General features: G+C 72.3%; 96 protein-coding genes, 2 pseudogenes and 1 riboswitch (1 of these 99 only partly in view). Of the genes and pseudogenes, 37 read left to right on the forward strand and 61 right to left on the reverse strand.

Translation table 11 applies throughout. From position 1 onward, the window contains the following. Window positions 1-217: 217 nt before the first annotated feature. The 3 genes from ACIBSV_RS02775 to ACIBSV_RS02785 all read left to right on the forward strand — a co-directional run bounded on the left by ACIBSV_RS02775 (window position 218) and on the right by ACIBSV_RS02785 (window position 3714). The gene (locus ACIBSV_RS02775; protein ID WP_395859094.1) at window positions 218-793 is read left to right on the forward strand and encodes a GNAT family N-acetyltransferase; all 576 of its coding nucleotides are present in this window, start codon (window positions 218-220) and stop codon (window positions 791-793) included. A 134-nt stretch (window positions 794-927) separates the two neighbouring features. Continuing rightward, window positions 928-2268, forward strand: coding sequence for a nucleotidyl transferase AbiEii/AbiGii toxin family protein (locus ACIBSV_RS02780; RefSeq protein ID WP_395859095.1), 1341 nt, complete (start codon window positions 928-930; stop codon window positions 2266-2268). Between the two features lie 93 nt (window positions 2269-2361). Continuing rightward, the gene (locus ACIBSV_RS02785) at window positions 2362-3714 is read left to right on the forward strand and encodes a hypothetical protein (protein WP_395859096.1); all 1353 of its coding nucleotides are present in this window, start codon (window positions 2362-2364) and stop codon (window positions 3712-3714) included. Here ACIBSV_RS02785 and ACIBSV_RS02790 read toward each other — a convergent pair. Next, complete coding sequence (locus tag ACIBSV_RS02790) at window positions 3700-4014, reverse strand: hypothetical protein (RefSeq protein WP_395859097.1); 315 nt, start codon at window positions 4012-4014, stop codon at window positions 3700-3702. The two genes, ACIBSV_RS02785 and ACIBSV_RS02790, sit on opposite strands and share 15 nt — an antisense overlap. Before the next feature lie 332 nt (window positions 4015-4346). Between ACIBSV_RS02790 and ACIBSV_RS02795 the strand changes: the two genes are divergently transcribed. Then, window positions 4347-5006 carry a hemerythrin domain-containing protein gene (locus tag ACIBSV_RS02795; protein ID WP_395859098.1) on the forward strand — a complete coding sequence of 220 codons (660 nt, stop codon included), beginning with the start codon at window positions 4347-4349 and terminating at the stop codon, window positions 5004-5006. 213 nt (window positions 5007-5219) lie between these two features. Here the strand turns inward: ACIBSV_RS02795 and ACIBSV_RS02800 are convergent, their stop codons facing one another. The 3 genes from ACIBSV_RS02800 to ACIBSV_RS02810 all read right to left on the reverse strand — a co-directional run bounded on the left by ACIBSV_RS02800 (window position 5220) and on the right by ACIBSV_RS02810 (window position 7816). Beyond that, window positions 5220-5825: a short chain dehydrogenase gene (locus ACIBSV_RS02800; RefSeq protein WP_395859099.1), complete on the reverse strand. Its 606-nt coding sequence runs from the start codon at window positions 5823-5825 to the stop codon at window positions 5220-5222. A 126-nt stretch (window positions 5826-5951) separates the two neighbouring features. Beyond that, complete coding sequence (locus ACIBSV_RS02805; RefSeq protein ID WP_395859100.1) at window positions 5952-6494, reverse strand: DUF1772 domain-containing protein; 543 nt, start codon at window positions 6492-6494, stop codon at window positions 5952-5954. A gap of 254 nt (window positions 6495-6748) precedes the next feature. Beyond that, window positions 6749-7816, reverse strand: coding sequence for a threonine/serine dehydratase (locus tag ACIBSV_RS02810; RefSeq protein ID WP_395859101.1), 1068 nt, complete (start codon window positions 7814-7816; stop codon window positions 6749-6751). Between the two features lie 64 nt (window positions 7817-7880). Between ACIBSV_RS02810 and ACIBSV_RS02815 the strand changes: the two genes are divergently transcribed. After that, a complete protein-coding gene (locus ACIBSV_RS02815; RefSeq protein WP_395859102.1) occupies window positions 7881-8792 on the forward strand; it encodes a LysR family transcriptional regulator in 912 nt (303 codons plus the stop codon). An 82-nt stretch (window positions 8793-8874) separates the two neighbouring features. On the opposite strand, the gene ACIBSV_RS02820 is transcribed toward ACIBSV_RS02815, so the two are convergent. The 10 genes from ACIBSV_RS02820 to ACIBSV_RS02865 form a co-directional block, all read right to left on the reverse strand. Beyond that, on the reverse strand, window positions 8875-9783 hold the full coding sequence (locus ACIBSV_RS02820) for an SDR family NAD(P)-dependent oxidoreductase (RefSeq protein WP_395859103.1): 909 nt from the start codon (window positions 9781-9783) through the stop codon (window positions 8875-8877). After that, the gene (locus tag ACIBSV_RS02825; RefSeq protein ID WP_395859104.1) at window positions 9780-10841 is read right to left on the reverse strand and encodes an LLM class flavin-dependent oxidoreductase; all 1062 of its coding nucleotides are present in this window, start codon (window positions 10839-10841) and stop codon (window positions 9780-9782) included. The genes ACIBSV_RS02820 and ACIBSV_RS02825 overlap by 4 nt, the downstream gene beginning before the upstream one ends. A 202-nt stretch (window positions 10842-11043) precedes the next feature. Next, window positions 11044-11835, reverse strand: a complete 792-nt coding sequence (locus ACIBSV_RS02830; RefSeq protein WP_395859105.1) for an ABC transporter permease — start codon at window positions 11833-11835, stop codon at window positions 11044-11046. Further along, window positions 11832-12815 carry an ATP-binding cassette domain-containing protein gene (locus ACIBSV_RS02835; protein ID WP_395859106.1) on the reverse strand — a complete coding sequence of 328 codons (984 nt, stop codon included), beginning with the start codon at window positions 12813-12815 and terminating at the stop codon, window positions 11832-11834. Before ACIBSV_RS02835 ends, ACIBSV_RS02830 begins: the two co-directional genes overlap by 4 nt. Before the next feature lie 428 nt (window positions 12816-13243). After that, the gene (locus ACIBSV_RS02840) at window positions 13244-13675 is read right to left on the reverse strand and encodes an SHOCT-like domain-containing protein (protein WP_395859107.1); all 432 of its coding nucleotides are present in this window, start codon (window positions 13673-13675) and stop codon (window positions 13244-13246) included. A gap of 20 nt (window positions 13676-13695) precedes the next feature. After that, the gene (locus ACIBSV_RS02845; RefSeq protein WP_395859108.1) at window positions 13696-13956 is read right to left on the reverse strand and encodes a hypothetical protein; all 261 of its coding nucleotides are present in this window, start codon (window positions 13954-13956) and stop codon (window positions 13696-13698) included. Then, window positions 13953-14342, reverse strand: coding sequence for a DUF2089 domain-containing protein (locus ACIBSV_RS02850; protein ID WP_395859109.1), 390 nt, complete (start codon window positions 14340-14342; stop codon window positions 13953-13955). The genes ACIBSV_RS02845 and ACIBSV_RS02850 overlap by 4 nt, the downstream gene beginning before the upstream one ends. 202 nt (window positions 14343-14544) lie before the next feature. After that, entirely contained in the window at window positions 14545-15627 is a 1083-nt protein-coding gene (locus tag ACIBSV_RS02855) for a protein kinase family protein (protein ID WP_395859110.1), read from the reverse strand. A 288-nt stretch (window positions 15628-15915) separates the two neighbouring features. Continuing rightward, window positions 15916-17055, reverse strand: a complete 1140-nt coding sequence (locus ACIBSV_RS02860; RefSeq protein ID WP_395859111.1) for a porin PorA family protein — start codon at window positions 17053-17055, stop codon at window positions 15916-15918. A gap of 407 nt (window positions 17056-17462) precedes the next feature. Continuing rightward, window positions 17463-18281 (reverse strand): MBL fold metallo-hydrolase, encoded by an 819-nt coding sequence (locus ACIBSV_RS02865; protein WP_395859112.1) that lies wholly within the window; start codon window positions 18279-18281, stop codon window positions 17463-17465. A 114-nt stretch (window positions 18282-18395) separates the two neighbouring features. Here ACIBSV_RS02865 and ACIBSV_RS02870 point away from each other — a divergent pair, with 114 nt between their 5' ends. The 3 genes from ACIBSV_RS02870 (at window position 18396) to ACIBSV_RS02880 (ending at window position 20281) form a co-directional block, all read left to right on the forward strand. Next, window positions 18396-19004, forward strand: a complete 609-nt coding sequence (locus ACIBSV_RS02870; protein ID WP_395859113.1) for a helix-turn-helix domain-containing protein — start codon at window positions 18396-18398, stop codon at window positions 19002-19004. A gap of 144 nt (window positions 19005-19148) precedes the next feature. Next, entirely contained in the window at window positions 19149-19541 is a 393-nt protein-coding gene (locus ACIBSV_RS02875; protein WP_395859114.1) for a hypothetical protein, read from the forward strand. A gap of 23 nt (window positions 19542-19564) precedes the next feature. After that, on the forward strand, window positions 19565-20281 hold the full coding sequence (locus ACIBSV_RS02880; protein ID WP_395859115.1) for a hypothetical protein: 717 nt from the start codon (window positions 19565-19567) through the stop codon (window positions 20279-20281). Window positions 20282-20721: 440 nt separating this feature from the next. Here ACIBSV_RS02880 and ACIBSV_RS02885 read toward each other — a convergent pair whose 3' ends face one another. Then, window positions 20722-22698: an ABC transporter ATP-binding protein gene (locus ACIBSV_RS02885; protein ID WP_395859116.1), complete on the reverse strand. Its 1977-nt coding sequence runs from the start codon at window positions 22696-22698 to the stop codon at window positions 20722-20724. A gap of 640 nt (window positions 22699-23338) precedes the next feature. Between ACIBSV_RS02885 and ACIBSV_RS02890 the strand changes: the two genes are divergently transcribed. Beyond that, window positions 23339-23716: a transposase gene (locus tag ACIBSV_RS02890; RefSeq protein ID WP_395859117.1), complete on the forward strand. Its 378-nt coding sequence runs from the start codon at window positions 23339-23341 to the stop codon at window positions 23714-23716. 240 nt (window positions 23717-23956) lie between these two features. After that, entirely contained in the window at window positions 23957-24844 is an 888-nt protein-coding gene (locus tag ACIBSV_RS02895) for an alpha/beta fold hydrolase (protein WP_395859118.1), read from the forward strand. Window positions 24845-25017: 173 nt separating this feature from the next. Here the strand turns inward: ACIBSV_RS02895 and ACIBSV_RS02900 are convergent, their stop codons facing one another. Next, window positions 25018-25281 (reverse strand): acyl carrier protein, encoded by a 264-nt coding sequence (locus ACIBSV_RS02900; protein ID WP_395859119.1) that lies wholly within the window; start codon window positions 25279-25281, stop codon window positions 25018-25020. Between the two features lie 318 nt (window positions 25282-25599). Further along, the gene (locus ACIBSV_RS02905) at window positions 25600-27027 is read right to left on the reverse strand and encodes a pyridoxal phosphate-dependent decarboxylase family protein (protein ID WP_395859325.1); all 1428 of its coding nucleotides are present in this window, start codon (window positions 27025-27027) and stop codon (window positions 25600-25602) included. Between the two features lie 277 nt (window positions 27028-27304). On the opposite strand from ACIBSV_RS02905, the gene ACIBSV_RS02910 reads away from it, so the two are divergent. The 3 genes from ACIBSV_RS02910 (at window position 27305) to lpdA (ending at window position 30145) form a co-directional block, all read left to right on the forward strand. Beyond that, window positions 27305-27769 carry a PPOX class F420-dependent oxidoreductase gene (locus ACIBSV_RS02910; protein WP_395859120.1) on the forward strand — a complete coding sequence of 155 codons (465 nt, stop codon included), beginning with the start codon at window positions 27305-27307 and terminating at the stop codon, window positions 27767-27769. A gap of 128 nt (window positions 27770-27897) precedes the next feature. Further along, a complete protein-coding gene (locus tag ACIBSV_RS02915) occupies window positions 27898-28587 on the forward strand; it encodes a helix-turn-helix domain-containing protein (protein ID WP_395859121.1) in 690 nt (229 codons plus the stop codon). A gap of 151 nt (window positions 28588-28738) precedes the next feature. Next, complete coding sequence (lpdA, locus tag ACIBSV_RS02920) at window positions 28739-30145, forward strand: dihydrolipoyl dehydrogenase (protein WP_395859122.1); 1407 nt, start codon at window positions 28739-28741, stop codon at window positions 30143-30145. A gap of 117 nt (window positions 30146-30262) precedes the next feature. Here lpdA and ACIBSV_RS02925 read toward each other — a convergent pair whose 3' ends face one another. The 3 genes from ACIBSV_RS02925 to ACIBSV_RS02935 form a co-directional block, all read right to left on the reverse strand. Next, the gene (locus tag ACIBSV_RS02925) at window positions 30263-30763 is read right to left on the reverse strand and encodes a GNAT family N-acetyltransferase (RefSeq protein ID WP_395859123.1); all 501 of its coding nucleotides are present in this window, start codon (window positions 30761-30763) and stop codon (window positions 30263-30265) included. Window positions 30764-30830: 67 nt separating this feature from the next. Next, window positions 30831-31445 (reverse strand): hypothetical protein, encoded by a 615-nt coding sequence (locus ACIBSV_RS02930; protein ID WP_395859124.1) that lies wholly within the window; start codon window positions 31443-31445, stop codon window positions 30831-30833. A gap of 700 nt (window positions 31446-32145) precedes the next feature. Continuing rightward, window positions 32146-33642 carry an ice-binding family protein gene (locus ACIBSV_RS02935; RefSeq protein WP_395859125.1) on the reverse strand — a complete coding sequence of 499 codons (1497 nt, stop codon included), beginning with the start codon at window positions 33640-33642 and terminating at the stop codon, window positions 32146-32148. A gap of 739 nt (window positions 33643-34381) precedes the next feature. On the opposite strand from ACIBSV_RS02935, the gene ACIBSV_RS02940 reads away from it, so the two are divergent. Further along, window positions 34382-35287: an NAD(P)-dependent oxidoreductase gene (locus ACIBSV_RS02940; RefSeq protein WP_395859126.1), complete on the forward strand. Its 906-nt coding sequence runs from the start codon at window positions 34382-34384 to the stop codon at window positions 35285-35287. Then, window positions 35284-36342, forward strand: coding sequence for a hypothetical protein (locus ACIBSV_RS02945; RefSeq protein WP_395859127.1), 1059 nt, complete (start codon window positions 35284-35286; stop codon window positions 36340-36342). Before ACIBSV_RS02940 ends, ACIBSV_RS02945 begins: the two co-directional genes overlap by 4 nt. Window positions 36343-36361: 19 nt before the next feature. Here the strand turns inward: ACIBSV_RS02945 and ACIBSV_RS02950 are convergent, their stop codons facing one another. The 4 genes from ACIBSV_RS02950 to ACIBSV_RS02965 form a co-directional block, all read right to left on the reverse strand. Beyond that, entirely contained in the window at window positions 36362-36565 is a 204-nt protein-coding gene (locus tag ACIBSV_RS02950) for a hypothetical protein (RefSeq protein ID WP_395859128.1), read from the reverse strand. A 274-nt stretch (window positions 36566-36839) separates the two neighbouring features. Beyond that, window positions 36840-37814, reverse strand: a complete 975-nt coding sequence (locus tag ACIBSV_RS02955) for an NAD(P)-dependent alcohol dehydrogenase (RefSeq protein ID WP_395859129.1) — start codon at window positions 37812-37814, stop codon at window positions 36840-36842. Further along, the gene (locus ACIBSV_RS02960; protein ID WP_395859130.1) at window positions 37811-38050 is read right to left on the reverse strand and encodes a helix-turn-helix transcriptional regulator; all 240 of its coding nucleotides are present in this window, start codon (window positions 38048-38050) and stop codon (window positions 37811-37813) included. Before ACIBSV_RS02960 ends, ACIBSV_RS02955 begins: the two co-directional genes overlap by 4 nt. Further along, window positions 38044-38472: a hypothetical protein gene (locus tag ACIBSV_RS02965; protein WP_395859131.1), complete on the reverse strand. Its 429-nt coding sequence runs from the start codon at window positions 38470-38472 to the stop codon at window positions 38044-38046. Before ACIBSV_RS02965 ends, ACIBSV_RS02960 begins: the two co-directional genes overlap by 7 nt. A gap of 247 nt (window positions 38473-38719) precedes the next feature. Between ACIBSV_RS02965 and ACIBSV_RS02970 the strand changes: the two genes are divergently transcribed. Then, the gene (locus ACIBSV_RS02970) at window positions 38720-39418 is read left to right on the forward strand and encodes a tetratricopeptide repeat protein (protein ID WP_395859132.1); all 699 of its coding nucleotides are present in this window, start codon (window positions 38720-38722) and stop codon (window positions 39416-39418) included. Between the two features lie 54 nt (window positions 39419-39472). After that, window positions 39473-40630 carry an amidohydrolase family protein gene (locus ACIBSV_RS02975; protein WP_395859133.1) on the forward strand — a complete coding sequence of 386 codons (1158 nt, stop codon included), beginning with the start codon at window positions 39473-39475 and terminating at the stop codon, window positions 40628-40630. A 138-nt stretch (window positions 40631-40768) separates the two neighbouring features. Here ACIBSV_RS02975 and ACIBSV_RS02980 read toward each other — a convergent pair whose 3' ends face one another. Further along, window positions 40769-42028: an MFS transporter gene (locus tag ACIBSV_RS02980; protein ID WP_395859134.1), complete on the reverse strand. Its 1260-nt coding sequence runs from the start codon at window positions 42026-42028 to the stop codon at window positions 40769-40771. Window positions 42029-42098: 70 nt separating this feature from the next. Between ACIBSV_RS02980 and ACIBSV_RS02985 the strand changes: the two genes are divergently transcribed. Next, on the forward strand, window positions 42099-42782 hold the full coding sequence (locus ACIBSV_RS02985; RefSeq protein ID WP_395859135.1) for a MarR family winged helix-turn-helix transcriptional regulator: 684 nt from the start codon (window positions 42099-42101) through the stop codon (window positions 42780-42782). 186 nt (window positions 42783-42968) lie between these two features. On the opposite strand, the gene ACIBSV_RS02990 is transcribed toward ACIBSV_RS02985, so the two are convergent. The 5 genes from ACIBSV_RS02990 to ACIBSV_RS03010 form a co-directional block, all read right to left on the reverse strand. Continuing rightward, window positions 42969-44126 carry a methyltransferase gene (locus tag ACIBSV_RS02990; RefSeq protein ID WP_395859136.1) on the reverse strand — a complete coding sequence of 386 codons (1158 nt, stop codon included), beginning with the start codon at window positions 44124-44126 and terminating at the stop codon, window positions 42969-42971. Window positions 44127-44312: 186 nt separating this feature from the next. Then, a complete protein-coding gene (locus ACIBSV_RS02995; protein ID WP_395859137.1) occupies window positions 44313-45452 on the reverse strand; it encodes a glycerate kinase in 1140 nt (379 codons plus the stop codon). Between the two features lie 258 nt (window positions 45453-45710). Next, on the reverse strand, window positions 45711-46589 hold the full coding sequence (locus ACIBSV_RS03000) for a sugar phosphate isomerase/epimerase family protein (protein WP_395859326.1): 879 nt from the start codon (window positions 46587-46589) through the stop codon (window positions 45711-45713). A gap of 50 nt (window positions 46590-46639) precedes the next feature. Further along, window positions 46640-47812 carry a dihydrodipicolinate synthase family protein gene (locus ACIBSV_RS03005; RefSeq protein ID WP_395859138.1) on the reverse strand — a complete coding sequence of 391 codons (1173 nt, stop codon included), beginning with the start codon at window positions 47810-47812 and terminating at the stop codon, window positions 46640-46642. Then, the gene (locus ACIBSV_RS03010; RefSeq protein ID WP_395859139.1) at window positions 47809-48981 is read right to left on the reverse strand and encodes a Gfo/Idh/MocA family protein; all 1173 of its coding nucleotides are present in this window, start codon (window positions 48979-48981) and stop codon (window positions 47809-47811) included. The genes ACIBSV_RS03005 and ACIBSV_RS03010 overlap by 4 nt, the downstream gene beginning before the upstream one ends. 327 nt (window positions 48982-49308) lie before the next feature. On the opposite strand from ACIBSV_RS03010, the gene ACIBSV_RS03015 reads away from it, so the two are divergent. After that, window positions 49309-50379, forward strand: a complete 1071-nt coding sequence (locus ACIBSV_RS03015; protein ID WP_395859140.1) for a LacI family DNA-binding transcriptional regulator — start codon at window positions 49309-49311, stop codon at window positions 50377-50379. A gap of 186 nt (window positions 50380-50565) precedes the next feature. Here the strand turns inward: ACIBSV_RS03015 and ACIBSV_RS03020 are convergent, their stop codons facing one another. Then, on the reverse strand, window positions 50566-51072 hold the full coding sequence (locus tag ACIBSV_RS03020; RefSeq protein WP_395859141.1) for a DinB family protein: 507 nt from the start codon (window positions 51070-51072) through the stop codon (window positions 50566-50568). A 320-nt stretch (window positions 51073-51392) separates the two neighbouring features. Continuing rightward, window positions 51393-52670, reverse strand: a complete 1278-nt coding sequence (locus ACIBSV_RS03025; protein WP_395859142.1) for an MFS transporter — start codon at window positions 52668-52670, stop codon at window positions 51393-51395. 38 nt (window positions 52671-52708) lie between these two features. Here ACIBSV_RS03025 and ACIBSV_RS03030 point away from each other — a divergent pair, with 38 nt between their 5' ends. Together ACIBSV_RS03030 and ACIBSV_RS03035 are read left to right on the forward strand one after the other, a co-directional pair. After that, window positions 52709-53302, forward strand: coding sequence for a CGNR zinc finger domain-containing protein (locus tag ACIBSV_RS03030; protein WP_395859143.1), 594 nt, complete (start codon window positions 52709-52711; stop codon window positions 53300-53302). 84 nt (window positions 53303-53386) lie between these two features. Continuing rightward, on the forward strand, window positions 53387-54250 hold the full coding sequence (locus ACIBSV_RS03035; RefSeq protein WP_395859144.1) for a helix-turn-helix domain-containing protein: 864 nt from the start codon (window positions 53387-53389) through the stop codon (window positions 54248-54250). Window positions 54251-54303: 53 nt separating this feature from the next. On the opposite strand, the gene ACIBSV_RS03040 is transcribed toward ACIBSV_RS03035, so the two are convergent. Then, a complete protein-coding gene (locus ACIBSV_RS03040) occupies window positions 54304-55266 on the reverse strand; it encodes a GlxA family transcriptional regulator (RefSeq protein ID WP_395859145.1) in 963 nt (320 codons plus the stop codon). 70 nt (window positions 55267-55336) lie between these two features. Between ACIBSV_RS03040 and ACIBSV_RS03045 the strand changes: the two genes are divergently transcribed. After that, entirely contained in the window at window positions 55337-55786 is a 450-nt protein-coding gene (locus ACIBSV_RS03045) for a cupin domain-containing protein (RefSeq protein ID WP_395859146.1), read from the forward strand. Between the two features lie 19 nt (window positions 55787-55805). On the opposite strand, the gene ACIBSV_RS03050 is transcribed toward ACIBSV_RS03045, so the two are convergent. After that, window positions 55806-56609, reverse strand: a complete 804-nt coding sequence (locus tag ACIBSV_RS03050) for a sugar phosphate isomerase/epimerase family protein (RefSeq protein WP_395859147.1) — start codon at window positions 56607-56609, stop codon at window positions 55806-55808. A gap of 288 nt (window positions 56610-56897) precedes the next feature. Continuing rightward, entirely contained in the window at window positions 56898-57293 is a 396-nt protein-coding gene (locus tag ACIBSV_RS03055; protein ID WP_395859148.1) for a DUF3224 domain-containing protein, read from the reverse strand. Window positions 57294-57892: 599 nt separating this feature from the next. On the opposite strand from ACIBSV_RS03055, the gene helR reads away from it, so the two are divergent. Further along, a complete protein-coding gene (gene helR, locus ACIBSV_RS03060) occupies window positions 57893-60052 on the forward strand; it encodes an RNA polymerase recycling motor ATPase HelR (protein WP_395859328.1) in 2160 nt (719 codons plus the stop codon). A 101-nt stretch (window positions 60053-60153) separates the two neighbouring features. On the opposite strand, the gene ACIBSV_RS03065 is transcribed toward helR, so the two are convergent. Continuing rightward, window positions 60154-61524 carry an MFS transporter gene (locus tag ACIBSV_RS03065; RefSeq protein WP_395859149.1) on the reverse strand — a complete coding sequence of 457 codons (1371 nt, stop codon included), beginning with the start codon at window positions 61522-61524 and terminating at the stop codon, window positions 60154-60156. 274 nt (window positions 61525-61798) lie between these two features. On the opposite strand from ACIBSV_RS03065, the gene ACIBSV_RS03070 reads away from it, so the two are divergent. The 3 genes from ACIBSV_RS03070 (at window position 61799) to ACIBSV_RS03080 (ending at window position 65315) form a co-directional block, all read left to right on the forward strand. Continuing rightward, window positions 61799-62815 (forward strand): LysR family transcriptional regulator, encoded by a 1017-nt coding sequence (locus tag ACIBSV_RS03070; RefSeq protein WP_395859150.1) that lies wholly within the window; start codon window positions 61799-61801, stop codon window positions 62813-62815. 220 nt (window positions 62816-63035) lie between these two features. Continuing rightward, window positions 63036-64409 (forward strand): glutaminase A, encoded by a 1374-nt coding sequence (glsA, locus tag ACIBSV_RS03075; RefSeq protein ID WP_395859151.1) that lies wholly within the window; start codon window positions 63036-63038, stop codon window positions 64407-64409. Between the two features lie 408 nt (window positions 64410-64817). Further along, on the forward strand, window positions 64818-65315 hold the full coding sequence (locus ACIBSV_RS03080) for a cupin domain-containing protein (protein WP_331771250.1): 498 nt from the start codon (window positions 64818-64820) through the stop codon (window positions 65313-65315). A 30-nt stretch (window positions 65316-65345) separates the two neighbouring features. Here ACIBSV_RS03080 and ACIBSV_RS03085 read toward each other — a convergent pair whose 3' ends face one another. The 8 genes from ACIBSV_RS03085 to ACIBSV_RS03120 are packed head-to-tail and all read right to left on the reverse strand — an operon-like array spanning window position 65346 to window position 82851. Further along, window positions 65346-67268 (reverse strand): N,N-dimethylformamidase beta subunit family domain-containing protein, encoded by a 1923-nt coding sequence (locus ACIBSV_RS03085; RefSeq protein ID WP_395859152.1) that lies wholly within the window; start codon window positions 67266-67268, stop codon window positions 65346-65348. Continuing rightward, entirely contained in the window at window positions 67265-68728 is a 1464-nt protein-coding gene (locus ACIBSV_RS03090) for a condensation domain-containing protein (protein ID WP_395859153.1), read from the reverse strand. The genes ACIBSV_RS03085 and ACIBSV_RS03090 overlap by 4 nt, the downstream gene beginning before the upstream one ends. Next, window positions 68721-68987, reverse strand: a complete 267-nt coding sequence (locus tag ACIBSV_RS03095) for a phosphopantetheine-binding protein (protein ID WP_395859154.1) — start codon at window positions 68985-68987, stop codon at window positions 68721-68723. Before ACIBSV_RS03095 ends, ACIBSV_RS03090 begins: the two co-directional genes overlap by 8 nt. Further along, window positions 68984-69202, reverse strand: coding sequence for an MbtH family protein (locus ACIBSV_RS03100; RefSeq protein WP_395859155.1), 219 nt, complete (start codon window positions 69200-69202; stop codon window positions 68984-68986). The genes ACIBSV_RS03095 and ACIBSV_RS03100 overlap by 4 nt, the downstream gene beginning before the upstream one ends. After that, window positions 69199-72402, reverse strand: coding sequence for an amino acid adenylation domain-containing protein (locus tag ACIBSV_RS03105; RefSeq protein WP_395859156.1), 3204 nt, complete (start codon window positions 72400-72402; stop codon window positions 69199-69201). The genes ACIBSV_RS03100 and ACIBSV_RS03105 overlap by 4 nt, the downstream gene beginning before the upstream one ends. Continuing rightward, on the reverse strand, window positions 72399-73913 hold the full coding sequence (locus ACIBSV_RS03110; protein ID WP_395859157.1) for an AMP-binding protein: 1515 nt from the start codon (window positions 73911-73913) through the stop codon (window positions 72399-72401). Before ACIBSV_RS03110 ends, ACIBSV_RS03105 begins: the two co-directional genes overlap by 4 nt. Further along, window positions 73910-79483, reverse strand: a complete 5574-nt coding sequence (locus ACIBSV_RS03115) for an amino acid adenylation domain-containing protein (RefSeq protein ID WP_395859158.1) — start codon at window positions 79481-79483, stop codon at window positions 73910-73912. Before ACIBSV_RS03115 ends, ACIBSV_RS03110 begins: the two co-directional genes overlap by 4 nt. Further along, window positions 79480-82851, reverse strand: a complete 3372-nt coding sequence (locus tag ACIBSV_RS03120; protein ID WP_395859159.1) for an amino acid adenylation domain-containing protein — start codon at window positions 82849-82851, stop codon at window positions 79480-79482. Before ACIBSV_RS03120 ends, ACIBSV_RS03115 begins: the two co-directional genes overlap by 4 nt. Window positions 82852-83297: 446 nt before the next feature. Here ACIBSV_RS03120 and ACIBSV_RS03125 point away from each other — a divergent pair, with 446 nt between their 5' ends. After that, window positions 83298-84458: an FAD-dependent oxidoreductase gene (locus ACIBSV_RS03125; RefSeq protein ID WP_395859160.1), complete on the forward strand. Its 1161-nt coding sequence runs from the start codon at window positions 83298-83300 to the stop codon at window positions 84456-84458. A 148-nt stretch (window positions 84459-84606) separates the two neighbouring features. On the opposite strand, the gene ACIBSV_RS03130 is transcribed toward ACIBSV_RS03125, so the two are convergent. Next, window positions 84607-85518, reverse strand: a complete 912-nt coding sequence (locus tag ACIBSV_RS03130) for an NAD(P)-binding domain-containing protein (protein ID WP_395859161.1) — start codon at window positions 85516-85518, stop codon at window positions 84607-84609. Between the two features lie 94 nt (window positions 85519-85612). On the opposite strand from ACIBSV_RS03130, the pseudogene ACIBSV_RS03135 reads away from it, so the two are divergent. Then, window positions 85613-85963, forward strand: a pseudogene (locus tag ACIBSV_RS03135) (winged helix-turn-helix transcriptional regulator); the annotation flags it as partial. Between the two features lie 54 nt (window positions 85964-86017). Then, window positions 86018-86356 (forward strand): annotated as a pseudogene (locus tag ACIBSV_RS03140) (transposase); the annotation flags it as partial. Window positions 86357-86411: 55 nt separating this feature from the next. On the opposite strand, the gene ACIBSV_RS03145 reads toward ACIBSV_RS03140, so the two are convergent. Then, a complete protein-coding gene (locus tag ACIBSV_RS03145; RefSeq protein ID WP_395859162.1) occupies window positions 86412-87650 on the reverse strand; it encodes an ROK family protein in 1239 nt (412 codons plus the stop codon). A 227-nt stretch (window positions 87651-87877) separates the two neighbouring features. Between ACIBSV_RS03145 and ACIBSV_RS03150 the strand changes: the two genes are divergently transcribed. Then, window positions 87878-89353, forward strand: coding sequence for an APC family permease (locus tag ACIBSV_RS03150; protein ID WP_395859163.1), 1476 nt, complete (start codon window positions 87878-87880; stop codon window positions 89351-89353). After that, window positions 89350-90408, forward strand: a complete 1059-nt coding sequence (locus ACIBSV_RS03155; RefSeq protein ID WP_395859164.1) for an ROK family protein — start codon at window positions 89350-89352, stop codon at window positions 90406-90408. The genes ACIBSV_RS03150 and ACIBSV_RS03155 overlap by 4 nt, the downstream gene beginning before the upstream one ends. Before the next feature lie 75 nt (window positions 90409-90483). On the opposite strand, the gene ACIBSV_RS03160 is transcribed toward ACIBSV_RS03155, so the two are convergent. The 7 genes from ACIBSV_RS03160 to ACIBSV_RS03190 all read right to left on the reverse strand — a co-directional run bounded on the left by ACIBSV_RS03160 (window position 90484) and on the right by ACIBSV_RS03190 (window position 97261). Beyond that, on the reverse strand, window positions 90484-91389 hold the full coding sequence (locus ACIBSV_RS03160) for an MBL fold metallo-hydrolase (RefSeq protein WP_395859165.1): 906 nt from the start codon (window positions 91387-91389) through the stop codon (window positions 90484-90486). 63 nt (window positions 91390-91452) lie between these two features. Continuing rightward, window positions 91453-92037 carry a TetR/AcrR family transcriptional regulator gene (locus ACIBSV_RS03165; protein ID WP_395859166.1) on the reverse strand — a complete coding sequence of 195 codons (585 nt, stop codon included), beginning with the start codon at window positions 92035-92037 and terminating at the stop codon, window positions 91453-91455. A gap of 150 nt (window positions 92038-92187) precedes the next feature. Beyond that, window positions 92188-92742, reverse strand: coding sequence for a hypothetical protein (locus ACIBSV_RS03170; protein WP_395859167.1), 555 nt, complete (start codon window positions 92740-92742; stop codon window positions 92188-92190). Between the two features lie 365 nt (window positions 92743-93107). Beyond that, entirely contained in the window at window positions 93108-93998 is an 891-nt protein-coding gene (locus ACIBSV_RS03175; protein WP_395859168.1) for a hypothetical protein, read from the reverse strand. A 184-nt stretch (window positions 93999-94182) separates the two neighbouring features. After that, the gene (locus ACIBSV_RS03180) at window positions 94183-94827 is read right to left on the reverse strand and encodes a response regulator (protein WP_395859329.1); all 645 of its coding nucleotides are present in this window, start codon (window positions 94825-94827) and stop codon (window positions 94183-94185) included. 53 nt (window positions 94828-94880) lie between these two features. Next, window positions 94881-96233, reverse strand: a complete 1353-nt coding sequence (locus tag ACIBSV_RS03185) for a sensor domain-containing protein (protein WP_395859169.1) — start codon at window positions 96231-96233, stop codon at window positions 94881-94883. Then, window positions 96230-97261, reverse strand: coding sequence for a helix-turn-helix domain-containing protein (locus ACIBSV_RS03190; protein WP_395859170.1), 1032 nt, complete (start codon window positions 97259-97261; stop codon window positions 96230-96232). The genes ACIBSV_RS03185 and ACIBSV_RS03190 overlap by 4 nt, the downstream gene beginning before the upstream one ends. Window positions 97262-97361: 100 nt before the next feature. Here ACIBSV_RS03190 and ACIBSV_RS03195 point away from each other — a divergent pair, with 100 nt between their 5' ends. After that, window positions 97362-98282, forward strand: coding sequence for an NADP-dependent oxidoreductase (locus ACIBSV_RS03195; protein ID WP_395859171.1), 921 nt, complete (start codon window positions 97362-97364; stop codon window positions 98280-98282). 217 nt (window positions 98283-98499) lie between these two features. On the opposite strand, the gene ACIBSV_RS03200 is transcribed toward ACIBSV_RS03195, so the two are convergent. From ACIBSV_RS03200 to ACIBSV_RS03215, 4 genes are all read right to left on the reverse strand, one after another. After that, window positions 98500-99474 (reverse strand): NlpC/P60 family protein, encoded by a 975-nt coding sequence (locus tag ACIBSV_RS03200; protein ID WP_395859172.1) that lies wholly within the window; start codon window positions 99472-99474, stop codon window positions 98500-98502. A gap of 6 nt (window positions 99475-99480) precedes the next feature. Beyond that, a riboswitch (cyclic di-AMP (ydaO/yuaA leader) is annotated at window positions 99481-99673 on the reverse strand. Window positions 99674-100079: 406 nt separating this feature from the next. Further along, complete coding sequence (locus ACIBSV_RS03205) at window positions 100080-100664, reverse strand: TMEM165/GDT1 family protein (RefSeq protein ID WP_395859173.1); 585 nt, start codon at window positions 100662-100664, stop codon at window positions 100080-100082. Window positions 100665-100961: 297 nt separating this feature from the next. Continuing rightward, window positions 100962-101531, reverse strand: coding sequence for a TetR/AcrR family transcriptional regulator (locus ACIBSV_RS03210; protein ID WP_395859174.1), 570 nt, complete (start codon window positions 101529-101531; stop codon window positions 100962-100964). Further along, window positions 101528-101848 carry a DMT family transporter gene (locus ACIBSV_RS03215; protein ID WP_395859175.1) on the reverse strand — a complete coding sequence of 107 codons (321 nt, stop codon included), beginning with the start codon at window positions 101846-101848 and terminating at the stop codon, window positions 101528-101530. The genes ACIBSV_RS03210 and ACIBSV_RS03215 overlap by 4 nt, the downstream gene beginning before the upstream one ends. Before the next feature lie 196 nt (window positions 101849-102044). On the opposite strand from ACIBSV_RS03215, the gene ACIBSV_RS03220 reads away from it, so the two are divergent. Next, window positions 102045-102713, forward strand: coding sequence for a uridine kinase (locus ACIBSV_RS03220; RefSeq protein ID WP_395859176.1), 669 nt, complete (start codon window positions 102045-102047; stop codon window positions 102711-102713). A gap of 33 nt (window positions 102714-102746) precedes the next feature. Here the strand turns inward: ACIBSV_RS03220 and ACIBSV_RS03225 are convergent, their stop codons facing one another. Then, a complete protein-coding gene (locus tag ACIBSV_RS03225) occupies window positions 102747-103295 on the reverse strand; it encodes a DinB family protein (protein ID WP_395859177.1) in 549 nt (182 codons plus the stop codon). Window positions 103296-103441: 146 nt separating this feature from the next. Here ACIBSV_RS03225 and ACIBSV_RS03230 point away from each other — a divergent pair, with 146 nt between their 5' ends. Continuing rightward, complete coding sequence (locus ACIBSV_RS03230) at window positions 103442-104167, forward strand: flavodoxin family protein (RefSeq protein ID WP_395859178.1); 726 nt, start codon at window positions 103442-103444, stop codon at window positions 104165-104167. 89 nt (window positions 104168-104256) lie between these two features. On the opposite strand, the gene ACIBSV_RS03235 is transcribed toward ACIBSV_RS03230, so the two are convergent. Further along, window positions 104257-104883 (reverse strand): histone deacetylase, encoded by a 627-nt coding sequence (locus ACIBSV_RS03235; protein WP_395859179.1) that lies wholly within the window; start codon window positions 104881-104883, stop codon window positions 104257-104259. 472 nt (window positions 104884-105355) lie between these two features. Here ACIBSV_RS03235 and ACIBSV_RS03240 point away from each other — a divergent pair, with 472 nt between their 5' ends. Then, window positions 105356-105721: a hypothetical protein gene (locus tag ACIBSV_RS03240; RefSeq protein WP_395859180.1), complete on the forward strand. Its 366-nt coding sequence runs from the start codon at window positions 105356-105358 to the stop codon at window positions 105719-105721. Between the two features lie 51 nt (window positions 105722-105772). Here the strand turns inward: ACIBSV_RS03240 and ACIBSV_RS03245 are convergent, their stop codons facing one another. Further along, window positions 105773-107611, reverse strand: coding sequence for a glycosyl transferase (locus ACIBSV_RS03245; RefSeq protein WP_395859181.1), 1839 nt, complete (start codon window positions 107609-107611; stop codon window positions 105773-105775). Between the two features lie 814 nt (window positions 107612-108425). On the opposite strand from ACIBSV_RS03245, the gene ACIBSV_RS03250 reads away from it, so the two are divergent. Further along, window positions 108426-111398: a helix-turn-helix transcriptional regulator gene (locus ACIBSV_RS03250; RefSeq protein WP_395859182.1), complete on the forward strand. Its 2973-nt coding sequence runs from the start codon at window positions 108426-108428 to the stop codon at window positions 111396-111398. 127 nt (window positions 111399-111525) lie between these two features. Further along, the gene (locus ACIBSV_RS03255) at window positions 111526-113175 is read left to right on the forward strand and encodes an ATP-binding cassette domain-containing protein (protein ID WP_395859183.1); all 1650 of its coding nucleotides are present in this window, start codon (window positions 111526-111528) and stop codon (window positions 113173-113175) included. A gap of 51 nt (window positions 113176-113226) precedes the next feature. Here the strand turns inward: ACIBSV_RS03255 and ACIBSV_RS03260 are convergent, their stop codons facing one another. Beyond that, a protein-coding gene (locus tag ACIBSV_RS03260; protein ID WP_395859184.1) for an aminotransferase class V-fold PLP-dependent enzyme crosses the window boundary here: on the reverse strand, window positions 113227-113616 show its end. The gene runs 1008 nt beyond the window's last position; the window shows 390 of its 1398 coding nt (coding positions 1009-1398); the start codon falls outside the window, past its right edge — the gene reads right to left on this strand; it ends in the stop codon at window positions 113227-113229.

Genomic DNA, 113616 nt, shown 5'->3' on the forward strand with positions numbered 1-113616 from the left:
CCGGCCCGTGTCCCACCCCCCGGCCGGGCTGGCAAACCACCGCGCGCCGGGGGGCGGGGGGGCCCCGCCGCGCCCCGCCGGGGGGGGGGGGGCGGGCGCCCCCCCCCCCCGGGGCCCCCCCCGCCGGATGGTGTGCGCTGTGCGACGGCGGAATCACCCGGCGGTGTGCGCGTCACCCGGTCGGCAAACGGTTTGACGGGTGCGGAACACTTTTCCCATGTCCACCGCCGTACGCAGCCCCCACCCGCAGACCTGGACGATCGCCCCCGCCGCGGTCGGCTCTCCCGAAGCGCTCGCGCTGCTGCGGGCGTACTTCGTCGAGGTCAGCGATCGGTACTACCGGCTGCACGAGGGCCGGGACTCGACGCCCATCGAGATCGAGGAGGGCTTGGCCGACGCGCCGAGCGACCACCTCGCCCCGCCGCGGGGCCTGTTCCTGATCGGCCGATACGGCGGCGAGCCGGCCGCGTGCGCGGGGCTGCTGCTGCGGGACGCGCGTACCGCCGAGTTGACCCGTGTGTTCATCCGACCCGACCTGCGCGGCACCGGCGGCGGCCGGCGCCTGATGGCGGCCGTGGACGACGCCGCCCGCCCCTTGGGCGTGGCCCGGATCGTCCTGGACACCCGCCTCGACCTGGTCGAGGCCCGCACGCTGTACACCAGGAGCGGCTACGCGGAGGTACCCGCGCACAACAGCGGCAAGTACGCCGAGATCTGGTACGCCAAGGACCTCGACGGCACCGACCGGCCCGAGCCGGCCGGAGCCGGCGTGCACCGGCCCGATCGGGCCTGAGCGGTTCCTACCCGGTCCGATCCGCTCGAACGGGTCCGACCCGGCTCGAACCGAAGGGACTTCGCGCCGTCCCGCGACGGGAGGTCGCCGGACGGGGACCGCGACGGTGACTGCCACGACGAACGGAAGCGGCCATGACCGACAACAGCGGGCACGACACCTGGGACAGCCTGGGCTGGGGGCCGTGGGACGAGCAGAGCCTGCCGACCGAGCCGTTGGACGAACGCGTCCGCCTGGCACGGCAGTTGCCTCGGACCCTGGTCTCCGTGACCGGCCCGGGGGTACGTCAACGGCCGGTCTTCGACCCCGCGTTGAAGCATTACGGCAGCGCCATGCGGGCCGGTGAACCGCAGTTCACCGCCCCCGGGACCGCCGAACGCTGGCACACCGCCCGCCGACAGGCGGTCGACCACGTCCTGGCGGCGGTGGCGGACTCCCCGTGGGCCGAGCACCTGGTGCTGCGCGGCAGCATGTTGCTCCGGGCCTGGTACGGCGCCGCCGCGCGCGAGCCCGGCGACCTCGACTTCGTCGTGGTACCGGCCACCTGGGACGTGGTCGAGCCGCGCACCGACCGGATGTTCGCCGCGATCGCGCGCGGTGCGGACGCCCTCTCGCGTACGCACACCCCTTCCCACAGCGATCCGGGCGTAAGGATCGACGCGGACGGCGCGATCGACGACGAGATCTGGACCTACGACCGGGTACCCGGCCGGCGCCTGGTGCTGCCGTGGCACGCGGACGGACTGCCGTCGGGCACCGTGCAACTCGACTTCGTCTTCAACGAGTCGCTCCCGTCGGCGGCCGAGTACACGGACGTACCGCGTCGGGACGGGTCGGGCGCGCACCGGATCCTGGCCGCGACCCCCGAGCAGTCGCTGGCCTGGAAACTGCTCTGGCTGCTCTCCGACTCCTACCCCCAGGGCAAGGACCTCTACGACGCGGTACTGCTGGCCGAGTCGACGACGTTGGGCGCCGATCTGCTGCACCGGACCCTGGTGGCGGGCGAGCCGCATTGGGCCGGACGGCGGATCACGGCCGGTGCGTTCGTCGACCAGGAGGCGGACTGGGACGAGTTCGCCAAGGAGTACCCGGACATCGGAGGCGCCGGCGCCGAGTTCATGTCGCGGCTGCTGACGGCGCTGGAGCCGGTGTTGGCCGAGGAGGACGAGCAACCCGCCACCGACGGCTACGCGTGGCGGCTGCGGTGGCTCGACCCGCTGTTGCCGGACGCGCGCCGGGAGGCGGCGCGCGGCGGCATGACCGCGCTGGCGGCCTGGCTCAAGAGCCGGGCGCTGGGCCTGGCCGAGAGCATCGTGATCATCCGCGAGGTGGTCGGCCCTGAGCAGTGCACGCCGGAACAGGCGGCCGAGGCGTACGTGGCCCAACTCCCGTACACGTCGGGTGAACTCGGCTACTACACGCGCAACCCCGACGTGATTCGGAACGCGCTCGCGGCGCTGCGCGCCCGGGTCTGACCACGCCGGTCGGCGCGTCGGCCCCACCCACCGGACAGGTCCGTCCTGCCCGCCCGACAGGTCGGCTCCACCCACCCGACAGGAAGCACGCCCGTGAACAGCATCGAACGGTCCGTGGCCAAGGCCGTCTTCACCCTGGCGGATCCCGCCCTCGTGCCCGTCCTGGTGGCCCGGCTCGGCGCCGAACTGGCGCCGGCGCTGCGGGCGATGGCGTCGGTGCCGACGGTGTTGGCCGACGCGGCGCGGGCGTCGGGCGACGCCGCGTTGCAGGCCGCGATCGAGGCGCGTGAGTCGGGCGAGACGGGCGGGAGACGCGACGATCGGCCTCGGCCGACCACCGCGCCGCCGCTCCCGATGCCCGCGTTCGTCGGGTCCGAGCGGTCCGGCGCCGCCGAGAGGCCGGTCGATCGGGCCGCTCGCGGCGACCTCGCCACCGACGAGGTGGACGCGTTGTCGAACCTGGACGATCCGCACGTGGACGCCGCGCTGTTCGCCGGTTCGCTGCTGCCCGACGCGGAACGCGCCCGGCTGCTGGCGGGCGTTCGCCGCGACGGGACGCGGGGGCGGGTGGCCGAACCGCTCATCGCCCTGCTGTGGGGCGCGGAGCTGGGTCGCTGCGCGGCGTGGTTGGCCGCCGGGATCACCTCGGGCGATCCCGAGGTGGCCCGCGTCGTCGTCAACCGGCTGCCGCTGCGCACCGAGGCGGGCCGACTGCGGGTGATCGTGGGCGTCTGGACCCGACACGGCGTCGACGAGGCCCGTCGGGTCCTGGCCGAGGCCGATTTCCCCGCCGACGTGCGCGAACCGATCGAGGACGCCTTCGCCCGGGGCGACGGCCTGAGCCTGTTGCGCGCACGCCTGGCCGCCGAGGAGGACCCCGAACGGGTCGCCGCGTTCCTGTGCGAGGCGGCGCGCGAGGGCGAGGACGGGGGGCAGCGCGGCCGGGTCGACGCGATCCTCGCCGACGGCGGCGGCATGCCCTGGGCGGAGCTGATCCGTTCGCATCGGGCCGCCGCGCTGCCGCTCGTACTGCACGATCGGCTCGCCGAAGCCCCGGACTGTCCACACGAGTTGCTGATCGCGATGTTGGCCGGAGGACTGGCGGCGCGCAGCCGGGAGGAACGACCCTGGCTGCACGAGGCGTTGGCGGCCGGCCGGTTGTCCGGCGCCGACCTGCTCCGGCACGCCCACCCGGCTCCGGTCGTGTTGTCGGTGCTGGCCGACACGGATGCGCGTACGTCGCCCCGGTGGTGGGCCTCGGGCGCGCCTCGGGCCGAGGCGAAGGCGCTGGTCGAGGAGTTTCTGGGAGCCGATGTCGAGGCGTGGATAGTGGCCATGCGCCTGTTCCCGGAATTCACCGGCACGATCCCGGAACTGCTGGCCACCGCACGGGCGGTGGCCGGCGATCCGGCCGGTTCGGCGCGGAGCGCGTCACCGACCGGGTGACCCACCGGCCGGGGTGGGCGCCGAGCCGGCGAGCAGCTCACCCGTCTTGTCGGCCGCCTCCCGATCGGGGTGCTCGCCCTCCTCCGCAGCCGCGGCGACGCTGAGCAGGTCGAGCTGGGTGGGTCCGGTGGTGTGATCGGTGGCCTCGGCGGCCGGTGTCCACGACCCCCGGCAGGAGATCGGCGCGTCGTCGGCCCGCGCGTGGCCGGGGTCGTCGTGCCGCCAGACCGCGTGTGTCTCGGTCACCGCGACGCGACGACCGCACACGCCGCAGGTGCCTCGTGGCCGGTGCGTATTCATACCCCCATGATGTCCGACAGGACGGACAAGAGCCGTCGGCCCACCCGACCCGTCGCCCGGGACGGCGGCGCGACGACCGTGTGTCGGCGCGACCGGTCGTGCCGGTGCCGTCGGCGGATCCGTGGGTTCGGGAAAGTCTCGGGCCGGGATCGGTCACATTCGCGATCCGGGATTCGTCATTGATGTGTCGGGCGGCAGCGAGCCGCCGAGTACGAGTCGAAGACGAGCCGAACAGCCGAACGGACCGGAACCGGCGCGCGGTTGCACACCGCGCCGCCGGGCGATGCCGCGCGCCGACGCCGGGTCGGCGGATCACGCGATCGGAGCACACCATGACGCGCAAGACCTTCAAGAACGACATGTCCATGATGTACACGTTCCACGACGCGCTTCGGCGGGAATTGGGACGGATCGCCAGGATCACGGCCGACACGAGCGACGACCCGCGTCGGGTCCTCCAGGCGGCGATCGGTTGGGAGATGTTCAAGCGCTACCTGCACGTACATCACGGTGCCGAGGACGACGTGCTGTGGCCCGCGATTCGGTCGGCTGTGCGGAACCGGCCGGACGAACTGGCCGTGCTCGACGCGATGGAGGCCGAACACGCCATCGTCGACCCGGGCCTGAACGCCGTCGACGCGGCACTGGCCGACCGCGAAGGCGGCCCGGAACGACTGGCCATGATCGTCGAACGGCTGGTCGGCGGCCTGGGCGGACACCTCGCGCACGAGGAGGACGAGGCACTCGAGATCATCGACGCGCACGTGACGCCGGACGTGCTCCAGCGCTTCGGCGCCGAGCACCGCATCCGGATCGGCGACGACAACCCCCGGTACCTGCCGTGGCTGCTGGACGACGCGAATACGGACAATGTCGCGGCCGTACTCGGCCTCCTGCCCGAACCCCTGCGCGCGGCCTACCGAAACGAGTGGCAGCCCGCGTACGCCGGACTGGACATCTGGGGACCGAAGAGGGGCTCGACGGAGGTCTGAACGCGCCGCGTCCGCACGCGGGAGCCGCCCGACCCGAAGGCGCGCACGCATCGGGGGTGGCCGAGCCCACACGGGCCTTCGGCCATCGAGCGCCGACGGACCGGGCGGTCACCCGCGGGCGGTCGAGCGCCGGAACCACGATCCTTGCGCGAGCTCCATGGCGCCGCGGGCGAGGAGAGGTGGTGGGTCCGAGGGGGTTGGACGGCGGATCGGCTACCAGCCCACGCGCAAGGCCCGGCCGGTCTCCACGCCCTCGATCGAGCGGCGGTACGCCATCGCGGCGACGGCGGCGTCGACCGGCGGGAAGCCCGGGAAGGACGAGTCGTAGGCGTCCATCGACTCGGTGAGCACCGTCGGGCTGACCGAGTTGATCCGCAGCCCGCGCGGCAGTTCGACCGCGGCGGCGCGTACGAACGCGTCGATGCCGCCGTTGGCCATCGAGGCCATCGATCCGGTGCGGATGCTCTCGCCCGAGAGGATGCCGGTGATCAGCGTGAACGAGCCGTTGTCCGCGACGAAATCGAGCCCGGCCCGGACCAGTTCCACCTGTCCGAGCAGCTTGTCCAGCGCCGCGCTCCTGATGTCGTCATGGCTCAGTTCCGCGACCACCTTGAACGGCACGCCACCGGCCGCACACGCGACCGCGTCCACCCGGCCGACCTGTTCGTACATCGCCGCCACCGACGCCGGATCGGTGATGTCCACCGCGACATCGGTCTTTCCGCTCCGGGAGGCGGTGACCACGTCGTGCCGTGCGGACAACAGCGTGGTGACCGCCTTACCCAGAGTGCCGGTGGCACCGACCACGAGGACCTTCACAACAACCTCCGATGCGGACGAATATCGCTCCCGATCCTTGCCTGTGCGACCAGGATGAGCAATAAATCCGTCGAAACCCGCCGGCGGCGAGAGCACGCCGGCGGCCCACCCGGCCCACGTCGGTGCTCAGACCCCGTTGCGGCGGTGCAGGCGGATGGCCTTGGCCATCGCGACGGCGGCGGCGGTGGAGAGGACGGCGCGGATGCCGTTCCAGATGTTCCAGGTGCTCTCGAAGTCCGCGCGGGTCTTGGCCGGGTCGGTGCTGCCTGCGGCGGCGAGTGCCTCGTTGAGGGGGACGTTGATGCCGGAGGTGGTCAGGACGGTGGTGGTGTAGAGCGCGAGCGCGGCCAGGGTCCAGCGCATGAGGGTGGTGCCGCCGCCGCGCTTGCGGAGTTTCCAGGCGGCGATGGCGGGGGCGGCGAGGGCCGCGGTGAAGACGGTGAAGAAGAGCGGGTTCTCGATACCGGTGTTGATCTGCTGCATCGAGTGCACGAAGTCGGCGTCGTCCTTGGTGCCGAGCAGCGGCATGACGACAGCGGAGAAGGCGACGTAGGTGCCGGCCATCAGGGTGTTGGCGACGGCACCGGCGGTGAGCCAGCGGCCGACGGTGTCCCGGGTGCCGGCGATCGCGTCGGTGCCGGCGGTGAGCGTGTGGTTGATCGCAGCCATGACGAACTCCCGTGAGAATGAGGGTGGTTGGTGGTGAGGCGACGGCCCGCGTCCTCCGCGTCCGGCTGCCTCGCTCCCCGACACCTCAAGACTCTCGCGTCTGCCCACCCCGAACAACGGCCGATCTCCGAACCACCCTTAACCCCTGGGTTACCGTTCCCCGGCGGACCACTTCGGCACCGCACACCGTGGTTCTCGGTGCGCCCGGGCCGACCGACGACCTCACCTCACCTCACGTCACCGCACCGCCCCGCTCACGTGTGGTCCCGGCCCAGGGAGGTGATTTCGGCGAGGGAGGCGTTGCCACCGGTGCACACGACGGCGATGTTCAAGCCCTTGAACTCGGTGGGGTGGGCGAGTACGGCCGCCAGTGCGGCGGCGCCGGCGCCCTCGGCGAGGGTGTGTGCGTGGGTCGCGAGCAGCCGTTGTGCGCGGGCGATCTGCGCGTCGGTGACGAGCAGGAAGTCGGCCAGGCCGGTGGTCCGCAGCAGGCGCTGGGGGAGTTCGAAGCCGCGACCGGTGGCCAGGCCCTCCACGACGGTGGCGTTCGCCCGGGTGACGCACGAGCCGGTCCGCCACGAGTCGTGCGCGGCTGGAGAGGCGGCCGACTGTACGGCGAACACCCGGCAGTTCGGTGCGAGTTCGGCGGCCACGAGCAGCGCGCCGGCCGCTCCGGTGCCGCTGCCCACCGGGACCAGGATCGCGTCCAGGTCGGGTCGGGCCGTGAGGATCTCCAGATATGTGGTGCCGACCCCGGCCACCAGGCCCGCGGTGTCGCCGGGGCTGATCAGGAGCCCGCCCCCGGCGACCGCGTACTCCTCGGCCCGCGACTGCGCGCCGGCCATGTCCGCGCCGTGCAGCAGCACCTCGGCGCCGAGCGCGCGGACCGCCCGCACCTTCGCCGGGTTCGCCTCGGCGGGCATCACCACCGTGCAGGACGCGTCGAACGCGGCGCACGCGTAGGCGATCGACTGCGCGTGGTTGCCGGTCGAGTAGGTGACCAGGCCCCGGGCGCGCTCGGCGGGGCTCAGGCCGGCCAGCAGGGTCAATCCGCCCCGCACCTTGAAGGCCCCGACCGGCTGGACGTTCTCGTGTTTGACATACACGTGTGCGCCCGTGGCCGCGTCGAGTGCGGGATACGACCACATCGGCGTCGGCGGGAGGTGTTCGGCGAGAAGATCGCGGGCCGCCAGGACGTCGGCGAACGTGGGGTCGGCAGTGGTGCCGGTGGTGTCGACTGTGCTGACCGTTGCGGCTGTTTCGGTTGTTTCGGCGGCCGGGGAAGCGAGGTCGGCGGCTGCGAAGGCGGGGTCGGCGTCCATGCCGCCATCGTGGGGTGCCGACATCCCATCGGTCCAATGCCAGTCTTCTCGGATATCCATAGACATGATTGATAGGTTGCCGAGCGTGCTCGACGTCACCCGCCTGCGCGTGCTCGCCGCCGTCGCCCGGCACGGCTCGGTCACCGAGGCGGCCCGGGTGCTGGGGTACGCGCAGCCCTCGGTCAGCCACCACCTCTCCCGCCTGGAGGCGGAGACCGGCAGTCGGCTGATCCAGCGAGTGGGACGGGGCATCCGACTGACCGACGCGGGACGCACGCTGGCCGAGCGGGCCGAGGAGATCCTGGGCCGGTTGGACGCGGCCGAGGCCGAACTGGCCGCCTACACCGGACTGCGCGCGGGCCGGGTCCGGCTGGCCGCGTTCCCCTCCGCACTGGGCACCTTCGTACCGCGCGCCGCGGCCGCGTTCAGCGCCGCTCATCCGGCCGTCGAGCTGCGCCTGGTCGAGGCCGAACCACCGCACGCGGTAAGGCTGTTGCGCGCCGGCGAGGTAGATGTCGCACTGCTGTTCACGCACCCGGGGCAGCCGGTGGAGAGGGGCGACGGGCTGCGTCGCACCCGGCTGTTGGTCGAGCCGATCCACCTGGTGACGCCGATGGGGACGGTCGGTGATCGGCTCGTCGACCACGCGCGACGACGCTGGATCACCGGGTGCGAACGTTGCCGCACACACCTGATCCGCTCATGCGCGATGGAAGGGTTCGTACCCGAAGTCGCCTTCACCACCGACGACTACGTCGCCGTCCAGGCACTGGTCGCGGCCGGCCTCGGCGTCACCACGCTGCCCGGTCTGGCACTGGCGGCGCAGCACAACGCGGCGGTGCGCACGGTGCGACTGCCCGATCAGGAGCGGCTCGTCGACGCGGCGGTGCACGGCGCGGCGCCGGATCCACCGGCCACCGCCGCGTTGTTGGGCGAGTTGGTCCGCGCGGCGGCGACGGCACTGCCACAGCCGTGACCGGGAATCGGCCCGCTGTTCTCCGGGACCTGCGGGCCGAGCGAGCGAGCGGGCGGCCCGGGCCGGCGGATCGTGCCGGCGGTCAGTCCGGCGCGTCCCCGTGGATCCGGACCAGGATCTGCGGATTGGTGACATGTACCGGGACGTTGTCCTCGTCGAACAGGCCGAGTCGGTGGAGCGCGCCGCCCTCGACCGGGATGACCGCGCCGGTGGTGTAAGCGGACAGGTCCGAGATCAGGAACAGGACCGCGGCCGCGACGTCGGCGGGCGTGCCCCGGCGGCGCAGCGGGACCCCTCGGCCCGCGAGCTCCGGGTCCTGCGCGGCGGCGGTCGCGCGCGGCGTGGTGATCGAGCCGGCCGCGATCCCGTTGACCCGGATCCCGTACCGGCCCCACTCCAGGGCCAGTGTCCGGGTCAGCCCGAGAACGGCGGCCTTGGCCGTGCCGTAGCCCACGTGATAGGGCGCGGCGACCACGCCGCCGGTGGAGTTGATGGTCACGATCGAGCCGGGCGACTCGTGCGCGACCAGGTGCCGGGCGACGGCCTGGGACAGCCACATCACGTGATGCAGGTTCAGCTCGAAGGACTCGTCCCACTGCGCGCGGTCGAAGTCCAGCGCGGGCGCCCAGTGCGGCAGCAGGCTCCCACCCACCACGTTGACCAGTCCGTACAGTTCACCGGGCGCGGCGGCGGCCCGCTCCAGCACGGTCGCCACTCCTTCGGCGGTGGAGACGTCCGCACACACCGTGCGCAACGTGCCACGCGGGCCGACTGGCCCCGCCGAATCCGCCGGCCCCGTCGAATCCTGCGTCCCCGTCGAATCCGCCAACTCGGCTTCGATCGCGGCCAATCGCTCGGCGTCCCGATCCACGCCCAGCACGGTGGCACCGGCTTCGAGCAGCCCGCGCGCGCAGGTGGTCCCGATCCCGCCGCCACCGGCCCCGGACACGATCACCGTCCGCCCGGTCAACCTGATCCGCTCCGCTATCACCGCTGCCGCACTCCCTCGGTCGTCGTGTTCGTATCGGTCACCGGCCCGTCGCCTCGTGCCGGATCCGCGCCGGTGCCGCGAGCCCGGGCCGAATTCGCGCCGGCGGACCGCAGTCGAGGCAGCACCTCGTGGCCCAGCGTGGCGATCTGCTCACGCGCCGCTTCGGGGGACACGCCGGGCACGTGGATCCGCAGGTTGAGGCACGTGGCGCCGATCTCGGCCCGTACCGCAGCGAGTTCGTCGGCAAGCGCGACCGCGTCGTCGTGGCAGGCGAACCCGGTGCCGCGCCAGTGCCGTTGAGCCGCCGCCGGGGTGTAGCCCCGATACACCCGGGACTGCCGCTCGAACGCCTCGCGCGGCGGATCTCCGATCCACACGCGGCGGATCAGCACGCGAGGCCCGGCACCGCCGGCGTCGAGGTATCGATCCGTCAACTCGCGCAGCCGGGCCGGCTCCGAACCACCGTCGAAGAGGATGCCCGCACCGGCCTCGGCCGCTCGGCGCACCGCGCCCGGACTCATCGCCGCGCTCACCACGGGCACCGGTCGCGCGGCGCACCCGGACAGGGCCCGGTCACCGGCCAGTTCGCCCAGTTCCGTGCCACGCAGCAACTCGGTCAGCCGGGGCAATCCCGCCCGAAATCCGGCCGCCCGGGCCGCGAAGTCGAGGCCCATCAGCCGAAAGTCGAGTTCCAGTCCGCCGGGCGCGACCCCGACGCCGACCCGCCCGGGATGCAGCGCGGCCAGCCACGCCACCTCCTCGGCGAGCATCGCGACCGGCCGCAGCGGGAGTAGTACGGGGGCGGCGGCGGCCCACCCGGAGGGCATCCGGTCCAGCATCCAACCGGCCACCTGGAGTGGATTGGGCAGGTACCCGGCGAACCCGCCGTGATGCTCACTGGTCATCACGCCGTCGAAGCCGCTCTCCGCGCCGAGTACGGCCTGCCGGATCGCCTCTCCGGCCACGCCCGACGCGTCGAGCCCGTCGTGCGGATAGATCCGCAACGAGATCGACCCGGCCCCGAACGGCACCGTCGCGGCGACCCGTTCCGCCGACATACCACCACATCCCCTCGATCGGGTGCCGGCGATCATGGCAGAGCGGGCGTGCCGAAAAAACCACCACGAGGTGTGATACCGGCTGGGGGATCAAGAGGAACCGTGGTCGGCGCCGAGAAGGGACTTGCGCGGTGAAACCCCCGGCGGCATCGGTACGCGGCACTCGGGCGAGACGAGCCCCGGGGCCGCGGGCCCGCGCCGGCTACTTCGGGTCGCGGTTGAAGCGCACCGTCGACCAGCGGTAGCCGAGCCCGATCAGGCCGCCGCACCAGGCGATCGCGAGCCATCCGTTGTGGCCGATCTCGGTGCCGAGCAGCAGGCCGCGGAGGGTTTCGATGGCGGGGGTGAACGGCTGGTACTCGGCGATCGGTCGGAACCAGCCGGGCATCGTCTCGGCCGGGATGAAGGCGCTCGAGACGAGTGGCAACAGGATCAGCGGCATCGCACTGTTCGCGGCCGCTTCGGGGTTCGGGCTCGCCATTCCCATTCCGACCGCGATCCAGGTCAGCGCCAAGGCGAACAGCACAAGCAGGCCGAACGCCGCGAGCCATTCCAGGGCCGAGGCGTCGGTGGACCGGAAGCCGATGGCCACGGCGACGGCGCCCACGAGAACCACGCTCATCACGCACTGGAGCACGCTGCCGAGGACATGCCCGACGATCACGGAGCCGCGGTAGACCGCCATCGTGCGGAAGCGGGCGATGAGTCCTTCGGTCATGTCCATGGAGATGTACACCGCGGCCCCGATCGCGGTGCTGCCGATGGTCATCAGCAGGATGCCGGGGACGATATAGGCGGTGTACTCGGAGCGGTCCGCGCCGCCGCCGTCGATGCCCGCGCTCATTACGTCGCCGAAGATGTAGACGAAGAGCAGCAGCAGGACGATCGGCGTGAGCAGCAGGTTCAGGGTTCCGGAGGGGTAGCGCCGGGCGTGCAGGAGGTTGCGGCGCAGCATCGTGTTCGAGTCGCGTACGGCGAGGGAGAGGGAGCTCATCGGACAGCCTCCTTCGGCTGGTCGGTGCCGCCGGTGAGGGCGAAGAAGACGTCGTCGAGGTCGGGGGTGTGGACGGTGAGTTCGTCGGCTTCGATGCCGGCGGCGTCGAGTAGGTCGAGGATGGAGCGCAGTTCGCGTTGGCCGCCGTCGCTGGGGATCTGTAGGGACAGCGTCTCGTCGCGGCAGGTGACGCCGTGCAGGGCGGCGGCGGCGCGTTCGTAGGCGCGTGGGTCGGTGAATCGGAGCCGGACGTGCCCGCCGGGGACGAGTCGTTTCAGCTCGTCGGCGGTGCCCTCGGCGGCGATCTTTCCGTCGTGGAGCACGGCGATGCGGTCGGCGAGTTCGTCGGCCTCGTCGAGGTATTGGGTGGTGAGGAGGACGGTGACGCCGTCGGAGACGAGTTCGCGGATGATGCCCCACATGTTGTGGCGGCTGCGCGGGTCCAGGCCGGTGGTGGGCTCGTCGAGGAAGATGATCCGCGGGTTGCCGACCAGGGTCATGGCGATGTCCAGGCGGCGTTTCATGCCGCCGGAGTAGGTCGAGGCGGGCTTCTTCGCGGCCTCGGTGAGGTCGAGGCGCGCCAGCAACTCGGCGGTGCTGCGGCGGCCCTCGCGCTTGGGGAGGTGGTGCAGGTCGGCCATGAGGTGCATGTTCTCCTCGCCGGTGATCAGCCCGTCGACGGCGGAGAACTGCCCGGTGACGCCGATCGCGGCGCGGACTCCGTCGGGTGAGGCGGCGACGTCGTGGCCCGCGACCTGGGCCTGTCCGCCGTCGGCGCGGATGAGCGTGGAGAGGATCTTGACCGCGGTGGTTTTGCCGGCGCCGTTCGGTCCCAGCAGTGCGAACACCGACCCCGACGGGATGCGCAGGTCGATGCCGTCGAGCACGACCTTGTCGCCGTACGACTTGCGCAGATCGGTGGCGTGGACAGCGGCGACGGCGGATGACCGCCGACCGTCGCCTTGCCTGGATACGGGCATGACGGAAGAAGGCATGAGCCCTACCATTCGAAGGCTGAAGTGGTGGGAAAATCGAGTGGGTTGAGATCGCGAGGAAGGCGGCGGCGCTCAGTGCGGAGCGGCGCACGCGGTACGCAGCGGCATGCGGTGCGCGGTGGCATACGTGGATGCCCGGGGCGACCGTATTCGCGCGGGGAAGGAGGGTCCATCAGGCGTGGCGGGGCGACGCCCACTCATCAGCCGGCTCGGGGGCTGCACCCACTCGACGAGCCGAGTTACCACGCTGTTCGGGCCGGTGAGCCACAACTCCCGTTCACCGGGGTCTCGGCGGCGCGGAGGCCGGGTCGGATGCTGCGGCCCCGCCGAGTGACGGATTGCCGCACACCCGTGGCCACAAGTTCACCGGCCGATCCCGTGATCCGGGTGGGCGACCGGTGCCGTGGCGGGGGTTACTCGCAGAACACCTGTACCTTTCCGTCGGCCTGGTCGACATCGATGGTGATGTCGTCGAGCTGCTCGACGAACTCCTCGAGGTGCTGCGGCTTGAGCTCGGTGAGGTCGATCGGTACTCCCGACTGGTTGAGCTGTGCATTGACCCGGGTGAGTGCCTGCGGAGGCAGCAGGCTCGTGAGCCGGACCCCGGCGCGCAGGAGCTGCAACGGGATCTGGATGTTGACGTGGCCCGGCCCGTCGCTACCGGGGTCGTCCGTCCAGGTCACCAGTACGCGCAGGTACTTGGGCCGGGGCTTCGGGCGGGGCGCGGCTCCCGTCGGCGACTCGGAGTGCTCTCGTTGCACGGCGTCGATCAGCCGCTCGGCCTCGTCCGCGGTGATCTTGCCCCCGGCCAGCATCTGCAGGATCTGGCGGCGCTGCTCGTTCATTGTCGCGTTTCCCCTCTGACTCATCTGACGCTTACCAGCACGGCCGTTCGGCCGAGGTCCAACTCGAATCGGGTGCCGGGCAGCGCCCACAGCAGTTGCCCGGTGCCGCGCAACGCGCCCATCGGGCGTATCCCGGCGACGCGGCACGCGATCAGTCCGGCCGGCACGGCGAGCAGCAGCAACGGCGACAACACCAGCAGGACCGGCAGGACCGGGACGTACAGCCCCCGCCGGCGGCCGTCGGGACGGCGACGGCGTACGGTCACCAGGTACGGCATCATCGGGACTTCCCCAGTTCGGTGAGCGCCTGCTGGACGTCGATCTCCCCCCGCTGCAGGCGGTCGACGACATCGGAGCTGGTGGGCGCCGGGTCGGTGTCGACGAAGTCGAGGGCTTCGGCGATCCGGTTCAGCCGGGACTTGATGGTCGGGTAGCTCACCCCGAACATCCGCTCCATCTCCTTGATCGAACCGTGCGACCGTACGAACGCGGCGACGAACACCTGGTCGTCGGCGCTGAGTTGAGCCAACTGCGGCGTCTCGAACTGTCCCTCGATCGCGATTCCGCTGCCGGTGAGGCGGACCCGCTCGACGACGAACGGTTGTCCGTGCGTCAGGTCCGTCAGTTCCTGCCAGTCCACCCTCGGCTCCCATACGTCCGGCGACATGCTCGCCATTCATTTGTACATTGAGTTTCTTAAGATGCCAACCCGTGAGCATTGATTTTTCTAAGTTGATCTTCAATAACGAGGTCTGCTGACCCGATGTGCTCCCATTTGGCCTCCGGGTGGGCGGCTCCCCTGGTGGCGACCTCGGCCGTGGCGGCCCGGCGCCGTATGGCCGCCGGACGGTCGAGGCGAGGGAAGTGGTTCAGTTCGGGGTGGTTGGGCCGGAGCCGAGCTGCCGTTCGATCTCGGCGGCCGGAAACGGTGTCTGCTTGCTCTCGGTGAGCAGACGGCGGTGGAAGGAGCCCAGGACGACGGCAGGGCGGGCGTGTCGGTCGATGATGGCCGCGATGTCGGACGGGATGCCGTCGGGTCGCCGGCCTGCGATCCAGTCGTGCAGGAAGGCTTCGCGGTCCGTGTCACCGCGCACGCCGTCGAGCAGGTGGTATCGGAGCAGGTGGCTCGTGGTGTAGCAGTGGTCGTACGCGAGGTGCCGCGAGAGGAAGCGGGACTCGTCCGCCGAAAGGTCGAAGCCGGAGCTCAGGGCGAGTCCGAAATCGGCGAAGTAGAGCCGGTGGCCATCGGTCAGGATGTTGGCGAAGTGAGCGTCGAAGTGCACGAGTCCGCGAGACCTCATGAAGGCGGCTCCGCTCGTCAGCGCTTCCTCCACCCAGAGGTGGGGCGAGCCGTCCCCGCCTTGCGCCGCGGCGGTTTCGCGGTGGTCGGCCAGCCATCCGGTGAGGGTGTGCGGCAGATGTTCCAGGAAGAGCACCAGGCTGTACGAGGACCGGGCGATGGCCTCCAGTCGGGTGCGAACGGCCGGTGATCCCTCCCAGTGCGCGACGGCCCCCTCCAAGCCCCCGAGCTCGTCGATGAATCCTTCGGGAGGGGAGTCGGGCAGGATCCGCCAGTGGTACATCAGGGGGAATCCCGCATACTCGTCGCCGAGAACCCAGTTGGTCGTCATGGTGTGCACGGCGAGTTCCCGCCAGGCTCCGAACCCGGCGGAGCCCACCCCGTACTGGTAGAACAACGGCAGCCCGAAGACGTTCGCCGTGGACCGCACGTTCTCCGGGCGCAGTTCGGTGTCCGTCAAGGGGATGCGCTTGACGAAGACGCGCGTTCCGTCGATGTCCAGTTCCGCCGACCTGCCGCCGATGCCGGACCCGAGCGGCGCCGCGGCTGCCACGACCTCCCCGAGGCGGTGGTCGCTCAGCAAGGAGAGCCGAGTGCTCACGGTCCCGTAGCCGGCCGGACGTGCGGCACGCGGCGCAACCTGCTCCGGCATCGACGGCTCCTCGGTGCCCGAACCAGGGCTTCGGCATACCCACCTACGACACCGACCCTACGCCGGGCAGGTCGGCGACTCTCATGAACGACCCTCCACCACCGAGCGATGCGGACGGGTGGCGGCGCCCGTACGAGAACACGGCCGACTTCCGCGATCGGGGCGCGGGCGGATACCACGCAGCCCGGCACCGGGATCCGAATGCGGATCCCGGTGCCGGGCCATGACGCTTCGCGGCAGGCTCACCCCTCTGCCGACGGTCTTCTCGCTCGCTCGCGGGCCGCCGGGCTAGCTGCTCGGTGCGTTCGTCTCCGAGTCGGCATCGGAGGTCGAGGCGGACGCGGAGGCGGTGGAGCCGACCGGCGTGTTCGAGGCCACTCCCGGATCCGCGGTGGGCGCCGGGGTGGCCTCGGTGCGTGGCCCCGGCAGTGTGGCGCCGGAGTGGCGGCGCCGGGCCGGGAGTTCGAGGTACACGGCCAGGCCGAGCAGGGCCAAGCCGAGCAGGAGGGCCACCAGCGGGGCCAGCACGCCGAGCAGCCACAGCCCTCGGGCGCCGTCGGCGGCGGTGTCGGCCAGCTCCGCGCGGGAGGCCGGCGTCGTGGTCATCTTCAACGACATCACCGGGAAGACCTCGGCCTGAGCGCCGGTCGCCGACGTCGCGGTCGCGGTGAGGGCCTGGGTGGATTCGAGGTCCACCGTGACGCCGGTCTCGGTGTCGACCCAGCCGGTGAGGTCGGTGGTCGAGGTGTAGGCCAGCGGGGTCGGGTCGGCCTGGCCGCCCAGGTCCGGGACCCGGCCCGGGAACGCGACGCCGGCCAGGCCCTGGACCGCCGCCTTCGGCATGGCCGGCGGCAGCGTGCGCAGGGACTCCGGGTCGGTCAGCGGGCCGCTGGTGCGGATCGTGAAGACGTAGGTCTCGCGGCCGGCGCGCCGCTCGGTCCGTACGTACGTGGCCGGGATCGTGGTCTGCGTCGGCGAGTCCCAGAACGGATAGTTCTTCTTCTTGGGTTCCAGCGGGAAGCCCGCGGTCAGGCCCCGATGCGGGTTGGCGGCGACACCCTTGGGCGTCGGTCGCTCCAGCAGGCTCTTGCGGTCCACCGCCCATCGTTTCTCGACGCTGGTGAGGGCTTGTTTCTGTGGGCCGGACACCACGGTGCGGTCGCTGAGCACGACGGTGGACCCGGACGTGTGCACGGCGTGTACGCGCCGATCGACGGTGACCGGCAGGTCCCGCACGATGGCCCCGGACAGGTTGCCCGCCTGCAACGCCTGCGGGTCGAGCATGGTCATGCCGCCGGCGAAGTGCATCGTGAAGTCGGTGTCGTCGGGCACCTGGTGCACGGCGGGCAGCACGGCGAACCGGGTCACCGCGCTCGTCGCGACCAACAGCGTGGCGGCGGCGCCGAGGTACCAGGACGTCTTTCTCATCAGACCAGCCTCCGCAGGTCGCCAGATGGCCCCGGGAGGGCCGGATGTCCCCCCGTCGCGTCGGCGCACGCGACCTGATGGCCCGTACCCCACCAGGATCCGCACCGGATTGCGCCGGATACCCCGATTCCCGCCTCGGTCCGACCTGTTGGTGGTATATCGGGCGCGCACCCACCCGACATCCTCCGAACCCCGCTTCACCATGCACCGGTTCCCCCGAGCACCCTCGAACTCCGCGCGTCACTAACGCCGTTGCGGATCGCGCTGCACATAGAGGCACATCTCCCCATGCACCTCGCCATGCAAGTACCAGGTCAGAGGCAGGTTTTGGACTCGGCAGCAAAGGGTGAGCCCATCGGGAGTCCGCGCCGGAGTACGCGAGCGCGGGCCGGAGCCGACGGGCTCGATCAGCCGATCGGTGGTGCGAGGTATTCCAGTGCGTAGCCGTCGTCGGAGGGGGTTACGCGGGCGATGCCGGGTGAGTCGAGGTGGGCGCCGGCTACGAAGTGGTGCGGTTGGGTCAGTTGTTCGAGGAGTGCCACTCGTGCGGCGCGGGCCTGGGACTGGTTGCCGTCGAGTTCCCAGGACACGTTCGGCCGATCGAATTGGAGCGTGGGGACGTGAACGGTGTCGCCCCAGGCGAGAAGGTGGCCGGTGCCGCTCCTGAGGTGGTAGATGGTGTGACCGGGTGTGTGGCCCGGTGTCGGGATCGCGGTGGTCCAGTCGTTGATCGCGACCTTCTCCGACACGGGTACGACCCGGTCGCGGATCGGCTCGAGCCGGCCCGTGAACACCGAGGTGTCGCCCGCGCCGATCCACACGCGCTCGAGATTGGGGAACGCCTCCGAACCGTCCGGCGCGATCAGGCCGCTCACGTGGTCTTCGTGCTTGTGGGTGATGGCCACATCGGTGACATGCGCGCGGTCGATGCCCGCTTCGTCGAGCGCGTCGTGGATCAACCCCATGGTGGGGTCGTGCCAGACGTTGGACGCGCCGGTGTCGATGAGAACCGACCGCGTGCCGTCGGCGACGAAGAAGGCATTGACCGACAGTCGCAGGTTGTCGCCGGCCAGCGGGACGGTGGCCGGCAACTCGTCGAGCGCGCACCCATCCTCGTCGCGGAGCCGTGTCGGCGGCATGTCGATGTACCCGTCTCGCAACGAGATCACCCGCAGATCGCCGAATTCGAACATGGCGTGGTGCCGGCCACTCGAGATCAAACGCATGGAACCCCTCCGTCGTGTCGGGCGCGCATCGTGCGTCTCCCATAGAAGATCATATCTTCTTTAGAAGAAACTCTACACTGTGGGCAGCGGAGTATTCATCGATCGAGGAGCACGGTGGTCGAGCAAGACGCAAACGCGGCCCAACCACAGCACGGTGACGACCTGGCCGGCGCGTTCGGCGGCAACGTGCGGCGACGCCGCGAAGAGGCGGGCCTGACGCTGGAGCAGCTGTCCACACAGTCGTCGGTCAGCCGGGCGATGCTGTCCAAGGTCGAACGCGGCGAGAAGAGCCCGACGATCGGCGTCGCGTCCAGGATCGCCCACGCGCTCGATGTGTCGCTCTCGGATCTGATCGGTGCGCCGGCTGCCGCCGCGTCCGGTGTGGCCGTGGTCATGCGCAAGAACGATCGCCCCGTCTTCCGTGACCCGGAAACCGGCTTCGAGCGACACATCGTCTCGGCGGCCCCGGGCGCGGGACGAGCCGAGATGGTCGTCCACCACCTCCCCGCGCAGGTCTCCACCGGGCTGCTGCCCGCGTATCCGCCGGGTACGGAGAAGCAACTCGTGGTGCTCGAAGGCGCCCTCACCGTCGCGGTCGGCGGGATCAGCGAGACCCTGAACGCAGGCGATTCCCTGTTCTTCCAAGCCGACGCGGACCACGGCTTCGCCAACCGAACGAATGCTCCCTGCGAATACATCATGGTCATCTCGCGCAGAACCTGATCGGCCGCCTGTTAGCGACCCGGGGGCGGTGGGACGCGTTGATCGTCCGAGTCGGGCCCCCGATCCGGCGGACCGCCGCTCGCCGCGGACTACGACAGTCCCACCCGGGGTCTGCGCCACGACCAACTCGCCCACCACCTCGCGGTGATCGGCGCCGCCGACGAACCGGCCGACATCGCGTACGCCACCACCCCCGACCACTGGTCGCCCACCCGTCTGAGCCGGCACGCCGACGCCGAACCCGCCCTGCGTACCGCGCTCGACGCCCCGACCACCACGCCCGCCCAACGGATCGTGCTCGAACGCCGGCTCAACGTCCGCGCGACCCTCGCGCCGATGTCCCGGGAGGCCGCCGCCCGCCGCCTCCTGCCCGCCTACACCAAGGTGCTCGACCGGACCCGAGCCTTGGCCGACCCGGCCGGCGCGAACCCGCTGCGCGTCCGCGCCCTCACCGACCACGCCCTCCTCCTGGCGAGCGTGGGCCGCGCCCGGGACGGCATCGCCGATCTGGAGGAGGCCGCCGGCCTGTACGGCTGACCGCCCCGTCCCGCCCGCTGGAGATGAGCGGTCCGCTGACGGCGAAGTCGGGCGATTCGATCTCGTACGACATCAGCGTGCAGAACCAGGGTCCCAACGACGCCCCGGACGCCGTCGTGGAGGTCACCGTGCCGGCCGGATTGACCGATCCGAAGCTCTCCTGTCGCGGCGAGAACGGCGCGGCGTGCGGCTCCGTCCAGGCGGGTCTGCGGCTGCCGATCTCGCTGCCCAGGGGCAGCAAGGCGTTGGTCGGTCTGACCGGCACCATCGCCTCGGACTTCCAGGGCCGGCTCACCACCAGGAGTTCGATCACGTCGCAGACGCGCGCCAACACGGCGCAGCAGTACGCCGACGCGGTCGACACCGACGTGGAACTGCCGCGTGTCGGCATCGGGTACGTGCAGTTCCCAGGGTGGTCACAGACCAGTCCGCCCGAGGCACAGGGATACGTCATCCCCTACGACCTCACCCTGGCCGCGAACGGGGAGCGTGTGGTGAAGTGGGAGGTCTACTTCGACGTTCCGGTGGGCACCCGGGTCAACCCGACCCAGAGCTACTGGTTCACGGTGACCAAGGACGGCGGCGACGGCAACGTGGTCCTGACCTCGCCGGGCAGCGGGCCCAGCATCGAGCCCGGTGACCCGCTCACCTTCCGCGTACCGATGCTCTACAAGTCGCAATTCGACGCCGGAGACGGCGAGTTGCGCAATCTTCGCGCCATCGAGGTGACCCGGCCTTAGCACAGGCCCCGGTGCCGTGGCCGGGCGCGTTCGGGGGGAGGGTCATCGTGCACCGTCCCCTGAACGCACCCGGACCCGACGCGTCGACGAACCGCCACTTTCCCTGAAAGCCCCTGATCGGAACAAGTCTCGCCGGCGACCCTGGCCGGAGCGCGCGTCGGGCGTACACCGAACACGCCGGTACGACCCCACAAGGCCCCCGCCCGACGACCCCACAAGGCCCCCGCCCGACGGCCCGACGGCCCGACGGCCCGACGGCCCGACGGCCCGACGGCCCGACGGCCCGACGGCCCGACGGCCCGACGGTCCGGCCGCCCGACCGCCCGGCCACCCTGTAGGCCCGGCCGCGCATCCGGCCGACCACCCCCGTGGGCCCGGCCGACCCGCATGTTTGGCCGACCCGCCCGCGTCACCCCCGCCGACGGAACCCGTCCCGCCCCTCAACTCTCCGCGGTCGCCGCCCTCGCGTGCGGGATGGCGGGGCTCGCGTGGATGCCGTACTGCGCGGCCTGCGCCGTGTACATCGCCCGATACCGCCCCGCGTCGAGCGCCATCAGGCCATCGTGGTCGCCCTGTTCGATCAACCGGCCGTCCTCCAGGACGTAGATCAGGTCGGCGGTCGCGGTCGCGGCCAGCCGGTGGGTGATGAGCAGTACCGTCGTCCCGTCGTCGGTCATCGACCGCAACGCGGCGAACGCGGCGATCTCCGCCTCGGGGTCCAGTGCGGAGGTCGGCTCGTCGACGATCACGAGCGGCGCGCCGCGATAGCGGGTCCGGGCGTTGCCGATCTTCTGCCACTGCCCGCCGGAGATCTGCGAACCGCGCTGGTAGCCCTTGACGATCAGGGTGTCCCAGCCGTGCGGCAGCGAGTCGACCAGGTCGGCCGCGTCCGCCCGGGCGACCGCGTGCTCCACCCGGGCCTGATCGAGCGGCCGGTCGGGACGGCCGATGAAGACGTTCGCGCGCGCGGTCATCGCCCATCGTGGGAAGTCCTGGCCCAGCACCGCCACCCGGTCGAAGATCTGATCCCGGTCGGCGTCGCGGACGTCGACGCCGCCCCAGGTCAACGTGCCCTCGCTGGGCAGCAGCAGACCGGCCACCAGCTTGGACAGGGTGGTCTTGCCCGAGCCGTTCTCGCCGACCAGCGCGACCACCTTTCCCGCCGGGATGCGCAGGCTCACCCGATCGAGTGCGGGCGCGTCGTTGCCGGGATAGCGATACGAGACCTGCTCCAGCCGTACCTCGTCCACGTCGCGCGGGAGCGGCAGTCCGCCGACGGGGATCGCGCGCCGCTCCGACTCGGTGCAGGCGTCCTCCAGGTCCCGCAGGTACAGCGATTCCTCGTACAGGCGATTGACCTGCATGACCAGCGCGGTGAGGCCGCTGGTGCAGGTGCGGATCGCGATCACCGCCGTGCCGCCGGCGGCCAGCGGCATGCCGCCTTCGGTGAGGAGCAACCACAGAGCCGCGTACACCAGCAGCGCGCCGAGCCCGGACAGCGCGGACGCGGTCGCCTGGGTCGCGCCCTTGGCGTGCGCGAGTCGGCGGTGCTCGGTCTCGATCGTGGTGGACATGTCCTCGAACGCGTCCAGCACCAGTCGCCCGGCGCGGTGCGCGCGTACCTCGGCGGCGGGCGCCGGTTCGATCAGGCTGCGGCCGAGGATCTCGATCGCGCGCCGGTGTTCGAGCCACGCGTGTACGGATTCGTGCTGCCGCCGGGCGGACCGTACCGCGCCCCAGCCCTTCGGCGCGGCGACCAGGAACAACAGCGGCAACAGGATCGGGTTGAGCAGGGTCAGTACGCTGCCGGTGGCGATCAGGCCGACCAGTGCGTTGATCACCGCGACCGAGGCGCCGATCATGCGTCGTACCGAGTCGGTGCCGAACCGGCCCGCGTCCAGCGTGCGATGGAAGCGCGCCTCCTCGAACGCCTGGAGTTCCACCCGGGCGGCGAGCCGGTAGTAGCGCGCCGTGCAGACCCGTTCCACCTGTGGTTCGAGCCGACTGGTCGCGCCCACCGAGACCGCGGCGAGTAGTGCGGACAGGGCGGTGACGACCATGATGAACAACAGCGCCGGCGCTGCGTCGCGCAGTCGATCGGTGGTCGGTACGTCGGCGAACAGCGCCACCAGCGCGCGGTTGGTCGCCAGCAGCCCGAGCCCGGCCGCGAGACCCTGGCCGATCTCGGCCCCGAGCAGCGCGAGTACGGCGCGTCGATCCACGCTCCACGCGGCGCGCGTGACCAGCGCGACCATGCTCGGCAGTTGCCGCGCCATCGCCCAGAACGACACGCGCAGCAGCGGCTGTTCATGCTGGGTGAAGGACATGTCGTAGCGCAACGCGCCGCCGAACAGCAGCTTTTCGGACCCGGACACCGGAATCGCCCGCCCCGCGGGCGCCCGGCGACGAAACCTCATCGGATCTCCCAGCGTAGGCGGCGCGGATGCGGGCACCGGGGCGCCCGGCAGAGGGCGCCGGGGTCGGGCGGGACGGATCGGGTGGGTGGGGCGACTGGAGCGGATCGGTGGGGTCGAGAGGATCGGTCGGGTCGGTCGGGTTGCCCAGGACCGGTGGGTCGGGTGGGTTCGGGTGATGCGGTCGTGTGCGGCAGTGGAGTGCCTCCGGTTCGGTGGTCGAGCGCTACGACTTGCCGAGGTGGTACGCCCTCGTGGAGCGATACGACTCGGTGGAGCGGCGCGTGCGTGTTCACGGGCGAGTGGGGTTCGACTCGCGGTGGCGCGGAGTCCGACATGACCACGTCCTTTCCCGGTCCGGGGCACTGCCTGCGGACGCACATGCTGCCCCCGGTTCGGGGCCGCCCGGCAGGGGCGTACGGGCGTACGAGCCGGGCGTGTCCGACCCGTGGCACGCTTGCCCGCGCGCCCGACCGACTGTGGTGAACCGTCCCCACACGTGGGCGAGTTCGGGTAGCGAGGCGGGTGGCGCAGGTCGGGTCGCGCGCCCCGCCGCACTCCGGCGGATCCGGCCGCGCGCAGCGCGTCGTGCGGTCGGTGACCGGGAGCCGTGTCGGATCGCCGGGTCGGTCGTTGGTGGGGTGTGGGTCGTTGGGGTGGATTGACGAACAGTCAGTGGACGATGGTCGAGCCACTGTTGCCGGATCGCGCCCGGCCACGGCGCGGCGGTCGGGGGATCGATCACCGCGCGATGATCGACGCGGTGGCCTGGAAGTACGAAAACGGTTGTCCGTGGCGCGAGTTGCCGGACCGGTTCGGGCCGTGGCAGACCGTCTACCACCGGTATACGGTGTGGGCGAAGGACGGCACCTGGCGTCGCATCCGGACCCGCCTGCAGGTCTGTCCGGACCCGGACGGCAGCCTGGACTGGTTGATCGAGGTCGATACGACGCCGACCCCGCCGAGCGGTGCGGCGACCGGAACGGCGCAGTGCGCCGCGAACGGAACCGCCGACCGCTGACGCCGCACGAAACCCGGCCGGCGGTGCGATCGTGCCGGCCGGCGTACGACGCGGCGTGTCCATGAAAGTCGTTCCGGGCCGCCCCGGGCAAGCGGATTGTGCGCACGGACCGTGTTCGCGTCCGCACCCGATGCCACGACCCTTCGGCCCGCCGCGCCTGCGCCTGCCGTCCCACCGCCCCGTTCGTCCGCGCGGTGCCGTCCCACCGCCGTGCGCCGGATGGTCTGTCACGATGTTCACATGCGTGTGTCGATAGGTGACATCCGACTGTATTTCGACGTGGATGGACCGAGGGTCGTGCCGTACGGTCCGATCATGGTCGAGCGGCCGACCCTGGTGCTGTTGCACGGCGGACCCGGCGCCGACCATTCGTCGTTCAAGCCCGCGATGTACGCGGCCGCGCGCTTCGCCCAGGTCGTCTACCTCGACCAGCGCGGCAGCGGCCGGTCCGACCGCGGCGACCCGGAGCAGTGGACCTGGGATCGGTGGGCCGACGACGTGATCGCGTTCTGCGACGCGCTCGACATCGCCGCACCGATCCTGGTGGGCACCTCCAGTGGCGGCTGGGTCGCGCTGACCGCCGCGATTCGCCACCCCGGGCGGGTCGGCCGACTCGTACTGGACAGCGTGATGCCCGGGCGCATCGCCGAACGGCTCGACGTCTTCGAACGGCTCGGCGGAGTACCGGCGCGCGAGATCGCGCGCCGGTACTGGAGTGGCGAGAGCCCCGAGACCATCCGGCGGGACTGGGAGGAGGTCTGCGTGCCGCTGTACTCGCAACGCACGGACGGCGATCCGGATGCCGCGAACCGGCAGCGCCGGATTCGCTGGAACCACGACGTCCTGGAGCGCTTTCGGCGGGATTCGGCGGACGACTTCGGCGGCTGGGCCCGGCTCGCCGAGATCACCTGTCCGACGCTGATCCTGGCCGGCGAGCACGACCCGGTGGCCACCGCGAGCGCGGCCCGACGACTGGCCGCCGGGTTGGTCAACGCCGAGACCCGGCTGCACGTCCTGCCGGACGCGGGCCACGGCGCCTTCCGGGAGGACCCGGAGCGTTCCCTGGCGGTGCTCCGGAGGTTCCTGGCGGGTCGGCGGGGCATGTCCGCGAAGGCCGAAGGCGGCTGACCGGCCCGGCACGAACACCGCCGGTTCCGCGCCCGCCGGGCCTACGCCCCCTCGGGGTTCGGTGGCGCGGCGGAGGCGGGCGGCGAGCGGTGGCATGGAGGTGGACGCCGCGGCAGTGCCCCGGGCGTGATCGCCACCGCATCGTGGTCGCGCCACGCGTCCAAGGCTCCGGGTCATTCGGTTCGGCCCGTGCGCCCCGCCCGCGCCTGGTCGACGAACTCGGCCAGTCCGCTCGGGGTGACGTGTTCCAGGATCACCTTCGGCTCCACGGCGATGCCGTACCGCTTGCCGAGGACGTCCGCGAACTCGACCGCCAGAGTCGCGTCCACGCCCAGTTCCGCGAACGTGTCGTCCGGGTCGATCCGGGAGATGTCGAGGGAGATGAGTCGGGCGGTCTGATCGACGATCTCGTCGAGCAGGGCGGCGTTCACGGGCATGGCGAAGCTCCTTGACGGGTCATGGATGCGTCCCAGGCGCGGGATGTCCGAAGCGGGCGGCACGTCGACAGGAGCGATCCGGGGCGGCGCGGGAAGTTCTCCCGCGTCGATCCACCGGCCTGGCCCGAGGTCGCCCACCGACCCGACACCGGCTCCTGTCGCCCCGGAAACGCTAGTCGGCGCGCACGTTCCGGCGGTAGGACGGGACCGGCCCGTCGCAGGTGGCGAAGCATGGCGAATCGACCCGGCGCGTGGTTCCGGTGGTGGGCGGAGCGTTCCGCCGGCCGGGCCCGGACCGGGCCGCGTCGTCGGCCGGCGTCACAGCGGCGGGTTGAGGCCCTCGAAGAAGGCCAGGAGTACGGCTTCGCGTAGCCGCGAGGGGAGGCGGTCGAGGAGCGCGTGTACCGGGGCCATCCGCCCGTCGGTCAACAGGCTGGTCTTGACCATGAGTTCGGTCAGCGCGTCGGCGGACACACCCGCCTCGGACTCGGCGAGGGCGGTGAGTTCGTCGACGGAGCGCAGTTGTTCGGGCGTGGGCAGCGGGTCGCGCTCGCCGGCCGCGCGGACCGCCGCCCGCAGCGCGGTGAGCAGGTCCGGGACGTACGGGCCGTGGGTCGCGGTCATGGTGAGGTGGATGGTCGGCGGGACACCGGGTTGGGACAACTGCGGTTGCACGGCCCAACCCAGGCGTTCCAACTCGTCCAGGAACGCGAAGAAGTCGACGCCGTCCGTGGTCACCGCGACCAGACTGGTGGCGGGCGAGCCCAGCACGCGCAGACCCTCGATGGCGCCGATCCCCTCGACCAGGCTCTCCGTGGCGGCCAGGGTGCGGGTGACCAGGTCGCGGTACCCGTCGGCGCCCAGATGGCGCATCACCGCCCACGCGGCGGCGATCAGACCGCCGGATTTGGAGCTCTGCATGGTCGGATTCACCACCGGATAGCCGGTCCAGTCGGCGGCGACGAAGTACTGGGTCCGGCGCAGCGCCGCCGTGCGGTACAGCAGGATCGAGCAACCCTTGGGCGCGTAGCCGTACTTGTGCAGGTCCACCGAGATCGAATCCACGCCCGGCACCCGGAAGTCCCAGGCGGGCACGTCGTGTCCGAGCTGCTCGGCGAACGGCAGCACCCAGCCGCCGATGCACGCGTCCACGTGACAGCGCACGCCGCGCCGCGCGCACAGGGCGGCGATCTCGGGGATGGCGTCCACGACGCCGTGGCCGTAGGAGGGTGCCGAGGCGACCACCAGGACGGTGTCGTCGGTGATCGCGCGGTCGATCGCGGCGACGTCGGCGGTCATGTGGACCGGGTCGATGTCCACGATCACCGGGTCGAGGCCGAAGTACTTCGCGGCCTTTGCCCATGCGGCGTGTGCCGAGCGGGCGAACACGATCTGCGGGCGGGCCGGGTCTGGCCGCGCGTCCCGAGCCGCCTTGGCGGCCAGGAGGCAGCTTTCCGTACCGCCGCTGGTCCAACTGCCGGCCGCGCCCGCCGGCGCGTGCAGCATCTCGCCGACAGCCGCGACCACTTGGTGCTCCAGCGTCGCGACGCTCGGGAAGGAGGTCGGGTACAGGCCGTTCACGTGCAGGTACAGCTCGAACGCGCGGACGGCGACCTCCTCGACGGAGGCGGCGCCGGAGTCGAACGTGTTGGCCACGCCGGGCCGTCCGCGCCCGGGTTCGTCGGCGGCGTGCATCGCCGTCAGCTCCGCGAGTACCTCGGCCACCGGCCGGCCGTCCGCGAACATGCCCACGCGTGCCTCCCCGAGTGCGATTGCTTGTGAGTTCGGGCCCGGGAGCGGGTGGTTGTGCGACCCCGGTCTCGGGTTGGGGCACGGTAGCGCGGCGGGGTCCGCGATGTCTGTAGGCGTCCGCGGGGTCTGTCGACGTCCGTGCGGGGAGCGGCGCCGCCGGAGGTGGGCGGGTGTGTCGCGGCCAGGCCGACGCGGGGCGTGCTCTTTAGGGTGGGGAACGCTCCCCGGGGTTGGGAGTGCTCCCGAAGAACTCGCCTCGAAGGGCAGAACCATGGCCATCGCGACCGCCCGTCACCCCGAGTTGCCCGAACTGCTCGAATTCCTGCGCCCGCGCCACCGCGGTCTGCTCGCCACGACCCGCGCGGACGGGCGTCCACAGATGTCCCCGGTGTCCTGCGGCGTCGACGAGGCGGGCCGGATCGTGGTCTCCACGTACCCCGATCGGGCCAAGGCGCGCAACGCCCGCCGGGACGAACGGGTGTCCATGTGTGTCGTCTCGGACGACTGGAACGGTCCGTACGTGCAGGTGGACGGCCGGGCCGAGGTGTTGGACATGCCGGACGCGCTGGAGCCGTTGGTCGAGTACTTCCGCTGTATCGCGGGCGAGCACCCGGATTGGGACGAGTACCGCGAGGCGATGCGCAAGCAGGACAAGTCGCTGATGCGCATCCACATCGAGCGCTGGGGGCCGATCGCCACCGGCGGCTTCCCGGCCCGCCTGGCCGAGGCCGAGTAGCCGCGACGTCGACGGTGTCGGGCTCGACGTGGTCGGGGCTCGACTGGTTGGGGCGCGACGTGGTCGGGGCTCGCCGCCGATCGGCGCAATGCCCGCCGAAACCGGTGCGCGGGGAGTGGGCTGGTGTGATGACCGAGGAGACTGCGGGTACCGTCCGTCCATCCACCGATGCGCTGCCCGGGCGAGTGAGCGCCCGGCGCCGTGAACTCGGGCTCTCCGTGGCGGACATCGCCCGCCGTACCGGGTTGCCCGGGGCGTGGGTGAACTCCGTCGAGAGCGGATCCACGCCCCCGTCCGCGCCCGGATTGTCCCGACTCGCCGATGCTCTGGAGACCACCGTCGACGACCTGCTCTCCGCGCAGCCGGCCGCCTTCACGCACCGGACGCCGCCTCGGCCGCCGGGCCAGGATCCGGGTCCGGGCCGGGAGTTGGTGGAGATGAGCGACGAGGAGTGCCAGGCCCACCTGCTTCTCCAGTTGGTCGGCCGGATCGCGGTGCTCGACGGGCCCGACCCGTTCGTACTGCCGGTCAACTACGTGATGCTCGGCCGCGACGTGATGTTCTGTACGGCCGCCGACTCGTCCCTGGCCCGGGTCGCCGGCCCGGTCCTGTTCGAGGTGGACGACATCGTCGACGCCGCCCGAATCGGCTGGAGCGTCCTGATCCGGGGCACGGCGGAGCGGGACGAGGACCCGTCGGACGCGCCGTCGGACGCGGAGGGCCCGTGGCCGGCGGGCCGCCGGGACGTGTGCATCCGCATCCGCGCGGAACGGGTGACCGGCCGACGGGTGCGGCCGGTGGTGGGCGCCGACGCGTAGGGGCGCGAGACGGGAGGCGCCCGGTCGGGGCGCGCGTCGGTGCGTGCCCCGGCTGCGTGCCTTCCCGTCCCGGCGGCCGTGGCGGCGCCGCTGTCGGTGCCCGTCACGGCCGCCGCGCCGCCATCCGGGCCGGCCGCATATCGTGTGAATCATGAGTACACACTTTGACGTCGTTGTCCTGGGTGCCGGTCCCGGCGGGTACACCGCGGCGGTTCGCAGCGCGCAGCTCGGACTGCGGGTCGCGGTCATCGAGCAGAAGTACTGGGGCGGCGTCTGCCTGAACGTCGGCTGCATCCCGTCGAAGGCGCTGCTGCGCAACGCGGAACTCGCGCACATCTTCACGCAGGAGGCCAAGACCTTCGGGATCCGCGTCGAGGGTTCGGTGACGTTCGACTACGACGCCGCGTTCAAGCGCAGTCGCAAGGTCGCGGACGGCCGGGTCAACGGCGTGCACTACCTGATGAAGAAGAACGGCATCACCGAGTACGACGGGCGCGGCTCGTTCGTCGACGCGCACACGCTGGACGTCTCGCTGACCGCGGGCGGTGTCCAGACCGTCACCTTCGACCACTGCATCATCGCGGCGGGCGCGAGCACCCGGCTGCTGCCGGGCACCTCGCTCAGTGAGCGTGTGGTCACCTACGAGGAGCAGATCCTCACCGACCGACTGCCGGAGAGCATCATCATCGCCGGCGCCGGCGCGATCGGCGTCGAGTTCGCGTACGTCCTGCACAACTACGGCGTGAAGGTGACCATCGTCGAGTTCCTCGACCGGGTCGTCCCGCTGGAGGACGTCGAGGTCTCCACCGAACTCGCCAAGCGCTACCGCCGGTTGGGCATCGAGATCCTGACCTCGACCCGGGTCGAGTCGATCGACGACGGCGACCCGAACGCCAAGGTCCGGGTCACCGTCACCCGCGACGGGCAGCAGCAGGTCCTGGAAGCCGACAAGGTCCTCCAGGCGATCGGCTTCGCCCCGCGCGTGACCGGCTACGGCCTGGAGACCATCGGCGTGCGCCTCACCGAGCGCGGCGCGATCGACGTGGACGGCCGGGGCCGCACCAACATCCCGCACATCTACGCGATCGGCGACGTCACCGCGAAGCTGATGCTCGCGCACGCGGCCGAGTCGATGGCGGTGATCGCCGCCGAGACGATCGCGGGCGCCGAGACCATGGAACTCGACTTCGTGATGATCCCGCGCGCCACCTACTGCCAGCCGCAGATCGCCAGCTTCGGCTGGACCGAGGCGCAGGCGCGGGAGCAGGGCTTCGACGTCCGGGTCGCCAAGTTCCCGTTCACCGCCAACGGCAAGGCACACGGCCTCGGCGACCCGGTCGGCTTCGTCAAGGTGATCAGCGACGGCACCCACGGCGAACTCCTCGGTGCCCACCTGATCGGCCCCGAGGTCACCGAGCTCCTCCCCGAACTCACCCTGGCCCAACAGTGGGACCTCACGGTCCACGAGGTCGCCCGCAACGTCCACGCCCACCCCACCCTCGGCGAAGCCGTCAAGGAAGCCATCCACGGCCTCGCCGGCCACATGATCAACATGTGACACGGCGGCCCGCCGACCTGCATCGCAGGGCTTCGGAGCCACTAAGGGGTACGGAGCGGTAGGGGAACGACACGGGAAGCCGTCTCGCCCTCGGGTGGGGCGGCTTCCTCCGCTCGTTCAGGCGTCCTTCGCGACCACACGCACCATGACGTCGAACAATGGTGAACCCTCGTAGGCGAGCTGCCGTGGTCCGATGCGTTGGTAGCCGAGCCTGGTGTAGAGATGGATGGCCGGTTCGTTGTCGGGCCGAACGTAGAGGCCCAGGTGCGTCACTTCTTGTTGGGCGTTGGCCAGTGCATCGTGGAGGAGCCTGCCGAGCCCCTGATCACGCCAGGCTTGCCGGACCATCAGCTCGTTGGTGACGAAGAGCCGCATGGCGGAGAGCGGTTCGCGCTCGTCCGCGAGTTCATCGCCCAACCAATAGCGCGGGTCCGGTCGCTGGCCGTACGCGTAGCCGACGAGTTCGCCGTCGGACCACGCGCCCACCCATGAGAATCCTGGCCGGGCCCGGTGGCGTTCCAGCCGCTCGGCGAAGGCACCTGGTGAGGCGAAGGGGTTGCCCGTGGCGACGCGGTGGGCGTAGGCGTCGGCATACACCTCGACCAGCAGGCTGTGCATAGCCGTCACCTCGGCGGTGCCCCCGGGGCGAAGTGTGAATCGGCTCGTCATGCGGCCTGCCTCCGGATCACAGCGAAGTGGTCGGTTCGAGTGTGTGCCTGGCAAGGTACTTTCGGATCTCGTCTCGATCGGCGCACGAGGTCGTGGTGACGAGATCCTGGAGACGAGAAGCCAGGCGGGCCGACGCGATGCTGTCGAGCAAGGGTACGACCGAGTCGACCTGCTCGGCGGCGGCGTCTCGATCTCCCGCCGCGTGCCACGCGCGTGCGGCGCGAGTCAGGTGAATGGCGCGGTCGCGCACGAATCCGTCCGCCGTGAGGTGTGCGGCGCGCGTCGACAGTACGCCCGCGGCTCCGTGGCGGCCGAGGTAGAGCCGGCACTGTGCCTCGCGATCTGCGATCTCACCCGATCCGAAGAACGCAATCCACACAGGATCTCGCTCACTACGCCCACTTTCGAAGTGGCGGTGCGCGGTCGTGAGCGCGGCGTTCGTCTCGGGTGTGTTCCCCAGGGCAGCCCACGCTCCGGCTTCACGGAGCGCCAGGAGCGACATGAGCCATGGTGTCGCGATCGGCCGGGCAATGTGCTGAGCAGCTTCGGCCAAGCGCAGACCTTCGCGCGGCCGACCGCTGATCACGGCCAACGCCGATAGGTTGCACAGCGCATGGACTTCGAGGTCCAAGTCGTCGAGAGCGCGGGCGATCGATTGGGCTTCGCTGTAGCAGGCTCTCGCATCGGCGTACCGCGCGGCGTCATGCGCAACGGCCCGTGGCCGTGCTCGGCGTCGGCCGGGTCCGGTGAACCGACCGCGCCCCGGGAGTGTTTCGGGCGGGGGAGCCGTGGACGACAAGGTGAAGGCTGCGGCGAGGAGGAGCCTGAAGCGCACCGTGCGCGTGGCTCGTCCGAACTCCGAGGTCGAGCGGCCGACATCGTCGGCCGGACGGCCGTGATCGAGGTCGCGCCGATCGACTCTCCAGGGTCGAGACGGCGCGCATCGCCGGGGGAGCGCGTCGCGATCGTGCCGATCGGGAGTGGATGTTGTCGTGCGTCTGCGGGTTCTTGCTCCGGCTTGGGGACGCCCCGGCTGCATCTTCCGGAGCCGGGACGACCCGCTACGCAGCGTACTGGATCGATGACCGAAAAAGTTCCCAATGAGTCGTGAATCGATCAAGGGTTCCGGGGCTTTGTTGCACTCTGCCTCGCGAACGTCAGGGGAGCGCGGTCGGCTTCGGCGCGCTCGGTGAGCCGTCCGTGGCCGCTGGGGTCGGGTGAGTCGTGCATGGATGGTTCGAGACGCGATCCGCCCCCGTCCGCGGTCGTTGCACGACGCGGGCGGGGGCGGATGTCCGTGGCGGTGTGGGCCTCACCGCCGGATCACTCTTTTATGCGTCAAGGCCTCCCGATTCGGTGTGTTGGGCGCGCCGCTTGCGCTGGTGGATCAGGACGAGGGCGCCCAGGGCCAGCATCGCGGCACCGATGCCGGCCATCAGGCCGACGAAGTTGTTCGAACCGGTGGCCGCCAACTGTGCGTGGCTTCCGGGTGCGGGCGAGCCCTGCGGGGCCTGCGCGTTCGCGGCGTCACCGCGGTGGTGTCCGGGGCCACCGTTACCGGGTGCCTGGGATTCCGCCGCGTTGGTCGGTCGCTGGGCGCCGTGACCGGGTGCATCGGATCCGGGTGCGTGGGTGGGTCGCTGGGGGCCGTGACCGGGTCCATGGGATCCGGCTCCATGGGTGGGTCGGTGGGAGCCGGTCGGACCACCCGACGCGGACGGGCTGGAAGTGCCGGGACCAGCCGGACCCGACGGGCCTGCCGGTCCTGCCGGGCCGGCGGGGCCTGCCGGTCCTGCCGGACCTGACGGGCCCGCAGGTCCTGCCGGACCCGGGGAACCGGGTGCACCGGGAGAGCCAGGCGCACCCGGGGAGCCGGGCGCGCCGGGGGAGCCGGGTGCGCCGGGGGAGCCGGGCGCGCCGGGGGAGCCGGGTGCACCCGGGGAGCCGGGCGCGCCGGGGGAGCCGGGTGCGCCGGGGGAGCCGGGCGCGCCGGGAGAACCAGGTGCGCCGGGGGAGCCGGGCGCGCCGGGAGAGCCGGGTGCACCCGGGGAACCGGGTGCCCCCGGAGAGCCGGGCGCTCCGGGAGAGCCGGACGGTCCGGGCGGGCCGCTGGGTCCGGGAGGTCCGCTCGGTCCGGGCGGCCCGCTCGGGCCGATGATGCAGGACGGCTTGGTGATGACGTTGGTGTCCAGGGTGGTCGAGCCATTGCGGGCGAGGGCTCGGCCTTCGATGGTCGATCCGGTGGTGACCGAGATGGAGGTCAACGCCATGATCGTGCCCTTGAAGGTGGTGTTCGTCCCGAGCGTGGCCGAACTGCCGACCTGCCAGAAGACGTTGCACGCCTGGGCGCCGTTGATGAGCGCGACGGTACTGGCGGACCCGGTGATCAGGGTGGACGCGATCTGGAAGATGAAGACCGCGTTGGGGTCCCCCTGCGCGTCGAGGGTGACGGTTCCGGTGAGGCCGAGGGGTCCGGTGGAGTTGTAGACGCCGGAGACCAGGGTCAGGCCGACAAGGTCTCCCGCGACGCTCGCCGTGGGGGCTCGCCCGGCGGCGTCGTTGTAGGCGATGGTCAGGTCCGCCTGTGGTCCGGCCGCTGCGGCGGCCGTGGTGATGGTGCCGTTGGTGACGAGCCCCGGCGGAAAGCCGACGACCGCGCTGCCCGGGCTGACGCCCAGGTTCCCGCTGATGACACTGGGGCCGGTGTTGGTGACGGTCTGCCCGCCCAGCACGGCGTAACTGTCCGCGGTCCCCAGGTTGACCGTGGCGGTCGCCGCGCGTGCGCCGGGCGCTATCGACACGAGAGCAGCCGAAGCCAGTAGCACCATCCCGAGAATGATCGCCGCCACCGCCGCGGATCGGGAATGCCTCGGTTCTCGGAAGCCCGTGGAACGGGCACCATCGATTGCCATGAACTGGGCCTTTCGCGTACTCGGTCGCCGTCGAACAGCCGGGCGGCAGACGTGTTCCGGGTGGGGGACTGCCGAAGGCGTCGGGGCGACGAGGGTGGGCGAACGCGTCGTCTCGCAGGACGTACGGACGCGCTCACCCGGGGACAAAGGGCGTAAATCGTCACAATTCACCGCCCAATGTCCGCAATGAGATCATCCGCCGATCACATTTACCGGGAGTCAAACGGGTGGTTTTGTGCGATTCCCCGAACGCCGCGTCCCGGCGGCCCACAACGGCCCCGTGCGCATGTCGACGGGCGGCTCTCGACGTGTCGCAACGCGGATCGACGGGCGCGTGTGTGCTCGGCCGCCGTGCGGGCCGGCTTCGACCGGATTCCGGAGCCGCGAAGCGCCGGTCCGAGGCCGCGCCCGAACGGCACGGTGTCGAGCGCGGGTGTCCACGCCGGTGCGGGGGCCTCGTCGTGGGGGATGCCACGAAACGCTGTGTCGCAGGTTGTCGGGCGCCGGTCGAACGTTCGGTTCGAACACGTCTCGCCGGTGCGACCGTTCCCTGGGCTACGGGCGGCTGAGCGGTCCGCGCCGCCTTGGAGAGCTGCTCTCCTCCGGTAATCGCGGGGCGTCGTCCGACGCCACCCGTCCCGGGTTAAGGCATCCCATGTCTCGCATCACCGTCATCGGCGGCACCGGCCATGCCGGTTCGGCCATCGTCGCGGAGGCCGCCGCCAGCGGTCACCGGGTCGCCGCACCGAGCCGCTCACTCCCCGACACGCCGATCCCGAACGTGACCCATGTCCAGGACGACGCCACCGACGAAGCAACGCTCTCGGCGGCCATCGAGGGAGCGGACGTCGTCGTGGCCGCACTCGCCCCACGCGGCCCGCCGGCCGCCGGCTTCCGCGACGTCCACCGCACCATCGCGCGTCCGGCCGACGCCGCGGGCATACCCCTGTTCGTCGTAGTCGGCTACTCGTCGCTGCGCCCCGCGCCCGGCGCGGATCGCTTCGTCACCCGACCTCGGCCACATCCCGCAGAGCTTCACGACGAGATCCGCGCCGGGGCGGCGCTCGTCATCGACGACCTCCCGGCCACGCCCGCCACCCTCGAGCGGGTCTTCGTGAGCCCGGCGCTCGGATTCGGCGCACGCATGCTGAACGACTCGCCGTTATCGGCTCGGCGACGACGTCGCGGTCCAGCCCGAGGACGGCGGCGCGATCTCCGCCGCGGACTACGCATTCGGGTGTGTCGACCTGATCGAGAAAGGCGACCACCACAGGACACAGGTCAACCTCGGCCACTGAGCGGACAACGGCCTCTGTGCGGGACCGGCTCGACCACCGGGGACATCAGTGCTGCTCCACGCCATCGCCTGGCACCGCAACGGCCGAAGCCGGCCCACCTTCGGACGGGGCGGCCCTGTTCGCGGTCTCCCCGTCGGGCCCGGCCGGGCCCGGAGAGCACCCGGCGGCTTGCTCCGGACCGAGTGCTCCACCCCGGCCGGTGCGGGTTCGCTTCCGGCTTGCGCGCGGAAGTGGCAGTGCGGGTGGCTACATTGCGCGGATGATCTCTCGTGAACGTGCTTTGTATCAGGCGGTCGACCGACTCGAGCATGCCCTGGGGGAGCAGGACGAAGCCCTGTTGAACAATGCCTTCGGGCAGTTGCGCGACGCCTTCGAGAACGCGCAGCCGAAGGACTCGGCCGAGGTGGGTCCGCGACTTGCGGGCGCGCTGTCGCGGACCCCCATGGGAGCGGAGGCGATTCTTGCCGTCATGATCGGTGCCTGCGTGGAGAACGGCGCGGATCTGGCGGCGTGTTCGGGGCCGGTTCTCGCCGGGGTGCGGGACGCGCTGCGCAACGTCGCGGGTTTTCCGGTGCTGTGGGAGGAGGCGGTCGGCGGCGACCTGCCCGAACGGGACCATCTGGCCCTGGGTGAGGTGCTCGGCCGGGTCGCGGAGGCGACGGGCGGGCTGGACGAGGCGAAGTTCGCGGCGGTGTCCGCGTGGATGCAGTTGCCGCTGTGGGAGATGGCGGCCGTTGCGATGCTCTCGCGCGAGGCGATACGTCGGGCCGTGCAGGCCGATGGGACGCTGGTCGCGCTCGCCGAGGAGATCGCGCTCGGCGACGCCGACCTCAAGTGCCTGCGCTACCTGCTCAAGATGTTCGACGACGAGCCGTTGGTCGTGCTGCATCGGCCCACCGGGACGGGATATCGCCTGCGCGTCACCCGCGTCGGCGACAACTTCCAACTGCACACGCTGATCGCGCACGTCCTCATCGCAGGCGGCCACATCCCGGGCGACCCGCCGTCCGCCGAGGCGGTCGCGGTGTGCCGGGACGCCGCGTTCGAGCCGGCGCCGCACACGACCGGCGTGTTCAACCTCAGTGGTGTCGACGGCGGGTGGATCTGGAACGAGGGTTGTCCCGCCGACATCCCGGTCGTGGACGGCGAGCGCGTGCTCGTACTGGACCCACCGGCGTACGAACGTTCGTGGCGAGCCGGCCGGTTCTATCCGGGCATCACCGGCGACGTCACCCTCGAAGCGACCCTGGACCGCACCGAGTCCGAGGCGTACCTGGCCAAGGTGGCCCCTCCACGCACCTGGCCGGACGGCGACTAGGAAGCGTCCGCACGCCGCATCACCACGTGTCGAGCCGCCGGATGCCGAGGGTCTGCGTGGTGGCGGCGCGGATTTTGCCGTCGGGGCTGGTGGCGATGCAGGTGACGGGGGCGTCGGTGGCGGTGGTCGGGACGTTGGTGCTCCGGCCGGAGCGGGTGTCCCACAGGGTGACCGTGCCCTCCTTGAAACCTCCCGCGAGGGTGTCGCCCGGACCGCGTGACATCAGACGCGGGGCCGGTGAGGGGTTTGGCGGCCGTGCGGTAGTTCTGCCACTGCGCCTCGGAGGACAGGATTGCGAGCGGGCCCAACACATCCGTGACGCGATGGTCCGGCGAAGTAGTCAGGCTCGTGGGCCATGCTTCGACCGGTTGAATCCGGAGCGTCGACAACCTCGCTGCTTGCCCGCCGCCGGTGTCGGCTGCCGGATCGTCTCCACAGCGCCTGTTCCTGTCGCCGGACAAGCCCCGGGGCGCGCCACGCCATGGCGCGCCCGATGCTCACACCATCGTGATGGCGACCTTGCCGCGTGCGTGGCCCTTGTGGATGTACTCGATCGCTTGCGGGATCTCGTCGAAGGTATACGTTCGGTCGATCACCGGCGTGAGCTTGCCCGCCTCGATCAGTGTCCGCAATGTACGCAGATCCTCGGCACTTTCGACCTGGACCAGGCCGCGCAGCCGATGCCGGATGAACGGGGTCAGCACGAGTGCGCGCAGGACGCGGTCGACGCCGCCGAACCAGCGGCCCTTGGTTTCGCTGCCGACGATGACGAGTGTGCCCGTGCGGGAGAGCGCCCGGCGGAGGCGGTTCAGTGAGCGATGGCCCGCGATGTCAAGGATCAGGTCGTACCGGTGCGTCCCATCCGTGAAGTCCTCGCGCGTGTAGTCGATCACCTCGTCCGCGCCGAGCGCGCGCACCAGTTCCAGCTTTCCGGTGCTGCACAGGCCGGTGACGTGCGCGCCGAACTCCTTGGCCAGTTGCACCGCGTACGTGCCGATGCCGCCGGCCGCGCCGACGATCAGGACGCGTTGCCCGGAGCGGACCCGCCCGCTGTCGCGGAGCCCCTGGAGCGCGGTGAGGGCGGAGGTCGGTACGGTCGCCGCTGCGGTGAGGTCGAGGTTCACCGGCTTCGGCGCGAGCTTGGTCTGCGGGGTGCACGCGTACTCGGCGAAGGAACCCTGACACGTGCCGAACACCTCTTCGCCCGGCCGGAATCCGGTCACGTTCCGCCCGACCTCCTCGACCAGACCGGCGACGTCCATGCCCCGAACGCGCACCTTGGGCGCGCGTAAACCGAAACCGGTGAGGCGGAGCAGGTACGGCAAGCCCGTCATGAGGTGCCAGACGCCGGGATCGACCCCCGCCGCGTGCACCCGGACCAGCACGTCGTCGTCGCCGACGACGGGTCGGTCGATGTCGTCGAGTCGCAGTACATCGAGCGGCCCGTACGTGTCCTGAACGAACGCCTTCACGGCATCTCCCCTGCATCGTCCGGGTATTGGAAAACCTCGTCGAGCGGAACCCCGAAGGCGCGGGCGATCACGAACGCCATTTCCAGGGACGGGGAATAGCGGCCCTGCTCGATGGCGATCACGGTCTGCCGGGTGACGCCCACACGCTCGGCCAGTTCGGCCTGGGTCATCTCGCCGTGGGCGAAGCGCAGGGCGCGGATCGTGTTGGTGACCCTGGTCGGCGGCTTCTTCACCACGATGGAAGGCCCCAGCGGTAGGCGGCGATCCTGGCTCCGGAATCGAGAATCGCGGAAAGCACGAACGCCAGGTAGATGGTGTTGGCGATCCAGAAGTGGTCCCACTCGGCGAGCGCCATCCCCAGCGCCGCCACCGCGCCGACGACGACGAGGGATTGGCCTGCGTGTTCACCGAACCGGCCGATCTCCCGGTCGCGTTGGTCCTTCCGGTTGGCGCCCTCGGGGGTGACGATCGAGACCACGATGTGCAGCACGATCGCCGCCAGGATCGCGGCCCCGATCGTCCACAGCAGAGTGGACGCGTACGAGACCTCCGCTAGCGGGGTGTTGCCCGCTCTCCCGAGGACGACGGCGAGATAGGTCGCGTAGGCGCCGACCGTGACGAACACCATGATCCACGCGCGCTTCTCTTCGAACGCCACGGTGGCTCCTCGGTCGCGCGAAGTGAACATGCGTCAATGTAAAGCAGCGATGACATCATGTCTAGTTTTCTTTACATCGGCCTCCGGTCCCCGACGCGCGGCGCGATTCGGGCGCAAATCCCACCGGAGGCCGGCCCGAACCTGGTCGCCGCACTAGACTCGCGGCTCGGATTCGGGCGGGGGCACGCCGTTTCGCGGTGCTGCGCGGCGTCCGATGGGGTGCGGGACGTGGGCAGTTGGAGCGACGATGAGCGCAGACGAACGCACCGACCGGATCGACCGGATCGACCGGATCGACCGGGCCAGGCTCCTCTACGAACGATCGGTCTTCGGCGGTGACCGGAACGCACTGCCCGCCGCCGATCGCGAACTCGACGCCGTAGAGGCGGACTTGGCCCTGGCCCGAGGGCGCGTGGCGCACGCGCGCCACCTGCGCCATCGCGGCGCCGAGGACCCCGAGGAACTGGCCCTGTTCGAGCGGGCCGTGGAGCTCTACCGCCTGCTCGGCGACGTGCGCGGCGAGGGCGAGGCGCTGTTCTGGGTCGGCACGTTCCACCAGGTCGTCCGGAGCGACCACGCGAGCGCGCTGCCCGCGCTCGAACGATCCCTCGAACTCGCCACGGCCGTCGAGGACCGGCTGACCATGTCGTACGCCCTGCGGCACCTGGGCATCGCCGCGCACATCGCGGGACGGCTGGACACGGCCCGGGTGCGGCTGGAGGAGTCGGTACGGCTGCGCCGCGAGTTGGGCTTTCTGCCCGGCGTCGCGGCGAACCTGGTCGGGCTGGCGTACATCGCGGCCGGCCAGGATCGCCGCGACGACGCGCTGGCGCTGGTCGAGGAGGCGGCCGCGATCGTCGCGGCCACCGGTGCCGACGGCATCCTGCCCTCGGTGGAGGAGGCCCGCAGGGACCTGGCGGGCGACGACCTCCCTCGCCCGCTCTGAACCCGCTCGTCCCCGGCCTCCGCAACGACCTTGCCGAAGGGGCAGGATGGGCGGATGGGACGTGTGGTGTTGCGCGCGGGTTCAGTGTTGGATGTGCGGTCCGGAGAGGTCGGCCCGGCCGACGTCGTGATCGAGGGCGAGCGGATCGTGGCCGTCGGGAGCGGCCTGGACGGTGACGAAGTGGTCGACTGTGCCGATCAGTTGGTGGTCCCCGGGTTCATCGACTGTCATACGCACGTGTGTCTGGGGCAGACCATTCGGAATCCGTTCGGACTGCCCCGGTCGGTGCGGCCGTTGTCGGCGGTGCCGGTGCTGCGGACCCTGTTGCAGCTCGGCGTGACGACCATACGCGACGCGTGGGGAGCCGACGCGGGTCTGCGGATGGCGATCGAGCGGGGATGGGTCGCGGGACCGCACGTGCTGATCAGCGTGCGGCAGGTGTGTACCACCGGCGGGATCGGGGACCACTGGGCTCCCCGGGTGGGTGCGGTGGACTTCTTCGAGGACCCGTCCATGCCCGATCCGGTCTTCGACGGAGCGGATGCGGCACGGGCCGTGGTGCGGCGCATGGTGCGGGCCGGGGCGGACTGGATCAAGGCCACGCCGTCCGGATCCATGACCCTGGGGCGCGGGGTGCACGACGTACAGTTCACGCCCGAGGAGATGGCCGCCCTGGTCGACGAGGCCGCCCGGCTCGGCGGGCGTCGCGTCATGGTGCACGCGCACGGGGCGCGGGCGGCGGAATCGGCGGCGCGCGCGGGTGCGGGCAGCATCGAACACGGCACCTATCTGGACGAGGCGGCCGTGGGCGCGATGGCCGAGCACGGGACCTGGCTCGTGCCGACCCTGTCGTGTACGCAGACCGACCCCGCGGGCGCTCCCGACGGCGCGGCCGAGGCCCATCGCCACGCGGTCCGCCTGGCGATCGACGCGGGTGTGCCGATCGCCATGGGCAGCGACAGTCCGGTCCGCCCGTACGCCGAGGTGCTCCGCGAGATCGAGCACCTGTCCCGGTGCGGTCTCGGTCCCGCCGGCGCCTTCCGCGCGGCCACCCACGACGCGGCGCGGCTGCTCGGCCTCGCCGACGACCGGGGCGAGATCGCCGTCGGCAAACGCGCCGACCTGGTCCTGCTCGCCGGCACCGACCTCGACCCGACCGACCTCGACCACCGCATCCGAGGCGTCTGGCACGACGGAACCAGGGCCCGCTGACCCGACCCGACCCGACCGCACCCGCACCGCCATCGGCGCGGCACGGTCCGGGCGATTCACCGCCCCCGGGGCCGTTGTCGCGCCGTCGGACAAGGCGCGACCCCGGGACCGGGACAAGCGCATTTGGCGCGGGCCGGCTCACGCGGAGCCGGGTTCGGCGACGCTCGCCGGGTTCGCGGCCCCCGGCGCGGGCGTGCTTCCCGGCGCGGGCGCGGCTTCCGACGCGGGCGGCAGCGCGCGTACGTCCGGCAACAGCAGCAACGCCCCGTTCGTGGCGGCCACCAGCACCGCGCCGATCAGCAGTGGGGTGGCGCTGCCGATCGCCGCCGCGACGGGAGCGGCGACGGCCAGGCCCAGCGGGCGGGCGGCGAAGGAGATCAGCGAGTCGAACGAGCCGACCCGACCGAGTGCCTCCTGCGGGATCCGGCGCTGGATCGTGGTCTCCCACAGTGGGCTCAGCACGCCGAGGCCGAACATGCCGACGAAGTACGCGGCGGTGACGACCACCATCGGTGCGCGCAGCCCGAAGGCGGCGAGTGGGAGCGCGTACACGGCGGCGCCGATCGACGTGGCCACCAGTGGGCGGCGGATCGGCAACCGGGTGGAGATCAGCACGCCGAGCAGGAGGCCGGCGGTGCCGACCTGGGCGATGATCACCCAGGAGCGGTCGCCGCCGAGTCGGTCGACCGCGATCATCGGGCCGAGGGTGAGCAGGAAGCCGGCCGCCAAGTGCCATACGCCGTGCGCGAAGACGTTGGCCAGGAACCACGGGTGGCGCCGAGTCTCCACCCAACCCGCGCGCAACTCGCCCAGGAACGGCTCCCGTTCGTCCGAACGCTCGATGCGCCGCGGGCGCAGGCCGCCGAACGTGGCGGCCGAACCGAGGAACAGCAGGCCGGTCAGCAGCGAGGACCAGCCGGCCCCGACCGCGAGGATCAGGCCGCCGGCGGCAGCGGGTGCCGCCACCTGTGCGAGGCCCTGCGCGACGCCGAGCCGGGCGTTCGTACGCAGCCGCTCCGGCTCGGGTACCACCGCGACCACCAGCGTGCGGATCGCCGAAGTGCCGAACGCGACGGCGGCGCCGGTGAGCGCTGACAGCACCGCCAGATCCGCGATCCGTACCGGGCCGGCGAGCAACTCGGCGCCGATCGCCAGCTGGGCGCCGGCGCGGACCAGATCGGCGGTGAGAATCACCCGCTGCGGCGGGAATCGGTCGGCGATCACACCCGCGACCGGGAGCAGGAGCAACATCGGCAGCAGTTCGCAGGCCAGGACCAGGCCCAGGTCGGTGCTCGAACCGGTGTGCACGAGAGCCAGGGTCAGGGTGATCGGAATCAGGGCGGTCGCCAGGGCGGCGAAGGTGCGGCCGAGCAGGAGCCGGCGCGTGGCAGGGGTCATGGCAGCCGAATGTATTTCGTCAGCAAATCATTCGTCAACGAATTACTAGTCGGCATAGCATACTGACCGCATGCATGGAGACGGCCGCGAACACGGCGAAGGCCGCGAACACGGCGAGAGTCGGGAGCACGGCGAGGGCCGGCAACACGGCGAAGGCCGCGAACACGGCGGGGACCGCGAACCCGCGGACCGCGGACCCGGACGGGCACGCGGCGGCTGCGAGTGCGGACGGGGCCGGCCCGAGGTCGCGGCTGCTATCGAGGTCGAGGACTCCGTCGACCGGCACATCGCGCGGTGGCGGCACAAGGCGCCGTTCGACGAGCGCGTCGAGGGCATCGTCACCCGGATCCAGATGCTGACCAAGCACCTCGGGCAGGTCAAGGGACGCGCCCTGGCCGAGGTCGGTCTCCAGGCGTTCGAGTTCGACACGCTGCACCGACTGGCCTCGCGCGGCGCGCCGTACCGGGCCACGCCGTCCGAACTGGCCACGGAGCTGATGGTGTCGCCGGCGGGGATCACCGGCCGGCTGGACACGCTCGAGGAGGCCGGTTCGATCCGCCGCATCCGCGGCACCGAGGACCGCCGCCGGGTCGACGTCGAGCTCACCGAGTCCGGCCGCGCCCGCTGGACGGCCGCGACGAAACTGCTCGACGGCGCCGAGCGCGCCATGGTCGAGCCGTTGGACGAGATCGATCAGGACGAACTGATCGCCCTGCTGAAGCGCATGCTGCTCCGGGTGGAGAACCCCGCCTGAGGTACGCCGGCAGGCGCGCTGGGACACCCGACATGCCCGGGCCCGCGGAGCACCGGACCAGCCCGAACCCGCACGACACCGGACCCGCACGACACCGGACCGGCCGGCCGCGCGCGGAAACCCGGTCCGGTCGACGCGCACGAACCTCGCGCGCGTGACCGCAACCGTCGCCGCACGCGCCTCCCGCTACTTCTTGACCGCCCGCAGCACCACGAACTTCGGGTCGCTCGCCACGATGTCGCAGTTGCCGAACAGCCGGCGCAACTTCACGTGATAGCCGAGGTGCCGGTTGCCGATCACCCACAATTCGCCGCCCGGGCGCAGCGCGGTACGCGAGCCGGCGAACATCCGCCACGAGATCGCCTCGGTGGTGGCCCGATGGGTGTGGAACGGCGGGTTGTTCAGTACCAGGTCGACACTCTCGGCCGGTACGTCCGTCAAGCCGTCGCCCACCACGAACTCGGCACCCGCGTCCGAACCCAGGTTCTCCTGGAAGGTGGCCCGCGCCGAGGCCACGGCCTGATGCGACTCGTCGACGAACAGCACGTCCGAGCGCGGATTGGCCAGCATCGCCGCCGTTCCCACCACACCGTTGCCGCAGCCCAGGTCCACCACCCGGTCGCGTCCGGTGCGGCGCGGGAGGTTGCGCAGCAGGAAGCGGGTACCGATGTCGAGCCGGTCGCCGCAGAAGATGCCCGCGTGGTTGGTGACCACGATCCCGGACCCCGCGCCGACGTCGCCGGGCAGCGCGTAGCTGCGCGGCCACGGGCTCGCGGTACGCGGGAGCGAGGGGTCGGGGGTGGCGAAGATCAGCCGGGCCTTGCGTACCGCCAACGACGTGCGGGTCGGGCCGATGATGCGCTCGAACAGCTTGAGCGTGGAGGTGTGGATCTCGGTGGTCATGCCGGTGCCGACCACGACCGTGTCCGCGTGCACGCCCGGCGCGAGCCGGTGCAACTGGTCCTCCAGCAGCGCCAGGTTCTTCGGGACCCGGACGATCAGGACGTCGACGCGCTCCGGCGGCGCGTCCCGGGTGGACAGCAGCCGCACCCAGTCCGGATCCGCCTCGTTGCGCGCCAGGTTCGCCCGGGTGGCCTCCTGGGCGAGGAACGAGTCGCTGATCTGCACGGGCCGGGACTCGGCCAGCGCGGTGGCCAGCGCTCCCCAGCGGTCACCCACCACCACGACGTTGCCGGACAGATCCGTCGGCTTGTCGTCGTCGATCCCGGCGAGGTGCCGAAGCACGTACTCGTCGGCCGCGTCCCACGCGCGCAGCAGATCGCGGGAATCCTCGGGATAACGGGTGAGCTCGAACTCGCCGGAAGGCGCAGAGAAACGGTTCATTGTCCACTCAGCCTAGCCGGACCCCGACCCACCGGGCCCCGCGCCGGTGGGCGCCGGGTGGCCCACGGGGTGGCGGAGCGGGTGCGGCCGGTGACCACCAGGTTCGCGCCCCTGCCCGTGGCCCCGGCTCCGCGCGGGCGGGTACGTGCCGGCCCGGCGTTTGTGACGTGTGCCCCGATCGGAGTGTCAGGGCCGGTCGAGGGGATCCCGGCGGGTCCGCGCCGCCCGGTCGGCGTCGAAGCGGCCGGCCATGGTGGCGCCGGCCAGACGGAGCCAGTGCGCGGCGTCGGTCTGGGCCGCCGTCGCCGACCCGGCGAGCCGGGTCAGGTCGGCGGATGTGCTGACGCCGGCGGGGAGGGGTGCGGCGATCGAGCCGGCGACCAGGGCCACCGGGACGCCGGTGCCGCGGCGGGCGAGGTCGAGGACCGCGCCGACCACCTTCCCGTGCGTGGAGGTGGCGTCGAAGCGGCCCTCGCCGGTGATGACCAGATCCGCGTCGGCGAGTGCGGCGGGCAGCCCCGCGAGTTCGGCGACGCGTGGGGCGCCGGGGACGATGGCGGCGTTCCAGGCGGTGGCCAAACCGTACGCGGTACCGCCGGCGGCACCGGCGCCGGGCGCGGCCGGGGTGCCGCCGAGGAGCGTTGCCAGGCGGGCGAGTCCGGCGTCCAGTTCGGCGATCTCGCGGGCGGACGCGCCCTTTTGCGGACCGAAGACGGCGGCGGCGCCGGTGGGGCCCAGCAGTGGATTGGTGACGTCGGTGAGGATCTGGACGCCGCCGGGTGGGGGCGTCGCCAGACGCGTCGAGTCGATCGCCGCGAGACGGGCCAAAGATCCTCCCCCGTAAGGGAGTTCCTTGCCGTCGCAGTCGCGGAAGCGGGCTCCGAGGGCGGCCAGTACGCCGGTTCCGCCATCGGTCGAGGCCGAGCCGCCCACCGCGACGACCAGGGCGGACACGCCGGCCCCCAGCGCGGCGGCGAGCACCGTGCCGAGGCCGGCGGTGTGCGCGCGCATCGCATCGGGAGCGGCCATCAGCGGCAACCCCGACACGGCGGCCAACTCGACGACACCCGTGCCGTCCGGCAGACGCAACCAGGCGGTGTCCACGGGCCGCCCGTCCGGGCCGGGCGCCCCGAGCACCGGTACCCGGACGGCGCCCGGCACGGCCCGCGCCATCGCGTCGAGCGTGCCCTCACCGCCGTCGGCCAACGGCAACGCGACGATGTCGTCGCCGGGCCGCCCCCGCGACCACCCCTCACCCAAGGCAGCCGCGGCCGCCTCGGCACCGATGGTGCCCTTGAACGCATCGGGAGCAATGACGATCCGCATGGCGGTTCCACCTTCTCGGTCGCTGATCGTTGCGGGTCGTTGCCGGCGGCTTCCCGGCCGTTCGGGTCGTACGGGGTCGTTCCCGACCGCTCCCGACTGTTCCGGACCGCTACCGACGGCTCCCGACCGTTGCTGGATCGGTCGGGTGGCCGAGACGGCACGACCACGGCCGAGCCGCGAGCCCGGTGGCGGGTGCGGCCGGCCGGGCCGGGGGATGGCCGGCCGCGGTCACGGATGTCGGTTCGAGGACGCGCGGCGTCAGCCGAGGATCTCCGTGACGTAGCGCCGCTTGAGTGTGTCCACGACCGCGTCGCCGGGCGCGGCCCAGACGTCCGCGTTGAAGATCTCCACCTCGATGTCGCCGACGTAACCGGCCGCCTCGACCGCGGCTGCCATCGACCGGAAGTCGATCACGCCGTCGCCCATCATGCCTCGCGCGAGCAGGTTGTCCGCCGGAAGCGGCAACACCCAGTCGCAGACCTGGAACGAGGCGATCCGCTCGCCGGCCCGGGCGATGGCGGCCGGGAGGTAGGGGTCCCACCACACGTGGAACGCGTCGACCACCACGCCCACCTGCCCGACCGGATGCGGCTCGGCGAGGTCGATCGCCTGGTCGAGCGTGGAGAGCACCGCGCGGTCGGCGCAGTACATCGGGTGCAGCGGCTCCAGCGCGAGCCGGACACCGTGCGCACCCGCGTACGGGGCGAGTTCGGCCAGCGCCTCGGCGACCCGCTCCCGCGCGCCGGGCAGATCCCGGTCGCCGGCGGGCAGTCCGCCGACGACCAGGACCAGGCACGCCGCCTCCAGCGCCGCGGCCTCCTCGATCGCCCGTCGGTTGTCGGCGATCGCCTCGGCCCGCGCGACCGGCTCACGCGCCGTCAGGAACCCGCCCCGGCACAGCGACGACACCCGCAATCCGGCCTCTCGGACGAGCTTCGCCGATTCGGCGAGACCGGCGTCGGCGACCTTGTCCCGCCACAATCCGATGGCGGGCAACCCCGCCCGTACACAACCCTCCACGGCCTCGCGCAACGACCACTCGCGCGTTGTCCACTGGTTCAGCGACAGCCGCGCGATGCGTGGGTCGCCGGGGCCGGGAGTGGGCGTACCGGCGGGAGTTCCGCTCGGTACGTCCAGCGCCCTCGCGTCGACGCTTCCGTCGGTGCTCACGTCGGTGCTTCCGGGCCTCACGCGTCCACCCCCGCCACCGCGAGCAGCGCCCGCATCCGTGCGGCCGCCGCGTCGGCGTCCGGCAGCAGGCCCGCCGCGTCGGCGAGGCGATAGGCCTGGGCCAAGTGCGGTAGCGAGCGGGCCGATTGGGCACCGGCGACCATGGTGAAGGCGCTCTGGTGCCCGGTGAGCCAGGCGAGGAAGACGATGCCGGTCTTGTAGTGGTACGTGGGGGCGGCGAACAGGTGGCGCGACAGCGGGACCGTCGGCGCGAGGAGCGCGTCGTACCCGGCCGTGTCGCCCGCGTCCAGTGCGCGCAGCGCGCCGGCCGCGACCGGGGCGATCGCGTCGAAGATGCCGAGCAGGGCATGGCTGAAGTGCCGGTCGTCGCCCCGGATCAGCTCCGGATAGTGGAAGTCGTCGCCGGTGTACAGCCGTACGCCCGGCGGCAGTTCGGCGCGCAGCCGGATCTCGTGCTCGCGGTCGAGCAACGAGACCTTGACCCCGTCGACGCGGTCCGCGTGCTCGCGCACCAGTTCCAGGAACACCTCGGTCGCCGCGTTCACGTCGGCCGATCCCCAGTAGCCGGCCAGTGCCGGGTCGAACACCTCACCGAGCCAGTGCAGTACGACGGGGCGGCGCACCTGCCGCAGCAGCGTGTCGTACACCCGGCGATAGTCCTGGGCCCCGCGCGCGGCCGCGGCCAGTTGACGGCTCGCCATCAGCACGACCTTGGCGCCCGATTCCTCGACCGTCGCGATCTGTTCGGTGTAGGCCTCGACGACCTGATCGATGCTCAGGCGCGTCCCGGCGTGGTCGGTACCCGCGCCGCACGCGAGCAGGGCGTAGGGATCGCCGACCGTGGCGGCCTCGGCCGCGCTGCGTCGGATCAGTTCGGCGGTGGCCGACCAGTCCAGGCCCATGTTGCGTTGTGCGGTGTCCATCGCGTCCGCGACGGCGAAGCCGTGCGACCACAGGTGGTGACGGAAGGCGAGGGTGGCGTCCCAGTCCAACACGGCCGGTCGGCCCGGAGTGTTGTCCGCGAGCGGGTCGGCCACGACGTGCGCGGCGGCGTACGCGGTGCGGTCGCGGAAGGCCGCGCCGCCGGGGGCCGCGCCGAGGTAGTTCCCGGTCGGCTCGTACGGCTCCAGCGTGCCGGCGGCGGTGGGCAGCAACAGCCGGGCGGTCATGCGGACTTCCCGTCCAGCACCGGCAGTTCCACCCGGCGGCCCTCGGCCGAGGAGCGCAGTCCGCACTCGGCCAACTGCACGCCGCGCGCGCCGGCGAGGAAATCGAAGGCGAACGGCTCGTCCGAGACCACGTGCCGAACGAAGTCCTCCCACTGCACCTTGAAGCCGTTGTCGAAGCCGCCGTCACCCGTGTTGTCCGGCACCTCCTGCCACTGGTCGCGGAACGGCTCGGTGACCGGAAGGTCGGGATTCCACACCGGAGTCGGCGTTGCCGAGCGGTGCTGGACCCGGCAACGACGCAGCCCCGCGACCGCGCTGCCCTCGGTGCCGTCGACCTGGAACTCCACCAGTTCGTCACGGTTGACCCGCACCGCCCAGGACGAGTTGATCTGCGCGACGATCCCGCCCGCGAGCTCGAAGATGCCGTAGGCGGCGTCGTCGGCGGTCGCCGGGTACTCGCGCCCGCGCTCGTCCCATCGGGTGGGTATGTGTGTGACGGCCTTCGCGGTGACGGCCTCGACCCGGCCGAACAGGTTCTCCAGCACATAGGACCAGTGGCAGAACATGTCCACGACGATGCCGCCGCCGTCCTGGGCACGGTAGTTCCAGCTCGGCCGCTGTGCGGGCTGCCAGTCGCCCTCGAACACCCAGTAGCCGAACTCGCCGCGTACCGAGAGGATTCGGCCGAAGAAGCCGCCCTCGATCAGCCGGCGCAGCTTGAGCAGGCCGGGCAGGAACAGCTTGTCCTGCACGACGCCGTGCTTGACCCCGGCGGCGTCGGCGGCCCGGGCCAGGTCGAGTGCGCCGGTGAGCGTCTCGGCGGTCGGCTTCTCGGTGTACACGTGCTTGCCCGCCGCGATCGCCGCGTGGATCGCCTTCTCGCGCGCCGTGGTCACCTGCGCGTCGAAGTAGATCGTGTTGGCCGGGTCCGCCAACGCCGTATCCAAGTTCGTCGTCCACGCGCCGCTCAGGCCGTGCCGGTCGGCGATCGCGCGCAGCTTCTCCGCGTCCCGGCCCACCAGCACCGGTTCGAGCCGGACCCGGGATCCGTCGGCGAGCGCGACCCCGCCCTGGTCGCGGATGGCCAGGATCGAGCGGACCAGATGCTGGCGGTAGCCCATTCGGCCGGTGACGCCGTTCATCACGACGCCGAGGGTGTGGGTGGTCATGGGGGCCTCTCGGAAGCGGGGGTGAAGCGGGGCGGACAGGGACGAGCAGCGGCGCTACGACCGGAGCCGGGTGGGCCGTGTTCCGGCGAGCCGGATGCGGTCGGGTTCGGGTCGGACGCGGGTCACCCGAGCCCGACTGTGGGCTCGGCCGAGCCCGGGTGCGCCGATTTCTGCTGTGCTCTCGGTATCAAGTGTGGGAAAGCGCTTTCCCGTAAGTTAGAGCGAGGAGACGATGGGGTCAAGGGAACAAAGGCATCATGCCGTCCATGAGTGGCCCTGGCGCCGGAACAGGTTGGGTATGCGCGTTCCGCTCGCTACTCTGGGCCCATGCCGACTCCGACCTCCGACGCGCCCGCGGCCCGCCCGGCGGGCCCCGTCACCCTCCAGCAGGTGGCCGAGCGCGCCGGGGTGTCCTCGGCCACCGCCTCCCGTGCCCTGCACGGCAGCAACGGCACCCGGATCGTGGGCGAGGAACTGCGCCGACGCGTCCTCGACGCGGCTCGCGAACTGCGCTACGTCTCCAACGCCCCCGCCCAGGCCCTGGCCCGTTCGACGACCACCGTGGTCGGCGTGGTCGTGCACGACGTGGCCGACCCCTATTTCGCCGCCATCGCGGCCGGCGCGATGGGCGTCGCCCGCGAGCACGGTCTGCTCGTGATGCTGGCAGCCACGTTCCGCGACCCCGAACTCGAACTCGACTACCTGGCCCGACTGCGTGCCCAACGCGCCCGTGCGGTGGTATTGGCCGGGAGCGGCTTCGCCGATCGCGACTTCACCCGGCGCCTGGCCACCGAGGTGGACGCCTACCGTGCCGACGGGGGCCACGTGGTCGCCGTCGGGGCGCACGGGATCGACTCGGACACGGTCCGCCCGGCCAACCGGGCCGGCGCCGCGCTCGCGGTGCGACACCTGTACGAGCTCGGCCACCGCCGGTTCGGCATCGTCTCGGGCCCGCGCGCGCTGACCAGCGTGCGCGACCGCCTGGACGGCGCCCGGCGGCAACTGCGCTCCCTGGGCGTGACGTTGCCCCCGACGCACGTGGTCGACGGCGGCTTCACCCGGGAGGAGGCCCGAGCCGCCACCCGCGCGCTGATGGCCCGCGCGCCCGAACCGACCGCGATCGTCGTCCTCAACGACGTGATGGCCGCCGGCGTGCTCAATGCGCTTCGCGACGACCTGGGCCTGCGCGTACCCGACCAGGTCTCGGTGGTCGGCTTCGACGACCTCCCCTTCGCCGCCGACCTCAACCCGCCACTGACCACGATCCGCCTGCCCCTCGCCGACATCGGCGCCCGCGCGATGGACATGATCCTCACCGGCCCGACCATCGACCCCCGCACCATCGACCTCGACGCGGAACTCGTGATCCGCGCCAGCACGGCAACGTCACCGCGCTAGCCCCTGTCCGGCGGCTCCTGGTGGGTCCGCGCCGCCTGGCACCGCGCCTCGGCGCACCGGAGAGGCAGCCGAATGGAACCACTGTGCGGCTGCTTCTCCGGCGCGCCGATGCACGGCATCCGCCCTTCGGGCTCCTCGCTGCGCTCACGACGCGGCCCGATCCACCAGGAGCCGCCGGACAGGGGGCTAGCCGGCGGTCGTGCCGTCGAGCATCTCGCGCAGGATGTCCAGGTGGCCGTTGTGGCGGGCCGTCTCCTCGGTGAGGTGCAGGAGGATCCAGCGCAGGTCGACATGGAGACCGTCGCGGATGGCTCCCTCGGCCCGGGTGTCCAGGCTGTTCCCGGCGACCGGTTCGCGGTAGCGGGCGCTCTGTTCGGCGTATTCGTCGAGCAACCGCGTGAGCGGGAAGTCGACGGCGATACGCATCTCGCGGTCGGGGTCCTCATCGGTCCAGGGACCCCGGTCCTCCTCGCCGAGGAAGACCACCTGGAACCAGTGGTACTCCACCCAGCGGAGGTGGTTGATCAATCCGCTCATGGTCATCAGCGGTGAGCCCGGCAGGAGCGCCTTGCGGGCGTTCTCCGCAGAGATGCCATCGCACTTGGCGCGGGCGGTGGCACGGGTGTAGTCGAGAAACGTGGTGAGCCGCGTGCGCTCGTCCCACGCGGGCGGCGTGTCGTCGATTCGGGTCATTGCGCGAAGCGTCCCCGATCACCGCGACCGATGTCGAGGTATTTGGCGGCGGGCCCAACCTGCGCCGGCCGGCTCCATGTCCGGCGGATCGCTACAGCGATTCAGCGCTGGTGAGCCGCCCGGCATGATCCGCCGGACGGGGCCCAGGCGTCACGACGATGTCGCCGCGGCCGGCGGACTCGTCCCTGCCGCGTCGGCCTCTCCCGCGCCCGTGCTGCCCGGGTGCCTCCTTTTCCGGCACGTCCATCCCGGAGCGGCGTTGCCGAGTGCGGCTCGTGGTGGGTCGGGGAGGGTTTTGCGGTGCGCTCCCGGTGCTTCGGTCAAGGTCCGATCCCGTCGCCGCGTCGCGGATCCGGCGCGTACGGGTCCGCGCGTGTCGTGTGGTCGGCGGGAGTCGGGCTCGCCTCGGCTGCCGGGTGCCCGCGGTTTTTCGGCGAGCGACGGATGGCGAACGTGAGGGCGGCCAGGGCCTGGCAACCGGCCGCCGCGTGGAGGGGGAGCGCGAGCGTCGGGGTGGTGAGGGGCCCGGTGAGGGCCGCGCCGAGGGCGAAGGCGGTGATCTTCAGGCCGGCGCCGATGGTGAAGATCCGGCCGCGCAGGTGGGCGGGGGCCTCGCGGTGGCGAATGGCGAACAGCGCGGCCAATTGCGGGCCTTCGCCGACACCGGCGAGCAGCATCGCGGCGATCAGCGCCACCGGCCGGCCGATCGTCGCGACGAGCAGCGCGGCGGCCAGGATCAGCGGCCCGCACCACATCACGGTGTCCGGACGCATCGTGTGGGGGTGGCGGGCGAGGAGCGTGTTGGTCGCGAGCGCCGAGGCCGCCACGACCGAGAGCAGGATCGTGCCGCGCGCTGGCGAGTCGAGCACCCGTTCGCCGAGCACGGGGCTGTACGCGATCAGGATGCCCTGGCCCACACAGGACCACATCGAGGCGGCGGTGGCCCGGGCCAGCGGCGGGGTGCGGGCGATGACGCGGAAGCCGGCCGCGACGTCGGTGCCGATCGACGTGGTCGGGCCCGCCCGTGCGGCGCGGCCCCGGGACGAGGGCAGGGTCCACGCCGCCGGCAGCGCGAGGCAGATCAGCGTGAGGGACACGATCACCCCGGCGTCGGCGCTGGCCACGCTCGCCACGAGGCCGGCCAGGGCCGGTCCGGTCAGGCTCGCCAGGTTGAAGGTCATCGCGTCGAACGCGGTCGCCCGGGGCAGGTCGGCGGCCGGGACGACGCGGGGCAACTGCGAGGTCCAGCCGCCGGCCAGGGCCGGTGCCAGGAGGCCCGCGCCCACCGCGATCAGCAGGGTGATCGCGAGCGGGACCAGGCCCAGCGTGGACAGGATCACCCCGAGCGCCACCGCGTAGCCGGCGAGCGCGGCGGTCAACAGCCGCCCCGGTCGGGCCGAGCGGTCGAGCAGGACGCCGAAGACCGGGCCGCCGAGCGCAGCCGACACGGTGACGGCCGCGAGCAGCGCCGACCCGGTGGCCGCCGACCCGGTGGCCGCGAGCCCGGCCAGGAGCAGGGCCGGCCCCGACATCTCGTCGCCCGTGCGCGCGGCGGCCGCTCCGGAGAGGTAGGACCACATTCCGTAACGCTTTGTCATGTCCGGCACGTTACGCAGGTAACTCAAACATCCACCAGATGCGTTACAGTCGTCCCGTGCCGCCATCGAACGACGAGCGATCCACCACCCGCCACTCGGTCCAGGCCGTGACCCGCCGAACGGTCGCCCTGGTCAACGCCCTCACGGCCGCCGAAGCGGCGACGGACCCCTCCCCGTCCCCGGCGGATATCGCGGAACTGCTGCGCGCGTACGGGGAGTCCGACCCCATCGACCTCACCGCGTCCGATGTCACCGACCTGCGCGCCGCCGCGCTGCTGCTGCGCGAGGTCTTCACCGCCGAGGACGTCGACGCCGCCGCGGCCGCGCTCAATCGCCTGCTCCGGCGCGGCCGAGGCCCCCTCCGGCTCACCTCGCACGCCGGCCGCAGCCCTTGGCACCCGCACCTGGACGGCGACGACGACGCGCCCTGGGGCGAATGGTTCCTCGCCTCGGCCTGTCTGGCGCTGACCCTCCTGGTCTGGGACCGACAGCGCCCACCCGGCGGTGTCTGCGCGTCGAGCACCTGCGAGAACGTCTTCACCAACGAGGGCAGTGGCCCGCCCCGTCGCTACTGCTCCCGCCGCTGCGCGACCCGCGAACGGGTCGCGGCGCACCGACGTGCCAGGGCATAGCCCGCCGAGCCCACCCATCGGTCCCCGGGAGGGCCGTATCGTACGCACCGGCGCGAAGGTCCCCGACTTTGTGACAATCGAGGGGTGACACCAACACACCCGCTCGGAGAATTCCTGCAGGCCCGCCGCGCGCGCCTTCAGCCCGGCGACGTCGGGCTGCCCGCGGGCACCGGTCTGCGTCGCACCCAGGGCCTGCGCCGGGAGGAATTGGCCGCACTGGCGGGACTGAGCATCCAGTACTACACGCGCCTCGAGCAGGGCCGCGAGAACAATCCCGGCGGCACGATCCTGGACGGACTCGCCGCCGCGTTGCGCTTGAACGAAGAGGAACACGCGCATCTGTACGCGCTGGCCAACCACGCGGCCGAGCGCATGTCCGCCGGGGGCTCACCGGCGGATCGTGAGGTACGACCGGGCATCCACGCCCTGTTGGAGCGCGTCCGGCCCTGGCCCGCCTACCTGCTCACCCGCACCAGTGACATCCTGGCCGCCAACCCCGAGGCGTTCGTGCTCTTCCCCGGGTTGGCCGAGTGGGCGCCCGAGCGCCGCAACACCGTCCGCTATCTGTTCCTGCACCCGGCGTCGCGGGCGCTGTTCACCGACTGGGAACGGGTCGCGGCCGGCACCACCGCCCAACTGCGCTCGCTCCTGGCCGCCGACCCGAAGGATCCCGAACTGGCCGCGCTTGTCGACGAACTCGGTTCCGAAAGCCCGGAGTTCGCGTCCCGGTGGGAACGCTACGACGTCCGTCGGCGGCGCAGCGACCGGCAGACCTTCCGGCATCCGCGACTCGGCGGGATCACCCTCGCGTTCGAGGTGCTGCGGTTGGAGGGCGGCCGGCGCATCACCATGTACCAACCCGCGGAACCGGACGAGGCGGGCCGGCGAACCCTGTGCGAGTTGTCCCGCCTCGCGGCGAGGAACGACCCGCCGGGATCGCCCGGGTAGCCGCCGACGCGCGAGTGCCGGCCGGGTTGCATGCTTCCCCGAACCCGGTTGGTTCAGCGTGGTGTCCGGGTCTCGCCGAAGGTGCGCCGGTAGGCGCCGGGTGTGGTGCCGACGCGGGCGCGGAAGTGGCGGCGCAGGTTGACGGCGGTGGTGAGGCCGACGCGGCCGGCGATGGTCTCCACGGGCAGGTCGGTCTGTTCGAGCAGGATCCGGGCCGCGTCGACGCGTCGGCCGAGCAGCCATTGTCCGGGGCTGACGCCGAGCTGTTCGGCGAACCGGCGGGCCAGGGTCCGGCCGGACAGACCGGCCTGCTCGGCGAGTCGGTCCAGGGTCAGCGGGGTCTCCAGGCGATCCGCCGCCCAGTCGAGCAGTGGGGCCAACGATTCGTCGTTGCGGGTCGAGGTCGGGTGGGTCGCGTACTGGAGTTGGCTGCCCTCGCGGTGCGGCGGCAGCACCATGCTGCGGGCGACCTGTGCGGCGTACCAGGCACCGTGGTCGGTCCGGACCAGGTGTAGGCACAGGTCGATGCCCGCGCCCGTGCCGGCGCTGGTGGCCACGTCGCCATGGTCCACGTAGAGCACGTCCGGGTCCACGACGACCTCGGGGAAGCCGGCGGCGAATTGTGCGGCCCGGCGCCAGTGCGTGGTGGCGCGGCGGCCGTCGAGCAGTCCGGCCCGGGCCAGGACGAAGGCGCCGGTACAGATCGCGACCATCCGCGCGCCTCGGCGGTGTGCGGCCCGCAGGGCGGCCAGAACCTCGACCGACACCTCGCCGCCCGGTGGCTGCCAGCCCGGCACGACCACGGTGTCCGCCTCGGTCAGGGCCTCCAGCCCACTCTCCACGACCAGCGCGTAGCCGATGGTCGTCGGCAGGGGGCCGGGGGACTGCGTACAGATCCGGAAGTCGTAGTGCGTCGGCAGATCCGGGCGCACGGTGCCGAAGACCTCGGCGGCGCAGGCCAACTCGAACGGCGACTGCGGCGGGTTCAGCACGGCCACGACCCGATGACGACGCATGGCAGGAATGTACCCATGGAAGTCTTTTCCGACACTGTCCGGGCGAGTGGCCCCGGACCAGAGTGGACGCATGAGCGAGATCGAGACCTCGAACCACGAGACCGAGACCCCGAACCACACCGAGAACCCGTCCGGGACCGGGTACCGTGCCGAGACTGGCGCGGAGACCGCGACCCGGACCGGGATCGAGCACCCGACCGTCCCGAAATCCGCCGTGCACGTGGACGACGTCATCCCGATCGACGTGGCCCCAGGGATCGTCCGACGCCGCCTGGCGGGCACCGAGTACGCCCGCGGCTGGCTGATCGACTTCGCCCCGGGGACGGAATGGCCCGAGGTGGACGTGCACACCACCGAGGAGCGCTACTACGTCCTCAGCGGCGAGGTGATCGAGGGCTCCGAGCGCCATCCCGCCGGCACCTATGTGGTCTTCGCGCCGGGCAGCCGCCACCGTCCCCGCAGCGAAACCGGCGCCCGCATGCTGGGCATCTCGATGACCCCCGGATCGACGGCCCGATGACCGGGTCCGGTCGACCGGCCTACCGGGGAGAGCCGAATCGGGCCACCCAGTCGGCGGCGCCCGGGAGCGCCTCTTCCAGGGAGACGGCCTCCGGGTACCAGGCCTTCTCCCACTCCAGGGAGACCCAGCCGTGCCAATCGTGTCCGCGCAGCGTGGTTCCGATGGTGGTGAGGGGCACCGTGCCGGTGCCCAGGGGGACCGGTGCGGTGTCGGTGGCGGATGCGGCGTCCTTGATCTGCACGTAGCGCAGCAGGCCGGCCAGGGCGTCGGCCGTGTCGGCGGGGTCCTCGCCGTGTCGCCACGGGTGCAACGCGTCCCAGATCACCCCGACCGTGCCGCCGAACGGTCGCACCAGGTCCGCCACCGCCGCGCCGGTGGGGTGCGAGTCGTGGGTTTCCACGAGCAGGGTCACGCCGCGGGCGGTGGCCTCCGGGAGCAGGACCGCCAGGCGGCGTTCGGCGCGTGCGGCGTCGCCCTCGCCGGTGCCGCCCGGGAAGATCCGGATGGCGGGCGCGGCCAGGTCGTGGGCCAGGTCGAGGAGACGGTGGATCGTGGAGAGCACGATCGGGTCGGGCGTGGGTGCGCAGATGCCGGCGTAGCCGGCCAGGCAGGGTACCTCGAGGTCGGCGTCGGCGATTCGCTCGCGGATCGCCCGACGTTCGCCGGCGGGGAGGTCCAGATTGACGAACTCGTCCTGGTGTACCCGTAGTTCCAGACCCGTGCAGCCGTGTCGGATGGCTCGGACGACGTGCTCGTGGACCGGCCGGCCGGGGGCGCCGAGTGTGCTGAACGCCCACTTGCGACGACGCTCGGGTGTGCTCACGTGTCCTCGACTCTCTTGCCCGGCGCGCTTCCCGGCCGGCCTGGTCCCGTCAGCCCCGTCAATCCCGTCGGTTCCGTCAATCCCGTCGGTTCGGTCGACTGCGCCGGTCCCGGCCGTCCTGCCGGGAGCGCCCGGTGGGGCGGGCACGCCGGGTATGGAAAGCGCTTTCCGATTCGGAGGTTAGATCGCCGCCGGTCGCCGGTCAAGATCGGTCGCGGTGCGTGTCCCGCCATCGGAGACGACGCGGGGCGACCGGGCTCGGGTCGATCCGGCGCGAGGCGCCCTCGCTCAGCCGAGCGTGTGGTGCAGGACATAGGTGTGGCCGCCGTCGTCCGTCCGGACGATGTCGAGCGTGCCGCCGATCCCGACGAGCTCGTCCGTACCGGTACCCGCGACCACCTGGATGGCCAACTGTTCGCCATTGCTGCCCGGTGCGCTGTGTTGGAGGACGAAGGAGCCCTTGCGCCCGGCCAGTTCGCCGGTGAAGCGCTCCACGGCGACGTACGCGGCGGGGGTGCCGTCGAGGTCGGTCACCGAGAACATGTGTACCGTGCCGGTGCCGACCAGGTCGCCGGTGAAGGTCTTGGTGATCCGAACCCGGCCGAGCTCGGCGCCCGGTGCCTCGTCGACCGCCTCCGGCTCGAACGAGGTGAGCTCGAATGTCCCGTGAGCCGCCGTAGTCATCGCGCCACCTTCGTCATCTCGATCGGCATGTCGCGACGCAGCCTTGCACACCGCACCGACGACGGGACGACACCCACGCGGCGTGTCCACGAACCCGGGGCCGTCCGCACCGCGCCGTAGCCCCACCGCTTCGCTGCTTCGCGCGGGAGGTCCGTCCGCGACGCATGAAAAAAGGCGAGGGAACACGCTCTCCTCGCCATGTACAACATATAGCGCACCGGGGGCCTTGCGGCAAGGCCCCGGTCGTACCGCAGAATCATCGACCTGAGCCGGAACTTGGGCCGTCATCTGCGGAAATGGGAGATTCACGAAGTGCGTGTGTTGTTGTCGACGGATGGGTCGCGGGGGGACGTCGAAGCGGCGGTGGCACTCGCCACGCGGTTGCGGGACCCGGGCCCCGAGGTGCGGGTGTGCGCGTCTGCGGACCTCTCGGAGCCACCGCTCGCCGCGATCAGCCGGGACGGGTCGCCCGTATCCGCGTAACCACTCGGATCCTCGGGCCGGAACCCCCAACCACCGGGTCCGCCACGACGGTCCGAACGCCCTGCCGCGCGCCGTGGTCGCAAGTGACCGCAGATCGGAGCTTTGCCGTGCAATCCCTGAACTCCCTGACCACCACCAGCGCCTTCGACCTCCCCGAGCGCGTCTCCGCCAAGGCCGACCCGTCGCTGATCGCCGGCGACGAGCAGCACTTCGCGGCCATCGCGGAGTGTCTCGACCAGTCGATCGCCGAGCTGTCCGACCGCCTGGACGCCGCGCGCAAGTCGCCCGGCGGCAAGGGTCGGCAGGCGATGGACCGGGACATCGAGATCCACCGGCTGACCACCCGCCTGCGCGCACTGCGTCGCTTCGGTCTGGACCTGTGCCTGGGACACATGGTCGGCACGGACGACTCCGAGCCCGTGTACGTCGGACGACTCGGCCTGACCGACAGCGCGGGTCGCCGACTGCTGATCGACTGGCGCACCCCCGCGGCCGAGCCGTTCTTCGGAGCCACCCACGGCAACCCGATGGGTCTGGCCGGCCGCCGCCGGTATCGCTGGACCCGCGGCCGGATCAGCGACTACTGGGACGAGGTGTTCGACCCGGACGAGATCGCCGGGCACGCCGCGCTCGACGACCAGTCCGCCTTCATCGCGAGTCTGGGCGGCAACCGGTCGAGTCGGATGCGGGACGTGCTCGGCACCATCCAGGCCGATCAGGACGCCATCATCCGCGCCGGATCGCGCGGCGCCCTCGTCGTCGACGGCGGTCCGGGTACCGGGAAGACCGTCGTCGCCCTGCACCGCTCCGCCTACCTCCTGTACTCCGACCCACACCTGGGTCACCGCCGGGGCGGCGTGCTGGTCGTCGGTCCGCACCAGCCCTACCTGGGCTATGTCGCCGACGTCCTGCCCAGCCTCGGCGAGGAGGGCGTCCAGACCTGCACCCTGCGGGACCTCGTCGCCGAGGGAGCCGGGGCAGCGGTCGAGGCCGACCCGGAGGTGGCCCGGTTGAAGTCGTCCGCGGATTTGGTGAAGGCGATCGAGGCGGCCGTCCGGTTCTACGAGGAACGTCCGACCAAGGGCATGACGATCACGACCCACTGGTCCGACGTCCGGCTGACCGCCGCCGACTGGGCCGAGGCGTTCGAGGCGGCGGAACCCGGTATGCCGCACAACGAGGCGCGCGAGCGGATCTGGGAGGAGTTGCTCACGATCCTGGTGGACAAGCACGACGACGAGGACGAGGACGTCTCGGTCGACCTGCTGCGCAGGTCCCTGCGACAGAATCGGGAACTGCTCACGGCCTTCAACGGCGCGTGGCCGCTGCTGGAAGCGTCCGACCTGGTCGGGGACCTGTGGTCGGTACCCGCCTACCTGCGGATGTGCGCGCCCTGGCTGAGTCCCGGGGAGGTGCGCAGGTTGCAGCGTGCGGACGCCCAGGCCTGGACGGTGTCCGACCTGCCCCTCCTGGACGTGGCACGGCAGCGGCTCGGCGACCCGGAGGCGGCCCGGCGCAAGCGTCGGCAGGACGCCGCCGTCGCCGCGGAGCGCAAGCGCATGGACGACGTCGTCGACGCCCTGCTCGAAGCCGACGACGACGGTGAGGGTGTGGTGACGATGCTGCGCGGAGAGGATCTCCAGCACTCCCTGATCGACGAGAGCGCACGGTCCGGCGTCGAACCGGATCTGCTCGCCGGGCCGTTCGCGCACATCGTCGTGGACGAGGCGCAGGAACTGACCGACGCGGAGTGGCAGATGTTGCTGCTGCGCTGCCCGTCCCGGAGCTTCACCATCGTCGGCGACCGCGCCCAGGCCAGGCACGGGTTCACCGAGTCGTGGCAGGAACGGCTGGAGCGGGTCGGGCTCGACCGGATCAACCTGGCCTCGCTGAGCATCAACTACCGGACGCCGGAGGAGATCATGACGGAGGCGGAGCCGGTCATCCGGGCCGTGCTGCCGGACGCCAACGTGCCGACCTCCATCCGCAGCGCCGGCGTCCCCGTGCGGTACGGATCCACCGCGGAGCTGTCTTCGATCCTCGACGCGTGGCTCGCCGAGCACGCCGAGGGCATCGCCTGCGTCATCGGCGATCCCACCTTCCGGCCGACGTCCCGCGTGCGGTCGTCGACCCCGGAGTTGTCGAAGGGACTCGAGTTCGACCTGGTCGTCCTGATCGACCCGGAGACGTTCGGCGAGGGCGTCGAAGGAGCGGTCGACCGCTATGTCGCGATGACCAGGGCGACCCGGCAACTCGTCATCCTGACCGGCTCGTGACGCCACGACCGTCGACCGGGGGGACGCCGTGCGCGCGGCGTCCCGCCGGCCCGGTCGGCCGTGGAGGTTCCATCGGCGTGGCCTCGGCCCGCCGACCACGGTCAGCGGCGGCCCACCACGACGGCCATCGCCGCGCACAGGACGCCCGGCAGGAGCAGCGCGTAGGCCAGGTCGGCCTCGGCTGCCGTGGTGTCGACGCTGACGAAGGCGCCCATCGAGGCGACGCCGATGGTCGCGCCGATCTGGCGGACCGCGTTGAGCAGGCCGCCCGCCGCGCCCGCCGTACCCTCGGGCGCCGTGCCGATCACGGTGGTGACCAGGGCGGGAAGCGCGAAGGAGACGCCGAAGCCGGTGCACACCAGTCCGATCGCCAGGACCGGATAGGCCGAGCCGGTGTGCACCGCCACGGTGAACACGACGCTGCCGGCGGTCAGCAGGCCCAGACCGGCGAGCATCGGTACCCGCGGCCCCGACCGGGCCACGATCCGGCCGGTGAGCAGTGGGTTGACCGCGAACGGCAGGGTCATCGGCAGGAACGCCACGCCGGTCCGCAGCGGTGACATGTGCAGGTTCTGCCGGAACAGCAACGGCAGTACGAACAGCAGCCCGGTCATCGCGAAGTTGACCGCCGCGCCCGCGAGCAGCGCCGACACCGTGCCGCGCGAACGCAGGATCGCCCGGGCCAGGACCGGATGGGCACTGCGCCGCTCGGACCGGGCGAACCACAGCCCGGCCAGGACCGCACCCGCGCCCGACCAAGCCGCGTGCGTCGCGGTGCCGGAGCCGACCGCGATCAGCGCGTCGGTGGCCAGACCCAGGGCCGCGCACGCCGCGAACTGGGAGGTCCAGTCGATTGCTCGTACGCCACGCGGGCACCGCACCCCCGCCCCGGCGGTCAGCGCCAGGGTGAGCGCGGCCAGGGGCGCGTTGATCAGGAAGATGGCGCGCCAACCGAAGCCGTCGACGAGCAGACCGCCGGCGATCGGCCCGACGGCGAGCGCCGCTCCGCTGAGCGCGGCCCAGAGCGCGACCGCCTTGGCCCGTTCGGCGGGCACCGGGTACAGCACGGTGACCATCGCCATCGACGCCGGAACGCACGCGGCGGCGGCCACGCCGAGCAGTCCGCGCAGCGCCACCAGGGTCCACAGGTCCGGTGCGCACGCGCTGAGCAGCGAGCCGAGACCGAACCCGACGATGCCGACCCGGAACGCCCGATGCGCCCCGAACCGGTCGGCCACCGCGCCCGCCGTCAACAACAGCGCGCCGAACACGACGGTATATCCGGACACCACCCACTGCAGTCCGGCCACCGAACCGCCCAACGACCGAGCCAGATCCGGCTCGGCCACGGACAACACGGTCAGGTCGAGCAGCACCATGAAGTAGCCGAGCGAGATGCCGAGCAGGGCGACGGTACGCGCGCGCGACGTCGGCGCGGGCGGGATGGACGGGGGTGAATCGACAACAGCCATCGGGACTTCTCCAGGAACGGGACGGTGAGCGGGACCGGTGAGCGACCCGCGGGCGAGGCCGGCGATCGACACGGACGAGCGGGGGACGGATGAGCGCGGCCGGGGCGCCGGCGCCCCGACGGCCGGGCGGTCGTGAAGGCGGCGGCACCGATACGCGACGCCGTCGGCGGCGGATCGACGGGAACCACTCTGCGACCGAAGCCGATTCGGCTCGACCGGCCGAGCCGTACGCCCCGTTCGGAATATCCGAACGCTCCGGCGAGGTTGCCAAGGCATGGAAATTCGCCGGCTCCGCACGTTCGAGACGATCACCCGAACCGGTACCGTCACCGCCGCGGCCAACGAGCTCGGCATCGCGCCCTCGTCGGTGTCCGAGCAGATCCGGGTCCTGGAGAAGTCGGTGGGCGTCACGCTGTTCGAGCGAGGCCCCAGGGGCATGACGCTCACCTCGGCCGGCGAACGCATGCGGGACTGGGCGCGTCGCCTGCTCGACCAGGCGGAACAGGCCCGCCGCGAGGTGGCCGAAGCGGCCCCGCCGTTGCGCCTGGGCGCGCTGGAGAGCATCGCCGCGACGCATGTGCCCTCGGTGCTGGCCCGGCTCGCCGCCCGCCGGCCCGACCTGCGGGTCCAGGTCGCCGCGGACGGTAATCGCGACGATCTGCTGGCCGCCGTCGTCGCCGGGCGACTGGATGCGGCGTTGCTCCTGGACACCGGCGCTCGGCTCGGCGAACTGGGCTTCGAACCGCCGCCGACCGCACTCGCGTTCGTCGACCTGGAGCCGATCGGCCTGACCCTGGTCGCCGCGCCCGACCACCCCCTCGGGGACCGGGTCCGGATCACCGGCGACGACCTGCGCGGACATCGACTTCTGGTCAATGTGGCGGCCTGTTCGTTCCGGCTGGCCGGCGATCGACTCCTGGGCACCGGGGTGGAGCAGGTTCGGGTCGGCAGCGTCGCGGTCATCCGCGCGTGGGCCGAACAGGGCCTGGGCGTGGCCTTGTTGCCGACCTTCGCGGTCGCCGACCAACTCGCGTCCGGCAAACTGATCCGACTCGCCCTGGACGCGCCCGACCTGACGCTGCGTCTGGTTTGGCGCCCCGACCGCGAATCCGTTCCCGGCCTGCGCGAAGTCCTGTATGCGGCAGCCTCCCCGGCGCAGACGGCCGGACCCCGTGCGCCGACTGCCGAAACCCCTGCGCCGGCCCCCGTCGCCGCGCCCACCGCGCCGGCCGCCGTACCCGCACCGGCACCGGCACCCACACCCGCCGTCGCGCCGCCCGCGAGGCGCTGACCCGTTCCGTCGCGCCCCTCGCGCCCTCGGACCGCGCCCGCCGGCATCCGCGCGCGCCCACCGCCGACCAGGCGTTTACGCCCGACACCGACCGGTGACTCTCCGTTACACGCTGATCTCGACCCGCGATCGGGTCGAAGAGCGCCGTGGGTGGCCTCGGAGGGGAGCGGACGGTGCGAGGAAGTGCGGGGTTTCGGTCGGGGAGCGATGGGTCGACGCCATGGACCCGGTGACCGCGTCGATGATCGAGATCCACGATCGGCTGAGCTCGCTGACCGACGGCGAGGTCGCCGACTACATCCCGCAGTTGGCCTCGGCCGACCCCGGGACGTTCGGGCTGGCCCTGGTCAGCATGTCCGGCAACCGCTACCTCGCGGGCGATACCGACGAGCCGTTCAGCATCCAGTCGGTGTCCAAGCCGTTCGTCTACGCGCTCGCGCTGTCCGAGCTGGGCCCGGCCGAGGTGGCCCGTCGGGTCGGCGCCGAACCCAGCGGGGAGGCGTTCAACGCGATCAGCCTCGAACCCGGCACCGGCCGACCGGCCAACCCGATGGTGAACGCCGGCGCGATCGTGACCACGTCCCTGGTGCCGGCGGCCGACCCGGAGGACCGCTTCGAGCGGATCCGGGCGTGCCTGTCCGCGTTCGCGGGCCGACCCTTGGACGTCGACGAAGACGTCTACCGCTCCGAGGTGGACACCGGGGACCGCAACCGGGCCTTGGCCTACCTGATGCGCGGCGCGGGATCGTTGTCCGGCGACGTGGACGAGACCGTGCGCACGTATTTCCGCCAGTGCTCGATCCGGGTCCGGGTGGCGGATCTCGCGGTGATGGCCGCGACGCTGGCCGACGGCGGCGTCAATCCGGTCACCGGCGACCGGGTGGTCGCCGAGTCGGTGGCGGTTCGCGCGCTCGCGGTGATGGCCACCTGCGGGATGTACGACACCGCGGGCGAATGGCTGCTGCGGGTGGGGCTGCCCGCCAAGAGCGGGGTGTCCGGCGGTCTGATCGCGTGCAGTCCCGCCCGCTTCGGGATCGCCGTGCACAGCCCGCCGCTGGATCGCGCGGGCAACCCGGTACGCGGTGTGGTCGCGCTCACCGAGCTCTCCGAACGCTTCGGCTTGCACCTGATGCACCAACCGGGTCGGCACGCCGCGACCGTCACCGACGTCACCACCGCACTCGACCACCCCTCCCATCGGGCCCGCACCCCGGCGCAGCGCGCCACGTTGGACCGCGAGGGACATCGCATCGTGGTCATTCGGGCGCAGGGGATCCTGGAGTTCACCGAGACGGAGCACCTGCTGCACGCGCTGCGCGAGTACACGCCGCCCGCCCCGGGCTGGATCGTGCTGGACCTGGACCGGGTCACCCGGATGGCCGTCGGCTCGGCGGCCATGCTCGACGCCACCCTGGCCGACCTCGCCTCCGCCGGTCACGAGATCGCCATCGCCGCCCGCGAGCCGCTGCTGGACCCGATCGGCGACGACGGCGACCCGGTGCCGTGGACCCCGTTCCGCAGTGGTGCGGAGGCGGTGGCCTGGTCCGAGGACCGGTTGCTGGCGTCGGCGGCACCGGCCGGATCCTCCGGGTGAGACGGGCCCACCGGGCCGTCGACGAAGCCGGTCCCGGCCCGTCTCCCGCTATCGCGGGGCCTATGCGTTCTCGGGCGATTCGTACGTGCCGCAGGTGGGCCCGCCCGTGCGCTCGTACGAGTCGACCACCACGCCGGCTCCGGTGGTGCGCGAGCCGGTGAGGGCGAACGCGGTCGGCAATGGCAGTGCCCTTCGTGGTTTCCGAGCCGTCGCATGCTTCGATTTCCGATCGGCCGGAAACTCATCGGTGTGGGGGATCCCCGCGAGCTTCCCGTCGCGATCCCGAGTCACCCGCCCGGAGCCCCGGGCACAGGATCCGATGCACGACCCGCACGCCGTGCCTCACACGTCACACCGCACACCTCGAACCTTGTTTCGAACATGTCGATCCCATGAGGAGTCCCGGCAATGTCCTACCCGACCTATCCCGAAGTCCGGTACCACGACGAGGGCGGCGACGTCAGCGCCCGTTTCCGGCCGGCCGAGCACCCACCCGAACTGACCACGGCCGGCGCGAGCTACCACTACCTGGCCACGACCGAGTCCACGGACGGCGAGTTCGGTCTGTATCGGGTGGACATGCACGCGGTGCCCAGCGGCCCGGGCACGCACTTCCACCGGACCATCTCCGAGTCGTTCTTCGTGCTGTCCGGCACGATCCGGCTGTTCGACGGCGAGGCGTGGCGCGACGCCAAGGCCGGAGACTTCCTGTACGTGCCGGTCGGCGGCCTGCACGCGTTCCGCAACGAGTCCGGCGAGCCGGCCTCGATGCTGCTCCAGTTCGCGCCCGGTGCGCCGCGCGAGGCCTACTTCGAGGGCATTCCGGAACTGGAACACCTCACCGACAAGGAGCGCGCGCAGTTCTTCCTGCGGCACGACAACCACTGGGTGGACCTCGGAGGGTAGTTCGACCCGGCGACGAACCGCCCACCTCCTTCACCCGGGCGCGGGCCCGGGCGCAGCCGCCGGCACCGGTACCGCGGCCCGACGTCGCACCCGAGCTCCCGGCGCGGTGGCGATCAAGCTCCCCGCATGACCGGTCAACGCCCGGACCGTGCCCGGTTCCGCCGGCTCCCCGGCCAAGGGGGCGAACCCGGCGCCGCCGGTCACCGGCGGCCTGGTGGCCAGTCGGCCGTTCCGATCGGCCGCGTACAGCCGTCCGTTCATCGCGGTGAGCGCGATCGCGCCGCCCGCCGAGCCGAGCGCGCGCCACGGGGCCCGGACGTCCGGGTCGGTGGGCAACTCGGCGGCGGACACGTGGTGCAGTGTGTCGTCGGCGGATACCGCGAACAGGCCGCCGTCGCACAGCGCGAGCGCGATCGTGTCGGCGGGCAGGCGGGCGACCGGGGTCCACGGCGCCGGCCGGGTGACCGGGGCGCGGCGCAACAGCCGACCGTCGGCCGTGACCGCGTACAGCACCAACGGCAACGGGCCGGACGCCTCGCGCGCCGCGGCCAGCGCCACCACCGATCCGGCGATGCCGATCGCGCGCCACGGCAGGTTCTGCCCGCTGACCTCGCGGCAGACCAGCGCGCCTTCGGTGTCCACCCCGAACAGCACGTCCTCGCAGGCCGCGAGGGCGCGGATGTCGCCGGTGGGCCCGATCACCTCCCACTGTGGTTGCCGGTCGGCGGCCAGTCGGTCGAGCACGTTGCGGGTGACCCGGTCCACCACCGGATCGGCCAGCGCACTGCCCCAGTTGATGGTGCCGGCGTTGAACACCGTGCCCGCGCCCAGCCGGAAGGTGCCCATCACCGCGTCGCCGCCCTGCCCGTAGCGGGCCCAGTGCCGCAGGTCGGCGGTGGCCAGCACGACGAAGGTCGGTGGAGTGCCGTCCCGCCCGGTGGCCCGCGGGACGCCGCGGCTCCAGTCCAGTTCGGCCGCGTCCGTCTCGTAGCCCAGCGCGCCCTGGGCGAACTTGTCGCCGTCGGCCAGCCCGGTGCCCGCGAAGACCCAGTGGTCGGTGAACCGGGCGATGTAGGCCTCCTCCCGGATCACCTTCATGCCCTCGCCCCACGCGCCCGCGCCGCGTCGGAAGCTGAGGCCGGTCATGGTGTTCTCCGGCCGGTTGACCGGCGCGCTGGACCACTCGACGGTGACCCGCTCGGGATCGATCGCCGACATCGGGTCGGCGACCGCGTCGCGATGGCACACCATGGTGCGGCCGCCGTCCTCCAGGCGCATCTGCCACCACGCCGTGTTCCCGGCGAAGATCGCCAGGTTGCCGCCGCCGCGGACGAAGTCCTCGACGGTGTCCCGCTGTTCCCGCGACCAGTACTCGTCGTGCCCGTTGATCACCAACAGCCGGTAGTGGGAGAGCAATTCGTCGCCGCCATGCAGGTCCAGGCCGGAGCAGAACTCGACCGGCCGGCCGGTCGCGCGCAGCCAGCGCAGCAGTCCCTCCTCCCAGCGTTCCGGCGGTGGTCCGCCGCCGGGCCGGTCGAAGCCGACCCGTGCGGCGCGGTCCGGCTGTTCGGCGTAGTACAGGCCCTGCCCGGGCACGCCGGAGCGGTTGTACGCCTGCCAGGTGGCGAACGGCACCGACACCAGGATCGGCGCGCCCGCCCCCGGCCGCGCCGCGCGCACCACGAACCAGGCCTCGTGGTCCAGGGGTTCGACACCGGCGAGCGGGGTGCCGTCGTCGAACACGGCCCGATAGAGCGAGCTGGGCCAGTCGTCCGGGATCTCCAACTCCCACATTCCACCGTCGACCCGGGCGTGCGCGAGCACCCGCTCGGTGGTCGCGTCCACGACGGTGACCTCGCCGCGGACCTCGCCCCCGTCGGTGCGGGCGAGGTGGAAGCGCAGCCGGCCGCCCGCGACCACGGACGTCGCGCCGGCGTACGCCAGGATGCTCATGCGACCGGCTCCGCCACACGCTCCGCGAAGCCGGTCAACGCGCCGATCGGCAGCTCCCGCCCACCCGCCGCGCGGACCAACAGGTCCTCCAGCGCCACCAGATGCGCCTCCAGCGCGTGCACCGGCAGGTACGCCGTGTCCCCGGTGACGCTGACCACCAGCGCGTCGCCCTCGGCGACCACGTGCATGCAGTACCGGCACGCGATGAACTCGTGGCCGCCGGCCGGTTCGACCCGGCTGTGGGTGCGCGCCGCGTCCAGTTCGGCGGTGGTGGGCGCGGGTCCGGCCGCGGGCGGCCGATCCACCAGGCGCATGTCGTTGAAACAGCAGAACGGCCGGATCGGGGTCCCGCGTTCGGCCGCGATCCGATGCATCAGCTCGTTCCACCGGTCCGGGTCGTAGCCGGCGCTGCGGTACGCGCGCAGCGAGGCCTGCCACGCGGCGGGCAACAGGTCGGTGAAGCGCGCGGCCGGGTCCAGGTCCAGGACGAACAGGCCCTCCTGGGACAGGGTGGCGACCAGGTCGCGGCTGTCCGCGCGGAACCGGTTGGCCACGATCGGCAACATCACCGCGGTGTCCCGCCCGCCCGCGCGCGCGGCCAACACGGCGGCGCCCGCGAGCAGTACGGCGGATGGGCTGATCCGATGGCGCACCGCGACCGCGTCGGTGGCCCTGGCCAGCGCCGCGGACACCAGGCGCACGGTGCGAAAGCGCGGCGCGGCGGGTTCGGCGATCACGTCGGCGAACACCGTCGGCGCGATCCGCCGGTAGTGCGTCTCCCAGTGCGCCAGCGCCGATTCGCCGCGGCGCAGGCCGATCGTCGAGGACTGTTCGTGGGCCAGGTCCAGCGGTCCGGCCGAGGTCGGGCCGCCGGCCGAACCGCGCCGGATCAGCAGCCGCAGGTCGCGCACCAGCACCTCGACGCCGTGCCCGTCGGTCGCCACATGGCACAGCGCGAGCGCCACATAGCGCACTCGGCCGTCGTGCACGATCAGACCGACCCGGATCGGCCAGGCGCCGAAGTAGTCGAAGCGGGTCGCCCCCAGCCGCTCGGCCACGGCCGCCGCGACGGTGTCGGCGTCCTCCAGCAGCGCCGCCTCGATCACCTCCACGGACAGCGCGCCCACCGGGTGCCGCACCTGCCGGGGTTCGCCGTCGGTGGCCACCAGCCGGGTCCGCAACGCGTCGTGCCGCTCCATCAACCGACCCAGCGCGGCACTCGCCCGGGCGACGTCCACCGGTCGACCACGATCGGCGATCGGGAGTACCCGGGTCATGTTGAAGTAGTGGTCGCTGGGTGCGGTCCGCCGGATGGCCTGCCAGATCGCCCGCTGACCCCACGTCAGCGGCGCCTCGACCGGGCCGTCGGCCGCGACCGCGAACGGCGCCGACACCCGATCGGCGCTCGCGACCGGATCCCCGCCCGCGACCCGGGATCTCGGCGCGCCGGTGTCAACCATCACCCACCGCCGCGCCGTTTCGGGCCAATCGCTCCACCAGAGTGTCCAAGTCCTCGACGAAGTCGAGGTCCGCGTCCAGGTCGAAGAACACGTCGAACTCGCCCTCCAGCGCGTCGATCAGCCGCAGGAAGGTCAGCGAGCTGACCCCCGCCGCGGTCAACGAGCCCTCGTTGTCCAGCACTTCGCGCGCGCTGACCTCGCCGCCGCTGACCTCGGCGATCAGCGCGGCCACCCGCTCGCGCAGCGCCCCCGCGCTCACGCCGCGTCCCCGGCCAGGCGCCGGCGCAGGCTCAGCGGGCGGATGTCCGGCCAGACCCGGTCGATGTGCGCCGAGCACTCCTCACGGGTGCCGACGAATCCGGTGGGCACCCACCCGGCCGGCGGATCGGTGCGCAGCGGCCACAGCGAGTGCTGCTCCTCGTCGTTGACGACCACGCGGTACTGGCCCTCGGGGCTTGCGGTGTCGGTGCTCATCGCTGCTGCTCCTGGAGTTCGCGGATGGCGTCCGTGACGCCGGTGACGGTCGGGGTGTCGAAGAAGACGTCGAGCGGGACCTCGACGCCGAGCCGCTTGCGGATGCGCGCGGCGATCCGGGTGATGGTCAGCGAGTGGCCGCCGAGGTCGAACAGGTCCTCGTCCACGCCGATGTCGTCCAGGCGCAGCACCTCGGCCCAGATCGCCCGGACGGTTTCGGTGACCTCGTCGGCGGGCGCGCCCGGGGTGCCCGCGGGATCGGCGGGGTCGATCGGCTCGGGCCGGGCCAGGACCGGCTCGGGCAGCCGGGCGCGGTCGAGCTTGCCGTTCGGGGTGAGCGGGAAGGCGTCCAGCACGAGGAAGGTGTTGGGCACCATCGCGGGCGGCAGGGTATGGGCGAGGTGGGTGCGCAACCGGTCCGACGCCACCGGGGGACGGCCGGGCTCGGGCACCACGTAGCCGACCAGGCGGGCGTGTTCGCCGTCCGCGTCCAGCAGCCGGACCGCGGCTTGGGCGATGTCCGGGTGCGCGGCGAGCAGGGTCTCGATCTCGCCCAGTTCGATCCGGTGCCCGCGCAATTTGACCTGGGCGTCCGTGCGCCCGACGTAGTCCAGTCCGCCGCCGGGCGCGTGGCGGACCAGGTCGCCGGTGCGGTAGAGCCGGCTGCCGGGCGGCCCGAAGGGGTCGGCCACGAACCGCTCGGCGGTCAGCCCGGGGCGGCCCAAGTAGCCGTGCGCGACGCCGTAGCCACCGAGGAACAGCTCGCCCGCCAGACCCTCGGGGACCGGATGCAGCCGGGCGTCGAGCACGTACGCGCGGGTGTTGGCCAACGGGAGGCCGATTCCGGGCGGCGCGTCACCGGCCGACTCGGCGTAGGTGGACCACACCGTGGTCTCGGTGGGGCCGTAGACGTTGATCAACCGGCCCACCACACCCCGCAGTTCGGTGGCCAGCGGGGCGGGCAGCGCCTCGCCGCCGGTGATCGCGGTCAGCCCGGGGCGGTGCAGCCCGGCCGCGAGCAGCACCCGCCAGCCGCTGGGCGTGGCCTGCACGTGGGTGATCGCGTAGCGCTCCAGCAGGGCCAGTTGCGCGGGGCCGTCGCGGTGTCGGTCGTCGGCCACCAGCACCACGCGCGCGCCGGTGATCAGCGGCAGCAGCAGTTCGACGGTGGAGATGTCGAAGGACAGCGAGGTCAGTCCGAGCCAGCGGTCCGCGGAGGTGGCGCCGAGCCGGTCGCGCATGGTCGCCAGCAGGTTGGCCAGGGCGTGGTGCGGGACCTCGACGCCCTTGGGCCGGCCGGTGGAGCCGGAGGTGTAGATGACGTAGGCGGGGTCGCCCGGTTCGGGGCGGGTCGGCGGTTCGACCGGGCTGCCGGGTTCGGGGCCGAACCGGTCGGGGCCGTACAGATCGGGCCCGGTCAGCGTCGGGACGTCGGAGGGGGTACCGGCCGGTCGCGCGCCGTCTTCGGTGACGAGCGCCGCCACGCGCGCGTCGGTGCGGATGAAGGCGAGCCGTTCGGCGGGGTAGCCGGGGTCCAGCGGCAGGTAGGCGGCGCCGGCGGCGAGCACGCCGAGCACGGCGGCGACCTGTTCGCCGGTGCGCGGCAGTTCGATGCCGACCAGGTCGCCCGCGCCGATCCCCGCAGCGCGCAGCCGGTCGGCGAACACGTAGGCGGCCGAGGCCACCTGACGGTAGGTCAGGAACCGTCCCGCGCACACCACGGCGACCGTGTCCGGGGCGGCCGAGGCCCGTGCGGCGAACAGGTCGACGACGGTGTCCCGGGCCGGGTAGGGCGTGTCGGTGGCGTTGTCCGCGTGCAGGACGCGGACCAGTTCGCCCTCGGGCAGCAGCGGCAGGTCGCCGATCGGCAACTCGGGGTCGGCCAGCGCGGTGGTGAGCAGGGTGGTGAAGTGACCGGGGATGCGCGCGGCCACGCCCGGCGCGAACGCGTCGGTGGGGACGTGCAGCGCGCCGTCGATGCGATCGCGGCCCTCGACCAGTTGCAGATGCGCGGTGTTGCGCGCGGTCGGCGGCAGCACGATCCACTCGACCCGCACCTCGACGCCGGGGAAGACCGGTTCGATCGCGCGGGTGCGCCGCCGGTAGCTGACGGTCAGCTCGGTCAACGCGGTCCTGGGGCCGAGCCCGCGCACGGTGTGGCTGTAGGGCACGTCCCGGAAGGCGTACAGGGCGCGCAGTTCCGCGCGCAGTTCGCGGGCGAACGCGCCGAATTCCTGCTCGGCGCCCGGTCGTGAGGAGACCGGGAGTTCGTTCACGAACAGACCCACCCGGCGGATGTCGGCCGGGGCACGGGTGGACAGTTCCACCGCGGTGCGCACGCGTGGGTTGCCGTAGCGGAACAGCAGCGCGTGCCAGGCCGCGAGCAGCAGTTCGAAGTGGGTGACGCGGAGCCGTAGCGCGGCCTCCTCCAGCGCGGCGACCGATCGGGGCCCCAGGGTGAACGGCACCGTGACGCCGGGCGCGGGTTCGCAGCCCGTGCGGGTGGTGGGCAGCAGGCCGGGCAGCACGGCCCGGCCCGGCTCCTCGCGGTGCCGGGCCCACACGGCGGTGGAGTCCGTCTCGGGTCCGGTCGGCGCCGCGCCGGCGGCCTCGATCGTTTCCGCGAGCGCGCGTGCGTCGACCGCCGTGCCGGCCGCGGCCGTGCCGTCCCGGGCCGCGCGATAGGCCCGGGCCAGGCCCGCCACCACGATTTCCTTGGACGTCCCGTCGAAGACCACGTGATGCGCGATCACCACCAGCGTGTGCCGGTCGGGGGCGAGGGAGAACAGCGTGAAGCGCGCGAGCGGTCCGGCGTACAGGTCGAAGGGCGCGGCGAGTTCGGCGCGGATCAGCGCGTCGATCGTGGCGTCGTCGGCGGGCGCGCGCCGCATCGGCGCGGGCGTGGCAGGCACCAGACCGGGCGTGCCGTCGGCCTCGCCGACCGCCGACGCCAGGACCGGGTACCGGGCGACGGTGGCCGCGCACGCCGTTTCCAGTGCGGCCACGTCCAGCGGGCCGTCGAAGCGCAGCAGTACCGAGAGGTGGTAGGCGGACTCGGCGGGCAGCGTGCGCTCGGTGACCCACACGCCCAACTGGGCGGCGGAAAGCGGCACGAAGGGCAGGGATGCGGCGAGCGGTGCGGTGGTTCGCGCGCCTTCGCCCTCGGTGGTCGGAGGTATCTGATCGTTCGTCACAGTCATGGTCGGACCTCGTCGTCCAGGAGCCGGCGCAGCTCACGCTTGAGGATCTTGCCGCCCTCGTTGCGCGGCAGGGATTCCCGGAACAGCACGAGTCCGGGAAGTTCGTGTGCGGCGAGGCGCTCCATCAGGAACACCCGCAGCTCGGTGGCGGTCAGATCGCCCCGGGGCACCACCGCGGCCGCGACGGTCGTCCCGAGCACGGGATGCGGGACGCCGAAGGCGGCGGCGTCGATCACCCCCGGGTGTTCGTGCAGGGCGTCCTCGACCTGCAACGTGGACACTTTGTACGCGCCGGACTTGATCACGTCCCGCTCGCGATCGACCAGGTACAGGAAACCGTCCGCGTCCAGGTAGCCGAGGTCGCCCATGCGCACCCAACGCCCGGAGAAGACCGCGGGATCGTTGTCCTCGCCGTAGTAGGAGCGCGGTGTGGTCGGCGAGCGCAGCCACACCTCGCCGGTCTCGCCGACCGGCAATACCCGGCCCGCGTCGTCGGTCACCCGCAGGTCGCGCAGCGACGCGGGTCGCCCGGGCGAGTCGGGGTGTTCGGGGTCGAAGAGCATCGTGGTCTGCGCGGGCGCTGCCTCGGTGGAGGTGTAGTAGTTCACGATCTGGGCCTGCGGGAACAGTCGCGACAGACCCAGCGCGACGCTCTGCGGCAGTGCGGCGGCGGTGGAGCCGAGCAGGCGGACCCCGGAGAGGTCGTAGCGCCGCACGGCGTCCGTACCGAGCAACTCGATCGCCATCGCCGGGACCACGAACACGCTGCCCACCGCGTGCCGTTCGATCAGTCGGGCGAAGTGGCCGGGGGTGAAGCGCGGTGCGGCGATCGCGGTCGCCTTGGCGTCCAGCGCGTTGATCAGCATGGTCTGCCCGGCGTTGGTGCCGACCGGGAAGGCGTGCAGGAAGTGCGCCGAGTGGCCCAGCGGGCGGCGCCGCGCGTCCAGCGTGCAGCCGTGCGCGAGGTTGGCGTGGGTGGCGGCCACGCCCTTGGGGGTGCCGGTGGTGCCGGAGGTGTACAGGATCTGCGCGAGGTCGCCGGGCGCGGGCGCCGGGAGTTCGCTGCCGGGGTAGGTCTCGATGTCCTCGACCGGCGCGGTCCAGGCTCCGGTGCCGGCGTCGGGCGGGGTCAGTTGCGCGCGGTGCAGCACGGCGGAGGCCCCGCTGTGTCGCAGCAGGTGTCGCACCTCGGCGGGCGCGAGGCGATCCGACATCGGTACCGCGATCGCGCCGGCCCGCTGTACGCCCAGGTAGGCGGTGGCGTAGTCGATCCAATCGCCGTTGCCGTACAGCAGCGCGACCCGGTCGCCTGCGGCGACGCCGCGGGTGCTCAGCCCGGCGGCGACCGCGTCGGCGCGTTCGTGCCAGGAGCCGAAGGTCAACTTCTCCCGGCCGCTGAGGATCGCCGGGCGCTCCGCTTCCAGCTCGGCGCGGTGGGCGAGCAGCGCGGACAGGCTCTCCGGGGCCCGGCGCGCGGCCGGGACCGGGCGCGGGCGGGTGCTGGTGCTCATCTCGACACCTCCGCGAGAGCGGGCGCGGATTCGGCGGCCTTGGCCCGGAGCCGGCGTTCGCGTTCCTGGATGCCGACCTCGTCGTCGGGCGGCGCGTCCGGCACGTCCCGGTCGAATCGGGCCAGCACCGGCAGGCGTAGACCGATCACCACCATCGCGACCATCGCGGCGCCGAACACCAGGTACAGCAGACCGATGCCGCGGCCCTCGCCATGCCCGATCACGGTGCCGACGGAGCCGGCGAGCGGTCCGTCGTCGGCCATCAACGGCTCGAACAGCCTGGCGCCCAGCGGGGCGATGATGCCGTGTCCGATCGGCAGGGTGGACCACGCGACGAGCGTGTTGAGCGCGAACACCCGGCCGTGGAAGCGTTGCGGCACCTTGACCTGGACGATCGTCGTGTAGACGCCGTTGACCAGGGACAGCGCGCAGGACATCCCGAACGCGCCGATCCCCACCACCCACAGGCTCGCGTGCAGCCCGGTGAACGCGGACGCGCAGGCCAACCCGGCCGCCAGCCACAACATGCCGCGCAGTCGTTGCCGGCGCGGGCCGCCCCAGAAGCCCATCGTGATGCCGCCGACGATCACCCCGGCGCCGGCCGCCATCGACACGCGTGCGGCGCCGCCGAGCGAGTCGAAGGACAACACCAGCGGCGTGGTCAGTAGGAACAGCGGGGACAGGAACAGGTTCAGTACGGCGAACCACAACAACATGGCCCGAAAGCCCCGGTGTCGCCAGGAGTAGGTGAAGCCGTGTTTGATCTCGGCGGTGAGCGACTCGCGTCGACGCCAGGGCAGCGTGCGCGGGAACCGAACGCACGTGATGATGGTGATCGCGACCGCGTAGCTGACCACGTCCAGGATCAGGATGCCGCGCAGGCCGATCCCGGCCATCAGCCCCACGGCGACCAGCGGCACCACGAACTGGGCGACCCCGCCCGCCATTTGCACGATGCCGTTGGCGTGGCCGAGGTACTGCTTGGGCACCAGTTGCGGCACCGCCGAGGCGTAGGCCAGGCGCTGGAAGGTGAGTGCCATCGACAACGAGCCGAGCAACACGTAGATGTGCCACGGGTGCAGGTTTCCCGTGGTCAGCAACAGCAACAGGGCGCCCTGGGTGCCGCCGGCGGCCACATCGCCGGCGAGCATCACCTTGCGTCGGTCCAGCCGGTCCACGATGGCGCCGGCCAGGGGTCCGATCAGGATTCCGGGCAGCATGCCGATGACCGCGTACAGCGCGAACCGGCCCATCGAGCCGGTCTCCAGGTAGATCCAGATCGGCAACGCGAACTCGGTCAGCGCCGAGCCGGTGATGGACACCAGTTGGCTGAACGCCACCAGCAGGAACCGGCCCATCCCGGGCTGGGGTTCACGCGTGGCGGAGTCCTTGGGCCGGTCGGGCCCGCGGGGTGGTCCGGCGGCGCCGTGGAACCACCAGGGCCCGTCCGCCTCGCGGGTGGGCAGCGCGTCGGTGTCCTGGGCGATCAGCGCCGGATGCACGCGGGTGATCACCTCGGCCAGGTCGTTCGCGCGGTGCTTGAGGAAGAAGTGGCCGGCCTCGTCGAGCATCACCAGCGCCACCCGATCGGCGATGGCGCACCACTCGCGGAAGCGTTCCTGGTGGAAGTCGGCGGCCGGGTCGCGGTCGCCCATCACGGACACGATCGGGGCGCGCAGTCGGGGCCGGTCGTCGGACAGCGCCTCGGTGAAGTACTCCTCGGCGGCCACCGAGTCCCGGCGCATGTTGCCGATGATGAACTTCATCTGGTCGGCGTCCAGGTCCGCCATGTCGGCGCCCATCGAGGTCAGCCAGTTGACGTAGACCCGGTCGCCGAGCAGTGGTTCGAGCGCGGCCACCTTGCTCAGCGCGCTCAGCACGCGGCTGCGCGGGCGCGCGAAGGGGAACTGTGCGCCGATGTAAACCGCGTCCAACTCGCGTCCCGCCGCCTCTAGTTGACGAGCAACCGCGACGATCAGCGCGCTGCCGACGCCGCAGTGGCCGTACAGCGCGATCGGCCCCTCCACCCGCTCCTGGATCTCGGCGACGATCCCGGTGGCGAGCTCGTCGAAGGGGAGCCGCTCCTGGGTGACGCCGACGTCGTGTCCGGGGATCGCCACCGACCACAGGTCGTGGGTGTCCGGCAGCGCGTCGGCGAGCGGTTGGTACACCACGGCACTGCCCCCGCCGTATGGCACGCAGACCACGGACAGGGTGCGGTGCCCGTTCGGTACGGGGTTGCCAAGCCGGTACAGCAGCCGGGCCGGGCCGCGTTCGGCCTCGGAGAGGGTGGACAGTGCGGCGATCTCGCGGATCGTCTTGTGCGTGAAGACGTCCATCACGCTGACCGCCCGGCCGCCGATCTCCGGGAGTTGCCGGCGGGCGCGCGCGACCACCTGGGTGGCGAGCAGCGAGTGGCCGCCCAGGTCGAAGAAGTCGTCGTCGACGCCGACCTCGGGCAGCGCGAGCACATCGCACCAGATCCCGGCGAACAGCAGCTCGGCCGGTGTGGTGGGCGGTGCGTCGGCGGCGCCCTTGGAGCGGCGGGCCGCCGGCGCCGGCAGCGCCTTGCGGTCCAGCTTGCCGCTGGGAGTGAGCGGCAGCGCGGGCAGCGCGACGAACGCGGCGGGCACCATGTAGTCGGGCAGGATGCGCTTGAGCGCGTCCCGCGCGGCCTCGGCGTCGAACCCGGCGTCGGTCTCGACGGTCTCGAACCGGGTGGCGTCCGGTTCGGCCGGATCGTGGGCCGGGACCACGTAGGCGGTGATGCGCTTGTCCCCGGGGGTGTCCTCGCGCACCACCACCGCGGCCTCGTCGATCCCGTCCCGGGCCCGCAACGCGACCTCGATCTCGCCGAGTTCGATCCGCAGCCCGCGCAACTTGACCTGTCCGTCGAGCCGGCCGAGGAAGCCGAGGGTGCCGTCCGGGCGCCACCGGACCAGGTCGCCGGTGCGATACAGGCGGGCGCCGGGCGGGCCGAAGGGGTCGGGCACGAACCGCTCGCCGGTCAGCCCGGGGCGGCGGTGGTAGCCCAGCGCGACCTGCACCCCGCCCAGGTACAACTCGCCGGGCGTACCCAGTGGCGCGGGCCGCATCGCGTCGTCGAGCACGTACACCCGGGTGTTGTGGATCGGTGCCCCGATCGGCACGGTGGTGACCGGCCCCGCGCACTCCCACGCGGTGACGTCGACGGCGGCCTCGGTGGGCCCGTACAGGTTGGCCAGCGCGCAGTCCGGCAGCCGCTCGCGGAACGTCCGCACGGCGTCCGGCGGCAGTTCCTCGCCGCTGCACACCACACGCCGCAGGGACGCGCAGCGTTCGACGTTCTCCTCGGCCAGGAACACGCTCAACATCGCGGGCACGAAATGCGCCAGGGTGACGCCCTGTTCGGTGATCACGTCGCGCAGGTAGGCGGCGTCCTTGTGGCCGCCGGGGCGGGCCAGGACCAGGCGGGCGCCGGTGGTCAGCGGCCAGAAGAACTCCCACACCGACACGTCGAAGCTCGCCGGCGTCTTCTGCAGCACCGCGTCGGCGGCGGTGAGCCGGTAGGTGTCCTGCATCCATGTGACGCGGTTGACGATGCCGCGATGGGTGTTCGGCACGCCCTTGGGCCGGCCGGTGGAGCCGGAGGTGTAGATCAGGTACGCGACATCGTCGGGCGCGGGCGCGACGTCGGCGAGTTCGCCGGGCGCGGGGGCGGGCCAGTCCGCGAGGTCGTCCACGGGCAGCACGCGTGCGGTGCAGTCGGCGGGCACCGGCAGGCGTCGGTGGGTGAGCAGTACCCGGGCGCCCGAGTCGGCGAGCATGAACGCGAGTCGCTCGGCCGGGTATTCCGGGTCCAGCGGGGTGTACCCGGCGCCGACCCGGAGCACGCCGAGCAGGGCGGCCACCAACTCGGGGGAGCGCTCGGCGCTGACCGCGACCAGGTCGCCGACCCGCACGCCCTCGGCCCGCAGTCGGTGCGCCACCCGGTCGGCGGCGGCGTCGAGTTCGCGATAGGTCCAGGCGCGCCCGTCCAGTGTGACCGCGACGGCCTGCGGGGTGCGGGCGATCTGCGCGGCGATCAGGCTCGGCAGGGTGGCGTCGGCAGGCACCGGCGCGGTGGTGTCGTTCCACCGGGTCAGCATCGACTCGCGCTCGTCCGGGTCCAGGCCGTCGAGGGTGGACACCGGGACGTCCGGCCGGTCGGCCAGCACCGCGAGCAGCCGGCCCAGGTGGCGGCCCAGGCGCGCGATGGCGGCCTCGTCGAACAGGTCGGTGTTGTAGTTGAACGCGCCGCGCAGCCCGTCCGGCCACTCCATCAGGAACAGTTCCAGGTCGAACCGGGTGCCCCCGGCCTGAATGCCGAACGGCTCGGTGGTGAGCGCGCGTTCGGGTTCGGCGGCGTTCGCGGTTGCGTAGTTCTGTACGGCCAGCACCGCCTGGAACACCGGTGAGCGGGTCACGTCGCGCTCAACGTTCAGCTCGGTGACCAACTGCGCGAACGGCAACTCCTGGTGTGCGTAAGCCTCCAGGCAGGTCTCCCGGGTGCGGTCCAGAAGTTCGGCGAAGGTCGGGTCGCCGTCGGTGCGGGCGCGCAGCGCGAGCACGTTGACGAACATCCCGACCAGGTCCTCGACCTCGGGGTGCGGCCGACCGGCGACCGGGGAGCCGACCGCGAAGGCGCGCTGTCCGCTGTGCCGGGCGAGTACGAGTTGGAAGGCGGCGAGCAACACCATGTACAGCGTCGCGCCGCGCTCGCGGGCCAGCGCGCCGAGCCGGTCCAGCAGTTCGCGATCGACCTCGAATCCGTATCCGGCACCGTCGAAGGTCTGTCGGGCCGGTCTGGGTCCGCGCGTGGGCAGTTCGAGCGGTTCGACGCCGGCCAGTTCGGTCCGCCAGTACGCGGTCTCGCGCGCGAGTGCCTCGCCGGTCAGCCGCTCGCGTTGCCAGATCGCGAAGTCGCCGTAGGAGACCGCGGGTTCGCCGAGCGGTGCGGAGGTGCCCGAGGTGTGCGCGGCGTAGCCGGCGAGCACGTCGCGGATCATGACCTCGCTGGACCAGCCGTCGCTGACGCTGTGGTGCACGGTCAGCAGCAGTACGTGGTCCCGCGGCGCCAATCGGATCAGCAGGGCCCGGAACAGCGGGCCCTCGGCCAGGTCGAACGGCACCGCGATGGCGGCGGTGACCAGCAGGAGCGCCTGCTCCTCGTCGGCCGCCTCGACGCGGGTGAGCGGGACCGGCGCGGGCTCGGCGATGTCCAGGTGCGGCTGCCCGTCCTCGTCCACCACGTAGCGCGAACGCAGCGTCTCGTGCCGGGCGGCCAGGTCGGTCAGCGCCCGGCCGAGCGCGTCGGTCTGCAACGCACCGCGCAGGCGGCGCGCGATCGGAATCGTGTAGGCCACCGTTCCGGGCGCGAACTGCTCCATGAACCAGAGGCGTTCCTGGGCGTAGGACAGCGGGGGGACGGTGCCTTCCGGGCGGCGCGGGATGACCGGACCGGAGTCGGCGCGTCTGCGCAGCCGCCGCTCCAGGAGTTCGCGTTTGGTCGCGGAGAGCGTGGTCGCGCGTGTCGGGGATTCCGTGCTCATGGCTGCGGACGGTTCCTCTCGCCGGTGAGCAGCCGCTCGGCGGTGTCGTCGTCCAGGGCCTCCAGGTCGGCGACCAGGAGGTCTTCGACGGCCGCGGCGAACCCGGCGAGGGTGCGGTGGGTGAACAGCGTGCGCAGCGGCACGGTGAGGTCTGCGGTGGCGGCGATCCGGGCGACCACGCGGGTGGCCAGCAGGGAGTGGCCGCCGAGATCGAAGAAGTCGTCGAGGGCGCCCGCCTTGTCCAGCCCGAGCACCTCGATCCAGATCTCGGCGACCAGTTCCTCGGCGGCGGTGCGCGGTGCGAGGTAGCCGTGCGCCTGGTCGGCGCGGCGGTCGGGGGCGGGCAGCGCGCGGTGGTCGAGCTTGCCGTTGGGGGTCAGTGGCAGCCGGTCCAGCCGGACCAGCGCGTCGGGGACCAGATGCGCGGGGAGCCGGCCGGCCAGGTCGGCGCGCAGTTCGGGTACGGACAGGCCGGCGGTGGTGACGACATAGCCCACCAGGGCCTGCTCGCGAGCGACGACCGCGGCCTGGACCACGCCGGGGCGGGCGAGCAGGGCGGCCTCCACCTCGCCCGGCTCGACCCGGTGGCCGCGCACCTTGACCTGCGCGTCCAGTCGGCCGAGGAACTCCAACTGCCCGTCCGGGCGCAGCCGGACCCGGTCGCCGGTGCGGTAGCGGCGGGCGCCGGGCGGCCCGTCGGGGTCGGGCCCGAAGCAGGCTGCGGTGGCGGCGGGGCGGCCCAGGTAGCCGTGCGCGACGCCGGCGCCGCCGATCAGCAGTTCGCCGGCCACGCCCGGCGGGACCGGGTTGCCGTGCGGGTCGGCGACGACCAGGTGCGTGTCGCCGATGGGGGTGCCGATCGGCGGCCGGCGGTCGGTGTCCGCGGGGCCCAGGTCCGCGGTGGTCGCGATGATCGTGGTCTCGGTGGGCCCGTAGGAGTTGACGAGGCGCACCCGATCGCCGAACCGGGCGCGCCAGGTCGCCACGGCGCCGGGCCGGACCTGGTCGGCGCCGAGGATGAGCAGGCGCAGCGCGGCCGGCCAGGCGATGGTGTCGGCGCCGGTCTCGACGAGTTCGTGCCAGTAGGGCGTGGGCAGGTCGAGCACGGTCACGTCGTTCGCGCCGCCCTCGGCGAGCACGTCGGGCAGCGTGGCGTCCGGGTCGGGCAGCACCAGGGTGGCGCCGGCGGCCAGGCACGGGTAGAGCTCCTCGGCGTGCGTGTCGAAGCTGAGCGAGGCGCTGTGCAACACCCGGTCGTCGGCGCGGATGTGATAGCCGCGCCGCATCCACCGGACCCGGGTGGCGAGCGCGCCGTGCGGGACCAGGACGCCCTTGGGCGTACCGGTGGAGCCGGAAGTGTAGATCACGTACGCGGGGTGCTCCGGTGCGATCTCGACCGGCTCGGCGGGCGTCCCGGTGTTCGCGGTGTGCGTGGGTGCGACGGTCGCGTGCTCGGCCGGGTCGGAGGACGTCGTGGTGTGCGTGGGTGCGAGCGCGTGCTCGGCCCGGTCGGCGAGCGCCTCGCCGTCCGTGGCGTCCATGCGTACGACCCTCACGTCCTCCGGCAGCCCGTCGGCGTGCGCGCCGTCCGTGATCACGACCCGGGTTCCGCTGTCGGCGAGCATGAACTCCAACCGGGCGGCCGGGTATCGGGGGTCCATGGGGAGGTACGCCGCGCCCGCGTGCCACGCGGCGAGCAGGGCCACGATCGCGTCCGGGCCGCGCGGGCACAGCACGCCCACCAGCGCACCGGGGCGCACGCCGACGGCGCGCAGTCGGGTGGCCAATGTGCGTACGCGCCGGTCGAGTTCGCGGTAGGTGACGGTCCCGTCGGGGGTGCGCAGGGCGATCCGGTCGCCGGGTACACGGGCGATGGCGGCGGGCACCGGCTCGACGGGCTCGACGGGGCCGCTCGCCGGGGCGGGGTGCGGGCGCAGTTCGCGCAGCCGCGTGCGGTCCGGTGCGGTGAGCAGCGGCAGCAGGTGTACGGGCGTGTCCGGGTCGGCGAGCGCGCCGCGCAGCAGGATCTCCAGGCGCTCGGCAAGATCGGCCACGCTCGACGCGTCGAACAGCGCGGTGCGGTAGCCGAACACGGCGATCAAGTCGTCGCCGTCGCGCCGGATGTCCAGCGAGAGGTCGAACTTGGCGGCCCGATGCCCGCCGTCCTCCTCCGCCGAGGTCAGGTCGGCGAAGCGGTGCGCGGGTCCGGTGTCCTGGTCCTGGGTGTGCACGGTCAGCAGGGTCTGGAACAGTGGCGCCGGGGCGGCCGGATCGCGGTCCACCCGCAGTTCGGCGAGAAGTTGTTCGAACGGGATGCGGTCGTGCCCGTAGGCGCCGAGCGCCGTCTTGCGGGTGCGCCGCAGGAGTTCGCCGAAGGTCGGCTCGCCGCGCAGGTCGGCGCGCAGGACCAGGGTGTTGGAGAAGTAGCCGATCGGTTCCTCGTGTTCGACCTCGCCGCGTCCGGCGATCGGCGCGCCGACGGCGAAGTCGCGCTGCCCGCCGTGGCGATGCAGCAGGGCCTGGTAGCCGGCGAGCAGGATCATGAACGGGGTGCACCGTCGGGTGCGGGCGACGGTGTCCAGGAGCGGGCCGATGCCGGCGACGCGGCGGGTGTGGAAGTCGGCGGCGGAACCGGTGTCGGCGGTACGCGGTCGGTCCGACGGCAGTTCGAGCGCGGGCAGGTCGGCCAGTTGTCGGCGCCAGTAGTCGATCGCCCGGTCGGTGTCCGGGTCGGCCTCGCGCTGGCGGGCGGCGTACTCGGCGTAGGAGGGCAGCGGCGCGAACACCGGGTCCACGCCGTCGCGGTGCGCGCTGTAGCGCAGTTCGAGTTCGCGGCGGAGCAGGTTGAGCGACCAGCCGTCGGCCAGGATGTGGTGCAGCACCACGCACAGCACGTGTCGGGTCGCGCCGAGCCGGATCAGGGTCACCCGCAGCGGTGGAGCGAGCGCGAGGTCGAAGCCCGCGTTGACCCGCGCGGCGAGTACCCGGTCCAGGGACCGGTCGGCGCCCGGGCCGCTCAGGTCGACGGTCTCGATCGGCACGGGGCCGGGGGGTTCGATCACCGCGACCGGGCGGCCTTGATCGTCGGGGAATCGGGTGCGCAGCGCGTCGTGTCGGGCGACGACGCCGTCGAACGCGGCGCGCAGCGCGTCCGGCCGGAGCGGACCGGTGAGCCGCAGCACCCACGGGATGTTGTAGGCGGCGTCGCCGGGCTCGAACCGATCGAGGAACCACAGCCGTTCCTGGCCGAAGGACAACACCCCGGCGCGCGGCCGGCCGGATGTGCGGGCGGACGCGGTCGACGCGATCCGCTCCGGGTGCCCGGTCGGCTCGATCCGCGCCCGGGAAAGCGTTCGTTCGTCGTCCATCTCGACCCCCTCGCCGGCATCGCCCCAGGGACGTGCGGCGCCGACCGAACGGCCGTCCCGTCATCCCGTTTCCGGGGCCCGACGCGGGCGTCGTGCCCCGGCACGGCGGCGCGTCGGACGACCTGACGTCACCCGATCGAAGTCCGCCCCCGTGGCGTGCGTCGGCCACGCTAGGAGTGCCATCGACAAGGTGTCAATGGTCTATACCAAATCGAATATTGGTCCAGACCTCGAAGCAAGCGGAACCCGCCCGACCGGGCCCGGAGACCAACCGGGTGTTCCTCGATCGCGGCGCTCGCGCCGGCCGGAAATCGCCGGTATGTCGGTCGTGCGCGCGGTCCGTCCGCGGCGGTGTGGGAGCGAACTCGCGGTGCGACGGGGATTGTTGCGCCGGTACCGCTCCCTTAAAGTGTCTATCCGATTACTTTGGGTAATGGAGGTCGTCGATGATTCGGCCGTCGGAAACCGCGGATGTCGTGGTCGTGGGTGGCGGCGCGATCGGTCTCGCGTCCGCTGTCGAGGTCGTCGCCCGAGGGCGATCGGTGCTGGTGCTCGATCGGTTCGGAATGTCCAACGACCGGGGCGGCTCGGCCGGACTGGAGAGACAGTGGCGCATCCAGTACGCCCAGGAGCACTGGAGCCGACTGGTCCTGGACACCGTGCCGCTGTGGCGCAGGCTGGAGGCCGCCGCCGGGCGCCCCCTGGTGCACCCGACCGGAAGCCTGTGGCTGGGCCGGTCCGACGAGGCCGGCGCTCTCGACGAAATGCACGCCGGCGCCGAGGTGTTGACCAGCCTGGACGTCCCCTTCGAGACGATGTCCGCGGCCGAGCTCGGCACCCGGTTCGGTCTCGCCGAACTACCCGGCGACTACCAGGGGTTGCACCAGGCCGACGGCGGGGTGATCGACGTCAAGGGCACCCTGGACACCCTCATCCACCTCGCCCTGGGCGCCGGCGTGCGGATCCACGAGTACGAACCGGCCCTCGCCATCGAACCCGACGGCACCGGTGTCACGATCCGCACCGAGCGGACCGACTACCGCTGCGACAGCGCGATCGTGACCTCGGGGCCGTTCACCAACGATCTGCTGGGCCCCCTGGGCTGTGCGCTGGACCTGCGTGTGTTCGAACAGAGTTCGGCCTACTTCACCCGGCGCACCCACGACATCGACTACCCCACCTGGTACGCCTTCGGGGCGTTGACCGACGGCGGTGCGTGCCACGGCTACGGTCACAACCCGTGGACCGGCAGCGACCTGATCCGGGTCGCCCCGGACGCCGCACGGGAGTTGCCCGATGCCGAGCACGCCACGGCCGTACCGGACGCCCGGAGGATCCGCAACACCGCCGACTGGGTGCGCAGCCACCTGCCCGGCCTGTCGCCGCACCCCGTACGGCGCGGCACGTGCCTGGCCGCGCTCCCCCTCGACCCGGAGCGGCAGTTCTTCCTGGGTCCGCTGCCCGCCCGGGTGCCGAACGGGGAACGGGTCGTGGTCCAGGCGGCGGGCTGGGCGTTCAAGTTCGCACCGATGTTCGGCCGGATCTGCGCGGACCTCGCGCTGGACGGAGCAAGCGTGCACCACGCGCCGCAGCTCGAACTACCGTGAGCGGTGTGCTCGAAATCGACGCCGAGCGGCGATATTCGGCCGGCGCCGACCCGGACCGACCCGAGGCCGGGTGACCCCCGCGCGCCGCGCCGCCCGGCGCCGGGCCCGGAGCGGTCAGGCGGGCCGCGCGGCGCCCGGCCCGGATCGGTCAGGCGGTGAGCAGATCGATCAGCCCGGTCGTGCTCTCGTCGCCGTGCCCGTCGGCCAGCCGGCGCTCCATCAGGGCCAGGTAGGGGAGCAGCAGTTCGGTGCTGACGCCCTGCTCGGCCGCGGTGCGCAGCAGCGTCGGCGCGCCCGCGACCTGCATGGCCAGGGTCGAGGCCACCCCCGAGCGGTAGTCGCCGCTCTCCAGTTGGGCCGCCGCGCGGTGTGCGGCCGGTGCCATCGCCACGAGCCAGTCGGTGAGCAGCGCGGCGAACGCACCCGGCGCGATGTCCTCGCCGCGGATCAGCGCGAAGGCGTGCGAGATGCCGGCGAACATCGAGGTCATCGCGCTGAGCAGGGCCACGTCGTGCAGCGCGGCGAAGCCGGGGTCGGCGCCCACGTACCCGGTCGCGGCCGGTACCGCCAGCGTGTCGCGGTGCGCCGCGAACAGTTCCCGCGAACCGCTGTACAGGACCGAGCCGCCGGCGCCGGGTACGCCGATCATCGGCGGGATCGCCAGCACCCCGCCGGCCAGGAACCGGGCCCCGCGCTCGGCGGCCCACGCGGCGCCGGCGCGGGCCTCGGCGGGCGTGCCGGTGGTGAGGTCGACCAGGTCCTTGCCGGCCGGGTCGACGCCGGCCAGCGTTGCGCGCACCGAGGCGTGATCGAGCAGGCAGACCACCACCAGATCGGCCGCGGCGACCGCCTCGGCGGCGGTTGCGGCGAGCGTCGCCCCGGCGGCGACCATCGGTTCGGCCCGACTCGGGGTGCGGTTCCACACGGTCAGCGGATGCCCGGCCTCCAGCCAACTGCGCGCCAACGCGCCGCCCATGGCACCGAGGCCGAGCAGGGCGAGTGGGGTCGGGCCGGCGGTGTCGGTGCCGCGCGGATCGGTCGGGGAGAGGTTGGATTCCATGCCGAATAGGCTGGTCGCAGCCGCCGAGTCGAACAAGTACGCACTTCGGGGTGCGTGCGCCGGCGGACCCGGGCGCACGGGCGAAGGGAGCGACATGGCGAGCGCACGCAGGCCGGGAGCGTACGTCTGCGGCACCGACGCGGCGATGGACGTGGTCGGCGGCAAGTGGAAGGTGCTGATCCTGTGGGCCCTGGACGAACACGCCTGCCGGTTCGGCGAACTGCGCAGGCTGGTACCCGGAATCACCGAGAAGGTACTCGCGTCGCATCTGCGCGAGCTGGAGCGGGACGCCATCGTGCACCGCGAGGAATACGACGAACTGCCCTTGCGCGTCGAGTACTCGCTCACCCCGCTCGGGGCGTCGCTGAACGAGGCGCTGCGCCCGCTCGGCGCGTGGGGGCGGGCCCACCTGCTCGGCGACGCGCCGCACCCCGGGGCCGACGCGGACCGGCTGATCGTCTTGTCGGTGGTCGGCGAGCAGGGGGAACTCGCGGACGCGGAATGGGCGTTGCTCGCCCCGTTGCTGCCCGACGGCACCCGCCCGGGCGGTCGGTGGCGGGGGCACCGCCAAGTCGTCGACGGCGTGCTGTTCCGCTTCCGGACCGGAACCCGTTGGCGTGATCTGCCCGGCAGGTTCGGTCCGTGGCGTACCGCGTACGCCCGACACCGGCGTTGGTGTGCCGACGGCACCTGGGCCGCGGTCCTGGCCGCGCTGCACGCCCGCCTCGCCGAGACCGGCGTGGACGCGGGCGAGACACGCGTGTTGCGCACCCTGATCGGCCGGCTGGGCGAGGTGGCACGCCGACCCACACCCGCCCGGACCGACGCAGGCGCCTGACGTCGGCTCGGTCCCACGCGGGACGCCGTGGTGGGCCCCGAGCTTCGCGGCCCGCTCAGCCCTGCGCCATCGTGTGGTGCGCGAACACCCGGTCGCGGGCCGTGGAGACCGCCGTGGCCACCGCGCCCAGCAGCACCGCCTCCTCGCCCAGGCCGCTCGCCGTCACCCTGGGCCGCAGTGGCGTCAACTCGTGCAGTTCGGCGGTCATCGGGGCCAGCAACAGATCGGCGTTGGCGCCGATCCCGCCGCCCAGCACCACGAGTTCGGGATCGAGCACCGCGGTGACCGCGGCCACCACGTGCGCGAGCCGCTGCGCCTCGTGCCGCACCGCTCCCGCGGCCGGCTCCACCCCGCGCCGGGCCGCGTCGAACACGCCCTTCGCGGTGAGCGGTCCGGTCATCCCCAGCGCCCGCGCGCCGCGTACCACGGCGTCGGCCGACACCGCGTCCTCCAACATCCCGCGACGCGGCACCGGCGCGCTCGCCCCGTGCCCGACCCGGTCCGAGGGACGCGGTGACAGCGGCAGGAAGCCGATCTCGCCGGCCGCGCCGGAGGCTCCGGGGAACAGCCGTCCGTCGGCGACGATGCCCATGCCCAGACCGGTCCCGACGGTGACGTACACGAACAGCGGACAGCCCACGCCGGCCCCGCTGTGGTACTCGCCCAGCGCGGCGAGGTTGGCGTCGTTGACGATGTCCACCGTGGTGCCCAGCGCGGTCTCCATCCGCCCGCGCAGTCCCGGGCGACCCCACCCGGGCAGATTGACCGCGTAGCGGATCCGGTCGGCCGCACGGTCGTACACGCCCGGACAGCCGATCACGGTGTGGACCACGGCGGTCGGTGCCAGGCCCGCGTCGGCCACCACGGTCCGGGCCAGGTCGGTGGCGGTGGCCAGCATGGTCGCCGACGTGCGGGCCCGGTTGTGCCGGTCCTGCCGGGCCAGCAACCGGCCGTCCAGATCGGCGACCGCGACCCGGATCCAGGACCGCCCGACGTCGATGCCCACGACATAGCCCGCGGTCGGATCGGGCTCGTACAGCAGCGCGGCCCGACCGCGCGCGCCGGTCTCCAGTCCCACCGCGCGGACCAGCCCCGCGCGCTCCAGTGCCTCCAGCGCGGTGGACACGGTGGGCTTGGACAGGCCCGTGTCGCGGGCGAGTTGGGCGCGCGAGATGGGCGCGGCGGCGCGTACCCGGTCGAGGAGTACGCGCTCGTTGATGCTGCGCAGCACGCCCCGGTTCCAGTGCGCCACGGCGGGTGGGTCGTTTTCCGGTGGGATCCCACCTGAGGTCATCGGCTCTCCGTCAGTGGTGTCGAGGTGATCGCGCCACTGTAACGGCCATGGAAGGGCAAAGACGTGGGCCGGATCCGGGCTCACCCTTGACGAAGATTAGTTAAGGAATTTTACTTTACAAACCGGTGGCGCCACGCGCCGGGTCGCACCACGAAGTTCCCTCCTCCGCACGCCCGTTCCAGCCCTCGGTGTCCCTCCGGGGGCCTCCCCTGTTCTGGAGGTTCACGGTGAGCGCCGGCCCAAGAGCGACCACGCCCGAGGGCGGATTCGTCCGCCGGATCGGCCTGTTCCAGGCGACCGCGATCAACATGAGTCAGATGTGCGGCATCGGACCCTTCGTCACCATCCCGCTGATGGTCGGCACTTTCGGCGGTCCGCAAGCCATCCTCGGCTTCCTCGCCGGCGCCCTGCTCGCCCTCGCCGACGGCCTGATCTGGGCCGAACTCGGCGCGGCGATGCCCGGCGCCGGCGGCACCTACATCTACCTGCGCGAGGCGTTCCAATACCGCACCGGCCGGCTGATGCCGTTCCTGTTCGTGTGGACCGCGATCCTGTTCATCCCGCTGATCATGTCCACCGGCGTGCTGGGCATGGTGCAGTACCTGCAATACCTGTGGCCCTCGATGTCGCAGACCGAGGGGGATCTCGTCGGCGTCGGCGTGGTGATCCTGGTGGTCCTGCTGCTGTGGCGCAGGATCGAGTCGATCGGCCTGTTGAGCAGCGTCATGTGGGTGGTGATGCTGATCAGCGTCGGCGCGGTGATCATCGCGTGCTACACGAACTTCGACGCCGACCTGGCCTTCACCTACCCCGACGGCGCGTTCGACCTGGGCACCACCGGCTTCTGGCTCGCCTTCGTCGGCGGCCTCAACATCGGCATCTACGACTACCTCGGCTACAACACCACCGCCTACCTCGGCGCCGAGATCAAGACTCCCGGCCGGGTGCTGCCGCGCTCGATCGTCTACTCCATCCTCGGCATCATGGCGATCTACCTGATCATGCAGATCGGCGTGCTCGGAGTCACCGACACCGACACCATCTCCGGCTCCTCCTCGATCGGTTCGCTGGTTCTGGAGAAGGCGTGGGGCAAGGGTGCCGCGCAGACGGTGACCGTACTGATCCTGATCACGGCGTTCGCGTCCGTGTTCGCCGGCCTGCTCGGTGGCTCGCGGGTGCCCTACGACGCGGCCCGCGACCGGGTGTTCTTCAAACAGTTCGCCCGACTGCACCCGCGCCACCGCTTCCCGACGGTGGGACTGCTCACCATGGGCGTGGTGACCGCGGCCGGCTTCCTGATCGGCAATCACACCGACTTCAACACGATCATCGTGCTGCTCACCGCGGTGATGGTGATCGTCCAGGCGGTCTCCCAGGTCGCCGCGCTGATCGTGCTGCGTCGCCGGCAACCCGGCCTGGACCGCCCGTACCGGATGTGGCTGTACCCGGTGCCGGCTCTGGTCTCGCTGGTCGGCTGGATCGCGATCTTCTGCTACGCCGACAAGAACTCGCCCGGTCGGCATCCGATCGAGTGGGCGCTGGCCTGGGTGGCGCTGGGCTGCGCCGCGTTCGTGGTGTGGGCCAAGGTGGAACGCACCTGGCCGTTCGGCCCTCGGGAGATCGACGAGCGCTACCTGAACCGGACGGACGCCGAGGCCGGCACGGACGTCGTCGGTGCCGGCAACGTCGCGGAGCCCGCATGACGGCGCTCCACCGAGACCGGTCCGCGGGTACTCCCGACACTCCCGGTACCCCCGGCACCGTTCCCGCGCCGGAGCGAGCGAACGCCCGCTCCGGCGCGGGGACGGGCGCGGCCTTCGTCTGCGGGATCGACTTCGGCGGCACCAAGATCGCGTTGGCCACCGCGCGTCCCGACGGCACGGTGTTGGCGAGGGACCGGCTGATCACCGACGCCCGCGAGGGCGCGGTCCAGGCGGTCCGGCGCGCGATCGAGGCGGCTCGCGAACTCGTCGCGCGGACGGCCGCGGCCACGGGAGCACACTGCTCGGTGGTCGGCGCGGTCAGTCCCGGCATCGTGCTGCCCGACCGCATCCTGCTCGCGCCCAACGTGCCCGGCTGGCAGGACCTGGCCCTGGCGGGCACGTTGAGCGAGGGCCTGGGCCTGGCCCCGGAGCGGGTCGCGGTCGGCAACGACGCCAAGGCCGCCGCGCTGGCGGAATCGCGCTGGGGCGCGCTGCGCGGCGCGGATCCGGCGATCCTGCTCACCGTCGGCACCGGGATCGCCGCGGCGATCGTGCTCGGCGGGCGGGTGGTGACCGGCGCGAACGGGGCGGCCGGCGAGATCGGCTACCTGCTGCGCGGGCGCGCCGACACCGGATTCGGCGTGGGACGCGCACCCCTGGAGGAGTACACCTCCGGCATCGGGTTGGCCACGCGCGGCGGTGAACTCCTCGGCCGCGAGGTGGACGCCGCCGCGCTGTTCGCCGATCCGGATCCACGCGTGCGCGCACTCGTCGACGAGGCACTGGACGAACTGGCTGTACACGTCGCCAACGTGGCGATCACGCTGGACGTGGAACGGATCGCGGTCACCGGCGGCCTGATGCACTCCGCCCCTCGGGTGCTTGCGGCGCTGGCCGCGCGGGTGCGCGCGGCGCTGCCGTTCCCGCCCGACGTGGTGCCGGCGCGCTTCCTCCAGGACGCCTCGCTGCGGGGCGCGCTCTCGCTGGCCGCGGAGATCCTGCCGCGGTACCCGGGGGCCGGCGCCGGGGTGGGCTCGAACGCCGGTCGGGCCTGACCGGGCCCGGCTTCGGTCGGTCGGTCGGTGTCGACGGGGTCCGGCCTTGACAGGTCGGCCTCGGCGGCCGCGGCCTCAATCGCGGCTCGCCCCGGCCGGGTTCGCCCCGGTGCTGTCCGGGCCGAGGACGTCCGGGCCGAGGACGTCCGGGCCGGCGGCACCCGGCTCGGCAGGGACGTAGCGCTGGAACTCCCAGGGGTCGTGCGCGGAGAAGACCTCGACCTCGTCGCCGTGCAGGCGGGCGAGTTCGCGCAGGCGGGCGTGGTTGCCCAGGCGCAACGGGCGGTCCACCTCCCCGGCGAGTTGCACGACGTCCATCAGCGGGTGCGATCGGGGAGCGTCCGGGTCGACCTCGCCGTGGTAGAAGTACGCGTCGCCGGCGTGCAGCAGCCAGCGGTCGCCGATGTCCAGGGCGACCGCGCTGTGGCCCTCGGTGTGGCCGCCGAGCGGGACCAGCAGGATCTCCTCGGGCAGCCCGTCGAGTCGGCGAACCGCGTCGAAGCCGAACCAGGGGTCGCCCTGTTCACCGGCATAGGTCGCCCATCGCGGGCCGTGCGCGAGTTGCGCGACGCGGTAGCGGTCGGCGTCCCCGGCGATGCCCGCCGCGTGTTCGGCCTTGTGCACGTGCACGGTGGCGTGCGGGAAGTCGGCCAGGCCGCCCGCGTGGTCGCGGTCGAGATGGGTGAGCACGATGTGCCGCACGTCCAAGGGGTCGTACCCGAGCCGGCGGACCTGGTGCAGGGCGGTCTCGTGCAGGTCCAGCACGGGCGCGGCGTAGCCGACCCAATCCGCGCCGAGGTATTCGTCCGGATGCAGCACGTCGTTGGTGCCCAGGCCGGTCTCCACCAGGACGAGGCCGGCCGAGTCGGTCTCCACGAGCAGGCAGTGGCAGACCGCGCGGGCCGGGAGCAGCGGACTGTCCGGGCCGTCGGCGGGGTCGATCTCGACCATGGAGCCGCAGTTGAGGTGATGTACGCGCATGGTGGATGCACTCGCTCTCGTCGGGTGTGGTGTTGCCACGGGCAGGGGCCGGTGCGCGCGGCTCTACGCGGCGTCGATCGACTGCTCGACCAGGGCGCCCAGTTGCTCGCCGAGCGTGTGCAGGACGGTGCCGTCGCGACGCACCTTGGCGAGCAGGATCGCGCCCTGGAGGGCGGACAGGATCAGCGTGGCCAGCGGCTCGGTCTCCGGTTCGGCGACGCCCCAGTGACCCAACGCGCGGGAGAGGCCGGCCAGCCAGGACGCGTACGCCTGATCGCACGAGGCCCGGATCGGTTCGCTGTCGGCCGACGCCTCCAGCGCGACCGTGGCGATCGGGCAGCCGCTGTGGAAGTCCGTCGTGGTGAGGTTGTCGGCGAACAGCGCGGCGATCCCGGCGAGCGCGTCCCGAGGGCCCCGCGCCGCCCTCACCACGGCGGCCAGGCGTTCGCCGACCTCGCCGCCGGAGCGGGTGATCGCCTCGGCGGCGAGTTGCTCCTTGCCGCCGGGGAAGTGGAAGTAGAGCGACCCCTTGGGGGCGTTGCTGTCGGCCAGCACCTGATTCAGGCCGGTGCCGGAGTACCCCTGCCGTTGGAAGAGATCGGCGGCGGTGCCCAGTACCCGATCGCGCGTGTCGTTGTTTCTTGCCATGTGTCGATAGTAGGTAGACCGGTCTATGAAAACTAGACCGGTCTACCTACTTTCTTCATCGCGGATCCTCCCGGGCGATGCGTCGATGGCCGATCGGGGCCGGGTCGGCGCCGGGCGATCGGTACGCGGCCGTCGCCGTGCGGCAGGCGGTCAGCGGTCCGCGGCGGGCCGGCAGCGGCGCACCCAGTACGCGTAGGTCAGTGCCAGGAGCATCGGCTCCCACAACATTCCGGGCGCGACGCACACCCGAGCCGGCGTCAGCCACCCTACGTTGGAGAACCCGACGCCCTCGTCCAACAGGCCGAACCAGGGCAGCAGTACGGGTGCCCGGAACGCGGTCACCGCCAGGCCGCCGAGCGTCGCGGGGACGATCACCGCGTACGGCGAGAGCCGCTTGCCGCCGATGAACGGCAGCCACGCGGGCGCCACTTCGCCCCATCCGCGGACCAGGCCGAGGCAGAGCAGCCCCAGCGCCTCGGTGATCGCGCTGAGCATGAGTACATACGGGAGGCTGATCCAGACGGCCGGCATCTCTTCCTCGTCGAGCATGCCCATCTCGAAGCCCAGCCCGAACGGCAGGCGCCACAGGCACTGCGGCAACAGCACCCACGGGATCGCGTACGCGATCCGGACCGCCCAGCGCGGGACGGGACGCTCGGTGTCGGCGGGAGTCGGCTTCGGGTGCAATGTGTTGAGGATCTTCACGCCCCAACCGTCGCGGACCCGGGGTTGCCGCGACGTCCGTCGCGGGAGGGGTGATCGGTGCGACCGGGGAAGGACCCGCGGCCCACCCCGGGCAGGGGCCACTTGCTCGCGAACGGGCCCGCAGGGGCGGCACGGATCATCGGAAACCGGTGGATTCGGGCACGATCGCCTCCGGCGGGGCGCGCCTCGAACGCCGGTACGCAGGACGAGGCGTGGGCGCAAGGGGCGCCGGCGATGATCTCCCGGGCCCACCCGGGTGGCAGCCGGGGCCCGGCACCCGACCAGGGGAGTGACCCGAAGGGCCGGGGAGAACTCGGCCGGTGGCGGGGCGAGTTCTCCCCGAGCCCGGGCCGCCGTGACGTGTCTCACCAGCCACCGTCGAAGAAGGCCGCGAGTGCGGGCCTGGAGTCCCTCGCCGTGCTCGTGTTCGCCACCCCGACGACGATCAGGACCAGTGCCGACAGCGCCGCGAGCACACCGCACCACGCCGACAGGCGCCGCGTTCGCCGATCGGAGGACTTCGTGCCGGCGAACCGCCGCCACGCCGCCACGCTCACGCCGATCAGCACGAGCGCCACGACGGCGGCGATCACGGCCATCGCCACGTGGTAGCGGGCGAAGTCGCCGATCATCAGGTCGAGCGGAGGCGGGGTTCGGTCGGCGGTGCCGGCGGGGGCGGCCAGGTGCTGTCTGACCTGACCGAGCACGCCCGCGAGTTCCCCGTCGGTCGCGCCGGTCGGCAACATCGACAACAGTGAGGCGAAAGGTGCCACCGCACCCTGGATGTTGGCCATTACGGTCACCGACGCGAACAGCGCGCACAGCGTAACGAGAACACCGGCCGCGGCAAAGGCGGTTCGCCATCCCGCGCCGAGATCGCCCGCCTTCAGGAATGCCTTCACCACGAGCGCGCCGAGCGCGACGAGCACGATCAGCAGGATGGCGGCGATCACGGCCTTGGCCACGTGAAAACGGAACCAGTAGTCGATCACCCTCTCCATACCGGGGGAGAAATTCCGTTCGCCGGCGTTCCAATATTCGACGAACGCTTTGCGGAAAGCGTCCGCGAGTTCGTCCTCGTCGAGCGAGCCGCCGGCCGACCCGTTCGCGGCGAGCCTTCCCGGGACGACGAAGAGGGCGGTGACGAGGGCCGCGGCGAGGGTGGTGAGAATGGCGAGTGGGCGACCGGGGATACCCGCGAATCGCGACGGGGCCTCGGGATGTTGCCGGGGGCTTGTGGTGTGCGGTGCTGTCATGTCGACCACGGTTTCGCACCGGCGCCGCACGGTCACCGGAGCAGGCCGGACATCCGGGGGTATGGCTGTCCACACCCCCGAAGGGAGTCGGGCGGGGCCGCGCGGGGCCGAACACCGCGAAAGCGGACCGGAGACCGGGACGGCCGCGCGCCGGCGTCGGCACCGCGGCGCCGGCCCCGCGGCGTCAGCCCCGGAGGTAGGTGAGGACCGCGAGCACCCGCCGGTGCTGGGCATCGTCGGGCAGCAGGCCGAGCTTGGCGAAGATGTTGCCGATGTGCTTCTCCACCGCGCTGGCGGAGACCACCAACTGCCGGGCGACGGCGGTATTGGAGCAGCCCTCGGCCATCAACGCCAGGATTTGCCGTTCCCGTGCGGTCAGCGTGCCCACGGCGCTGTCCCGGCGCCGCTCGGTCAGCAGTTGGGCGATCACCTGGGGGTCCAGTACCGTCGCGCCGCGGGCGACCCGGTCCAGCGCGTCCAAAAACTCCTCGATCCGAGCGACCCGGTCCTTGAGCAGGTACCCGACCGCGCCGGAGCCGTCCGCGAGCAGGTCACCGGCGTAGGACGCCTCCACGTACTGACTGAGGATCAGCACCGGGGCTCCGGGCACGTGCGTGCGGGCGGTGATCGCCGCGCGCAGGCCCTCGTCCGTATGGGTCGGCGGCATCCGCACGTCGACGATCGACACATCCGGACGGTGTTCGCGGACCGCCTCGACCAGGGAGGGGCCGTCCCCGACCGCGTCCATCACGTGGTGACCGTCCTCGACGAGCAGGCGGACCAGGCCCTCGCGCAGCAGCACCGAGTCGTCGGCGACGACGATCCGCAGCGGTTCGCGGACCGCGGGCCCCGATGCCGGTGTGGGTGCGCCCTCGGGCGGGGTCAACGACACGGCAGTTCCGCGGTGATCGTGGTCGGGCCTCCGGCGGGACTGTCGACCGTCAGCCGACCGCCGACCGCGTGCAGCCGCTCGTCCAGACCCCGCAGCCCGTGCCCCTTGGCCGGCGCCGCGCCGCCCACCCCGTCGTCCGTCACCCGAATCCGCAAGGTCCCCCCACTGTGGCGTAGTGCGATGGCACACCGGTGCGCGTGGCTGTGCTTGGCCACGTTGGTCAGGGCCTCCGCGACCACGAAATACGCGGCCGTCTCGACGCCGGCGGGCGGCCGAGGGTGCAGGGGGACGGTATCGAGTTCGGCGGGGACGGTGGAGCGCGCGGCCAGGGCGCCGAGCGCCTCGTTCAGGCCGCGGTCGACCAGGATCGGCGGGGCGATGCCGCGCGAGAGCGCACGCAACTCGTCCAACGCCTCCTGGGCCTGGACGATCGCGTCGGCCAGGGCGGCCCGGACGGTCTCCGGCCTGCTGTCGAGGTAGTGCTGGGCCCGGCCCAACTCCAGCGACAGGCGCACCAGTCGTTGCTGGGGGCCGTCGTGGATGTCGCGCTCGAGTCGGCGCAGTGCGGTCGCCTCGGCCGTCACCGCGGCGACGGTCTGCGCGCGGGCGGTGTCCCGCTCCCGCTCCAGCCCGCTGATCCTGCGGTGCAGCGCGGACGCGTCGACGAGCAGCGCCCGCCCCAGCCCGGCCTGGGCCGCAGTGCACACCCGGGTCACCAGCGGCAGGCCGGCCAGCAGCAGCAGGCCGACCGCGGTCCCGAAGGCGACCCGGTCGGTCGGCGACAACAGCCCGAGGCTCACCGAGATGTGCGATTCGCCGCCGCCCGCGTTCAGGGACAGCGGCCGCAACGGCTCGGACGGCGGGTACCGGTAGCGCAGGGCGCAGGTGGCACAGGCGAGGCCGACGAACCACCACAGCGCGGTCACTGCCGACGTGACCAGGACGACCGGGAGCACCACCACCGCGTGGATCGTGTCCGACCACGCCCCGGGAGCAAGCGCCGCGGTTCGCCCCTTCGGTCTCGCCGGTGGCTCACCGCGTTCGGCTCCCGGGGCGGGGGGACGCACCTTCGCGATGCGCCGCCGTTCCAGGTCGGCGCACCAGCGCGCCGGCGCGAGGGCGTAGGCCACGACCGGCGACGTGCCGGACGGCAGCCGACCCACCGTTGCGGCGAACACCACGCCGAGTACCGCCGGGAGTACGGCCAGGAGGCCGGCGGCGGCGGTCACCGGCGCGGTGAGCAGGTACAGCGACCGCACGAGCGTCCGCCGCCCCGTGCGGGCGACGGCCCCCGCGCCCGACCACCACCGGCCCCGGATCGCGGGGGAGAGCGAATTGGTCATGGCCCAAAGCTAATAGGCCGCGGCGTGGCCTTCGGTGGCGTTGCGGTGGGCCTCGGGAACGAGGCCGAAGCCGAGGTGCCGTCCGCCCGCTGCCGGTGGAAGGTACGACGGTAGGCGTCCGGGGGCACGCCGACGGTGCGGTTGAAATGTCGGCGCAGTGTGGTCGCGGTGCCCATGCCGGTGGCTTCGGCGATGGCATCCACGCTGTCGTCCGTGGTCTCCAGGAGTTCCTGGGCCCGGTGGATCCGTTGGGTCAGCAGCCACTGCAGCGGAGTGGTGCCCGTCATCGCCCTGAAGTGCCGGCCGAGGTGGCGCGAGCTCATGTTCGCCCGGCGGGCAAGATCCTCCACCGTCAGCGGTCGATCCAGTCGTCCGGCCGCCCAGGCGAGCAATTCGCCGAGTGGATGATCGTGCCGTTCGGGCATCGGGGTGGCGACGAACTGGGCCTGACCGCCGGGCCGATGCGGCGGTACGACCAACCTGCGGGCGACCGCGTTGGCAACCGTCGAGCCGTGGTCGAGACGGATCAGATGCAGGCACAGGTCCAGCGCGGCGGCCTTGCCGGCGGAGGTGAGCACGCTGCCGTTGTCGACGTAGAGCACGTCGGGGTCGACCTCGACCCGGGGGAAGCGGGTGGCCAGCGCCTCGGCGTACGACCAGTGTGTGGTGGCCCGCCGTCCGTCCAGCAGGCCGGCGGCGGCCAGGACGAAGGCGCCCGTGCAGAGGGAGACCACCCGCGCCCCGGCCTCGTGTGCCGCGCGTACGGCGTCGACGAGGTCCGCCGGTGGGTCCGCCTCGAGGTCGGCCCACCCGGGGACGATCACGGTGTCGGCCAGGGCGAGCCGGTCGAGTCCGCAGTCGGGTTCGAGGAGGAAGCGGCCGTCGGCCCGCACGGGGCCCGCCCCGCAGATGACGAGCTCGTACCAACTCTCCACCGGGACCGGCGGGGCCGAGCCGAAGAGCTCGTGGGCCAAGGCCAGTTCGAAGTGCAGGATCCCGTCGGCGACGGCTATCGCGACTGTGCTCACGTCCGGAAGTGTACGCATCATGTCGTTCCGGACGCTCGCGCGGGGCGCCGGGTGGTCGACACGATGTGGGGGTTGGTCTTTCGGACGGAAGGCAAGTGACATGCGCGCTGTCGGTCAGGATGTGCTGGGTGGTCCCGAGGTGTTGCGGGAGTTCGACCTGGAGCGGCCGGCGCCCGGCCCGAGCGAGGTACTGGTCCGGGTGCACGCGGCGGGCGTCAATCCGACCGACTGGATACATCGGGCCACGGGCCTGATCCTGGGCGAACCGCCGTTCGTGCTCGGGTGGGACGTGTCGGGCGTGGTGGAGGCGGTGGGCCTGGGGGTGACGATCCATCGACCGGGGGACGAGGTGTTCGGCATGCTGAGCTACCCGTACGGCAACGGGGCGCACGCCGAGTACGTGGTTTCGGCGGCCCGCCACGTGGTGCGCAAGCCCGCCAACATCGACCACGTGCAGGCCGCCGCGCTGCCCTTGGCCGCGGTCACCGCCTGGCAGGCCCTGGTGGACACCGCGGAACTGCGGGAAGGGCAAAGGGTGTTGATTCACGCCGCGGCGGGCGGGGTCGGTCATCTGGCGGTACAGATCGCCAAGGCGCGCGGCGCGTACGTGATCGGCACCGCGAGCGCGGCCAAGCACGACTTCGTCCGCGGGCTGGGCGCCGACGAGATGATCGACTACACCACGACCGACTTCGCCGACGTCGTGCGGGACGTGGACGTCGTGCTGGACGGCGTCGGCGGCGAGTACGGTCCCCGCTCGCTACGGACGTTGCGCCGGGGCGGCGTGCTCGTCGCCATCGTGAACAACGTCAGGGACCTGGACGTCGAGCGGTACGGGGTCCGGGCCGAGGAGATGCTCGTCGAGGCCGACCACGCGGCCATGCGGCAGGTCGCGGACCTGGTCGAGGCGGGGCGACTGCGCGCCGCGATCGACTCGGTGTTCCCGCTGGCCGACGCGGCCAAGGCGCACGAGCGCGGGGAGACGGGCCGGGTCACGGGCAAGATCGTCCTGACGCTCTGACGCTCTGACGCTCTGACGCTCTGACGCTCTGACGCTCTGACGCCCGCGCCCCGGTCCGCCCGCCCGCCGGGACCGGCGCGTTCGCCGAAACGCACGCCGGCGCCGCGCGCTCCGACCGTCGTCGGAGGGCACGGCGCCGAAGGCGCGTCCCACTATGCGGTTGTGTCACCGCCGCCGGAGCACGTGTGCGCCGGCGGCGGCGGTTTGCCCGGTTCGATCAGGCCGGGCGGGTGGCGCCGGCGATCGGCATGGTGTTGATCGAGGCGATCTCGACCGACTTGCGCGGGTTCGGGGCGTGCACCATCTTGCCGTCGCCGATGTAGATGCCGACGTGGCTGATGCCGGAGTAGAAGAACACCAGGTCGCCGGGCTGCAGGTTGGCGACCGACACGCGCGTGTCGGCGGCGAACTGGTCGTTGGTCACGCGGGGCAGCGAGATGCCCGCGGACTTGTACGCGGCCTGGACCAGACCCGAGCAGTCGTACGCGTTGGGGCCGGTGGCGCCGTACACGTACGGCTTGCCGATCTGCGCCTTGGCGAAGGCCACGGCCTGGGCGGCCTTGCTGCTCGACGCGGTCGAGGAGCCGCCGGTCGGCGCCTGGTTGCCCTTCGAGCCGCCGGTGGCGGGCTTGGCGGGGGCCTTGGCGGCGGGCTTGACCGACACGTCGGCCGACGGCTTGCTCGCCGGCTTGGGGGTGGTCTTGCCGGGCGTGACGGAGGTCTTGGGCTGGACCTTGATGCTCGGCTTGGCGGGCGCGGCGGCCTTGGGTGCCGCGGGCGCCGAGCCGTCCAGCCGCAGGGTCTGGCCGATCTCGATCAGGTCCGGGCCGGACAGCAGCACGTCGCGGTTGAGCTCGTACAGGCTCTGCCAGCCGCCGTTGACCTGGTTGGTCTGGGCGAGCCGGAACAGCGTGTCGCCGGCCTGGACCACGTAGCGGGCCTTGTCGGCGGCCGTGTCGGTCTCCGGCGCGGCGGGCGCGGCCTGGACCGGGGCCGCGTCGACCGCCGCGGTGGGGGTCGCCGACAGCACGGTGGAGGGGGACTGCTCGGAGGTGGAGGGGGCCTGCGCCGGGGCGGCACCGGCGGTGGCGACCGGGAGCACGACACCCATGCCGGCGATGCCCACCGCCGCGACGAAGCGGCGGACGTTGGTGGGTCGAGCGGCACGATGGCGAGCGTTTGTGGACAGCATGAAATGGGGTCCTCTCCTGTCGCCTACGAGGTGAGCTGTCGGATTCGGACTGGAGCAGCCCGGTCGCGTTACGCGACTTCACCCCTAGCCGTCACCGGAACGATCCCGGCCACGGCGATTCACCTGGTTCCCCCGCTCCCGTCGGATTCTTCGATGTAGACCTCCCGCTGCCGGCGACGGGATTCGGCGTACCGGCGACAGGGTTCACCCGAAAGGTGAATCGGCGAGAAAGGTAGGCAATGCGGATGCCTGATCACAACCGAAACCCCGACTTCGCCCTGCGGGTAAAGGCGGAATAAAAGCGACATCTCTCCCGTGTTCGGCTCCGGGGTACCGGTGATGACGAGGGGATATCTCGGAGAGTGGTGTGATCGTGCGGTAACGGAAAATAGTCGAGACTCGTCGCGGAGCGCGGAAAATGAATTGCGGCTCGAAGTCGGCTATATAATTTATGTCCGTTTTATCCATGCGGCCTACATCACATTTCGGGCAACCGATCGACTGGTCGTGCCGGACATGCCGGCGATGCACCCATCCGTCCCGCCGCCGTCGGGTGACCGCGGCGCGGGCGCCATCCGCAGGGGCGAGGCATCACCGGGGGCGGGTCAGCCGGTGAACACCTCCACCAGCGACCAGATCGCCAGCCCGAGCATGCACAGGCCGCCGATCCGCTGCACCGTTTGCAGCGGGACGCGCTTGGCGATGAACCGCCCGGCGAGCAGGGCCAACGCGGACACCGACATCAGTGCCGCGGCCGAGCCGATCGCGGTGGACCAGGTGCCGTTCGTGGCGGCCAGGTTGGCCGTGGTGATCTGGGTGAGGTCGCCCCACTCGCTGATGAACACGGCCGTGAAGGCGGTCGCGAAGACCGGCCGGAAGCCGGTCACGCTCTTGCCCGCGGTGTCCTCGTCGTCCTCGCCCGCACCGCCGCGCAACAACATGAAGGCGCCGAAGCCGAACAGGGCGGCGGAGACGAGCTTGACGATCCAGCCGGGGAGCAGGCCGAGCAGGCCGCCCGCGCCGACGGCGAGGGCGACGTGCACGACGAACGCGGTCGAGGTGCCGAACCACACGTAGAGCGGACGCATGCGGGTGCCCATGGCAAGCGACGCGAACATCGTCTTGTCCGGGAGCTCGGCGAGGAAGATCAGCCCGAAGGCGGTCAGGATCGCCAGAAGGTCGAGGTGCATTCCGGGTGGCTTTCTGCGAGAGCCGGGCCCCGGGTCTTCACGAAGCGCCGCACGGCAACCGGAGGACCACTCGGCCCGGCACGACGGGGTACATCCACGAGAAGACGAGGATGCGTCGATGCCTGGCCGAAGGTCTCGCCCACCCGTGTCGAGCACGGGCCCGGCCACCGGGAGTCCGAGGACTCCAGCATGTCGACGACCGGTTCACGGGGCTACTCCCCTTCGCGGTGCCGACCCTACCGCACCCGGCGTCGGCGCCGGCCCGGCCGCTCCCGGCGCACCGGGCCGTTTCGACGCCTACGACGACCCGTTCACCGACGAAGACCCGCCCTCGTCCAGGACCCGGGCCAACGACCAGCGCAACTGCCTCTCGTCCAGCGTCGTGTCCAGCGTCAGCACCTGCAGCATGGTCCCGTCCAGCACGGCGAGCGCGGCGGCGGCGGCGCGCGGTCCGACCCGGACGGACAGGAAGTCGCCGACGCCCTCGACCCAGGCCAGGGCGAACCCGCGCAGTTCCGGGCTGCGGGCGGCGGCCAGGTACAACTCGTACTCGACCAGCGCGCGCGAGCGGTCCGCGAGGTATTCCGCGGTGAGCGCGGTGAGCACGCCGGGCAGGTCGTTCGCGTCCCGCGCACGCCGTACCCACTCCTCCAGCAGCCGCACCGTCTCCGCCGACGCGTGCGCGAGCGCGGCGGCGACCAGGTCGTCGAGCGAGGCGAAGTAGTACGTGGTCGCTCCCAACGGGACGCCCGCCCGGGCCGCGACCAGGCGATGCGTGGTGTTGCCCACGCCCACCTCCGCGATCACCTCACACGCGCCGCGCACGATCCGCAGTCGCCGACCCTCAGGGTCCCTGGCCGCGGTCAATGCGCACCACCCAGGTTCAACACCACGACTCCCGCGATCACCAACGCCATCCCGAACGCCTTGAGCAGCGTCACCGGCTCGTTCAGGAACACCGCGCCGACCAGCGCGATGGCCACCGTCCCGAGTCCGGACCAGATCGCGTACGCCGTGCCCACCTGCAACTGCCGCAACGACAGCGTCAGCAGGTAGAAGGCACCCGCGTACCCGCCCAGACACGCCAGCGTCGGCCACAGCCGGGTGAACCCGTCGGTGCTCTTCAGCAGACTGGTCGCGATCACCTCACACGAGATCGCCAGCCCCAGGAACAGCCAGGCCACGGGCCTCTCCCTCCGAGTGGTACAGATGTACAAGTACAAATGTACAAGAGTGCTCGGCCCGGGTGATCGGAGCCCTCGTCTCGGCCGCGGGCCGGGACCGAGTCGGACCCGGCCCGACTCGGCCGGGGGCCGGCCCGGAACCGACCCGGCTCGCGGCCGACCTCGGGTCTCCCTCACCGGTGGATAGGCTGCTTCGATGCCCATCGAACGGCCGGATCGCATTCGAGGCGCGACGACCGATCGGCCGGCCGCGTGCGTCGCCGCGTTGCCGCCGTCGATCGGCGCGACCCGACTGGTCGCGGTGGACGGGATCGGCGGTTCCGGCAAGACCACGTTCGCCGACGCGCTCGCCGCGCGACTGGGTGGCGCGCCGGTGGTGCGCCTGGACGACTTCGCCCGGCCGGGGCACTTCTTCGGCTGGCTGCCCAGGCTGCGCGCCCAACTGCTCGAACCGCTGGCCCGACACGAGGCCGCCCGCTGCGACACCTACGACTGGGCCGGCTACCGGATCAGCGGCTACAGCGAGGTTCCGGCCGCGCCGGTGGTGATCCTGGAGGGCGTCGGCGCGGCCCGGCGCGAACTCGGCCCGGTGACCGCGCTGCGCGTGCACGTCGACACGCCGGCCGAGCTCGCCGCAGCGCGCACCCTGGATCGGGACGGCCCCGAACTGGCTTGGTTCTGGCGGCTGTGGCGCGCCGCCGAGACCGAGCACCTGGCCCGGGACCGGCCGTGGACCCGCCCCCACCTACGCGTCGACGGGGCGGACGCACGCGGCGGATCGGGGACCGAACCCGATCGGCGCGCGCTCGCCGGCAGCGGCAGCCGACGGTCGCCCTCGACGGCTCGCCGCGACGACGCGGGGTAGGCGGGGTGACCCCGGCCGGTCGCCCGGGATCGGTCACATGCCGGCGGCTCCGTCGAGGCGTTCGCGCAGGAGATCGGCATGGCCGTTGTGGCGGGCGTACTCGGCGATCAGGTTGACCAGGACCCAGCGCAGCGAGAACGGCTTGCCGGTGGCCTTGCGGATACCGGTGTCGTCCAGGGACGCGGCGGCGGCGACGATCTCCCGCGAGCGCTCGCACTCCGCGTGCCAGCGGGCGAACGCCTCGGCCGGGTCGCCGTCGAGGCGCTCGAAGTCCTGATCCGGGTCGTCGTCGGTGTAGTAGAGCATCGGTACGTCGTCACCGGCGAACTGGATGTGGAACCACCAGCGTTCGACTCCGGCCAGGTGCCGGATCATGCCGTGCAGCGACAAGCCGGACGGCGACACGGCCCGCTCGGACAACTGCTCCGCCGACAGGCCCGCGCACTTGAGCTCGAAGGTGGCCCGGTGCCAGTCGAGGAAGCCGGTCAGGACCTCGCGCTCGTCGCCCAGTTCGGCGGGCGACGTACGGGTGTCCTCGCTCCAGCGTGGGGCGTAGTGCAGGGGCGGGATCGACTCGGCCATGATCCACCTTCCGGTTCGGCAAAGGCACGAGTCTGCCCGACGGCACCGACATCGGGTCGGTGGCACGCGCCGAATGTGCCGGTCGGCGCGACCCGGTCGGGGGACGCTTTCCGGGTACGCCACCACGGACACCCCGGGAGCCTCGGATGACCGACTTCGGACCACCGCCCGCGCGTTACGACGACCTGCGGGCGTTGTTCGTCAACTGCACACTCAAGCGCTCACCCGCGGTCAGCAACACCCAAGGGCTCGTGGACCTGAGCCGGGGCATCATGACCCGGCACGGGGTCGCGGTCGACCAGATCCGCGCGGTCGACCACGAGATCGCCACCGGAGTGTGGCCGGACATGAGCGACCGGGGGTGGCCCGGCGACGAGTGGCCCGCGCTGTACGAGCGGGTGCTGGCGGCGGACATCCTGGTGTTGGCCGGACCGATCTGGCTGGGTGACAACAGTTCGGTGCTCAAGCGGGTGGTGGAGCGGCTGTACGCGTGCTCCGGACTGCTCAACGACGCCGGCCAGTACGCCTATTACGGGCGGGTCGGCGGATGCCTGATCACCGGCAACGAGGACGGCGTCAAGCACTGCGCGATGAACGTGCTGTACAGCCTCCAGCACCTGGGCTACGTCATCCCGCCGCAGGCGGACGCCGGGTGGATCGGCGAGGTGGGCCCGGGGGCCTCCTACCTGGATCCCGGTTCGGGTGGCCCGGAGAACGACTTCACCAACCGCAACACCACGTTCATGACCTGGAACCTGATGCACCTGGCCCGGTTGCTCAAGGACGCGGGCGGGATGCCCGCGTACGGCAACCAGCGCGCGGGCTGGGACGCGGGGTGCCGGTACGACTTCGAGAACCCCGACTACCGCTGAAGCCCCGACCTCCCCGACCTCCCCGAGCCCGAAGGCCCGGAACCCCGGCCGCCGAGACCCGGACCGCGGACACTCGAGCGTGGCCGAGCTCACGGCGCGAGCGCGGGCAGCGCGGCGATCGCCTCGGGGGTCCAGGTGCCGGCGGCGCCCGGACGGCCCGCGAGGTAGCGTGCCGCGCGCCCGCGGGACCAGCCATGCGCCTCGACGAGGCCGGCGGTCAGGTGCCGCAGGTACATGGCGGCCGGCGCGTTCCAGGGCGCGTCGGCGCTGCGCCAGGGAGCGGTCAGGGTGAGGATCGCGTGCCCGTCGGCGGCACCCACCCGGACGACCGTCTCGTAGCGGCCCGGACCCAGGGTGGCCCGCCCGGTGACCGGCAGCGTGCTCAGGTCGAGTTCGGCACCGGGCGGGCGGTACATCTCCTGCGCGGCCAGATCGGCGAACTGATCCCGGGTCACCAGGTAGGCCCGAGCCGGGGTCCGGCCCGGATCCAGTGGGTCGTACAGCGCGAGTCCGCCGGTCCAGGACTTCGACTCGAAGGCGAAGTACAGCCGGCCCGGCAGCACCACCGGCCGGATGGCGCGCGGCGCGGCGGGGTTCCGGCAACCGGGGTAGGTCCGCGCACCGCCGAACGGCCGGCCGCCGCGCAGGTAACACGCGAGGCGGGCGGCGTGCATGTTGGACCCGTACGCGGCATACCAGACCAGGTCGGAACCCACGCATCGCAGCCTAGGCCCTGTCCGGCGGATCCTGGTGGATCGGGCCGCGTCGTGAGCGCAGCGAGGAGCCCGAAGGGCGGATGCCGTGCCTCGGCGTGCCGGAGAAACAGCCGGATAGTGCTTCCATTCGGCTGTTTCTCCGGTGCGCCGAGGCGCGGTGGCAGGCGGCGCGGACCCACCAGGAGCCGCCGGACAGGGGCTGGCGCCGCGACCGGCGACGGCGGTGATCGGCACGGCAGCGGTGTCGCCGCCGGCGGGGGCGTGCCGTGGTGCGCCGAACGAGCGGAGTGGGCGGGCCGAGGGCGTGAACACGGGGATGGTCGGCGCCAATCGGGGCAGTGGTGAGTACGCGCCGAATCCGGCCGGTTGTCGGCCCGACCCGAGGTCGGCCGGGACCGGAATCGAAGTCCCGTGCGCGTCGGGCCGTGGCCGATCGAGCCACCGCCGCGCAGGCACCGCGAAGGAGCCCAGGATGCCCGATCCGCTGCCGCCGCCCACCGTCGACCAAGCCGTCGCGAATGTGCTCGACGCCCACGACGTCCCGCTGGAGGCGACCGTCCGGGTGGCCCCGTATGCCGACATGGCGGTGGGCGACCTGCTCACCCTGTCCTGGCACGGCCCGGACACGGCGGCCTTCACCGTGTGCGTACCGATCACCGGACACGCGTTGGGCCGGCCGGTCCTGTTCAAGGTGCCCGCCGCCGAGATCCTCCCGTACGCGGGCGCCGAGGTGACGCTGAGCTACCGGCTGGAGCGCCCGGGCACGGGCACCGGCGCCGACTCGGCCGCGCTGGTGCTCCGGGTCGAACCGGACGCGGCGTGGGCCGCGAAAGGGTAGCGGCGCGGGCCGGCGGGACGGGGGCAAACGAGTCCAATTGGTCTCGTTCGGTCACCGCACCGCCGCCACCGGGTCCAGGTGTCGCACGTCCCACACCTGCACGTCGGCCACCTGCCGACCCGGGCCGAGCAGCGCGGTCAGGGTCGCGGTGAGTTCGGCCCGATAGCGGTGCTCGGGCAACACCACCACGTCGGCGCGCCACCGGGTCAGGTCCTCGCGGGCCTCGCGGCGCTGGTCCTCGGTGATCTCCGGGACCTGGCCCTCGGCGGCGACCCGGCCCAGCAGCGCCGAGGTCGGGCTGTAGTCCGCCCCGTAGACGCCGACCCGGTCGGGACCCCACGGGCCGACGAAGTAACCCTCCGCGAGCGGGAAGCCCAGGTCGGCCACGCTCTGCCAGTGCAGCGCGGTGGCGTCGCCGACGCTGGGCAGCGGCACCACCACGACGGATCCGTTGTCGACGTACGGTCGCCAGCGCCCGTCGGCGAAGAACTCCGGCACCGGGCGCCGGTTTTGGACGTCCAGCGGAGTGGGCGCGATCGGCAGCAGCGCCATGGCCAGCACCGCCGCCCAGATCAGCCGTACCGGAAGCTCGCGACCCGCGGACCCGGACCCGGTTTCGGACCCGGCTCCCGAGCGGATCGAAGTCGCGGCCAGGATCCGGTCCGTGGCCAGTGCCAGCAGCACGGCGACCGCCGGAACGCAGACCAGCGCGAAGCGCGACTCCAAAATCGACTCGAACAGGGGCAGGTCGTTCAGCAACCGCCACGGGCCGGGCAGGCCGGTGTCGTCGTGGTCGACCGTGATGTCCAGGCCCAGTGACAGCAGCGCCGCGACCAGCGCGGTGATCGCCGCCGCGCGGGCGACGGCCGCGCGGCGCAGCCAGGCCACCAGGAAGAGGGTCAGGATCACCAGCGGCCAACCGAAGAACGCGTTCTCCTCGGTGGTGCCCTCGGACAGCGCCGCCGCACCGGCGCGATCGCCGCCCAACGAGTCGCTCGCGTACGCGGTGAACGCGGCCACGTCGTTGCCCGACTCGTGCTCGAGCGTCGTGTAGTGCTGCGGCCCGAAGAACTGCACCCACAACGGGTACGCGACCAGCGCCAGCGATACCGCCGCGCCGACCAGCAGCCCGATGCCCAGCGGTCGCGCCGCCTCGCGGGCCGCGTCCGGCGACGCGAGCGCGTACACGATCCCGAAGATCACCAGGCCGACGGCCGCGAACAGCAGCGGCTCCTCACCGATGAAGATCTGGAAGGCGATCAGCAGCCCGAGCACCACCCCGTTGCGCACCGGCCGCTCGCCCTGCCACAGCCGGATCAGCCTCTCGACGATCGGCGGGATCACGAAGAGCACGACAAAGTTCGGATGCGCGTTGGCGTGCGAGATGATCGGCGGCGCGAATCCGCACAGCGCGCCGCCCACGGCCGCCGCGGGCCTGCTGCGCACCACCCGGCGGGCCAGCAACCGGTACCACGCGAAGGCGGTGCCGGCCAGGCCGCCGGTGAGCACCAGGGCCCAGGTCGTGCTCGGACCGAACATCAGTGTGACGGGGGTGAGCGGTATGCCCAGGCCGAGCATGGCCGTGTTGGCCATCATGTTCACGCCCAGCGGGTGGTTCTGCAGGTCCGAAACCAGCGGGTCGCGGAAGTTGCGGACCGCGTCGGCGGTGGCGTCGAAGAACCACTCCCACATGTTCTGGTCCTGGCCGCCGTTGGCCAGATAGGCGTGGTCGAGGTCGGCCCACAGGTCCTTGTACAACCACACCGCGAGGCACAGGAACAGGCTGCCGATCCACCAGTCGACGGCACGGGCGCCCCACAGTTCCTGCGCGGCGATCTCGCGTACGCGAAGACGAGGGTCGGTGCGTTGCCGGGCTTCGGCGACGGCCATGGATGTCGGGTCCTTCCGAGGGCTGCTGCCGCCACGAGCGTGGGACGATCCCGGCGAGGCGCCCGCGTCGGATGAACGCGCCCGGCACCCGGTCGGGCGGTGACGAGGTGACGCACCTCGACCGGTGGGGGCGATCCCCGCGTGCGCGTACCGGGACCGGAGCGCCCGGCGGGACGCGTTACGGCGGTTGATCGCCGGCCATGCTACGAGGAGCGAACGGTCGACCGAACGGCGGGGGCCGCCGACCGCAGCCCTGCCGGCCGGCGACGGGGCGACCCGGCCTTGCGAGTCCATGGCGGGCGGGGCGGGATTCGCCCGCCCGATCGGGTCCGGTCGGTGAGGATGGCGCCGTGTCGATCTTTTTGGAGACCCCACGTCTGGAACTGCGCCCGTTCACCAAAGCCGACCTGCCGGACCTGGCCGCACCATGCACCCGCCGGTTCCCACCCACCCACCCGCACCACCCACCCGCCGTCCACCCGCCACGCGCCCTTCCCTCGTGCGCCCGCCCGCGCGCATTGCCCGCTTCGCGCGCCCGCGCCGCGCCGTTCGCTTGCCCCGCACGATCCGCCTCCCGTGCCGCGCCCTCCCCTGGCGCGTGCCCAGTCGCACCACGCGCCCGCCGCGCGCCCACCCGGGTTGCCCGGCCGCCGCGTGCCCATGTTGGCCGGCCGCGCTGTTACCCGCCTTCGTCTCGCCCGGTTCGCCCGCTGGGCCCGCCTGCCCTGCACGGTCCGCAGGGGTCCGCAGGGGCCCGCAGGGGGTCCGTACCCGCTCTGCCCGTCGGGTCGTGTCGCATGGGAAGCTGCCTCGTGTGAGTGTTCCAAGTGGTGTGCCGCTCTTTGTCGGACGTGAGCTCGAGATGGGGCGACTGGTCGAGGCGCTGGGGGAGGCCGATCGAGGCGAGCCCCGCGTCGTGTTGACCACCGGCGAGGCCGGCGTCGGCAAGACCCGGCTGCTCGAGCAGTTCCTGGTCGAGGCGGCCGGGCGGACCGAGCCGACCTCGGTCGCGGTCGGAGCGTGTCTCGAACTGGGCGCCGAGGGGCTGCCCTTCGCGCCGTTCTCGGCGATCCTGCGCACCCTCTCCGGCGCCCTCGGCGTCGACTTCGAGGCCGCGGTCGGGGACCGGCGTCGTGAACTGGCCTGGATCTCGCCCACCCTCGCCGCTGAACCCGGCCAGGGCCCCGCGCCCGAGCGGGCCCGGCTGTACGAATCCGCGCTGCGTGCGCTGGAGCGGATCGGCGAGGAGCGCACGCTGGTCGTCGCCTTCGAGGACCTGCACTGGGCCGACTCGGCCACCCGGGAGCTGCTCGCGTTCCTGGTTCGCTCGCTGCGCCGGGGCCGGATCCTGCTGGTCGGCACGCTGCGCGCGGACGCGATGGACCGCAGCCACCCGATGCGCCGGCTGGTCGCCGAGATGGAGCGCATCCGCACGGTGAGCCGGCTCGAACTGGGCCGACTCACCATGCCCCAGGTCGAGGAGCACCTCACCGGCCTGCTCGGCGCCCCGCCCTCGCGCGCGCTCACCCAGCAGGTGTTCGAGCGCTCCGAGGGCAACGCGTTCTTCGTCGAGGAACTCGCCGCCGGCGTCCGCGACGGCCGGCTCGCCGGTCTCTCGGACACGCTGCGCGACCTGCTGCTGATCCGCATCGAACAACTGCCCGAGCAGGCCCGCCGGGTGGTGCGCCTGGCCGCCGTGGGCGGCATCGGGGTCGAGCACCGGCTGCTCGCGGAAGTGGCGGGCCTGGATCCGGACACGCTGGAGACGGCGCTGCGCGCGGCGGTCTCCGGCCACGTCCTGGTGCCCGACTCGGACGGCGAGGGCTACTCCTTCCGACACGCGCTGGTCCGCGAGGCGGCTTTGGGAGACCTGCTCCCCGGCGAACGCATGCGGATGTACGCGGCGTTCGCCGAGGCCCTGGACACCCTGGTCGAGCGCGGCGAGCTGCCACCGCATCGCGACCACGTGGACCGCCGGGCCCGCTACTGGAGCGCGGCCGGCCGCCCGGCCCTGGCCCTGCCCGCGAGCGTGACGGCGGCGGCGGCCGCCGCCGACCGGTACGCGTTCGGCGAGGCGTGGACGCTGTACGAGAGCGCGATCGCGATGTGGGATCAAACCCCCGATCCCGAGCGACTGACCGGCACGACCCTGGCACAGGTGCTGGACGGCGCCATCGTCGCGGCCCGCTACGACAACTCGGGGGACCGTGAACTCGCCTTGCTGCGCCAGGCGTTGGATCTGCTCGACGAGGAGCAGGAGCCGGTCCGGGCGGCGGCCCTGTGGACCCAGCGCGCGAAGACGCTGAGCCGCTTGGGCCGCGGCCCCGGCATGATCGAACTGGAGCACGCCGGAAGGCTGTTGAAGGACCTTCCGGAATCGATCGAGTACGCGAACGTGGTGATCCGGAGCGCCCGCGCGCACTTCCTGGAGGGAGAGGCCGAGGAGGCGGTGCGGATGGGCCGGGAAGTCCTGGAGATCGCCCGGCGGCTGGACGACCGGGACCTGCTCGCCACCACCCACCAGACGCTGTCCTGGTTTCTCACCGGAGTCGGCGAGCTCGACGAGGAGCAGGCGCTCGCGCACGGGCGGGAGGCGGTGCGCGTCGCCGAGGCGGCGCAGGGCGCCAAGCCGGACACCCTCGTCTACGTGCTCGGCAACTGGGCCTCGGTGCTGGAAGGCGTCGGTCGGCACGACGAGTCGGTGCAGGCGGCCTGCCGCGCGCTGGATCTGGCCAGGGAGCGAGGCGTGATCCGCAACGCGGGCGCCTTCGTGCTGGGCAACCTCGCGGAGAGCCTGTTCTCGCTCGGTCGTTGGGACGACGCGGCCAAGACGGTGGACGAAATCCGCGAACACAACGCCGACGGCTGCGCCACCGGACACGCCGAACGAATACTGGCCATGGCCCACCTGGTCCGCGGCGACGTCTCCGAGGCCGCCGGCCACCTGACCCACGCGCAGGAGAGCGCACGCGTCAAGTATCAGGAGGCGCAACACCGGATCCCACTGTCCGGCGCCGCGATCGCACTGGCCCGGGTGCTCGGCCGACGGGCCGAACTGGACGAGATCCTGGACGCGGAGCTGCGGGCCGGTTTCGGCGTCGGCAACCAGCGGTTCGCCTTCCCGCTGCTGATCGAGGCGGCCCGCGCGTACGCCGAGGGCGAGTTGACCGACGCGATCCGGGCCGACCTGCGCCGGATCCGGGCGGCGGGCGCGGCGCTGTCGCTGGACTGCGCGCTGGACCGTACCCAGGCGCTGACGCTGAACGCGCACCTGGACCGGGCCGAGCGCACCGACACCGTCGCGCAGTGGCAGGAGGTCGTCGCGGCCTGGGACTCGACCACCCAGCCGTACCCCACCGCCCAGGCGTACGCCGACCTCGGTGCCGCGCTGGTGGCCGCCGGCGATCGGGTCGAGGCCGGCGCGGCGCTGGCCCGGGCGCACGCCGCCGCGGTGGTGCTGGGCACGGTGCCCCTGCGCGAACAGATCGAACTGCTCGCCCGCCGGGCCCGGATCGACCTGCCCGGGCACCCCGGCTTCGCCGCCGGGCGCGCGGCGCACCAGGTCGGCGAACCGACGCCCCGGGAAAGGGAGGTGCTGCGGCTGCTCGTCGAGGGACGCAGCAACCGACAGATCGCCGAGACCCTGTTCATCAGCGTCAAGACCGCCAGCGTGCACGTCTCGAACATCCTGGCCAAGCTCGAGGTGGCCACCCGAGGCGAGGCCGCCGCGCTGGCCCACCGGATGCGCCTGGTCGAGGACTCGCCCCCGGTCGACGACGCTCCCTGAACCGGATCGGCCCGGGTGGGGTGTCCTCGCGCGGCGGACGGGCTATACATGGTCCGTTCGGTGTTTCGGGGGCATGCCGTCGGGGGTGGTCGTGGGGGAGCACGGGGTACGGGTCGCGGCGAGCGGGGTGACACGAACGATCGGTGGGCGCACCGTACTTCGGGACACCTCGCTGGTGGCCGAGGCCGGCGAGGTGTCGGCGATCGCCGGGAGCAGCGGATCGGGCAAGACCACGCTCCTGGACACCCTGGCCGGACTCCGGCCGCCCGACGCGGGTGAGGTACGGCACGACGGCGGCCGACCGGACGCGCGCGGTCTGGGGTATGTGCCGCAGGACGACATCCTGCATCGGGCGCTGCCGCTCGCGCACAGCCTGCGCTACGCCGCGGCGCTGCGCGAGCCGGCCGACGAGGGAGTGGACGCCGCCGTCGCGCGGACGCTGGCCGCGCTCGGGCTGACCGCGCGCGCCGACCATCGGGTGGACACGCTCAGCGGCGGCGAACGCAAGCGCGCGAGCATCGCGGTCGAGTTGCTCACCCGGCCGCGAGTGTTGTTCCTGGATGAACCGACCTCCGGCCTCGACCCGGCGGCGGCGGCCGAACTGATGTCCGTGCTGCGCGAGTTGGCCCGGGCGGGTACGACTGTCGTGCTCACCACCCACGCGCCGGCTGATCTGGCCCGCTGCGACCGGGTCGCGTTCCTGGCGCCGGACGGTCGGCTCGCGTACGTGGGCGACCCCAGGGCGATGTGCGCGCACTTCGGCGTCGCGACGGAGGCCGACGTGTACGCGGCGGTGGCCGTTCGGGGGGCGAGCGCCGACGCGGAGCGCGAGCCGGAGCTCGAACTGGAGCCGGAAGTAGGGGCGCTGGAACCGGAGTTGGACCGGCCGTCGGAGCCGGCGCCCGGGTCGGTCGAGCCGGTCGCACGCACGGCGCCCCGGGCCGATCGCGCGCTTCGGCAATGGTCCATCCTGGCCCGCCGCGACCTGGAACTGATCATCCGCGACCGACCGGCCGCCGCGATGCTGATCGGCTCGCCGCTGGTGATCGTGGCGATGTTCGCGATGCTCTTTCGGCCCGGCGCGTTCGACCCGGCCGACCCGAGTCCCTCCGGGGCCGCGATGATCCTGTTCTGGATCGCGTTCGGCGGCTTCTTCTTCGGGCTGACCTACGGCCTGTTGCAAATCTGCGTCGAGTTGCCGATCGTCCGGCGCGAACGCCTGACGGTGTTGCGGATCGGGCCCTACGTCGCGGCCAAGTGCACCGTCCTGCTGCCCATCCTCGCGCTGGCCGACGTGCTGTTGCTCGCGGTGCTGCGCGCCCTGGACCGGCTGCCCGCCGCGTCCTGGGAGGTGTACGGATCCCTCCTGGTGACCCTGCTGCTCGCGTCGGCGGCGGCGCTCGCGCTCGGGCTGCTGACCTCGGCGGCGGTGACCGAAGTGGGGCAGGCCACGCTGATGTTGCCGCTGCTGTGCTTTCCGCAGGTGCTCTTCTCCGGGGCGTTCGTGCCGGTGCCCCGGATGCCCGCGATCGGACACGCGCTCAGCTACGCGATGACCAACCGGTGGGCGTTCGAGGCGTTGGGCAGTGATCTGGACCTGCCCGGGCGCTGGGCGCACGGCCGGTCCGCGCTCGGCCCGCCGCTGCTCGCATCCTACGGGGACAGCTTCGACCACACGCCGGTGCTCGGCTGGGCCGTACTCGCGGGCTGCGCCGTGTTGTTCCTGGCCTCGACGTGCGCGGTGCTGGCCCGTCGGTGCCCGCGAGCGGGGGCCTGACGGCCGATCGTCGGATTTCGGGCCGGCGGATCGGCCGACCCGGCAGTCGGTTCAGCAGCGCAGTCTCGGTGCCAACCCCCGGGGGTCGACGGGTCGGTCGCGGTAGGTGCGGGCGACGAAGTCGAGGAAGGCGTCCACGTCGGCGATCGTGGAAGGTAATCCGAGCGAGACCCGCACCGCGCCGCCGGAGGGCAACCCGAGCCGGGTCAGGTAGTCGTCCAGCGTGCCGCCGGAGGCGGCCGTACGCAGCACCGCGCCGCGCAGCGTGCGGCGGGCGATGGAGAACGCCGCCTCACCCGCGCCCGGATTGCAGAAGCAGCCGGTTCGGACACAGATCCCGGCGGCCGCGGTGTCCCGCGCGACGATCCGCTCGTCGACCACCGTCCCGGCGGCGTCCAGGATGTTCAGCGCGACCGTGCCGCCGCGGGCGTCCACCGTGCC

It is taken from the genome of Embleya sp. NPDC050154, from assembly GCF_044460165.1.
Lineage (GTDB): Bacteria > Actinomycetota > Actinomycetes > Streptomycetales > Streptomycetaceae > Embleya.

Coding starts and splice junctions, on each gene's coding strand:
- ACIBSV_RS02990 (WP_395859136.1), bottom strand. CDS start 44,126: ATGAACCGTTTCTCTGCGCCTTCCGGCGAGTTCGAGCTCACCCGTTAT.
- ACIBSV_RS02805 (WP_395859100.1), bottom strand. CDS start 6,494: ATGGCTGCGATCAACCACACGCTCACCGCCGGCACCGACGCGATCGCC.
- ACIBSV_RS02905 (WP_395859325.1), bottom strand. CDS start 27,027: ATGTTCGCGGACGGCCGGCCGGTGGCCGAGGTACTCGCGGAGCTGACG.
- glsA (WP_395859151.1), top strand. CDS start 63,036: ATGGACCCGGTGACCGCGTCGATGATCGAGATCCACGATCGGCTGAGC.
- ACIBSV_RS03055 (WP_395859148.1), bottom strand. CDS start 57,293: ATGACTACGGCGGCTCACGGGACATTCGAGCTCACCTCGTTCGAGCCG.
- ACIBSV_RS03020 (WP_395859141.1), bottom strand. CDS start 51,072: ATGACCCGAATCGACGACACGCCGCCCGCGTGGGACGAGCGCACGCGG.
- ACIBSV_RS03120 (WP_395859159.1), bottom strand. CDS start 82,851: ATGGACGACGAACGAACGCTTTCCCGGGCGCGGATCGAGCCGACCGGG.
- ACIBSV_RS03045 (WP_395859146.1), top strand. CDS start 55,337: ATGAGCGAGATCGAGACCTCGAACCACGAGACCGAGACCCCGAACCAC.
- ACIBSV_RS02790 (WP_395859097.1), bottom strand. CDS start 4,014: ATGAATACGCACCGGCCACGAGGCACCTGCGGCGTGTGCGGTCGTCGC.
- ACIBSV_RS03010 (WP_395859139.1), bottom strand. CDS start 48,981: ATGACCACCCACACCCTCGGCGTCGTGATGAACGGCGTCACCGGCCGA.
- ACIBSV_RS03065 (WP_395859149.1), bottom strand. CDS start 61,524: ATGGCTGTTGTCGATTCACCCCCGTCCATCCCGCCCGCGCCGACGTCG.
- ACIBSV_RS02885 (WP_395859116.1), bottom strand. CDS start 22,698: ATGAGGTTTCGTCGCCGGGCGCCCGCGGGGCGGGCGATTCCGGTGTCC.
- ACIBSV_RS03100 (WP_395859155.1), bottom strand. CDS start 69,202: ATGAGCACCGACACCGCAAGCCCCGAGGGCCAGTACCGCGTGGTCGTC.
- ACIBSV_RS03110 (WP_395859157.1), bottom strand. CDS start 73,913: ATGAGCACCAGCACCCGCCCGCGCCCGGTCCCGGCCGCGCGCCGGGCC.
- ACIBSV_RS03145 (WP_395859162.1), bottom strand. CDS start 87,650: ATGACCTCAGGTGGGATCCCACCGGAAAACGACCCACCCGCCGTGGCG.
- ACIBSV_RS03200 (WP_395859172.1), bottom strand. CDS start 99,474: ATGCTGTCCACAAACGCTCGCCATCGTGCCGCTCGACCCACCAACGTC.
- ACIBSV_RS02840 (WP_395859107.1), bottom strand. CDS start 13,675: ATGAACGAGCAGCGCCGCCAGATCCTGCAGATGCTGGCCGGGGGCAAG.
- ACIBSV_RS03105 (WP_395859156.1), bottom strand. CDS start 72,402: ATGACTGTGACGAACGATCAGATACCTCCGACCACCGAGGGCGAAGGC.
- ACIBSV_RS02860 (WP_395859111.1), bottom strand. CDS start 17,055: ATGAGAAAGACGTCCTGGTACCTCGGCGCCGCCGCCACGCTGTTGGTC.
- ACIBSV_RS02995 (WP_395859137.1), bottom strand. CDS start 45,452: ATGCGGATCGTCATTGCTCCCGATGCGTTCAAGGGCACCATCGGTGCC.
- ACIBSV_RS03155 (WP_395859164.1), top strand. CDS start 89,350: ATGACGGCGCTCCACCGAGACCGGTCCGCGGGTACTCCCGACACTCCC.
- ACIBSV_RS03160 (WP_395859165.1), bottom strand. CDS start 91,389: ATGCGCGTACATCACCTCAACTGCGGCTCCATGGTCGAGATCGACCCC.
- ACIBSV_RS02830 (WP_395859105.1), bottom strand. CDS start 11,835: ATGAGCTCCCTCTCCCTCGCCGTACGCGACTCGAACACGATGCTGCGC.
- ACIBSV_RS03115 (WP_395859158.1), bottom strand. CDS start 79,483: ATGAGCACGGAATCCCCGACACGCGCGACCACGCTCTCCGCGACCAAA.
- lpdA (WP_395859122.1), top strand. CDS start 28,739: ATGAGTACACACTTTGACGTCGTTGTCCTGGGTGCCGGTCCCGGCGGG.
- ACIBSV_RS03070 (WP_395859150.1), top strand. CDS start 61,799: ATGGAAATTCGCCGGCTCCGCACGTTCGAGACGATCACCCGAACCGGT.
- ACIBSV_RS03230 (WP_395859178.1), top strand. CDS start 103,442: ATGACCGACTTCGGACCACCGCCCGCGCGTTACGACGACCTGCGGGCG.
- ACIBSV_RS03185 (WP_395859169.1), bottom strand. CDS start 96,233: ATGACCAATTCGCTCTCCCCCGCGATCCGGGGCCGGTGGTGGTCGGGC.
- ACIBSV_RS02925 (WP_395859123.1), bottom strand. CDS start 30,763: ATGCACAGCCTGCTGGTCGAGGTGTATGCCGACGCCTACGCCCACCGC.
- ACIBSV_RS02895 (WP_395859118.1), top strand. CDS start 23,957: ATGCGTGTGTCGATAGGTGACATCCGACTGTATTTCGACGTGGATGGA.
- ACIBSV_RS02845 (WP_395859108.1), bottom strand. CDS start 13,956: ATGATGCCGTACCTGGTGACCGTACGCCGTCGCCGTCCCGACGGCCGC.
- ACIBSV_RS03125 (WP_395859160.1), top strand. CDS start 83,298: ATGATTCGGCCGTCGGAAACCGCGGATGTCGTGGTCGTGGGTGGCGGC.
- ACIBSV_RS02970 (WP_395859132.1), top strand. CDS start 38,720: ATGAGCGCAGACGAACGCACCGACCGGATCGACCGGATCGACCGGATC.
- ACIBSV_RS03225 (WP_395859177.1), bottom strand. CDS start 103,295: ATGGCCGAGTCGATCCCGCCCCTGCACTACGCCCCACGCTGGAGCGAG.
- ACIBSV_RS02950 (WP_395859128.1), bottom strand. CDS start 36,565: ATGTCACGCGGTCCGGGCGACACCCTCGCGGGAGGTTTCAAGGAGGGC.
- ACIBSV_RS02880 (WP_395859115.1), top strand. CDS start 19,565: ATGAGCGGTCCGCTGACGGCGAAGTCGGGCGATTCGATCTCGTACGAC.
- ACIBSV_RS03245 (WP_395859181.1), bottom strand. CDS start 107,611: ATGGCCGTCGCCGAAGCCCGGCAACGCACCGACCCTCGTCTTCGCGTA.
- ACIBSV_RS02795 (WP_395859098.1), top strand. CDS start 4,347: ATGACGCGCAAGACCTTCAAGAACGACATGTCCATGATGTACACGTTC.
- ACIBSV_RS02915 (WP_395859121.1), top strand. CDS start 27,898: ATGACCGAGGAGACTGCGGGTACCGTCCGTCCATCCACCGATGCGCTG.
- ACIBSV_RS02940 (WP_395859126.1), top strand. CDS start 34,382: ATGTCTCGCATCACCGTCATCGGCGGCACCGGCCATGCCGGTTCGGCC.
- ACIBSV_RS02980 (WP_395859134.1), bottom strand. CDS start 42,028: ATGACCCCTGCCACGCGCCGGCTCCTGCTCGGCCGCACCTTCGCCGCC.
- ACIBSV_RS03175 (WP_395859168.1), bottom strand. CDS start 93,998: ATGACAGCACCGCACACCACAAGCCCCCGGCAACATCCCGAGGCCCCG.
- ACIBSV_RS03040 (WP_395859145.1), bottom strand. CDS start 55,266: ATGCGTCGTCATCGGGTCGTGGCCGTGCTGAACCCGCCGCAGTCGCCG.
- ACIBSV_RS03015 (WP_395859140.1), top strand. CDS start 49,309: ATGCCGACTCCGACCTCCGACGCGCCCGCGGCCCGCCCGGCGGGCCCC.
- ACIBSV_RS02780 (WP_395859095.1), top strand. CDS start 928: ATGACCGACAACAGCGGGCACGACACCTGGGACAGCCTGGGCTGGGGG.
- ACIBSV_RS02935 (WP_395859125.1), bottom strand. CDS start 33,642: ATGGTGCTACTGGCTTCGGCTGCTCTCGTGTCGATAGCGCCCGGCGCA.
- ACIBSV_RS02910 (WP_395859120.1), top strand. CDS start 27,305: ATGGCCATCGCGACCGCCCGTCACCCCGAGTTGCCCGAACTGCTCGAA.
- ACIBSV_RS03025 (WP_395859142.1), bottom strand. CDS start 52,670: ATGACAAAGCGTTACGGAATGTGGTCCTACCTCTCCGGAGCGGCCGCC.
- ACIBSV_RS02855 (WP_395859110.1), bottom strand. CDS start 15,627: ATGCCGGAGCAGGTTGCGCCGCGTGCCGCACGTCCGGCCGGCTACGGG.
- ACIBSV_RS02775 (WP_395859094.1), top strand. CDS start 218: ATGTCCACCGCCGTACGCAGCCCCCACCCGCAGACCTGGACGATCGCC.
- ACIBSV_RS02985 (WP_395859135.1), top strand. CDS start 42,099: ATGCATGGAGACGGCCGCGAACACGGCGAAGGCCGCGAACACGGCGAG.
- ACIBSV_RS02815 (WP_395859102.1), top strand. CDS start 7,881: ATGATTGATAGGTTGCCGAGCGTGCTCGACGTCACCCGCCTGCGCGTG.
- ACIBSV_RS02850 (WP_395859109.1), bottom strand. CDS start 14,342: ATGTCGCCGGACGTATGGGAGCCGAGGGTGGACTGGCAGGAACTGACG.
- ACIBSV_RS03195 (WP_395859171.1), top strand. CDS start 97,362: ATGCGCGCTGTCGGTCAGGATGTGCTGGGTGGTCCCGAGGTGTTGCGG.
- ACIBSV_RS03240 (WP_395859180.1), top strand. CDS start 105,356: ATGCCCGATCCGCTGCCGCCGCCCACCGTCGACCAAGCCGTCGCGAAT.
- ACIBSV_RS03085 (WP_395859152.1), bottom strand. CDS start 67,268: ATGAGCATCCTGGCGTACGCCGGCGCGACGTCCGTGGTCGCGGGCGGC.
- ACIBSV_RS03080 (WP_331771250.1), top strand. CDS start 64,818: ATGTCCTACCCGACCTATCCCGAAGTCCGGTACCACGACGAGGGCGGC.
- ACIBSV_RS03205 (WP_395859173.1), bottom strand. CDS start 100,664: ATGCACCTCGACCTTCTGGCGATCCTGACCGCCTTCGGGCTGATCTTC.
- ACIBSV_RS02975 (WP_395859133.1), top strand. CDS start 39,473: ATGGGACGTGTGGTGTTGCGCGCGGGTTCAGTGTTGGATGTGCGGTCC.
- ACIBSV_RS03165 (WP_395859166.1), bottom strand. CDS start 92,037: ATGGCAAGAAACAACGACACGCGCGATCGGGTACTGGGCACCGCCGCC.
- ACIBSV_RS02810 (WP_395859101.1), bottom strand. CDS start 7,816: ATGGACGCCGACCCCGCCTTCGCAGCCGCCGACCTCGCTTCCCCGGCC.
- ACIBSV_RS03030 (WP_395859143.1), top strand. CDS start 52,709: ATGCGTTACAGTCGTCCCGTGCCGCCATCGAACGACGAGCGATCCACC.
- ACIBSV_RS02835 (WP_395859106.1), bottom strand. CDS start 12,815: ATGCCCGTATCCAGGCAAGGCGACGGTCGGCGGTCATCCGCCGTCGCC.
- ACIBSV_RS03220 (WP_395859176.1), top strand. CDS start 102,045: ATGCCCATCGAACGGCCGGATCGCATTCGAGGCGCGACGACCGATCGG.
- ACIBSV_RS02865 (WP_395859112.1), bottom strand. CDS start 18,281: ATGCGTTTGATCTCGAGTGGCCGGCACCACGCCATGTTCGAATTCGGC.
- ACIBSV_RS02945 (WP_395859127.1), top strand. CDS start 35,284: ATGATCTCTCGTGAACGTGCTTTGTATCAGGCGGTCGACCGACTCGAG.
- ACIBSV_RS03005 (WP_395859138.1), bottom strand. CDS start 47,812: ATGACCGCCCGGCTGTTGCTGCCCACCGCCGCCGGCACGCTGGAGCCG.
- ACIBSV_RS02900 (WP_395859119.1), bottom strand. CDS start 25,281: ATGCCCGTGAACGCCGCCCTGCTCGACGAGATCGTCGATCAGACCGCC.
- ACIBSV_RS03130 (WP_395859161.1), bottom strand. CDS start 85,518: ATGGAATCCAACCTCTCCCCGACCGATCCGCGCGGCACCGACACCGCC.
- ACIBSV_RS02825 (WP_395859104.1), bottom strand. CDS start 10,841: ATGTCGGCGGAACGGGTCGCCGCGACGGTGCCGTTCGGGGCCGGGTCG.
- ACIBSV_RS03090 (WP_395859153.1), bottom strand. CDS start 68,728: ATGGTTGACACCGGCGCGCCGAGATCCCGGGTCGCGGGCGGGGATCCG.